Source organism: Pseudonocardia yunnanensis, assembly GCF_039534065.1.
Classification (GTDB): Bacteria; Actinomycetota; Actinomycetes; order Mycobacteriales; family Pseudonocardiaceae; genus Pseudonocardia; species Pseudonocardia yunnanensis.
The window spans coordinates 162,504-274,394 of record NZ_BAAAUS010000013.1; the positions used below are offsets into that span (position 1 = coordinate 162,504).

Consider the following 111,891-nt stretch of genomic DNA (forward strand, 5'->3'; position numbering starts at 1 on the left):
GCCCCGCCCGGCGGCGACGGCCGGGGGCCACCGGCGCAGCCGGCCACCGCAGCCGACATGGCCAGCGCGACGAGTGCGACGACCGGCCGCAGCACCACCCGCCGTGCTCATCGACCCGACGGGTCACACACCCTCCCGGACCTCATTCGTCCTCTGCAGTGGCGGCTCGATGACGCCGTGCCCCGGCTGCAGCCGCACGTCGATGACCATGTGGCCGTCGATCAGGTCGATCTCGGTGATCTCCTGGTAGGCCACTCGCCCACCGAGCTTGCGCTCGAGCTCGGCAACCAGCGCCGCCTCGTTCGTGTATACCCCTTCGAGCTTAACGTCCATGCGCCGGGAGCGATCGCGCAGCGGCTTGCAGTCGACGCCGAGCACGACCAGCAACAACACGACGTTCATCGCCACGGTCAACCCGCGGTCCTCCAAACCCAAACCGTTGAGCAGACCCAGAACCAGCGCGAGGAAGTAGTACCCCACCTCCTGCTGGCTCACGCGGCCCGCCTGCAGCCGAATGATCGAGAGGATCGCGAACAGGCCGAAGCCCACCGCGATCTCTATTCGCACCTTGGTGAGCACCGACATCGTCACGAAGACGCCGATGTTCAGTGCGGAGTAGGACAGGAGCAGGTCCGTGCGCCAATGGCGGCGGAAGTACAGGACGTAGGTCATCAGGAAGAGGGCCACCAGGTCGATAACGAGGGACGTCCCGATGCCGCCGTATCTGTTCAGTAGGTCCTGCATTGTCGACTCCCGAGGTAGGGTCCTTCACCCGCTGTAGAACCGGAGATCTGAGGGGCTGCTCCGCGCCTTCTTGGCGTGATGCCCTGCGCGTACGTATCCGGCAGCCCTTGCCCGCTGGATCGTTTCGATCCTCGACCGTCTTAATGTTCTGCTTCATGTGTCGGAGTACCGTGTCAAAGGTGCTCGTGTGAGATGTACACCGTCCCTCCCCGATTGAAAAGCGTGGGCCGTCGGTGAGTGGCGCTGGGACCGACGGTCGCGCATGGGGCACGTCGGTCGCGCCCGTCGACGACCCTGGCCGGTCCCTGGTGTCGCCCTGCCGAATCTGGCCGGTACCTTCCGCAATCACCCTGCGGCTCGCCAGACGCCGCGGCGCACTCCTCCTCGCAGCCTCACCCGCCGTATCCGCGCCTCTCAGCTCAGCGCTAGTGGGGCAGCTTCGCGCACACGGTGCTGGCGGACATGCGCGCGGCTGCGTCGTTCGACCCACCGGACCGGATCTTCGAGGTGGGTCTGCAGGCGGCGCACGCGGCCGGGCTGGTCGGGCGGCGCCGGGTGCTGGATTCGACCACTCTGTATGACGCGGTGGCCACGATGGCCACCGTGACGTTGATCCGCTCGGCGGTGCGTGGCCTGCCCGCCGCCGCCGACGCCGACCTGGCCGCGCCGCTGCGGGCGGCGCTGAGCAGCAGGGACGACTACGCCGGCAACGGCAAGCCGCAGATCGACTGGGACGAGGGGCCGCCCGTGAGGAATTGATCGACTCCCGGGCCCGGGACGGGTATGAGCTGCAGGACGTGCTGGATGGCCGCGAGCTCGCCGAGGCGGTGGAGCAGGCGGCGACGCTGCTGGCCACGGTGCTGGGCCAGGATCTGGAGCAGGGCCCGGACAAGGTGTTCCGGATTGCGCGGCGGGTCGCGCGCGACCGGGTGATCTCCACTGTGGACCCTGGTGCCTGGCACGGGCACAAGACCTCCGCGCGCGGGTTCGACGGCTACAAGGGCCACATCGCGGTGGACCTGGACTCGGAGATCATCACCCGCGACCACGGCCACCCCGGGCAACGCCAGCGACGGCGCCGTCGGGGCGAGCAGGGGCATCACCCCAGCGCGGCGAGCAGGGGCATCACCCCGGCGGGACGGGTGGAGGTCGCCCGCAGCCGCCGCGGCCGGCGGCGGGACGCCAGGCCTTGCCCGGCTGGCCCTGCGCGGACATCAGCACACGATCGCGCAGCTGCCGGACCGGGTTATCGGCTGGAGCGTGCAGGCCCCGGCCCGCCAGGCCGCCGAGCGCGACGAGGAAAAGATCGCCGGCTGAACGGACGAACGGTAGCCGGCGATCAAGGGATGGCGGCGGACCTGGGCGCCTGCCAGTGCTTCGAGGACGAGGCGGGCCACGGGCTGAGGCCGCCCAAGGGCCGCACCACGGGCCGGCACGGGTCGCCCCTCGGTGGTGCGGGTGACCGTCGCGGGCGCCAAGCGGGTCTCGCTGGCTGTGCTGGTGTGCATCAAGCCGGGACAGCGCCCGCGGCTGATCTACCGCACGCACGTGGACCGCGGCCGGCGCACCGACTACGTCATGCAGGTCGCGCCCGGGCTGTCCGCGACGCATTTCCGGCCAAGGCTTTCGTCTCGGGTTGGGCCGCGGGGATGACCGTGCCCCTCCGTGCGCTGATGGTGCTGTCAGACGCGCTTCGCCCGGCGCTTGCGCCAGCGGCTCGTCATCAACACGCTTTTCATGATCAGCTGTGTCGGGACAAGCATTCGGACCCCAAGGGTCGACAGGGGGTCAGTTTCGAAGGCGCCGTCGACGCCGCCGTCTGGAGCATTGACATCGCCACCTGCGTATGGACCGGCGAGTGGGCCGAACATCACTCGACTAGGCGATCGACCGTCCTTCCCGGCGCCACTCTTTTGTACCTCATATGGGGCGAGCTGGGGCCGTCCGAGGGACGCATTTGCCGTCACCGCTCGCCCACCTGGACAGCCCGGGGCAGACGGGTGACGACCGGTCGACAGTCGCGGGATCTTGGCCGGTTGGCGGGGGGATCCGCGGCGAGGAGACTGCCCCTGCTCGGCTGTGGTGGCCGGGGGAGCGACGTATTGCAGATGGCCATGAACTCGAGATCCCGGCGGTCGCGGGCAGCGCGACCTTGAGAGGCGTGCTCGGCTGGGGCGATGAGGTGGCGGTCCAGCCGGGTCACGTGGCGCAGGGCCGAATTTCCGCCAAGCCGGATGACCGCGTCAATGGTCGCTATGCGACGGAAGGCGTGGAGGGGAAGGGGTCTACCTATGCGGATCGTTGTGGACCTGAATCGATGTCAGGGATACGCGCAGTGCGTGTTTCTGGCCCCCGAGTTTTTCAGATTGAGCGGTGAGGAGGCGCTTACCTACGAGCCGAACCCCGATGACGCGCGGCGCTTGCACGTTGAGCGAGCCGTAGCGGCCTGCCCGGTGCAAGCGATCGTGATCGACCGCCTGGACGGTGCGGAGCGGAGTGTGACGTCATGACCATGCGGGCAACGCTCACGGAGTTGGTGCGCGACTTCAAGGCCAACGGCCGGATAGTCATCGTCGGCGCCTCCCTGGCGGGACTGCGGGCCGCGGAAGCCTTACGCGAGGAGGGCTTCAGCGGGCCTCTGACCATCATCGGGGACGAGCCATATGAGCCCTACGACCGTCCCCCGCTGTCCAAGCAGGTACTCAAAGGCTGGGTGCCGGCCGACCACACCCAGCTGCCCCGCTTGCGGGCACTGGATGCGGAGTGGCGGCTCGGGGTGGCCGCCACCGGGTTGGACCGGGCCACCAAGCAGGTGCGCTTGGCCAATGGCGATCAGGTCCCGTACGACCGGTTGCTGATCGCCACGGGGACCCGCGCCCGGCAGTGGCCCAACCCGACCGAGGCCGCCCTGGAAGGGGTGTACACGCTGCGCTCGCGTGATGACGCCGCCCGGCTACAACAGGCGCTGGCCGCGCGGCCGTCGCGGGTCCTGATCATCGGTGCCGGGTTCATCGGCTCGGAGATGGCCTCCGTCTGCCGGGAACTCGATATCCCGGTGACCGTCGCCGAGCGGGGCTCGGCGCCGCTGGTGGGCGCGCTCGGCGGGGTGATCGGCGAGATCGCCGCGGAGATGCACCGCGACCACGGCGTGGACCTGCGCTGCGGGGTGGGTGTGTCGTCGCTGGAGGGCGACGTGAGCGGGCACGTGCGGGGCGCTCGGCTCTCGGACGGGACCACCATCGAGGCCGACGTGGTGGTGGCCTCGCTGGGCTCGATCCGCAATGTGGAATGGCTGGAGGGCTCCGGGCTGGCGGCCGGCTTCTGGGGCGTCGGCTGCGACGCCGGCGGTCGCGCCTTCGACATCAACGCCGTGGTGACCGACAGCATCTATGTGGCCGGCGACGTGGCGCGCGCGCCCCACGTGCTCTACGAGTACCAGTTCCTCGCGATGGAGCACTGGGACAATGCCGTTTTCGGCGCCAAGGTCGCGGCCCACAACATGGTGAACCTTGAGCCCGACTACCACCCGCATCTGTTGCTGCCCGGCTTCTGGTCCGGCCAGTTCGGCGTCAACATCAAGTCAGTTGGCGTGCCGCCCTTCGGCGACGAGATCGTCTTCACGCAGGGGTCCGTCGAGAAGCGCCGCTTCGCCGCCGCCTACGGTCGCCGGGGTCGCATCGTCGCCGCCGTCACCTTCAATCACGGCAAGTGGCTGGAGTACTACGGGCGGCTGATCGAGCACTCGGCTCCGTTCCCGCCCCCGCCGCCGGGCTGGGATCGGCCCGACGACATGAAGCCGATCCCGGCCGAGTTCCCGGAGCCGGGTGTCCCGACCGCGATACCCGACGTTGTGTTGACCGGCCACGACCCGAGCGAGCGGAGCGCCGAGTTCCGGCCTCGACACTGACACGCCGCTCGGAATCACACCTGTAACCGGAGAACACAACAGGAAGCAGGGCAGCATCATGGCCGAGGAAACCCCCTGGCAGCAGGTCCTCCGTTACGCCAACCGTGCCAATCCGTATCCGCTCTACGCCGAGCTCCGCAAGACCCCGGTGGCGCGGCAGCCGGACGGCACCTACGTCGTCAGCACCTACGGCGAGATCGTCGAGTTGCTCCACGACCCCCGGGTCAGCTCGGATGTCACAAAGCGTCCGGTCGCGGTCCCGGCCGAGCAGGGGCACGAGACGATTACCGAGGTCGTTCTGGATCCGAACATCATCACCTCTGACCCACCCGAACATGATCGAGATCGCGGCATGATGATGCGGCACTTCTACGGCCCGCCGGATTCGCCTCACCTGATCTCTGACCTGGAGCCCGAGATCCGCCGTATCGTCGCCGGCCTCCTCGACAAGCTGCAGGGCAAAACCCGGATCGACGTCGTCGACGAGTTCGCCTACCCCCTGCCGGTGACCGTGATCTGCAAGATCCTGGGCGTGCCACTGGAAGACGAGCGGCGCTTCCACGCCTGGATCCAGACCGCCCTGGAAGGCTTCGACCTTGGCCCGGAGTTCGCCTCCGAGGAGATACAGCGCCAGGTGGAAGGGGGTCGCCAGAGCGTGCAGGAGTTCGGGCAATACATCACCGGGCTGCTCGACCACTACGCCGAACAACCCGGCGCGGGCATGCTCTCGGCGATGGTGCACGACGAAGGCCCGGAAGGGCGCATGTCCCAGGGCGCGCTCGTCAGCAATGCCGTGCTCCTGCTCTTCGCCGGGCATGAAACCACGGTCAACCTGATCGCCCACAGCGTGCTCACCCTGCTGCGGCACCCCGACGCGCTCGAGAAGCTGCACCGCCGGCCCGAGCTGATCGTGCCCGGGGTCGAGGAGCTGCTGCGCTTCGAGTCGTCGGTCCAGTTCTGGCACACCCGCTCTGCCCTCGAGGACATCGAGATCGCGGGCACCACCATCCCGAAGGGCGCGCCGATCTTCCTGGTGTACGGCTCGGCGAACCGCGACCCGGAACGGTTCACGAACCCCGACCAGCTCGACCTCGAACGCCCCGACAACCAGCACCTGGGCTACAGCCAGGGCATTCACTTCTGCTTCGGCGCTCCGCTCGCCCGGCTCGAAGTCCAGGCCGCGGTCGGCGAGTTCGTCCGTCGCGTGGAGAACCCCAGGCTCGTCGTCGACCCGCCGCCGTACCGCCACAACCAGATTTTCCGCGGCCCCCGCCATCTCCTGGTCGACATCGACGGGATCCGCGGCTGACACAGCTTGCGGAAAGGATTCGCTATGCGGGCTTTCCAACTCATCGAATGGCAAAAACCGCCCGAGCTGCGCGAGGTGCCGGTGCCCGAGCCCGCGCCCGGGCAGGTCCTGGTGAAGGTTGCGGGCGCCGGCGCCTGCCATTCCGACCTGCACATCATGCAGGCATCCCCGCCCGCGCCCGGAGACGGAGTCAGGCTGCCTTTCACGCTCGGCCATGAGAATGCGGGGTGGGTGGAGACGCTGGGACCGGGGGTCACCGGGTTGGCGCCGGGGGACCCCGTGATCGTCTACGGTCCCTGGGGCTGCGGGCTGTGCACCAACTGCCGGGAGGGCCGGGAGAACTACTGCCAGAAGACCGGCGGTCTGGGCGGGGGCCTGGGCAGTCACGACGGCGGAATGGCCGAGTACCTGCTGGTCCCGGCGTCGCGATTCCTGCTCCCGCTGGGCAGCCTCGATCCGCGCGTGGCCGCCCCGCTCAGCGACGCGGGACTGACCAGCTATCACGCCGTGAAGCGGTCACTGCACCTGCTGGGGCCGGGCTCGACCGCGGTGGTGATCGGGGCTGGCGGTCTGGGCCAGATGACCATCCAGATTCTGCGAGCGCTCAGCGCGGCGACCACCGTCGTCGCCGTGGACACCGCCGCCGACAAGCTGGAGATCGCCAAACGCATGGGCGCAGACGAGGCACTGCTGTCAGGTGACCAGGCGGTCACGCGCATTAGGGATATGACGCAGCGGCAGGGCGCTGAACTCGTGCTGGACATGGTCAGCATAGACCAGACCTTGCGAATGGCTGCTCAGATGGCCCGGGTGCTTGGCCACCTGACCATCGTCGGTCTCGGCGGCGGAGCCCTACCGGTCAACTTCTCGAACCCGCCGCACGAGTGTTCCGTCGCCTCGCCCTACTGGGGCTCCATCCCCGAGCTCATGGAAGTGATCACCCTTGCCCAGCAGCAAAAGATCAAAATCCTGGTCGAGCACTTCCCTCTGGAACGCGCCGGCGAGGCCTACCAGCTCCTGCACGACGGCAAGATCCAAGGACGCGCGGTCATCACCCCCATCCCGTGAGCACCGCCATCAGCCGATCGGGGCCTCCGAAGGCGCCATTCACCCGTCGCGAACCGGACCGCGCCCCGGGCGGCCGACCCCGACTGCCTCCTGGCGGGCTGAGGACACACGGCCGGGCGGCATCTCGGCACGCCGCAGCTGGTAGGCCGCAAGATCCCCGTCCGCCCTCGCCCGTCATCACGCGTGGGGCTGCATCTCCCGCCGCATCGCGTCGGCGAGTCCCCGGACAGCGCGGCGCACCCCCACCGGAACGGGCCTGCCGTTGCCCAGCTCGATCGCCACGGCCTGCAGAACAGCGGACACCTGGCCGGCCACGACCCGAGAGGTGATCCCGGGATAGCCATCGACGAGCTCGGCGATCAAGTGGAGTGCCCGGGACTCTGCGGCCTCACGATCGCCCGCCGGCCGGTCCCGGTCGTACCTGCTGTTGCTTCCCATGGCGGTGCCCTCGCTCGTCGAGACAGATGGGCCGCGGGGGAAGCACGGCGAGGCGGAAGTCTACGTGTCGACGCGCGCGAAGCCGCGGCGCTGGAGGAACTCCACCGAGTGGTTCGTCACCCGGCGACCAACACCAGCCGCGCCGGCGGAGGCGCAGGCCGGTATGGGTCCGTCACCAGCTCCCCGTTGACCTCCACCCGGCCAGCCCGCAGGTGCTCCTCCGCCGCTCCAGGCTCCACCCGGCGGCGAGGAGACGGTCCACGACGGTGATCGTGTCGGCGCTGGCACTGGACATGACGGCCATCCTGCTCCGCCGACTTCGACATCGGGGCAGCTTCGCAAACTCGCTGGAGTGACGCCGTTCCGACGGCGCGCGGCCCACGACCCACCTAACGCCTGCAAGATCGCCCTATGCGGAGAGTCCGCCGCAGGTCAGCGCGCTGTGACCTGCATATCGTCCCGAGGTGCTCCGCCCGCCCGTGCAGCCGATGGTCGCCCGACCAGCGTTGGACCTGCCCGCAGCAGGGCCGTGGGCGTTCGAGCCTAAGTTCGACGGGTTCCGCGCGATCGCCACCGCGGACCGGCGGCGCGTGCGGCTGCACTCCCGCCAGAACCGACCCCTCACCCGCTACTTCCCTGAGATCGTCGCCGCCATCGCCGACCAGTTCGCCGGCCACGTCGTGTTCGACGGCGAACTCGTCGTGTGCCGGACTGCTGGACTGGACTTCATGGCGCTGCAGCGCCGCCTCACCGCCACACGCCAGGCCGCCACCGAAGCGCCCGCCACCTTCGTCGTGTTCGACGTCCTCGCTGCAGGGGGCACCGACCTGCGCACCCACCCCTACCGGATCCGCCGCGCGCTACTCCTGCAGCTGCTCGATGGCACCGCGCCGCCGCTCGCGGTCGTGCCCATGACCACCGACGGCGAGGCCGCCCGCGCATGGCTCACTGGGCACCTCGACGCCGGGATCGAGGGCGTCGTCGCGAAGCGGCTTGATCACGGCTATCTACCGTCACGGCGCGCCTGGCGGAAGGTCAAGACCAGAACCAGTGCGGAGGCGATCGTGGGCGGCGTCCTGGGCCCGCTCACCACACCGGTCGCGCTGGTCCTCGGCCGCCGTGACAAGGCTGGGCGCCTGCGGGTGGCCGGGCGCACCGGCCCGCTCCCACGCGCCGCCCGATCAGCCCTCGGCGCCCTGCTGCGCACCCCCGACGAGCAGCACCCCTGGCCACCAGTACTACCCCCGGCGAGGTTTGGAGACGCCGCCCCCGTCGAGTACACGCGAGTAGAGCCGACCGTCGTCGTGGAGCTCGCCGTCGACGCAGCGGTCGACACCGTGCGCGGCCGGCCCGTCTGGCGGCACCCAGCCACCTTCCGCCGAGTCCGCCACGACCTACAAGTCGACGACCTGTAAGCACCTGGCCCTGATGCAGGCATGTGCAGTGCGTGGGGTTGTCGCAGCGCGCCTGCACGATCTGGAGCAGCCCGTCGCGGATCCGGGCGAGATCCGCCATGCAGGCCACAACCTCGGCGACCTTCGCTCGGGCCCGCTCCTGCAGATCCGGGGTCGGGTGTTGCCGCCGACCGGCGTCGAGCAGTTCGGCCACCTCGTCGAGGGTGAACCCGAGCCGCTGCGCGGACTTCACCACACGCAACAACGCAACCGCGTCCTCGTCGTACTCGCGGTACCCGCCCAGCGTCCGACGAGGCTCGGGCAGCAGGCCTCGGCGCTCGTAGTAGCGCAACGTCTGCAGGTTCACCCCGGCCGCCTTAGCCAGCTGTCCGGACCTCATCACCGGCTCCTTCACACCCGCGCTGCGTACGCGGCCTCCGCCTGCCCCGTGAGCCCATCCAGCACCACGACCCGACTCACCGGCACTCGCACATCCACCCCCAGCTCGCCATCGCCACTTTGGACATCGAAGTCACGACGCCTCCCGCGCGGTCAAGTCATGCGCCCTGGCCTCGACACCCTCGCCGTTATCGAGTCGCAGCCGTAGCCACCACCGGCTCCTCTCAGCGCAATCCCCGAAGCGACGCGAACAGATCGTCGAGCTCCGCCAGCCGGGTCGGTTGCTCAGCCGTCGACAGCGTGCACGCATCAACAGGCACCCACGCCAGCTCCGACCGAGCACCATCCACACGGCCGGTGGCCTGCTCGAACGAACCCCGCAACACCGCCTCCGGCTGGGCACCCACCACGGTCGCCACCTGCTGGCCGCCATCCACGACAAACAGCGTCGGCGTCGACGACACCCCAGACCGCTCCGCCAACTCGGCCCACTCGTCCGCGTTGACCTGCACGAACTTCACCGACGCCACGAACTCCGCAGCTAGGTGATCCAGGACCGGCGTCACACGCCGGCAATCGCCACACCAGGTCGCGAATAACTCCACGACCACCGGCACCGAAGATGCCCCCACCTCACGATCGAACGTCTCCCCGGTGACCATCACCGCCATCTCGCCACCTCCGCAGCGCCGTTGAGAACCCGACACCACGTCGCTAAGCCTGTACCCAGGTACAACCCGGCCGTCGCCACGGCGCAGCGAAGAGCTCCCCACAGGGCGTCGGCCGTTTATGCGTGGCCAGCTCTTCGGTCGGAGCGGCGGTGGAGGGTCCGCCGGACCATCCCGAGTTGGACGGCCAGCAGCAAGGGTCGCCGTGCACAAGGGCAGAGCAGGTCTGCGGCGCGGACCGCGTTCGCGCCTGCGTGTGCACTGAGCCGCTATCGAGTGCACCGAGCCAGGTCATGTTCGGCCAGCGGTGACGTGGGGCGTCGCCGACCCGGAACCACGACTGCCAATCGTGGCAGGGCCGCATCACCTTTCCTGCGTCAGGCATCAGGTAGCCCGGCCTTTGCACCAGCTCACTGCGCCGGCATCACCTCCGCTGCGCCAGGACAGCTCGCCAACTCCACTGAGAATTCGCCAACTGCAGTGAGAGCCGACACCCACCTCCCAGTTTCTGGCGCCATCCAGTCCACTGACACCAACAAAACACAGGTTTCGTTGGTGGATGCTTCAGTTCTAAGTACGTCGAACCGGTTTTCAAGTTGTCGAACGTCGAACTGATAGCCTCCGGATCATGATCGACGAGGCCGCACGCTGCGGCTACAGCAAGTGCCGGGCAGAGCTGCCGCCGCCCGGTCCTCAGGGCGGCCGGCGCCGCTCGTTCTGCCGGGAGACCCGGTGGCCCGGTGGCCGTACCTGCGCGCAGATGGCCCGCGCCGAGCGCGATGCGCTCGACGCACTGGGCCTCGACTCGGGGCGCTCCTCGTTCCGGCTCGACGCCGACCGGCTGCGTGAACACGTGGACGCCGTGCGCGCGCCCGTCACTGAACTGGCCGCCGCGCTGGATGCCGTCATGGCGCGGTTGGAGGAGGTGGAGGGCGCTGCCCTGACCGCTGTCGAGGCCGCCAACCGAGGTGCGGCCGAGGCCGAGGCCGCGCGGGTCGAGGCGCAGCAGGCGCGAGAGCGGGCCGAGCGTGAGACCCGTGAGGCGCGTGAGCGGAGCGCCCGGGCGGTCGAGGAGCGCACGGCCGCCGTGGAACGGGCGACGGCCGCCGCCCGACAGGCGCTCGAAGCCACCGAGGCGCTCGGCGCGGCGCGTCAGGCCGTCGAGGAGGCAGTTGCGAGCCGCCAGGCCGCGGAGGAACGGGCCGCCGCGGCTGCCCGCCAGACCGCCGAAGCCGAACGAGGAGCGCAGGAGGCAGCGGTGCGAGCCGGGCGGGCCGACGCCGAGAACGCCGCGGCGCAGGCACGGTCACAGGAGTGGCGGGCGGAGTCCGAGGAACGCCGCGCCGAACTCGTCGCCGTCCGCGCCGAACTGAGCGCCTGCGCGAGTGCCCGCGACGACGCCAGCCGCAGGGCCACGGCAGCCACCGCCGCCCTGGCCGGCGAGCAGGAGGCTCGGCAGCGGGCGGAGCGGGAGCTGACCGGCGCCCGTGCGCGGCTGGACGCCGAGGCGGCGCTGCGGGCGCGGGCGGATGTCGAGCTCGAACGGATGCGCGATGAGGTCGAGCAAGCCCGATCCGATGCCCGGCAGGCGCGGGAGGATTTGACCGCCCTCCGCGAACAAGGCGCCAACGAGCTGCGAGCACTTGTCGCGGCAGTCCAAGGCGCAACCGTGAAGGACTCCTGACACTCCGCGCTACGACCGGCACGTTCGTCCACTAGGTCAGTACGACCGCGCCACTCGTCCACGCCGGTCTGACGCGCCGCCCCGGGCTCCTTCGGATGAGCGGCACTTTCGAGCGCTAGGTTCGTGCGAAAGTGCTGCTCGTCCAGCCTTGCCCGGCCAGCCCACAGCCGGCTGGCCCGCGGCCCAGCCCGGCCCGCGGCCCAGCCCGGCCCGACCCGCGGCCCGGCTCGGTCCGGCGGGCGGATCCTGCTGATCGAGCCCCATCGCACGAACGGCACCTTCATCCGATAGGTCAACGCGACAGTGCCGCTCGTTCGCATCGGTCGAGCCCACGGTCCCGTACCCCTTGTTGCGAGCGGCACCTTCATCCGCCAGGTTCGCGCCAGAGTGCCGCTCGTCCAGCCCGGTCCAGCCCCGCCCCGCCGGGCTCGCCGGGGCTGCCACAGCCCCGAGCCCATCGCACGAACGGCGCCTTCGTCCGCTTGGTCAGTACGACCATGCCGCTCGTTCAGCTTGGGATCGGCGGGGGACGGGGAGGGGCTGGGATCGGCTTCGGTGGGGAGGCGCAGGATGGCGGTATGACCCAACTCCGCTGGTTCATCACGGGCGCCTCTACCGGGTTCGGCCGCACCCTTGCCGAGACCCTGCTCGAGCAGGGTGATCAGGTCGTGGCCACCGCGCGTAAGCCCGAGACGGTCGCCGATCTCGTGGAGCGCCACCCCGGAGCCGCACTGGCCCTGCCCCTCGACGTGACCGACCCCGCGCAGATCAATGCTGCGGTCTCGGCCGCGGTGGACAGCGGCGGCATCGACGTACTCGTCAACAACGCGGGCCACGGCCTCCTCGGAGCGCTGGAAGAGCTGACCGACCAGCAGATCCACGAGGTGCTGGGGGTGAACCTGTTCGGGGCGCTGGCCGTCACGCGTGCCGTGCTGCCCCACATGCGGGCTCGCCGAAGCGGCCACATCGTGCAGATGTCGTCGGTCGGCGGTGTCGTCGCCAACCCGGGCCACGCCGTCTACGCCACTTCGAAGTTCGCGCTGGAAGGGGCCTCCGAGGCACTCGCCGGTGAGGTCGCACCGTTCGGGATCCGGGTGACGCTCGTCGAGCCGGGCCCGTTCCGTACGGATTTCCTGGGCCGGTCGCTCGGGTGGGCCACTCCGATCGAGGACTACGCGGACGGTCCCGCGGGGACGCTGCGGAACCGGTTCTCGACGGGGCACGGGCAGCAGCCCGGCGACCCCGCACTGGCATGCCAGGCGATCATCGGGGTGGTGCGCGACGGGTCGGCGCCGCTGCGGTTGCCGCTGGGGCAGGCGGCTGTCGAGCGCATCCGCGACAAGCTGCAGCGCCAGCTGACCGATCTCGAGGCCTACGCAGACCTCGCCATCTCGACCGACCGCCCGGTGGACTGAATCACGCACATGTTCGTGAATTGACCGCATCAGTCGGTGTGCGGCTTCGTTGATGTCCTCCGAGTGCGCTGACGCCTGTAGTTATCGGGAAAGTCGCTGGTCACAGGCCATGTTGATGACAGCGGTGTGAATCTCAAAATAAGACCCTGAAAGGTGATCGGATGCGAATCGGTCTCGGCCTGCCCCATTACGGCGCGCTGGCCACCGTCGATTCTCTCGTCGAGGTCAGCAGAGCCGCCGAAGCCGTGGGGTACGACAGTCTGTGGACGGGGGACCGCCTCTTCATCCCGGTCGAGCCGAGCGATCCCTACCCGAGCCAGGGCGGCGATTCCTCCCGAGTTCGGCACGTACCTCGACCCACTCACCGCGCTGACGTTCGCGGCCGCCCACACCGAGCGGGTCCGACTGGGCACGAGCACGCTCAACGCCCTCTGGTACCCGCCGGTGATCCTCGCCCGGACATTGACCACCCTCGACATCCTGAGCAAGGGGCGGGTCGACGCCGGTTTCGGCATCGGCTGGATGCGCGATGAGTACACGGCCGTCAACGTCCCGTGGACGGGCAAGGCAGCACGGCTGGAAGAGACGCTGGACCTGCTGGAGCAGATCTGGACCTCCGCGGTGGTGCAGCACGACGGCCCGCTGTTCACGGTCGTCCCGACGCCGATCGAGCCGAAGCCCGTGCAGCGGCCCCACCCGCCGATCCTGCTCCCCGGCTTCTCGCCGCAGGCCATCCGCCGCGTCGGGCGCCGGGCGGACGGGTGGCTCGGCGTCGGCGCTCCGCTGCCGGCGCTGTCCTACCTCTGGGAAAGCGTCCGGCGGGAGGCCGACACGGCCGGGCGCGATCGTGGCGACATCCGGTTCATCGTGCGGATCAATCCCCACCTGAGCGACGAGAAGGCCGACGCCGAGCAGGTTCCCCATCAAGGCACGATGGCCCAGCTCGTCGACTACACCCGGTCACTGGTGGACCTGGACGTCGACGAGGTGTTCATCGACCTCGGGCAGACCACCACGACCAGCGCCGAGGTATTGGATCACGCCGGCGCCTTCATCGACGGCGTGCGCGCCGGCTAGGCCACCAGGCGGCAGCCGTTCACCTCAGCGGGTGACGGGGGCCGGTCGAGTGGCTACTCTCTGCTGACTTTCCGTCGCCGCAAAGCCAGGGGTAGCCGTGTCCGATCCGTCGACATCCACACCGCCTACCGCGGTCGCCTCCGAGCGGCACCGGTTGCCCGTCCGCACTCTGGTCGCAGCATCGATCGGCAACGCCATCGAGTGGTACGACTGGACGATCTACGTGACGTTCAGCATCTTCTTCGCCACGCAGATCTTCCCGAAGGAGAACGCTGCGCTCGCGCTGCTCAGCACGCTCGCCACCTATGCGGTGGCGTTCTTCTTCCGCCCGCTCGGGGGCTGGGTGCTCGGCCGGTTCGCCGACCTGCGGGGGCGGCGCACGGCGATGCTGGTGACGATCCTGCTGATGGCGCTGGGGTCACTCGCCATCGGGCTGCTGCCCACGTTCGCGATGGTGGGCTGGCTCGCGCCGGCGCTGCTGCTGATCGCCCGCATCGCGCAGGGCATGTCGCTGGGTGGAGAGGTCTCTAACGCCTCGGCATACCTGGCCGAGATCGCCCCGCCCGAGCGCCGCGGCCGGTACTCGTCCTTCTTCTACATCTCGACGGGTGCGGCGGTGCTCGTGGCGTCGCTGCTCGGTGCGCTGCTGACCCAGGTGATGGACACCGAACAGCTGGCGTCCTACGGCTGGCGGATCCCGTTCATCATCGGGGGCGTGCTGGGCCTCGTCGGGCTGTGGCTGCGCCGGGCGATGCCGGAGACCGATCAGTTCGAGGAGAACAAGACCGCGGCGCACGCCCTGCGCAACCCGCTCCTGACCACGTTGCGCGAGCACCCGAAGGCCGTCGGCCAGCTCGTGGGCTTCACGCTGCTCTCGACGCTCTGCTACTACACGTTCTTCTCGGCGCTCACGCCCTTCGCCGTGACCTCGCGGGGTGCCAGCGCGAACGAGGTCTTCGTCGCTCTCTCGATCGCGACGGCGTTGTTCGTGGTGCTGCAGTACCCCATGGGTGCGCTGTCGGACAAGTACGGGCGCAAGCCGCAGCTCCTGGTGTGGTCGGCTGCCACGGCGGTGCTGATCGTGCCGCTGTCGTACCTGATCGGGCCGGGGATGGGGAACCTGCTCGTCGTGTTCTGCGTCGGCCTCGGGCTCTACACGATGATGACCTCCATCGCGCCCGCGGTGATGAGCGAGCTGTTCCCCACGACGCTGCGCGGGCTGGGTATCGGTGCTTGGTACAACCTCACCGTCGCCCTGTTCGGAGGCACGGCCCCGTTGGTCATCCAGGCGCTGTCCGGTGCGGGTGTCGCCGAGGCGTTCTTCTGGTACGTGGCCGCCGGTGCCGCCATCGCGTTCCTGGTGATCCTGACCCTGCCCGAGACGAAGGGGCAGGTGTTGCGGTGACCTCGGCGCTGGACCTGCTCACCGACCTGATCCGGTTCCGGACGATCGGCGGCGGTGAGGGCGCAGCCGCCCGGCATTGCGCGGCGATCATCGAGAAGGCCGGGGTGGGCACGCAGCTGCTCGGTTGGGCCGACGGGCGCGAGCAGCTCGTGGCCCGCACCCCGGGCGACGGACCTCCGCTGACGTTCACCGGCCACCTCGACACCGTTCCGGTGGACGCCGAGGACTGGTCGGCCGACCCGTGGGGCGCCGAGCGTGACGGCGACAGGATCGTCGGGCGGGGCACCAGCGACATGAAGTCGGGCGTGGCCGCCGCCCTGATCGCCGTGGTGAACCACGCGAGCAGGCCGCATGCCTGCCGGGGCGTGCAGCTCGTGTTGACGGCGGGGGAGGAGACCGGCTGCACGGGTCTGCTCGGCCTGGACGACGGCGCCAGGTCGGCCATCGCAGGCGGTGGACCGCTGGTGGTGGCCGAGCCGACGGGCAACGAACTGGTGCTCGGCCACAAGGGCGCCCACTGGATGCGGCTGCGCGCCACCGGGCGTTCGGCACACGGCTCGGCTCCCGAGCTCGGCGACAACGCCGTGGTACGGCTCGCGCGGGCGGGTGTGGCGCTGCACGAGTTCGACGGCTGGCCCACCGACGAGCGGTTCGGGCGCGTCACCGCGAACGTCGGCATGTTCAGCGGCGGGGTGGCCACCAACGTGGTGCCGGCGGCCGCGGAGCTGATGCTCGACATCCGCACCGTGCCGGGCGTCGACCCCGACGAGCTGCGCACGCAAGTCGGAGCCCTGGCCGGCGACAAGGTCAGCGTTGCGGACCACGTGCTGCTTGCTCCGGTGGACACCGGCGCGGACGACCCGTTCGTCGGGCTCGTCCGGTCCGCGCTCGCCGACGCCGGGCTGGACGACACACCTCAGGCGCCGGCCCGCTACTTCACCGACGCATCGGTGCTGGCGGGGTTGCTGGGCGCAGGAGCGGCCGTGCCGACGGTGGTGCTGGGGCCGGGCGAGACCGCGCAGTGCCATGTGGTGGACGAGTGGTGCCTGGCCTCGCGTGTGGAGCAGGCAGTGGAGGTGTACGGGGCGCTGCTCGCCCGCTGGTGCGGCTGAGCAGCGCCGTCAGACGAGCGGGCTCGCCGCCAGAATGCGGACGGCCTCGGCCACGGCGGCCCGCCGGGCCACCCGCACCGCCGTCTCGATGGGACGCAGCGCCTCGCGACGGGCCGTGGCGGCGGAGGCGGACAGCGCCCCACCCGGTTCGTCGACCGACGCCGCGGCGAGGATCGCCTCCACCTCGTCGGCGTGCTGCAGCACGCGCAGCGGCTGCCCGGGCATCCCGGCAGGCCACAACGACGTGGGCCGCGCCCGCAAGGCGGCCGCGATCTCCTCGCGCACCCCGGGACGGTGGCGGGCCACGCCGAGCGAGGTGAGCACCGACGCCGACTGGCGGACCTGGTCGCGTAGCTCGCGCTCCGCCTGGTTGAGGGCGACGAACTCCGGCGGCGGGCCCGGATCGGCAACGGGGTAGACGGTCCAGCGCAGGACGCCGTCGGCCACCGACGTGGGCACGATGCCCAGCCCGGCCTCGGCGAACAGCACACCCTCGCCCGCCGACATCGCCTGCTGGCTGAAGGGGCCGGGGCCGGGGAGCCCACGTGCGTCACCGGCGACGGGGAGGACCAACCGGGCCGGGCCGCGCGGTGCCGACCGGCGCAGCGCGGCGAGCAGGAAGGTCACCGAGGACACCGGCTCGCCAGGCGAGGGGAGCGCGGTGACGCGGGCGGTGTCCGCGTCGGCTGCCTGGACGTCGTGCGCATCTGCCCACGGGGCGAGTGCGTCGAGCACGTCGTCGGGTGCCGCAGCACCCGCGAGCCAGGCCGAGGTCCACACGGTGAAGGTGGCGGAGGGGCAGGGCACGGGCGTCAGGCTAGCCACGTCCGGGGCCCGGAGCATCGCTGCCGTGCGGGTGAATGCGAACACGATGCGTTGCCGCAGGTCGGGCGGGTGGGTTCTGGGCATGCGCGTGTCGCGCCGTACCCGGAACGTGATCCAACGGTAGAACAGCGGGGTGACGCGGTCGCACGACTACCGAGGGGCGTTCGGAACGGACGGCACCCGCAATCGGGTCCGCCGGGAGATTCCGGAGGTGCCCGCCGAGGCCGGCCTCGTCGTCGAGGACCCGGCCAGTGGCTTCTGCGGCGCGGTCGTCGCCGTGACCGTGCGGGATGTGACCCTGGAGGACCGGCACGGCGGCCGACGGGTCTTCCCGCTGCGTCCGGCAGCGTTCCTGTTCGAAGGCGCTCCCGCCACCCTCGTGCCGCCGAAGCGGGCGCCCGCGGGCCCGATCCGCTCGGCTTCCGGCTCGATCAAGGTGCAGGGGCACACCGCCCGCACGGCCCGGGCCGCACGGATCTGGGTGGAGGGCCTGCACGACGCCGAGCTCGTCGAGCGCGTGTGGGGGCACGACCTGCGGGTCGAGGGCGTTGTTGTCGAGCCGATGCACGGCATGAACGACCTCGCCGCCGCCGTCGCGGGGTTCGGTCCCGGCCCGGGGCGCCGGCTCGGTGTGCTGGTGGACCACCTGGTGGAGGGGTCGAAGGAGACGCGCGCCGCCGCGGCGGTGGCCGGACCGGAGGTACTCGTCGCGGGGCATCCGTACGTCGATGTGTGGCAGGCGGTGAAGCCGTCCGTCGTCGGGATCCGCGCCTGGCCGGAGGTGCCCAGGGGGATTGACTGGAAGACCGGGGTCTGCGCTGCCCTGCGTTGGGGTGAGCCGGCGGACGGGGCACGCCGCGTGCTCGGCGCGGTGCACAGCTTCCGTGATCTCGAGGTGCCCCTCATCAATGCGGTTGAAAGGCTCATCGATTTCGTAACGAGCTGATCAGAGGCCCGCGGATCTGGCAGGATCGGTTCATGTCGGCCGCACTGATCTGGCTAATCGTGGGCCTTGTGCTGATCGCCGCAGAGGTGCTCTCCGGCGATTTCGTACTGCTGATGCTCGGCGGCGGTGCCCTCGCGGCGGCCGGCGTCTCGTTTCTTGTCGGCGGTCCGATCGCCGGCGCGGTCGCGTTCGTCGTTGTGTCGGTGCTGCTGGTGTTCGCCGCGCGTCCGGCGTTGCGCCGGCGGTTGAACCGCGGGATCGATCATTCCGTGATGCATCACAAGGCGCTCGTCGGCACCACCGCTGTCGTCGTCGCGCGGGTGGACGGCCATGACGGCCGGGTCAAGATCGGCGGCGAGCTGTGGTCCGCGCGGTCCAGCGACGGTCTCGAGGTGATCGAACCCGGCGCCAAGGTCACGGTCATGGACATCTCCGGGGCCACGGCGCTGGTCGTCGGACAGGACTAACTGCGGCAATCCGGGCGCCACAGGGGTACACCGGAATTACGTAGTGCGAGGCGGTGCGCAAGGATCCGGCCCGCTGACATCCAGTGCAGGGTTGAAGGGGGAGTGGTGACAGTGGCTGCCGATGGTGCGGTGCTACTGATCGTCGTGGTGCTCGTGGTCCTGCTTGTCGTGATATCGCTGGTCAAAGCTATCCAGATCATCCCGCAGGCCACGGCGGCGGTGATCGAGCGGCTGGGTCGGTTCAAGGGCACTGCCGACCCGGGTCTGGTATTCCTGGTGCCGTTCATCGACAAGGTCCGGGAGCGGATCGACCTGCGCGAGCAGGTGGTGTCGTTCCCGCCGCGGTCGGTCATCACCCAGGACAATCTGACCGTCGACATCGACACGGTCGTCTACTACCAGGTGGTCGACCCGAAGTCGGCAGTCTACGAGATCAACGACTACATCGTCGGCGTCGAGCAGATCACCACCACGACGCTGCGCAACATCGTGGGCGGGATGAGCCTGGAGGACGCTCTCACCTCGCGCGATGTGATCAACACGGCGCTGCGCGGCGAGCTGGACGAGGCCACGGGGCGGTGGGGGATCCGCGTTGCCCGCGTGGAGATCAAGGCCATCGACCCGCCCGCGTCGATCCAGGAGTCGATGGAGCGGCAGATGAAGGCCGAGCGGGAGAAGCGGGCCACGATTCTCACGGCAGAGGGCCAGCGGGAGTCCGCCATCCGCAGCGCCGAGGGGCAGAAGCAGGCGCAGATCCTCACCGCGGAGGGCGCCAAGCAGGCCGCCATCCTCAACGCCGAGGCCGAGCGGCAGTCCCGCATCCTGCGCGCTCAGGGCGACCGGGCTGCCCGCTACCTCGAGGCCCAGGGTGAGGCCAAGGCCATCGAGAAGGTGTTCGCCGCGATCAAGGCGGGCAAGCCGACGCCGGAGCTGCTTGCCTACCAGTACCTGCAGACGTTGCCGCAGATGGCCGAGGGAGACGCCAACAAGGTCTGGATCGTCCCGTCCGACTTCGGCAAGGCGCTGGAGGGCTTCACCCGGATGCTCGGTGCCCCCGGCGGCGACGGGGTCTTCCGGTTCGAGCCCTCGCCGGTGGATGACACGGTGTCCAAGCCCGAGGCGGACGACGAGTCGATCAAGGACTGGTTCGACACCGCCGGTGATCCTGCGATCGCCAAGGTGGTGGCCGACGCCGAGGCGCAGGCTCGCAAGGATGTGGTGCCCGCGCTCGGTGCGCAGCCCACGAACGCCAACGGCCCGGCGCGACCGGCCCTGCCGGAGAGCGCCATGCCCACGCCTCCACGCGGGTTCCCGCAGGTGCCGCCTGCTGATCCGGACGACCAGAAGTAATCGACCGGCGCTGCTGCGCCGTCCGGTTCGAGCTGTCAGGGCAGGGTGAAGCCGTAGGGCAGCTCGAGCCGGTGGCTGCGCAGCAGCGCAGGGTCGGCGAGCAGTTCGCGTAGCGGTGCATCGGCCACGATCACGCCGTCGTCGAGCACCACCCCGCGCGTACACAGCTGCAACGCGTACGGCAGGTCGTGGGTGACCATGAGCAGCGTGGCGTCCAGCCCGAGCAGCACTTCGGCGAGCTCACGGCGGGCCACCGGGTCGAGGTTGGACGACGGCTCGTCGAGCACGAGGATCTCCGGCTCGCACGCGAGCACGGTGGCGAGCGCAACACGCCTGCGCTGCCCGCCGGACAGGTGCAAGGGGGAGCGGTCGCGGTGCTCCTGCATGCCGACGGTGGCGAGTGCCGCGTCCACACGCGCGCGCAGTTCGGCGCCGGTGACACCGAAGTTCGCCGGGCCGAACGCCACGTCCTCGGCGACGCTGGGCATGAACAGCTGGTCGTCGGGATCCTGGAAGACGATGCCGACCCGCCGGCGCACCTCCCGCAGATTCTCCTTCGCCACCGGCAGACCGCCCACCGCCACCGAGCCGCGGCCCGCGGTGAGGATGCCGTTGAGGTGCAGCACGAGCGTGGTCTTGCCGGCCCCGTTCGGGCCGAGCAGCGCCACACGCTCGCCGCGATCGATCCGGAGATCGATCCCGAACAGAGCCTGACGGCCGTCCGGATAGGCGAACGCGAGGCCACTGACCTGCAGCGACGGCGGTGGCTCCGATGACCCCACCGTCGGCAGGGTGCCGGCTCCCGGTTCGCGTGCGCCTGTCATGTGATCGACCACCCGGTGACGGTCAGTGCTACGGCGACGGCCACGGGGGCGAGCCCCATCAGCCACTGGCTCCGCGTGGTGACCGCGTCGGTCAGCCGCGGCATGTCCCCGGTCCAGCCACGCGACAGCATCGCGAGATGCACCCGCTCACCGCGCTCGTAGGAGCGGACGAAGAGGGCGCCGACGCCGCGCGCGGTGGCTCCCGCCTGCCAGAGGAACCGCGGGTCGTGACCGCGGGATATCCGGGCGAGCCGCATCCGGCCGGCCTCGGCGGCGATCACGTCGACGTAGCGCAGCATGAGGGTGACGATCGTGACGACCGGTCCGGGCACGTGCAGTTGCTGCAGTCCGAGCAAGAGGTCGCGCAGCGAGGTGGTGGCGGCCAGGGTGAGCGAGGTCAGCACGCCGAGCGTGCCTTTGACGAGGATGTTCCACGCTCCGAGCAGCCCCGGTTCGGACAAGGAGAGCCCGAACCACTCGACGTACGGCGAGCCGCCGGTGATCGGGAGAAGCACCGCGAGCACCACGAACGGTGCCTCGATCACCGACCGCCGCGCGATCCACCCCGGCGGGATCCGTGCGACGGCCCAGATCGCGGCCAGCAGCACCAGGTATCCGCCGAACACCGGGAAGGCCTCCCTCGGTGTGGCGACCACGCACACCATCCCGAGGAACGCCGCGACGATCTTGACCTCGGCCGGGAGCCGATGCACCGGCGACGCCCCGGGAAGGTGGAGCGGATGGGCGTGTCCCGCACCCACGACTAGCGCTCGTCCCCCGGGCCGCCCCGCTTGCGAAGCACCTGGAACAGCGCACCCGCCACGACGACGGTGACCAGGACGCCGATCACGCCGGCCAGCCCGACCGTGCCGTCGCTGCCACCCACCGCGTAGTCGGCCAGCGGGCTCCCCGCGAACGTGTGGCCGCCGGCGTTCTGCGCGATGCACGTGCCGTCGAGCTGCTCGCCGGCGTCGGTCTCGACGACCTGGCAGCCGTCGAGAGTGACGGTGTCCAGCCCGTCGGGATGGGGGCTCGCGAGGTAGGACAGGACACCCGCGACGAGCAGGGCCACGGCGAGGAAACCGATGAAGAAGCGCGCGGAGCGACGGTTCGGTGCAGGCGCGGTCATGACGCGCTCCCCTCGGCCGCGGCACCGCTCTGACTCCGGCGGATGCTCAGTGGTGGTGCCGATCCGCGCAGGAGGTGCACGAGATCGGGCCGGACCGCGGCGACGGCTCCCACGGTGGCGGCGGTGATGATCCCCTCGCCGATCCCGATCAGCAGGTGCAGGCCGAGCATCAGCGTGAGGACGGTGCCCAGTGAAGCGCCGCCCGCGCCGCCGATCGCGTACTCCACGACGAAGGCGAGCGCTGCGGCAAGAGTGTTCACCAACGCGGCCACGAACGCCGTGGCGAGCAACCCGGCCCGACTGCGGCGGGCGAGCGGGCGCAGTGCGACCGCCACCGCGTAACCGACGAACACGCCGACCAGCGCCATGTTGACGATGTTCGTGCCGAGCGCGGTGAGCCCGCCGTCGGCGAAGAGCAGGGCCTGTACCGCGAGAACGATGGCGATGCAGAGCGAGCCGACCCAGGGGCCGACGAGGATCGCGACCAGCGCCCCGCCGAGCAGGTGGCCGCTCGCGCCGGGCAGGATCGGGAAGTTGATCATCTGGACGGCGAAGACGAAGGCGGTGACCAGCCCGGCCATCGGGGCCGTCCGCTCGTCGAGATCCGACCGGGCACGGGTGGCAGCCAGGGCCAGCCCGGCAACGGCCAGCACGCCGCACGCCGCGGCGGTGGGCGCGTTCACCAGCCCGTCGCTCATGTGCATGGCGAGGACCGTGTCGACGGCCATCCCGACCTCCCGAGGAGCGCGCTGTCGACCTTCCGGCCGATGACTCGCTCAGGCTAGTCGCGATCGTCCGGCAATCGCAAAATATGTGCGATTAGCCGCTTGATGTCGCCGCGGGCGGCATGCGCGGCTCAGGCCGCGTCGCCCCCTTCGTTGCGGCGCGCGGCGATCTTCGAGATCGCGTACAAGGCCCGCCTGCGCGAGCGTCCGGCCGGAGCGAGCAGCCGTCCGACCGCGAGATCGACACCGCGGACCTGGAAGAAGGGCGATTCGCCGATCTCCTCCAGGAGCATCCGCTGCTGCTCGTAGATCCCCTCGCCGTGGGCCGACGAGACGGTGCCGCGTCCGATCCGGAACGCCGCGAGCGTCTCCGGCAGCCCCAGGAACTCGCCGTACTGCAGGAGCCGGAGCCACAGATCGAGATCCATGATGTAGGTGCGGTCGGCGCGCCACCCGCCCACGGCGAAGAAGTCCTCGCGGCGGAACAACACGTTGTTCGACTCGCCGATCGGGTTGGAGCCGTTGCGGACGACTTTTCGCGCCACCTCCACCCCGGTGCGCACGCCCGTGAGCCCGGCCAGGCCCCGGTTGGGCACGATCACGCGGCTCTGCTCGTCGATCATGTGCCGCCGCGACGCCACGAGAGCGAGGCCGGGGTCGGCTTCCATGGGTGTGACCTGGAACTCGAGGCAGCGCGGGTGGAGCAGATCGTCCGCGCACACGACCTTGACCAACGGCGAACGGCTGAGCTGGACCACCCGGTTCCAGTTGTCGGGCTGCGACAGGGTGGTCGGGTTGCGCTCGATGCGGACCCGGGAATCCCGTTCCGCGAAGGACTGCGCGATCGCGCCGCTGCCGTCCGTGCTCGCGTTGTCGAGGACGATGAGTTCGAAGTCGCGGTACGTCTGATCAAGCACGCTACGGATCGTCTCGGCCAAGAAGCGCGCGCCGTTGTAGACCGGAATGCAGACGGACACGCTCGCCATCGGCAGCAACTCGGGCCTCTCTCCAGCCGACTTCAGGACGCCGCGACCGTACCGCTCAGCGGCCGCGCCGAAGCCCCTGGCCCCCGCTACTGCACGATCGGGTACCTCGATGACGGGCAAGGTCCACGATCCGTAGAGTGCCGATCGGCGGCCTCGCGCTGCTCCAGCAGTTGCACTAGCAAAGATGGCCCGATTGGGGTACAGCGTCGCTAGATTGTTACGTAACGCGATGGGGTGTTTTGGAGATAAACCCAGTGATGGAGATCGTCCTGGGGTACGGCAACGTGCAGCGACGCGGCCGAGGACGCGAAATCACCGCGTGGGCGGTGGGGGGGAGAACGGCGATGCAGCGGAACGGCAACCCGCGGGTGTCCGTGGTGGTGCCGACCCGGAACGAGGCGCGGAACCTGGAGGTCGTGCTCCCTGCGATCGCCGCGGTGCGCCCGGCGGTTCACGAGATCATCGTCGTCGACGGCAACTCCGTCGACGGCACGGTCGAGGCCGCCCAACGGGTCCTGCCCTGGGTCAAGGTCATCACCCAGACCCGCAAGGGCAAGGGTAACGCGATGGCGTGCGGGTTCGCCGCCGCCACCGGAGACCTCATCGTCATGTTCGACGCCGACGGGTCGGCCGACCCCGCGGAGATCCCGGCGTTCGTCCGCGCCCTGATCGACGGCGCCGACTTCGCCAAGGGTAGCCGCTTCGTCCGCGGTGGGGGCAGCGACGACATCACGCTCCTGCGCAAAACCGGCAACGCAGGCCTCAACGGCGTGGCGAACGCGCTCTTCGGCACCTCCTACACCGACCTCTGCTACGGCTACAACGCCTTCTGGATCGACATCCTCCCGGTTCTCGACCTTCCGCCCATCGACGCGCCCGCCCCGCCCGAAGGGATGCTCTGGGGCGACGGCTTCGAGATCGAGACCGTGCTCAACTGCCGCGTCGCCGCCGCGGGGCTGAAGATCACCGAGGTCCCGTCGATGGAGCGCGAGCGGATCTTCGGCCAGTCCAACCTGCGTACCTTCGCCGATGGCACCCGTGTGCTTCGCACGCTGGCCGCCGAGCGTCGCCGGGCGCTGCGTGGTCGTGCCGAGAAGGTTCAGGTCGAGGAGCAGGCCCGGGCTCTCACGCCCGCCGGCGGCATCCCCGTGGTTCCGCCGCTCGCCGAGCCCGCTTCCAACGGTGGGCCGATCTCCACTGGTCCGATCGGCGCCGGGCCGCTCTCCACCGGTTCGCTGAACGGCGCTGCTCCGGTTGCCGACCCCGTGAACGGCCGCCGCCCGATGCCGCCGCCCCGGCCGGCTCCAGTGGACCGTGAGGGACGCGATAGCGTCGCCCTTCGCTTTGCACTGGAGGAGGAAGCGTCCTGATCGGGACGCACCCCTACACTTCGACGCCAACCGGGTCCGCCGGGGTGTCCGGTGACCATCCGCCAGATGCTTGCGGCGAGACGATCGCGAGTCGGTGACGAACGGAGTGCCAGGTGAGCGTGCCCTCAAGCGCTGAGCTCACGCGGGCGCGGCTCGCGCGCCGCTTCGTGGCCATTCTCCTGGTGGTGGCCGGGATCACGGCGTGCGTGTTGAGCGTTCTGAAGATCACAGGTGGCGTGATCGGCGACGTCCGGTTCGTCGTCACCACCGTCTTCCTCGTTCTCGGGCCCGGCTGGGCCGCCGCAGGCTTCCTGCGTCGGGCCCCCGCCGCGCACGTCTGGTTGCTCACCGTGGGGGTCGGCGTAGCCACCACGCTTCTGGTCGCCCAGTTCATGGTGAGTACTGAGCATTGGCGACCAGCGGTGGCGCTGTATGTGATGACGGCTCTGAGCGTCCCCTTGCTGCTCCGCCATGCGGTGGTCGCTCAGTGATCGCTAATACATTGATCGTCGAGTCAGTGCTTGTCAATACAGTGATCGTCTCTTCCCGGTTCGCCTGCGCTTCCCTGGTCCCCACGTCGTGACGCAGAGGCAACCGTCCCCTGTCCCGCCCTCGGCGATCGTGCGACCGGATCATGACGGCCGGACGCACCCCGATCCCCGCGCCGATCCGCCGACCGAGGTGCTCGACCCGTCCGCAGCGCCCACCGTCCGGATCCCGTCCGTGGGCGCCGAAACCGTGCGGCTCCCCTCCGTGGTTGCCGACACCGTGCGGATCCCGAGCATCGCCCGGGGTGTCGCCCCGGAGGAGGACAGCGGCGACGGAGGGCTGAGCGACGGACTCGCGCTCTCGCTGAGCTCGGTGCTGGGGTCGCTGGCCGGCTTCATCGGATGGCTGATCGCGGCCCACATCCTGCCCACCGCCGCTGTCGGCGACGCGCAGCTCGTGGCGTCCGCGTTCATCCTCGTCGGCGGCGCCGCCCAGCTGAACCTCGGTGTCGCGATGATGCGGTGGATCCCACCCGCCGGGCGCAGCACCGCAAAGCTGATCTGGAGCAGCCTGCTGCTGATCATGCCGCTCTCCGGGCTGGTCGGGCTCCTGTATGCGCTGCTCGCGCCCCGGCTGGCCACGATCTCGGCGGGCCCGGCCCTGCCGGTCGCGGCCGGTTTCCTGCTGTTCGCGATCGCCTCCGCGGGGTGGGGCGTGTTCCCCGTCCACGACTTCCTCCTCGTGGCGCTCGGCAAGCCCTGGTGGGCGGTCTGGCGCAACGCGATCTTCGCGGTCGTCCGCATCGCCCTGCTGGTGTTCCTCGGCGGGGCCCTCGCGCTCGGCTCCTTCGGCATCGTGCTGTCGTGGATCGGTCCGGTCGTCGTCTGGATCATCGTCGGCTCGCTGGTGATCTTCGTGCTCGCGCGTCGCGCCAGCGAACGAGCCACGGGCGGCAAGCTCCCGAGCCGGGGCGCGATGATCGCGTTCCTCGCTCCCACGGCGGTGGGGCAGGCCGGCGGGGCGTTGCTCTACAACCAGGTGCCGATCCTGGTGAACCTGCGGTTCGGGCCGGAGACCGGCGCCGTGTTCTTCATCGCGTGGCAGGCCATCGCGGTGATCGACCTCGCCGGGATGTTCTTCATGAACTCACTGGCGGTCACGGTGGCCCGGGAGCCACACCGTGTGCGGGAGCTGGCCGCGACTGCGCGGCGCCGGTTGCTCGGGATCTTCCTGCCGATGTTGGCGGTCGGTGCCGCACTTGCCTACCCGCTGCTGCTGATCTTCGGTGAGGATTACGCGCAAGGTGCCGACGTTCTGCGGCTGCTCCTGCTGGGCCTGGCGTTCCGGCTGGTCGTAGCCCACGAGCTGGGTGTGCGGCAGGCGACCGGCGCGGCCATGAGCTACGCACGCCTACAGCTCAGCAGTTCGATCCTGGTGGTGGTGGCAGCCCTCGTCACCCCGGTCACCGGTGCCGGGGTGTCCTCGCTCATCCCCGTGGCGATCGGATACATCGCCGTCCAGGTCGTCTGCGCGGTGGTCGTGATGTTCACGCCGGCGAGTCGCCGGTTCGATGTGGAGGTGGCAAGGCCGTGACTTCGACGGACACCCGCTCCACGGGCGACGACAGGCGCCCGCGGAGCGACGTCGACCAGGCCACAACGGCAATGCGGCCCGCCGGCGTCGACGCTCCCACCACCATGCTGCAGGCCCAGCCACCTCGCCCGCGCAGCGGTCCGCCGCCGGCTCCGCCCGCTCCGCCCGAGCCGGGGATCTACCGCTGGCTCTCGCCGATTCTGGCGCTGGCCGCCGTGGCGTTGCTGCCGGTGGCCGCGGCCACCACCAACCTGGGCGCGATGGACGGCTGGGGCCTGGCCACGGTCCTCGGTCCGGCTGCCTGGGCGTCGGTGCTGTGTGCGGTGGCGGCCTGTGTGGCAGAGCTGTGGTCGCCGCGGCCGCGGATCCCGATGCTGTCCACCGCCACCGGTGTGCTCATCCTCTGTTCGGTCGGCATGCCGTCCGTGGTGGAGCCGGTGGCTCGGTTCACCACGGCATGGCTGCTGGCCGGCTTCACCGACGCACTCGCCCACGACGGCATCCCGCCCACCGGGATCGACGCCCGGTTCTACTGGCCCGCCTTCTTCGCCCAGTGGGCGTTCTTCCGGGACGCGGGCGGGGTCGAACAGCTCGACAGCGTGTTGCGCTGGTTCCCCCCGGTCGTCGTCACGGTGTGGGCGATCGGCATCTACGCGCTGGCCCGCTCGATGCTCGGCGGCTCCCGTGCCCCGTGGGCCGCCGCGTGGCTGTTCATCGGGCTGAACTGGATCGAGCAGGACTACTTCTCGCCGCAGGCCACCGGGATCGTGCTGATGCTCACGGTGCTGACGTTCGCGCTCGGCCCGCTGGCCACCCGCCGCACCGACTCGGCCGGTGTGCCCGGCTGGCCCTTCCCACATCCCGAGTCGAAGCGGCTGCCGCTGCTACGCCGCTGGCTGGTGTCGGCGATGACCCCGCCGAACAGGCCGTCGCTGCCGCCGCGTCAGCTGCTACTGATCTACTTCTGCGCCGCGTTATGCCTGGTAGCGGTGATCCCCGAGCACCAGCTCACCCCGTTCGCCATCATCGGTCAGCTCGTGGTGCTGGCCGTGGTCGGCCGGTTCCGGGGGCGCGGGCTGGTGCTCCTGGCCGTCGTCGCTTTCGCGGTGTACTTCGTGATCTCCGCGCGGGAGTTCTGGATCACCCAGCTCAGCCTGATCACGGGGTCGGACAACGCCGGCGACGCGCTGCAGGCGGGCGTCGCAGACCGGCTCACCGGCGATACGGGCCAGGTCGTGGTGAAGTACCTCCGCATCCTCATGCCGGGGCTCACCTGGATGCTCGCGATCGTCGGGGCGTGGGTCTACTGGCGTCGCAAGCGCGACCTGGTGCCCATCGCGCTTGCGGTGGTGCCGATGGCGTTCGCCGCACAGGGCTACGGCGGCGAGGTGTTCCTGCGGATCGTGCTCTACGGTCTCCCCGTTCTCGCGATCCTCGGGGCTGACGCCCTGCGAGCGTTCGTGCGGCGCAAGCGTTCCCGGGAGGTCGTGCTCGCGATCGGCATGGCGGCATTGTTCCCCCTGCTGATCCTGATCCGCGGCGGCAACGACGCCTACCAGGTCGTCTATCCGCAAGAAGTGGCGCTGGCCCGGCAGACCATCGAGACGACTCCACCGGGGCAGGAGATCCTGCCGCTCGGCAACGTCGGGCCGTACGGCGTGGAGGGCATCGACACCCACAGCATGGGTTCGGTGGTCGAGGGATGTTCCGAGCTGTCGGACGACCCGATCCGCTGCATCGAGGCCGAGTCCCCGGACGTGCTCATCACCTTCACCTCCGTGGAGAAGCAGGGCGTGGTGCTCAACGGCATGAAGCCCGGCTGGACTCTCGAGGTCATCCGCCAGTTGGTGGCCTCAGGGCAGTACGTGGTGACGTACCAGGACGGTTTCGACGCCGTGCTGAAGAAGACCGTGCCGGCTGCGCCCCCGGCCCCGACCCCAGGAGGCTGAGCATGATCCTGGCTCAGAACCTCGTCATCAATCCGGCTCAGGACATCTGGGTCTGGCTGACGTTCGCGCTGTTCCTCGTGGTGGTGGCGGCGCGGGCGTGGGTCGTGGAGACCGGCCAGGGCCGGCTGGGACGCACTCCTGTCAAGGTGAAGCTCCTGACGGCGACGTCGGTGCTCGTACTCGTCGGGCTGATGTCGCTCATCGCGGTGCAGGGTGGTGCGCTGCTGGTCGAGTCGGTCCTCACCGGCACCGACCCGGCCACGAAGGTGTACGGGCCCGACGCCGGGGATTCCGGCGATTCCGGGGACACCGGCACCGACCCGAACGCGCCTGCGGATCCGAACGCGCCTGCGGATCCCAACGCGCCGGCCGACGCGAACGCACCGGCCGACGCGAACGCACCGGCCGACGCGAACGCACCGGCAGCTCCGGCTGCCAACCCCGCAGCACCGCCGGGGGGCTGAGCTCTCGCAGCCCCGCCGGCGGCGCCAGGAGCGCTGAGCAACCGGGTCCCATCCGGCCCGAGTTGCTCAGCACCTTCTAGCCGCCGAAGCCGATCGCCACGTACTTCGTCTCGAGGAACTCCTCGATCCCGACGCTGCCGCCTTCGCGGCCGAGGCCGGACTGCTTGATCCCGCCGAACGGGGCCGCAGGGTTCGACACCAGGCCGGTGTTGAGGCCGATCATCCCCGCCTCCAGCCGCTCCGACACCCGCAGCGCGCGGGTCACGTTCTCCGTGTACAGGTAGCTCACCAGTCCGAACTCGGTGTCGTTCGCCGCGGCGACGGCCTCGTCCTCGTCGTCGAACACGCTGATCGCGGCCACCGGCCCGAAGATCTCCTCCGCGCTGAGCCGTGCCTGCAGCGGAACGTCGGTGAGCACCGTGGGCTGGTAGAAGTAGCCCGGTCCGTCCACCGGCACGGCGCCCACGCGCACGGTGGCGCCGCGATCCAGCGCGTCACGGACGAGCTCGGTGACCTTGTCGCGGCCCTTCGCGTCGACCAGCGGCCCGACGTCGACGCCGTCCTCGGTGCCGCGGCCGACGTTGAGAGCGCTCATCCGCTCTGCGAGCCGGTCGGCGAACGCCCCGGCGACGGAACGGTGCACGAGGAACCGGTTGGCGGCCGTGCAGGCCTCGCCCATGTTGCGCATCTTGGCGAGCATCGCGCCTTCGACGGCCTTGTCGAGGTCCGCGTCCTCGAACACGAGGAACGGCGCGTTGCCACCGAGCTCCATGGACGTGCGCAGCACCTTCTCAGCGGCCTGCTCCAGGAGCTTCCGCCCGACCTGGGTGGAGCCGGTGAAGGAGAGCTTGCGCGCCCGTCCGTCGCGGATCAGGGGCTCCATGACACCGCCCGCATCCGAGGTGGTGACGATGTTCAGCACGCCGTCGGGCAGGCCCGCCTCGGCGAGGATCGCGGCGAGCGCGTTCATCGACAGTGGCGTCTGGGCTGCGGGCTTGAGCACCATCGCGCACCCGGCCGCGATCGCCGGCCCGATCTTGCGGGTGCCCATCGCCATCGGGAAGTTCCACGGCGTGATGAGCAGGCACACACCGACCGGCTGCTTCTGCACGAGGAATCGGCTCGCACCGTTGGGCGCGACCGCGTACCCGCCGTCGATGCGCACGGCCTCCTCGGCGAACCATCGGAAGAACTCCGCCGCGTAGGAGATCTCCCCGCGTGACTCGGCGAGCGGCTTGCCCATCTCCAGGGTCATGAGGAGGGCGAGGTCGTCGATGCGCTGCATGATCAGCTCGTAGGCGCGGCGCAGGATCTCACCGCGGTCCCGGGGTGCCATCGCCGCGAAGGCGGCCTGGGCCGCGACCGCTGCGGCGAGGGCGTCCATCCCGTCCTGGGGCGAGGCGTCGGCCACCTCGCAGAGGACCTTCCCGGTGGCCGGGTCGTCGACGGTCAGGGTGCGGCCGGACGCGGCGGGTCGCCAGGAGCCGCCGATGAACAGGCCGGTGGGGACCGCATCGACGACCCGCGCCTCGTCTGCACTCGAGTTGCTGGTCAGGGCGGAGTTCGTCATGGCCCGATGCTCTCACCGCGAACGGGCGGGCGCACCCGACGTGATGTTCCTCCTTGCTCCGCGTCGGGCGGCCGGTTCAGCGGGCGGCGTCCTCGTCCGCGAGTGCGCTGTCGCGTGCGTCGGTCACCGCGATGGATCCGAGGAGGGCGAGGGCGCGGGCGGAGTCGGTGCCGGGCTCGGCGTGGTAGATGACGAGCTGTTGTCCGTCGGCGCCGACGACGGCGAGCTTCTCGCGGCGCAGATGCAGCTCACCGACCTGCGGATGCTGCATGTGGCTCGTGCCGTCCCGGCGATGGCCGACGTCGGCGCGGGCCCAGAGGCTGCGGAACCGATCGCTGCGCATCGACAACTCGCCGACCAGCGCCGCCAGGTTCGGGTCTTCGGGGTCGGCTCCCGCTGCGGCACGCAGACCGCCGACCACACTCGCCGTGGCGCGGTCCCAGTCCACGTGCAGCTCGCGGTCACCGGGATCGAGGAACACTTGTCGCAACAAGTTCTTGCCGGGTGCGAAGTTCGGGGACAGGGCACGGGCGAGCGCGTTGGCGGCCAGCACGTCGAGGTACCTGCCGGACACGTACGCGGGCATCGGGAGCTGGTCGATGAGCTGGGCGGTCCCGGTCGGTATCCGTTCGATTCGCGGGCGCGCCGGGCGGCGGCTGGGCGCGCGGGCCAGCTCGTGCAGGTGGGCGGTCGCGGCCGGGTCGAGCAGCAGCGCCCGAGCCAGTGCGTCGATCACCTGGGCGGATGGATTCTGGTCGCGTCCCTGCTCCAGGCGCAGGTAGTAGTCGGAGCTGATACCTGCCAGCATCGCGAGCTCCTCGCGGCGAAGCCCGGACACCCGCCTCCGCCGGCCGGCGACGAGCCCCACGTCCTCGGGCCGCACCAGACCGCGTCGGGCGCGCAGGTACTCGCCGAGGGCGTTGACCTTGTCCACGATTCGAGGCTAATCACGGTCGGCCGGACGTGACTGTCCCTGTGACTCCGAGGATGCACGGGCCCATGGGCACCTTCTCCGGCCGGGAGGGAACGCGGCCGCGGTGAGGCGAAGCGTGCAGGTCGCCGATCTGTGACCCGATCACCACTGCCGCCATCGGGGGAATGTCGCAGGATGGGGTGGTGACGGAGACGATGGCGCGGCTGCCGGCGCTGGTGCCGCCCCCGACCGACCTCCCGCCGCGCGCGGCAAAACTGCGTGCCGACGTGCGGGCGTTCCTCGAGCAGGAGCGGGCCGCAGGAGCGTGGACACCGCGCGCCGACGTGTGGCTCTCGGGCTGGGACGAGCGATTCACGAAGGAACTGGGCCGCCGCGGCTGGCTGGGGATGACCATCCCGGTCGAGTACGGCGGCCACGGCGCCTCCCCGCTGGACCGCTACGTGGTCACCGAGGAGCTCCTCGCGGCGGGTGCTCCGGTGGCCGCGCACTGGGTGGCCGACCGCCAGATCGGCCCCAGCCTCATGCGGTTCGGCACCGAGACGCAGCGACGCAAGTTCCTGCCCGGGATCGCGGCGGGCGAGGTGTACTTCGGGATCGGGATGAGCGAGCCCGATGCCGGCTCCGACCTGGCGGCCGTGCGCACGAAGGCCGTGCAGGTCAGCGGTGGGTGGGAGCTGACCGGCACGAAGGTATGGACGTCCGGCGCCCACCACGCTCATGCCTTCTTCGCGCTCGCCCGCTCCGCGCCCCGTGACGAGCAGAACCGGCACGCGGGGCTGTCCCAGTTCATCGTCGAGCTCGACTCGCCCGGTGTGCAGATCCGCCCCATCCCGCTGCTGACCGGCGCACACCATTTCAACGAGGTCGTGTTCGACAACGTGTTCGTGCCCGACGACATGGTGCTCGGTGAGATCGGCGCCGGTTGGCGGCAGGTCACCAGTGAGCTCGCGTTCGAGCGCAGCGGACCGGAGCGGTTCCTCTCGACGTTCCCGCTGCTCACTGCCCTCGTCGGGGAACTTCTGGCCAGTGGGTCCACGCCGCAGCGGGAGCTCGGCGGCCTCGTCAGCCGTCTGTGGACGCTGCGGCGGATGTCGCTGGCCGTGGCCGGCTCGCTCGAGTCGGGGCAGGCGCCGGAGCTGGCCGCAGCCGTGGTGAAGGACCTCGGCACGCGGTACGAGAACGAGGTGATCGACACGGCCCGGCTGCTCGTCTCGACCCCGCCGGACCCCGGTGCCGAGGGTGGCTACGCGCGGCTCCTGGCCGACGCGGTGCTGCACGCCCCCGGCTTCACGCTGCGCGGTGGGACCAACGAGGTGTTGCGCGGGATCGTGGCGCGGGGAATGGGGCTGCGATGACCGACAACTCGGAGCTGCGCGAGCTGGCCGAGTCGATCTTCGCCGCCGCGCGGGATGCGGGCACGGGGTTCGACGCCGAGCTGTGGAAGACCCTCGAGGGCACCGGACTCGCCCGGCTGACCCTGCCGGCCGACGCGGGCGGGAGTGAGGGCAGCTTCTCCGACGCGGCGGTGGTGCTGGCCGAGGCCGGTGCGTACGCCGCGCGGGTGCCCGTGGTGGAGACCGATCTGCTGGCGGGCTGGCTGCTGCACGCCGCAGGCATCGGCGTGCCGGCCGGGCCGCTGACGGCCGTGACCGGAACGCTGGATGTCGAGGGTTCGGCGGTCCGTGGCGCGCTCCAGCGCGTGCCGTGGGCTCGCGCGGCGGCCGGGATCGCCGTGCTGACCCCGCACCACGTCGTCCTGCTCGGCCCCGAACAGATCACCGTCACCGACGGCAGCAACCTTGCGGAGGAGCCGCGCGACGCGGTCGTCGTCGACGGCGAGGTGCCCTCGGATGCCGTCGCCGGCGTGCCGGAGGGGGCGGCGGAGGAGTTCCGGCTGCGTGCCGCGCTCGGGCGGGCCCAGTTGCTCGCCGGGGCAGCGCGAGGTGCACTCGCCGCCGCTGTGCGCTACGCGGGCGAGCGGGTGCAGTTCGGCCGCCCCATCGGCCGGTTCCAGGCGGTTCAGCAGCAGCTGGCCCTGGCGGCGGCCGAGGTGGCCGCGGCGTCGGCGGCGGCGTCCGCCGCTGCTGCAGCGGTCACCGCGGACGGGTTCACGGACCCGGCATCGCGGTTCGCCGTCGCCGCGGCCAAGGCGCGCACCGGCGAGGCTGCGGGTGTCGTCGCCCGGATCGCGCACCAGGTGCACGGGGCCATCGGTTTCACCCGCGAGCACGACCTGCGGCTCGTCACCACCCGCCTGTGGGCGTGGCGTGACGAGGACGGCTCGGACGCCGAGTGGAACACCGAGGTCGGAGCGGCCGCACTGGCCGCCGGACCCGAGGGACTCTGGCCGCTGGTGACCGGACGTCCATGATCAACGGGGCCCGGTAGCGTGCCCCGGCGATGGAACAGATCGCAGCGGACGACCCCCGCGTTCTGGGTCGCTACCGGGTAACGGGCCGACTCTGGACAGATGGGATGGGCCGTGTCCTGCTCGGCGTCGACGACGGTGACAGGCGCGCGGCGCTGAGAGTGGTGAATCCGCAGCTCGCGGCCCTGCCCGGGTTCCGCGAGCGGTTCCGGCGGGAGGTGCAGCTCGCGGCCACGGCGCCGCCGTGGTTCGCCGCTGCCGTGCTGGACGCCGACCCCGACGGCAACCCACCGTGGCTTGCCAGCGCCTACGTCGAAGGCCCGACGCTGCAGGCCTACGTGGAGGCGAACGGTCCGCTGAGCCGCCAGGGCACGGTGGCGCTGGCCGTCAGGATGGCCGACGGGCTCGTCGCCCTGCACGGCGCGGGCCTCGTGCACGGGGACCTCAGGCCGTCGAACGTGGTGCTGGCCGAGGACGGGCCGCGGCTGATGGACTTCGGTGTCGCCCGGGCCGCCGAACCCCCCGCGGGGGCGCCCCACACGGGCCACGTGATCGCCGGGCCCGACTTCCTGTCACCGGAGCAGATCGCCGGGCACCGGGATGTCGGACCGGCCGCCGACATCTTCTCGTTCGGGTCGCTGATCGGCTTCGCGGCCACGGGCCGCTCCCCGTTCGCCGCCGACTCCGTTCCCGGTGTGATGCACCGCATCTCGCACACCGCCCCCGATCTCGGACCGATCGACGGGCCCCTGCGCGACGCCGTGCTGGCATGCCTCACGAAGGACCCCACCGCGCGACCCACGGCCGCCCGCGTGCGTGATCTGCTGCGGCAGCTGGACCAGCCGGAACCGGCCGCCGCGCCCGCCGCCGTGGCGGCACCGGCCGGGCCGCCACGCGTCCCCGCTGCGCGGGCGCCCGTTCCCCACGTACCGGCGCCGGCCGGGCCGCCTCCGGCCGTATCCGTCCCGGCACCGGCCGCGCCGCCGTCGCCCGTACCGGTCCCGGCACCGGCCGGCCCGGCCGCGCCACCAGCGCGGCCGGCTCCGACATCCGGCGGACCGGCCCCGGCACGTGCTCAGACGGCGCCCATTTCGCCGTCACCGGTTCCCCGCGGCGCCATCCCCGTTCCTCGCACGCCTGATCGGTCCGGGCCGTCCACGTTCGTCGGAGCCCCCGTCCTGCTGCCGGAACGGCCGGCGCGCGGTCCTGGCGGCCTGACGCGCCGGCAGTGGGGCATCATCGCCGCGGTCGTCGTCGCAGCCCTGGCCGGAGCCGGCATCGCACTGGCCGCGGTGTTCACGGTCGGCGGTGGCGACGCCGCGGCCCCGGCGGCAGCGGGCCCGGACAGCACCGCATCGGCGGTGCCCTCGGCCGGATCGTCGGACCCGGACGTCACGGTGATCGACGGCGAGACGGACCACCGGTTCGGCACGGGATCCGCGCAGTTCGCCACCCCGAGCCGCAACATCGCGTGCCGCATGTCCACCGGCGACGTGCGCTGCGACGTCGTCCAGCGCACGTGGGAGGTGCCACCGCCGCCGGCCGACTGCACCCAGTCCTACGGCACCGGCGCGATCCTCGCCGGGTCGGGGAAGGGCCAGCTGTCCTGTGTCGGGGACACCGTGGCCGACTCCTCCCTCTCCGTCCTCGACTACGGGCAGGGCGTTCGGTTCGGCGACGTGGTCTGTGTGAGCAAGGAGAGCGGCATGCGCTGCGAGAATCCCCGGACCGGGCACGGGTTCAACGTCGCCAGAGCGTCGTACGAGCTGTTCTGACCCGGCGCGCGGGAAGGGAAACGCAGCCGTGAACCTTGCACGAGGCATGAACATCGACCTCAACGGGAGAACGGCACTGGTCACCGGCTCCACCCAGGGGATCGGCCACGCCATCGTCACCCGGCTCGCCGAGGCGGGCGCGCGGGTGGCGGTCAACGGGAGAGGCGAGGAACGCGTCAACGGCGCCGTCGAGCGCGTGCGTGCCGCCGTGCCCGGCGCCGACGTGCTCGGCATCGCGGCGGACGTGGCGTCCGAGGAAGGGGCCGCGACGCTCGTCGCGGAGCTGCCCCAGGTGGACGTGCTGGTGAACAACCTGGGGATCTTCGAAGCCCGGCCCGTGCTGGAGATCGACGACGCCGAGTGGCGGCGCTACTTCGAGGTGAACGTGCTGGCCGGGGTACGCCTGACCCGCGCCTACCTGCCCGGGATGATCGAGCGCAGGTGGGGCCGCGTGCTTTCCATCAGCAGTGACTCCTCGGTGGTGACACCTGTGGAGATGGTGCATTACGGCGTGACGAAGACGGCACAGCTGGCCGTGTCGCGCGGCTTTGCGAAGGCCGCAGCAGGCACCGGCGTCACCGTCAACTCCGTGCTGGCCGGCCCCACACACACCGCCGGCGTCGAGGACTTCGTGGCGACCATGGTGGGCGAGGATCTGCCGTGGGACGAGCTCCAGCGCCGGTTCATGCTGGAGAACCGGCCGCAGTCGCTGCTGCAGCGGCTGATCGAGCCGTCCGAGATCGCCAACATGGTGGCCTACCTCAGCTCCGACCTGGCCTCGGCCACAACCGGAGGGGCGCTGCGGGTGGACGGCGGCTACGTCGACTCGATCCTGCCGTAGCCCCGTTCCGGGGTGAGCGGCAGGCTGTGCGGCATGACCGACTCGACTCCTGCTCGCCCCGCCCAGAACGTTCCCGCCCGGTCCGTGTCGTCCGACGTCGTGGCCGCCGTGGCCGATCGGCTGGGGCGTGACCAGGTGTTCGGCCCAGCGGTCACGAGCGCGTCGGGCACCACGCTGGTGCCGGTCGCGCGGGTGCGGGCCGGCGGTGGCGTGGGTGCGATGCGACCGGGTGCGGCGAGCACCGGGGCGGCGGCGATAGCGCGGCCGATGGGTGCCTTCTCCGTCGCACCGGACGGGAAGGTGAGCTGGCACCCCGCCGTCGACGTCAACCGGATCGTCCTCGGCGGTCAGATCACGCTCGCCGCCGTGCTCGTGCTCGTGCTCGGGGTGCTCCGGCGTCCCCGACGATGATCGTTTCTCAGCTGCCGATCTTGCGGAAGTCCCAGCTGGTGATCTTCTCGGCAACCAGGCGCAGCCAGGCGTGGCGCCCGTCGCGGACGATGGTGCCGCCGCTGTACTTGTCGGCGAAGGCCTGCTCGGGCCCGTCCAGCTCGGGCAGCGGCTCTCCGGTGCGGGGCACCTCGCCCACCACCTCCACCCGCCCGCGCAGCTCCACCCCGCGCAGCTCGCCGTAGTCCTCCCCGGCGTCGACGACGACCGCGATCCGCGGGTCGTTCTGCAGATCGGTCCAGCGCTGGCTGCGCGACAGTGAGGTCAGCCACAGCGCCCCGTCCTGCCAGACGAACCACAGCGGGGTGGCGTGCGGGCCGGTGCTGCCGACGGTGGCCACCCGGCAGGTGCGCTGCTCCGCGAGGAACGCGTCGACCTCGTCCGGCGTCATCGCGATCGCGCGGGCGCGCCGTTGCTGCTTCATGGCGCGGACGCTAGCGCAGCGCCACGGGCGACTCGCGGACGGGAAATGGGCGACTCGCCGGCGTGAAACGGGGTACGTGGCCACGTTGGGTCTCGGCGGGCTCGGGTAGAACCTCAGGGTGGACGAGATGTACGACGTCGCCGTTGTCGGCGCCGGACCGGCCGGGTCGGCAAGCGCGCTACGGGTGCTGCAGCTGCGCCCCGACGCGCGTGTTCTGCTCCTGGACGCGGCGGCGTTCCCGCGCGACAAGACCTGCGGGGACGGCATCGCCGCCCAGGTGCTCGAGTTGCTCCAGGCCCTCGGTGTGCCGAACCTGGCCAGTCTGGGTCCCGCTGTGCCCCGGCTCCAGCTGCGCAGCCCGGGTGGGCGCCTGGTCTCGCGCATCTGTGCACGTCCCAACCGGGTGATTCCGCGGGCGGTGTTCGACGCAGAGCTGGTCGCCGCAGCGGTCGCGCGCGGCGCGGAGCTGCGCCGCCATCGGGTGCGCCGCATCGACGTCCGCGCCGACGAGGTGGTGCTCGACGGGAGCATCAGGGCGCGGGTCGTGATCGGCGCCGACGGCGCGAACTCGACGGTCCGTCGTCTGCTGGGCGCACCCGAAACCCCGTCAGCGGCCACGGCGGTCGCAATCCGCGGCTACGCCCCGACCACGCTGCGCCCCGACGCGCTGGTGATCGAGTTCGCGCGCGGCCGCTACCCGGCCTACGCCTGGTCGTTCCCGCTCCCCGGCGGCGGATCCAACGTGGGATACGGGGTGTTCGACCGCCGTGGAGCGGGATCCCGGCAGGAGCTCCTCGATGCCATGCGCAGGCTGCTGCCCGGACACGAGCCCGCCCCGGAGACCGTGCGCGGGCACCACCTTCCGCTCTCCACAGGGCCGCGCCACCATCCCGACGGCCGGGTACTGCTGGCCGGTGACGCCGCGGCGATGATCAACCCCCTGACGGGTGAGGGGATCTTCGACGCGGTTGCCTCCGGGGTACTCGCCGGCCGAGCCGCGCTCCTGGGAGCAGACGCGGGCGCGGCCCACCGGCGCGCCATGACGCGCTCCTTCGGCCTGCACCACCAGCACGGAGCCTTCCTCTCCCGTCTCGTGTCGAACGCCCGGTTCCTCGACGCGGCCGTCACCGCTGCCGCCCGCCACCAGTCCGTGTTCGACGCCGCTGTGGACCTCGGCCTCGGCCGCGGCACGGCGCCGCTGACCGCCCTGGCCCGGGTGGCTGCCGCGTACGTCACCCTGGGCCGCGGCTGACGGCAGCGGTGACCCCCGGCTGGGCGAGCAGCGCAGGGCCCGACGCCACCAGCAGCACCACTGCGACAGCGGCCACCACGAGCACCGCACGAAACGGTGCGCGCGAGCCCGGTCGGCGCCCGGCGCGGAACCCGGCCGTGAGGATCACCACTGCGAGCACGGGGACGCCCCAGCTGAACACGGCCGGCAGGGGCGCGTTGAGTGCGAGCAGCACCGTGGCGGCGAGCAGCAGCAACGCGGCGGCGACCTGGCTGCCCACCACCCCGATCCGGTGGGGCAGCCCGCGCACACCGGTGGCCGCGTCGTCGGCGAGGTCGGGGAGCACGTTCGCGAAATGCGCACCGGCGCCGAGCAGCGCGCCCGCCGCGGGGAGCCACCACGGCGGCACCGGCGTGCCCGGTAGCCCGAGCACGACGAAGACCGGGAGCAGCCCGAAGCAGACCAGGTAGGGCAGTACCGAGAGCGCGGTGGACTTCATCCCCAGGTCGTAGGCCCACCCGGCCGCGACGGCGACGATGTGCACGAGCCCGGCGGCGATTCCGGACGCGAGCGAGAGCGGCAGGCAGGCCACCGCCGCCAGCAGCGTGGCCACCGCCACGGTCCGCCTCGTGACGGCGCCTGCGGCCACCGGCTTGTCCTGGCGCCCGACGGCGACGTCGCGCTCGGCGTCCAGCAGGTCGTTGAGCCAGCCGATCGACAGTTGCCCGGTGAGCACCGCCGCAGCCACCAGCAGCACCCCGGGTAGGTCGCGCCCCGTGGTGACGGCGAGGGCCGTGACCATGACGGTGACCGCAACGGTGGGCTCAGGGTGAGAGGAGCGCAGCAGCGCGACCGTGGTCGCGGCGACAGGCCGCATGCGGCCCAGTCTGGCAGCCTGATGCTCGTGCCCGCGCTCCGGAACCACCGCACCAGCGAGCTAGCGCGCAACGATCCGGCGCAGTACGACGACCTCGCGCAGCATTGGTGGCAACCGCGGGGACCGTTCGCGATGCTCCACTGGCTCGCGGCCGCACGCGGCGCGCTGGTGCCACCGGCGACCCGGCCCGGCGCGGTCCTGGTCGATCTCGGCTGTGGGGCGGGTCTGCTCGCCCCGCACGTCGCCGGCGCGGGTTACCGGCATGTCGGGGTGGACATCGGCGCGTCCGCGCTGGTCCAGGCCGCGGCGCACGGGGTCACCGTCGTGCGTGGGGACGTCACGGCCGTGCCCCTGGCCGACGGTTGCGCGGACGTCGTCGCGGCGGGGGAGATCCTCGAGCACGTGCCCGACCTGCCGGCCGCCGTGCGTGAGGCCTGCCGGCTGCTGCGTCCGGGCGGTCTGCTCGTGATCGACACCCTGGCTGCCACAGCCTTGGGCCGGTTCATCGCCGTGACGCTGGCCGAACGCATACCCGGCGCGGCGCCACCCGGCATCCACGATCCGGCCCTGTTCGTCGACCGCGGCCTTCTCGTGCGGGAGTGCGCACGCCACGGTGTGACGTTGCAGCTGCGCGGAATCCGTCCGTCGCTGTCCGGGCTCGCCCGCTGGCTCACCGGCCGGGCCGACACGGTGGCCATGGTCGCGGTGCCGACCACCGCTGTGCTGTTCCAGGCCGTCGGGAGGCGGGCTTGACGCCCCGGGCTAGGCGGGGAGTCGACGCCGTGAGCGGATCGGGGTTCATCGCGGGCTTCGGCGCCGCCGTGCCCGGCGGCGCCCTCCGCCAGACCGAGATGTGGGACGGGTTCTTCGCGCGCCACTTCGCGGGTGACCGGATGGCGGAACGAATCTTCCGCAGCGCCGGGGTGCAGCGCCGGCACGCCGCGGTGAACCCGGCGGACGAGGACGTATCGCTGTGGTCGACGGGCGAGCGGATGCGGCGCTATGTCAGCGAGGCGGTCCCGCTGGGCAAGGAGGCCGTGGCCGCGGCGCTGGCCGACGCGGGCCTCGCGCCCGACGAGGTGGGCTTGTTCGTGGTGGCCTCGTGCACCGGATACGTCACGCCCGGGCTGGACATCCGCGTGGCCGCCGACCTCGGGATGGCGCCCGACGTGCAGCGGTTGTTCATCGGGCACATGGGCTGCTACGCGGCGATCCCCGCCCTCGGCGCGGCAGGCGACTACGTCGTCGCCCGCAACAAGCCCGCCGTCGTGCTGTGCCTGGAGCTCACGTCGCTGCACGTGCAGCCGCCCGCCGACGACCACGGCCGGATCGATCTCGGCCAGGTCGTCTCCCACGCGTTGTTCGGCGACGCCGCCGCCGCGATCGTCGTGCTGCCGGACGCACCGGGGGCACGGCGAGGGTTGGAGGTCCTCGAGATCGCCGCGCTCACCGACGCGGCGACCGCCGACCACATGACCTGGGAGGTCACCGACCTGGGTTTCCGCATGGGGCTCTCGCCCGAGGTGCCGCGGGTGCTCGCCCGGCACGTGCGCGCCATGGTGTCGGAGTTGCTCGGGCGGCACAGGCTGACCACGGAGGACGTGGACGGATGGGCCGTGCATCCGGGTGGGCCGCGGATCCTGAGCACGGTCGCCGAGCAGCTCGCCCTCCCCGCGGATGCGTTGGACGCCTCGAAGGCGGTGCTCGCCGAACGCGGCAACTGCTCGTCGGCCACCGTTCTCCTCGTGCTCGACGCGCTGCGCGCCGCCGGTCGTTCACGAGCGGGGCGGGCCGTCGTGGCCATGGCGTTCGGGCCTGGTCTGACGCTGTACGTCGCGCTGCTGCGGCAAGGCTGAGCACGTGGCGACGACTCGCGGGGGTCAGCGGGGGGTTGTCGCCAGCACGATGCGGTCGGGGCGCAGCAGGGCGGTTGACGCCCGGGCGCGCTCCAGCCAGGCGAGCAGCTCCTCGCCGTCCTCGATCGTCACCTCGCCGGCGTGCGGGCCGGGGCCGAGTCGCAGCGTCCGGGCACCGAGTCGGCGTGCCCTGGCCTGGGCCGAACGTGGCACGCAGCCGGTGGCGAGGAGTGCGTAGCCGTCGCCGAGGACCTCGTCGAGCCGTACCGGACGTCCGTCCACCCGGACGGTCGGTTGCGGGCAGGGGGTCCCGGACAGATCCCGGCGGTGCCGGCGGCGTTCGACGAGGGGCCCCGGGTCGTAGCGCGTCGCGATCCCGCGCTGCGCGGCCGTCCGCACGCCCGGTATCCGCAGGAGCAGGCCGGCCACCGGGCGGCGCAGCGCGGCCGCGAGGTCCTGGCCACCGGTCATGGCGCGACCGACCAGGACCGCACCATGGATCACCGCCTCGGCGTGTGGCCCGCGCTCGGCCTGGTAGCTGTCGAGCAGCGTGTCCTCGTCGCCGCCGTCCAGCACGGCGGCGAGCTTCCAGGCGAGGTTGTGGGCATCGCGCAGCCCGGCGCCGAGGCCCTGGCCGATGAACGGGGGCGTCAGGTGCGCGGCGTCACCGAGCAGCAGCACCCGCCCGCGCCGCCACCGGTCGGCGATCCGCGCACGGAACGTGTACTCGCCGGCCCGCAGTACATCGAGGCCGCCGGCCCGCCTCGTCCACCGTGTGGTGAGTGTGGCGATCCGCTCCGGGCGCATCAGTTGCTCCGCGGTCTCGCCGGGCCGCATCCGGAACTCCCACCGGTACCGGTCGCCGGGCAGCGGGAGGAACGTCGCCGCGCGGCGCGGGTCGCAGATCTGGTCGACCCCACCCCAGGTGGGCAGCGGCCGGTCCGAACGGGCGTCGAGGACGAACCACCGCTCGGTGAACCGCAGGTCACGAAGCCGGGCACCGATGGCGTCGCGGACGGTGCTGCCGGCGCCGTCGCAGCCGAGCACCGCCGCCGCGCTGAGCTGCTCGCGGGCTCCGGTGCGTGCGTCGGTGAGGTGCACGAGCACGCTGCCGGGACGTCCGGCAGGCAGGCTCACGCCCGTGACTTCGGCGCACTCGCGCAGCCGGGCCAGTGGTTGGCGGGCCAGCTCGTCACGCAGCAGGCGCTCGAGATCCGGCTGATGGAACAGGTTGGACTCGGGGTGACCGTGTACGCCGACGGGCCGGTCGTGGCGGAACTCCGCGAAAGGCCGCAGCCGGGCGTCGAGCAGCCGCAGGCCTGCCGCCGGGATGCTGATCCGGGCGAACGCGTCACCGATGCCGGCCCGCTGCAGGATCCGCGCCCCCTCGTCGTCGAGATGCACGGCGCGTGGCAGTGGATGGATCCCGGCCCGCCGTTCCAGGACGGTGCAGGACACTCCGAGCCGGGCCAGCAGGAGGGCGGCAGTGAGTCCGGTGGGGCCAGCGCCGACGATCAGCACCTGCCCGGCGCCCGGCTGTTCCCGCTCCACGGCTCTCACCTCGGTATGGACCCTGCCAGCGTCGGGCCGCCCGTGCATATCTGAGCGGGATGACGGTGTCGAGAACGGTCGCGCGGATCCGACGTCCAGGTAGGAGCACGGCGACGAGGAGCACCCAGATGAAGTACATGCTGCTGACCTACGGTGTCCCGGGCCCGCACGCCCGGGACCCGCTGCTGCAGGAGATCCCGGAGACGGGAGAGTGGGTCGCCGGGGCGCCACTGTCCGATCCCGGTCTGGCCCGCACACTCCGGGTGCGCGACGGGGCGGCGGAGACGACCGACGGTCCCTTCGCCGACGCACGGGAGCAGCTGATGGGCTACTGGCTGGTCGACTGCGAGACCCTGGACCGGGCTCTCGAACTCGCCGCGCTGCTCCGGGGAGCGGACACGGCCGCGGTCGAGGTCCGCCCGTTGATGGACCCCGCCGGGATGGAGATGTGAGCGACCCGCGCATGGAGATGGGTGAGCTGCTGCGCCCGCTGGCGTCGCAGGTCCTCGCCACGCTGGTGCGGCGGCACGGCCAGTTCGACGCGTGCGAGGACGCCGTGCAGGATGCCTTGCTCGCCGCCACCGTGCAGTGGCCCGCCGAGGGGGTGCCGGACAACCCGCGTGGCTGGTTGATCACCGTGGCAGCCCGGCGGCTGGCCGATCAGTGGCGCAGCGAGAGCGCACGCAGGCGCCGCGAGACCACCGCGGCAGCGTTGGCCGGGCCGGAGGAGACGGCGGCAGCCGCCGACGTCGACCAGACCGCCCACGACGACACGCTCACCCTGCTGTTCCTGTGCTGCCACCCGGTGCTGTCGCCCCCGTCGCAGGTCGCGCTCACGTTGCGGGCCGTCGGCGGACTGGCCACCGCCCAGATCGCCAGCGCGTTCCTGGTGCCCGAGGCGACGATGGCCCAGCGGATCAGCCGTGCCAAACGCGCGGTCACAGGCGTGGAGTTCGCCGCCCCGGCCGAAGCCGAGCGGCGACAGCGACTCGGTGCTGTGCTGCACGTGCTCTACCTGGTGTTCAACGAGGGGTACACGGCCACCTCCGGCCCTGACCTGCAACGCCCCGAGCTCACCCGCGAGGCGATCCGGTTGGCCCGCCGGTTGCTGCGGCTCCTGCCCGACGACGGCGAGGTCGCCGGGCTGCTCGCCCTGATGCTGATCACGGAGGCACGCCGCTTCGCCCGCACCCGGTCCGACGGCGCCCTCGTGCCGCTGGCCGAGCAGGACCGCGACTCCTGGGACGGCGCCCTCATCTCGGAGGGGGTGGAGCTGATCAGCGCCACACTCGCGCATGGGCCGGTCGGGCCCTACCAACTGCAGGCCGCGATCGCGGCGGTGCACGCCGAGGCGAAGCGCGCGGAGGACACCGACTGGCCGCAGGTCGCCGCGCTCTACCGGGTGCTCGACGTGGTGGCCCCGAGCCCGATCGTCACGCTCAACCGCGCCGTCGCCGTGGCGATGGTGGACGGGCCGCAGGCCGGTCTGGACCTGCTCGCCACGCTCGACTCCGACGACCGGGTCGCGCGGCACCACCGCGTGCCGGTGGTCCGTGCACACCTGCTGGAGATGGCCGGGGACCTCGTGGCGGCCCTGGCTGCCTACCGGGAGGCCGCCCGCCGGACCACGAGCGTGCCGGAGCAGCGCTACCTCGAGGACCGTGCGGCCCGCCTGAGCGAGTGACAGAGATGACCGTTGGTGCGACCCGCCGTAACGTGATCGCTTCGTCGTCGTTGGCGCAGCGTGCGCCATCACGCCCGCCGCTGGGCCCTGCCGCTGGTTCTGGCTGCTGTCATGGCAGCGGGGGCGGCCGCACCTGCGGTCGCGGATGCCGAGCCTGCCCCGTCGGAGAGTGAGGGGGCGCCCAGCTACGTCGCACTCGGCGACTCCTACGCGGCGGGTCCCGTGATCCCGGTGCAGACCGGGGAGCCCGCCGGGTGTCAGCGCTCCACCCGGAACTACCCGGCGATCGTCGCGGGCGTCCTCGCGCTACCCGACTTCCGGGACGTGACCTGCAGCGCGGCCAGCACAGAGCACCTCACGGCGCCCCAGACCGTGAAGCCGGGGGTGAACGATCCGCAGTTCGACGCCTTGTCGGAGGACACCGGACTCGTGACGGTCACGATCGGTGGCAACGACATCGGCTTCGGCTCGATCATCAGCGAGTGCGCCACGCGCTCCCCGCTGGCGCCTGCCGGAGCCGCGTGCCGCGACTTCTACACGGAAGACGGCAATGACGAGCTCGCGGAGCGGATCGACGCCACGGCGCCGAAGATCGCCGCGGCCCTGGACGAGATCGAGGAGCGCTCTCCCGACGCACGCGTGCTCGTCGTCGGCTACCCGGCGATCCTCCCCGACTCCGGCCCGGGCTGCTTTCCGGCCATCCCGTTCAGCCCGGGGGACGTGGCCTACCTGCGGGAGACCGAGAAGCGGCTCAACGAGATGCTCGCCGACGAAGCCGAGGACGCGGGTGTCGAGTACATCGACACCTACACCCCCTTCATCGGCCACGATGTGTGCACGCTGCCGGGGACCAAGTGGATCGAGGGCCTGATCCCCACGGCTCCGGCCGCGCCGGTGCACCCCAACGCGCTGGGCATGTCGGCGATGGCCACCGCGGTGATCGAGACGCTGGCCGGGCGCTCCGTGCCGGTCGTGGACATCTGATGCGCGTCGGACCAGGGTCATCCGGGCTCGGCGTCGAACCGGAACTGCGCTGCCAGCGCCCGCGTGGCGAAAGCCTGCGGGACGCATCGCAGCACCGTGTCCCGTAGGCGGGCTCGGGCGCCGGTGAGCCGGAGCACCCGGTTCACCCGGCGGGCGGCTCGCTGCAGCTCGCCCGTACGACGGTGCCGCCGGGCGGAGTAGGCGAGCAGGACGTCGGGCACGTCGGTGGGGTCTGCTCCGGCGAGCTCGTTCCCGATGGCCACAGCGTCCTCGAACGCCTGGCAGGCGCCCTGCCCGAGGTCGGGGGTCATCGCGTGGGCCGCGTCGCCGAGCAGAGCGACCCGCCCGATGGCGAACACAGGAAGCGGCCGTGCCAGCTGCGCCGTCTCCACCACGTGCACGCCCTCGGGCGGGGTCGCGTCGATGAGCGCTGTGACGCTCGGGTGCCAGTCGGCTCGGCGGCTGCGCAGCCATCGGTGCTGTTCGTCCGCCGTGGCGATCGGGGCTCCGTCCTCCGCGCTCGCCCGCCAGGCCGAGTACCAGTAGACCCCCTCGGCCATCGGGAGGCAGCCGAACCGGTCACCGGTGCGGTGGTCGAGCAACTCGCCGGCCACCATCGGCACGTTCGCCGGAGTCACGGCGGCGATGGCCCGCGCGGCCTTCTCGCCGGAACCGGCGAGGCCGGGATGTCCTGGGAACAGGGCCCTCCGGAGCCGACTCCCGGCCCCGTCCGCGACCACGACGGCGTCCGCCCGCAGATCCGCCGAGCCATCGAGCTCGACGTGCGCCCCCACCTCGCGCACCGCGGTGACCGCGCAGCCGGTGCGGATAGTGCCGGCGGGGAGCGCCTCGGCCAGTAGACCGTGCAACCACGGCCGGGGCACGGCCACGAACGGTGCGCCGACGTGCGCGGCCATGGCGACCTGGTCGGTCGTGAGCAGGGGGCGTCCGTGCCGGTCACGCAAGGCAGCGCCACCGTCGAGCGGAACGGCTCGGGCCCGTACGGGCTCCCCGAGCCCGAGCGCGTCCAACGCCAGTACTCCGTTGGGCGGGAGGCCGATTCCGGCGCCGGTCTCCCGTGGCTCGGGCGCCCGTTCGAGCACTGTGACCTCGTGTCCCGCCCGGTGGACGGCCAGTGCTGCCGCCAGCCCACCCAGGCCCGCTCCGACCACGACGATGTGCATCCGCAGCCCCTCTACGCTTGTAGAGACCGTATCGCATGATGTTCTACATGAGGTAGAGGAATTGAGTGATCGACGCACGGCGATCCTCGACGCGGCGCTGCACGTGCTGGCGGAGCAGGGCATGCGAGGCCTCACCCATCGCGCGGTCGACGCCGCCGCCGGAATCCCGCCCGGAAGCACCTCGTACTACTTCCGCAGCCGCTCCGCCCTCGTCGCCGGGTGCGTCGAGCGGCTGCTGGAGATCGACATGCGCGTCGACCTCCCACAGGTGCGGTCCGCGGCGACGGACGTCGCGGGCCTCGCAGCAGCGCTCGCGTCCGTCTGCGTCGCGATGGTGACGCGGGAGCGGTACCGCACCCTGGCTCGTTACGAGCTGACCCTCGCGGCCGTGCGTGATGACCACCTGCGTGCCGAGCTGCAGCGAGGCGGAGACACGATCCGTCGCCTGACCGCGGACCTGGTGCGACCCCTCGGGGCGACGGAGCCCGACCGGTCGGCCGATGAGCTCGCCGCCACGCTCGACGGACTGATCCTCACCGCACTGGTGCGGGGCCAGCAGGATGAGCCGGCGCTGACCGCCTGGTTGCGCACGGCGCTGGAGCGGGCGTTGCGGGCTCAGCCCGGGGTCGGGCTCAGAAGATCTTCTCCAGGCGGCTGATCCACTCCTCCCAGCCCTCTCGGAGCGTGTCGTAGTACGAGGGCTCGAACTCGGGACCGGTCCAGCTGTTGGTGATCGTGACCTCGGTGCGGCCCGGCGCGACCTCGTGGAACGTGACGGTCACCGTCTCGTCGCTGATCTGGTCCGCGGGCGTCTGCGAGTGGTGGGTGAAGGTGAACGCGATCCGGGAGTGGGGTTCGAGCGTCAGGTACTCACCGACGAAGCCGTTGACGCTGCCGTCGGCCTCGTGCAGCTCGATGCGGTAGCGACCGCCGACCCGCACGTCGGCGTCGACCACCGTGGCGTACCAACGGCGCATCTGGTCGGGCTCGGTCCACGCGGCGTAGAGCGTGGCAGCGCTCGCCGCGATGATGCGGGAGACGGAGACAGTGTGCGGGACGAGGGTCATCGGGCTTCCTCCGTGGGCGTGGTGACGAACGCTTCGAGGGCGTCCAGCCGGTCGGTCCAGAACTGCTCGTAGAACCGCAGGTGGTGGGTGGCTGCGGCGAGCGGTGCGGGATCCAGGCGGCACACGTGCCGCCTGCCGTGCACGGTGCGGCGCACCAGCCCGGCCCGCTCCAGCACCTTGACGTGCTTCGACGCGGCCGCGAGAGAGATCGGATAGGGCGAGGCCAGCTCGCTGACCGTCTGCTCGCCCTCCGCGAGCCGCCGCACCATCGCCCGGCGCGTCGGATCCGCGAGGGCGTGGAAGACCGCGTCGAGTCGTTCAACCACTCGGTTGAATATAGAGATCTCGGCGAAGAATCGTCAACCGTTCGGTTGAGCATTCCGTGGCTTGCCGGCCGCCCGACGGGCGTGGATCAGCGTTCGTCGTAGCTCTCGACGATCCGCGGGTGCATCGGGAACTGCACCGGCGCCGCGCCGAAGAGCCGGCGGCCGGCCGTGTTCGCCGCCGCGCGGACGGCTGCCGCGGTCTCCTCGGCGGCCTCGGCAGGGACGTGCAGCAGCACCTCGTCGTGCTGGAAGAACACCAGCTGCGCCGGGCTCCCGGCCGCACGGAGCGACAGCCGCAGCTCGGCCAGCAACACGAGCGCCCACTCGGCCGCGGTGGCCTGCACGACGAAGTTGCGGGTGAACCGGCCGCGGGCCCGTGCCGCGGCCGGTTGCTCGTGGCCCGGCCGCGCAGGCGGGCAGGTGCGCCCGAGATGCGAGCGCACGAGCCTGCCCTCCTCGCCCGCTTTCGCGGCGTCCTCGACGTAGGCCATCGCCGCCGGGAACCGCTTGCGCAGAGTGGCCAGCAACGCGCCGGCACCGCCGGAGGTCTGTCCGTACATCGCCGAGAGCAGCGCGAGCTTGGCCGTGGCGCGGTCGCCGCCGAACTCGCGGACCGAGAGTGCGGAGTACAGGTCGTCCTCGCCGGGGGCGAGCGCATGGTCCCCCGACAGCGCCGCCAGCACGCGGGGCTCGAGCTGGGCGGCGTCGGCCGCAACCAGGCGCCATCCCGGATCGGCGCGCACGGCCGGGCGAAGGGCACGCGGGATCTGCAGAGCACCCCCACCGCGGGTGGCCCAGCGGCCGGACACGACACCGCCGACCACGTACTCGGGCCGGAACCGGCCGCCGTCGACCCAGCTGCGCAGCCACGACCATCCGTGCGCGGAGTGCAGCCTGGCGAGTTCCTTGTACGCGAGTAGAGGCTCCACGGCCGGGTGCTCGATCTGCCGCAGCTCCCATGACCGGGTGGTCTGCAGCTCGTGGCCGACCCGGGCGAAGGCGCGCATCACCTCGGCAGGTGAGTCGGGGTTGAGCGGGCGGCCACCGAAGGCGGCGACCACCTCGTCGGCCAGCGCTTGCACCTTCGGCGGCCGGCCACCGAGAACGGGGCGGGGGCCGAGCAGATCGGTGAGCAGCCGGTCGTGCACGTCGGCCCGCCACGGGAGCCCGTGGCAGGTCATCTCCTCGGCCACGAGCATCCCGGCGGATTCCGCGGCGGCCAGCAGCCGCATTCCCGGCGTGGCCGCGGCGAGTGCCTGCTGCTGCGTTGCATGAACGGCCACCAGGTCGGCCAGCTCGTCGGTGGCCGCCGCGGTCTCGAACAAGGCCGGTGGCCCGTCGTCCGCGTCGGGCCGGTCGGGCTCGGGCGTGCGCCCATGGAGCCGGTCGACGGCCGCTGCGAGCCCGTGCGGGTCTCCGAAGCGGCCTGCCGCTCCTACGAGAAGCCCTTCCACCAGCTCGACGTCGTGGGCGCGCGCCACCTGCACCCCGGCGGCGAGCAGCCGCCGGTAGGTGCGGGCCCGCGCGACCACCCACCGCGGCGCGTTGTCACGCTCCAGGTCGGCGACGCGGGCCAGCGGCCCGAGCGTCTCCGGGGATCCGAGCGGCGCACCGTCGTGGTCGAGCCGCTGGATCCGGGCCGGGCCGTCGCGTGACCCGGGGTCGAGCGCGATCCTCATCGGCGCCATGCGGCGGAGCGGCGGGGCAGCAGCCCGGCGAGCAACCCGCGCTGCGGCACGCTCAGGATCTCCTCCGGACCGGCGCCGACCTCGGCGAGCACGTCGTTGGCCGCCAGCACGCCCGACGCCGATGCACGCTCCATGAGGCCGGTGAGGAAGGGCGTGTCCACGAAGTCGCCCGCCACCCGGATTCCTCTGCCGTCTCCGCTGACCGTGGGCCTTGTGCCGGCACCGCCCGGCGGGAAGGTGGGGGCTGTGGCCTCGAACCGCTGCTGGAGGTGTACCACAGTGGCGTCGCGCGTCTCCGGCCACAGCGCGGCGAGCTCGGCGCGCATGCGAGCGGTGGCCGTGTGGGCGTCGGGGGCGGAGCAGGCGTAGGAGTGCAGCTCCAGCACCGCCCCACCGGTGCGTGCCGCCCACTCGGCGCACGGCTGCTCCAGCCGGGAGTAGACGGTGATCGAGTCGAGCGTGGGTTCCCGGCTCACCGCGTTGAACACGGGACGTTCGGGTGCGACGTCGGAGCCGAGCCAGAGTCGGGTGACGGCGAACGGCGGGGCCAGGGGGAGCGCGGCCGCCTTCCTCGCGAGCCGCGGAGCGACCTCGGCGGCGCGCGGTGACGCCGCGAGCAGGCTCCGCAGGGCGCCCGGGTGCACGGCCAGCACCAGGTGGCGGGTGTCGAGCGTGGAACCGTCGGAGAGCTCGACGCGCCAGCGGTGGCCGTCGGCCGGAACGAGCGCGCTCGCCGCGGTGGACGTGCGGACCTGCGCGCCGCGCTTCTCCAGCAGAGCCTGCAGCGGCTCCCAGATGCAGGTGAGATGGTCGGTGGCGGGCGCGTCGAAGGCGATGCCCTCGGGGTTGCCGAGGAAGTAGTAGTGGAACATCGCGATCAGCTCGGCCGTGGACAGCGCCTCCGGCTCGGCGAAGAACGACCGCGCGAACGCCTCGAAGAGCATCGCCAGCGCGCGGTCGGACATCCGCAGCCCGGCCAGGAACTCCGCTGCCGGTACGGCATCGAACAGCGCCGTGGTGCGGTCGCGGTCGTAGGCGAGCAGCTCGGCGGCCAGCGCCTGCCGGGAGCCGAGGAGATCGCGCAGGCCCAGGCTGGGGGAGCGGGCGAACAGCGTGATCAGGTTGAGCGGGGGCGCCCCGGGAAGGCCCGTGAGCTGCTCGGGCGGGTGCTCCCGGGAGATCACCGGATAGCCGCTGACCGGGCGCAGGAAGCTCAGCTCCGGGTCGATCCGGCGCAGCACCGAGCGCCACGTGTAGTAGTGGCGGAAGAAGGCGTGGAAACCGTGCTCGACCACCTGCTCCGTGCCGTCGGGCAGGGTGTGGGGCCACGCGCCGAGGCGGCCGCCGAGCGTGGGTGCGGCCTCCAGCAGCGTGACCGACACGCCGCGTTCGGCGAGCACGACCGCGGCTGTGACTCCGGCCACCCCTCCGCCGACGATCACCGCCTCGGTGCCGGCCGGGGCGTCGCGTGGAAGACGCGTGTCGGCGGGCACAACCACCCGCGGACGCATCCGCAGCGGAGCGGCCCGAGTGGTCAGCTCTCGGTTCACGGCGTGACCTTATGTGCCGCCACCGACAGTGCCCGGAATGCGCCGGGACGTGGCGAGGTTGGCGCGGACATGACGGTAGAACTCGGGCGGTACGGAGTATGGCGGGGCGCGGCTGGGCTCAGCCCGGAGCTTGCGGCGGAGGTGGAGGCGCTGGGTTACGGCGCCATCTGGATCGGCGGCTCGCCTCCCGGGGACCTCGCCCTCGCGGAGTCGATGCTCGCCGCAACGCAGCACATCGCCGTGGCCACCGGCATCGTCAACATGTGGACGACCGCCGCCGAGGAGGCGGCGGCGTCCTACCACCGGATCGAGGCGGCGTACCCCGGCCGCTTCCTGCTCGGAGTGGGCATCGGGCACCCCGAGGCGATCAAGGAATATCGCAAGCCCTACGACATGATCGTCGACTACCTCGACCGCCTCGACGCCGCGAAGGTGCCGGTGGAGGGGCGCGCGCTCGCCGCACTGGGGCCGAAGGTGCTCGCACTGTCCGCCGAGCGGACGGCAGGTGCCCACCCGTACCTGACCACCCCGGAGCACACCCGCGAGGCGCGGAAGATCCTCGGAGAGGGCACGCTGCTCGCGCCCGAGCACAAGGTGGTGCTCGACACCGACCCGGAGCGCGCCCGGGCCATCGGGCGTCCTGTCGTCGAGAAGCCTTACCTCGGCCTGCGCAACTACGTGTCCAACCTCAAGCGACTGGGGTGGAGCGACGAGGACGTGGCCGACGGCGGGAGCGACCAGCTGATCGACGCTCTCGTCGCCCACGGTGACGCCGACGCCGTGGCTGCCCGCCTCACCGAGCACCTCGACGCCGGCGCCGACCACGTGTGCGCCCAGGTTCTGCCGAACGGAGACGACCCGCTGCCCGCCCTGCGTGAGCTCGCGGAGGCGCTGAAGCTCCGCTGAGCCGCATGAGCTGACACCTCACGAGGCCGCCGCGCCCCGGTGCGCGGCGGCCCTCGTGTATCCCGTGTGCGGGCGGGTTCGCGACCGCGCCTGACCGGCTCAGTCGCGCACCTGCTCTGCCTGGGGGTAGACCTGCGGGGCGACGAGACCACAGTGCGGGTAGTCCTCGATCGGCATCCGGTGCGGGGCATCTACCTGATCGGCCTCCGCCGCCCGCAGCGGGCGCCGGACCACCGCGAACGCCAGCAGCGATGCCCCCACCAGCAGGGCCGCCCCGATCACCATCGAGGTCCTGAACCCGGCCTCGAGGGAAGCAGGGTCGGCGTAGTCGTCACCCCTGATGCCGGCGACACCGGGGATCACGGCCACCGCCAGCAGCCCCGCCGCCCGGGCGACCGCGTTGTTCACGCCCGACGCCGAGCCTGCGTAGCGGTCCGGGGCACTGTCGAGCACGGTGGCGGTGAGCGGCGCGACGGTCAGCGCCAGACCCGCGCCGAAGACGACCACGGCGGGCAGGACGTCGGCCAGCCACGTCGCGTCGGCACCGATCCGCAGCATGAGCAGCAAGCCCGCCGCGCTGATCAGCGGACCGATCGTCAGCGGCAACCGCGGCCCGATCCGTCCGGCGAGGGCTCCGGCGCGCGCGGAGAACGCCAGCATGATCACCGTGACGGGAAGCAGGGACGTGCCGGCGGCGAGCGGGCTGAAGCCGGCGACGGTCTGCAGTTGCAGCACCAGCAGCAGGAACACCACGCCGTTGGCGGCGTAGATCAGCAGCGTCACTGCGTTGGTGGCGCTGAACGTCCGGTTGCGGAACAGCTCGGGTGGCACCAACGGGTGGTGCGAACGCCGCTCCACCAGCACGAACGCGACCAGCGCCGCGATCCCGACGACCAGGCCGACGATCAGGTCCGGTGTCGCCCCGCGTTCGCTGAGCCCGGTGAGCGAGTAGGTCAGCCCGGCGAGGCCCAGCACGGCGAGCGCCGTGCCGGAGATGTCCAGGCCGGGGACGGACTCGGTGTCGCGGCTCTCCGGTACGTGCTGCAGCGCCACCACGACGACGAGCACGGCCAGCGGGAGGTTGATGAGGAACACCGCCCGCCAGTTCCACTCCACGAGCCAGCCCCCGAGAAAGGGCCCGATGGCGCCGGCGATCCCGCTGAGGCCCGACCAGGCGCCGACGGCGGCGGCCCGGTCCGGTCCGTGGAACGACGCCGAGATCAGCGCCAGGCTGCCGGGCGTGAGGAGCGCACCGCCGATGCCCTGCAGTGCCCTGGCCGCGATGAGCGTCTCGACGTTCGGGGAGAGACCGCACAGCAGCGACGCCACCGCGAACCACACGACGCCGATGACGAAGATGCGGCGACGCCCGAAGTGGTCACCGAGCGAGCCGCCGAGCAGGATCAGGGAGGCGAGGGTGAGCGTGTACGCGTTGACGGTCCACTGCAGCGCGACGAACCCGGCGTCGAACTCGGCGCCGATGTGTGCCAGCGCCACGTTCACCACGGTGCTGTCGATCATCGCGAGGCTCGATCCGAGCACTGTCGTGAGGAGCACCCATCGCCCCCGCGCCGAGCCCATACGGATGCCGCCCGCGTCAGCCATGGCCCCAACTATGCCTCCGGCACCTGGAGGCGAGTGAGGTCGGCCACCGGCTGTCTCGTGATCGTCGACTTCTGTTGCCCCGGGGTAAAGAATCGTTGTGGAGATCCCCAGATGGAGGTCCCCGGAAGCCTTCTACCTGAAGTAGAATGGATGAGTGCCGACGCTGGGGGAACTGGAACGGGCCGTGATGGAGACCCTGTGGTCGGCCACCGGACCTGTCACCGCGCGCGATGTGCAGGAGGCGCTGGCCAGCCGCGATCTGGCCACCACCACGGTGCTCACGGTGCTCGGGCGGTTGGAGCGCAAGGGCCTCGTCACCCGGGAACGGGAGGGCCGGGCTCACCGCTACCGGTCGGTGGCGAGCCGTGAGGATCACGTGGCCGAGCTCATGCGTGACGCGCTGGATGCGGCGCCGGACCGGGGGGCTGTGCTGGCCCGTTTCCTCGGCACGATCGCCGCAGACGAGCGTGCCGCTTTGCGCAAGCTGCTCGACTGAACCAATCTGCTACCGATGACGCTTACCGCGCTCGGTCTGCTCGTGCTCGGCGTACTCCTCGCCGAGCCGGCCAGCAGGGCGCTCGCAGCCGCCCACTGGCCCGCTCGCGACCCCGTCGGCGCCCTGCTCGTCTGGCAGGCGGTCGGGCTCGCCGGCGGACTGGCGCTGCTCGGCTCCGGAGTGGTGTACGGCCTCTCGCCGCTCGGGCCGTCGCTGCCGGTCGCCGCGTCCGGGGCCCTCGACGCACTGGCGGTCGGCGAGGTTCCCCGGGCGCTCACGCTCGTCCATTTCATCGCATTGCTGGCGGCGCTGGCGCTGGCGCTGCGGCTGCTGTGGGTGCTGGCGGCGGTCGCGGTGCGGACCGTGCGGGCCCGCCGTCGCCACCGTGACCTGCTCGACCTGTTGGGCACGCCGTGGCCTGCCGTGCCCGGCGCCCACGTGCTCGACCATCCGATTCCGGTTGCGTACTGCCTGCCGGGCCTGCGGTCGCGGCTGGTGCTCTCCGCCGGTGTCCTCGATGTCCTGGACCCACCAGCCGTGCAGGCTGTGCTCGCTCATGAGCAGGCCCACCTGCGGGAGCGCCACGATCTGGTGGTGCTCCCCTTCGTCGCCTGGGGGGCCACGGCGCCGTTCATCCGCGGGATGGTCTGCGCGCAGCTGGCCGTGGCCACACTGATCGAGATGCGTGCCGACGACGTGGCAGCGAGCCAGGTCACCCCGCACGAGCTGACGGGGGCGCTGCGGACGATGGGCGGTGCCGCACCGGCGGCCGCTCTGAGCTCCTTCACCGACGGGCTCGACGATCGGCTGGGCCGGATCACGGCCCCGCCACAGCCCCTGCCGCCCGCGGTCCGGGTGCTCGTCCGGCTCGTTGCGGCTGCGCTGGTGGCGTTACCCACCGCCCTGCTGTTCTTCCCCTGACCAGCCCGCCCCGGAGCGGCTCAGGCCGGCCCGTTCGCCCACAGGACCGTCACCGCCCCCACCGTGGCGTGACCGCGCCAGTCGAGAGCGCCTGCGGGCGAGAACTGTGCGTACTCCACACGCCAGCCACCGTCGTCCTGCTGGGCAGCGGCGAGCCGATGCAGATCCGCGGTGACGACCTCGGGCGCGAAGAGGGCCCGCACCGGGCGTCCCGGCACCGGGGCGATGTCCAGCGGGCGGATCACCTCGTTCTCGGTGCCACCCTCGACAGGGATGACACCGCTCGCCGGCACATGGACGCCCAGCTTCGCGATGACAGCGGCTGCAGCGGGGTCCTTGTCGTGCAGGGCATCCAGGAACCGCAACGCGAAGGCCAGCACGAGTGCGTGCGGGGCGTCGGTCATCGTCCGGATGGCGCCGAGGCAGTACCGCGTCGCCCCCGCGAGCCACGGATGCGCGGCGACGGCCGGGTCGTGCCGGGCCACCTGCAGCGCGACGGCGGTGACGATCGCGGTGATCTGCAGCGACGACGTCCGCGGGTCGGCGTGGGCCCACCACGCCGCCGTCCCCGCCGGGTCGCGCACCGGAAGGGCGAACGGGAGACCACCGTCGGCGAGCGAGACCGACTCCAGCCAGTCGCACAGCGCGGAGGCGCGCGGCGAGGTCGTCGGCCCGATCTCCGCGAACACCTCGAAGGCGTGCAGTGCCGCCCCGGGCTGGCTGGTACACGACCGCAGGTCCGGTTCCAGTCCCCAGCCGTACCCGCCGTCGGCGTTGCTGTAGGCCTCCAGCGCGGCCAGGGCGGCCTGCGGGCCGCCCTCACCGAGCAGCAGCCGGAGTCTGTGGCGGTCGAGCGGGCGGGCGTGGGTTGCCATGAAGTCGCGCGCGGCGGCGAGGTCGATCGTCGGATGCACGGTCATGGGACGAGCCTCTCGTTCCGCGCGGCGCGTGTCGTGAACGTTCCGGTCACCCGCGCTCTGCACGCAACGGCGCGCTGGCGCGGCGCAGCTGTCCCAGCGCCTCCGCCCAGGACCGCACCAAGCTCGTCTCGTGGTAGGGCACCCCGATCTCGGCGCAGAAGCTCCGGACGATCGGGCGTGCACGGCGCACGTTCGGCGTCGGCATGCTCGGGAACAGATGGTGCTCGATCTGGTGGTTGAGCCCGCCCATCGCCACGTGCAGCAGGCCGTCGGTGCGGGAGCCACCCCGCACGTTCCGAGAGGTGATCACCTGCTTGCGCAGGAAGTCCAGGCGCTCCTCGGGCATCGCCATCCCCTTGTGGTTGGGCGCGAAGATCGAACCGAGATACACGCCGAACAGGGCCTGATGCACCACGAAGAAGCCGATCGCGAGAACCGGGGGCAGCACGAGGAACAGCGCCGTCAGGTACCCGACGGCGTGCGCCGCGAGCAGGCAGAGCTCCAGCCTGCGGCCGCGCACCATCGCGCCACGCTCGCCCAGCAGCCCCCGCACGCTGCTCCTGCGCAGGTCGATACCGGCCAGGGTGAGCAGCGGGAAGAACAGCAACGCCTGATGGCGGTTCACGAACCGGGTGAGGCCGCGGGCCGCCGAGGCCTGCTCACCGGTCCAGACCAGCGCTCCCGCCTCCACATCGGGGTCAAGTCCCTCGTGGTTGGGGTTCGCGTGGTGGCGTGTGTGCTTGTCCATCCACCAGCCGTAGGACATCCCGATGCCGAGATTGCCGAGCACCCTGCCGGTGATCACGGCGGGCCTTCTGGTCCGGAAGACCTGCCGGTGCGCCACGTCGTGGGCGAGCAGCGCGACCTGTCCGTACACGACGGCGGCGGCCGCGGCGACGAGCAACTGCCACGGCGAGTCCCCGAGCAGGACGAACGTGCTGATCGTCCCGGCGATCAGCGCACCCACGAGAAGGAAGCGGATGACGTAGTAGCCGGGCCGGCGATCCAGCAGACCGGCGGCGGCGATCCGGCGCGACAGCTGCGCGTAGTCGCTCCCGGATCGCGGCGGTCCGTCGAACAGGTCGGTGGCGTCGGGCAGCGCGGTGTCGTCGGGCAGGGCCGTGTCGATGGTCATGCGGCGAGCCTGCGCTGGCGCGGGCCTGCTGATGAGCCGGTGCGCCCCCGAGTGCCGGTGGGGTGTTCCCCCGTGCGGTCCTGGTGCGGACCGCAGACCGCTCCGCTACCCGGCGGTGCGGGGCGCGTCGAGCGCGCTGAGCTCGAGGTCGCCCTCGACGATCCGCCGGGCTACCTCGCTGATGCGCTGGTTGCGGTTGCGGGAGTGGCTGCGCAGGCGCTCGAACGCCGCGCTCATGGTCAGCCCGCCGTGCTGGGCGAGTACGCCCTTGGCCTGCTCGATGATCACGCGGCTGTTCAGGGCCGTCTGGAGCTGCTCGATCAGCACCTCCCCGCGTCGGACGGCACGTTCCTGGAGGATCGCCACCGTGGCCACGTCGGCGAGCGCCTGGGCCAGCGCCAGGTCGTCGTCGGGAAGCGAACCCGGCTCCCGGCGGAAGAGGTTCATGGCGCCGATCGCCGTGCCACGCAGCCGCAGCGGGACCGCGTACACCGCCCTGTAGAGCCGACGCGTCCGCATCGCCTCGGTGAGCGCGGGCCAGCGGTCGTCCACCTCGGCGAGGTCGGGGACGGCCACTGGGCTCGCCGTGCGTACGCACTCGACGCAGGGGCCGTCGTCGGCCTGGAGCTGCAGCAGCTCCATCTGGCTCACGTCCTCGTCCGACGAGGCCACGACCTGCAGAAAGCCCTGAGAGTCGGCCAGGAGGATGCCCACGGCGTCGGCGGCGAACAGCGTGCCGCAGTCGCCGACCAACTGGTTCAGGAGGTCGACGATGTCGTAGTCGTCGATGAGGGCGTCCGCGAGCCCGACGAAGGCCTTGCTCAAGAGACCCTCGCGGCCACTGATCGTTTCACTCATCGCCTGTTTCTCCTTGCCCAAGAACGCTCTCGGACCAACCACTGTCCGGCATGTCCGGATCATCATCAGAACGGCTGACACTACTTCCTCGCCGGACCTTTCGAAAACATTACAAGGTCCGTTGGTATACGGATCGAGGAAGGTACCCGAGATCGGCTCGAGCGCCGAATCTTGAGGCAAATACTATCGATTCCGAGATCGAGATACGCAGCCACCGCCCCGCTGCGCTCCGCTGCCTGGACCAGCCCGTATGCGGCGTTCGGGCCCACCCGGGTCATCTATCCGTGAGGCGAGTGACGTACCGTGCTGGTCCACAAGCGCGGTCGGTCCGAAAGGGAACACGGTGGCAAGCCCATCGAGTGGCGTCTCGTGCAGCGGATGAGCGGCCCGGCCGGCGGTCAGGTCGGCCCCGCGACCCGAGCGGTACTGGCGGGCGCCGGAACCGTCCGCGACGACCGCGACCTCGCCGAGCGGGTCTGCCGGGCGTGCCTGACCGGTCAGGACGTCGACGGGGCGGCGGTCATGCTGCGGCCGGCGAGCGTCGCGCGCGAGATGCTGTGGGCCAGCGACGGCACCGCCACCCTGCTCGACGACCTCGAGTTCAGCCTCGGAGAGGGGGCCTGCACGGAGGCCGCGGCGTCCGGTCGTCCGGTGCTCGTCCCGGACATCTGCGACACCGCCGAGGCATGCCGATGGCCGGTCTTCGCTGCGGCGGTCGTCGAACGCACCCCCGCCAGGGCCCTCTTCGCGCTGCCCCTCCAGTGGGGTCCGGTGAACCTCGGGGTGCTCCACCTCTACCGCCGGACGCCGGGGTCGCTGCCGCCCGACCAGCGCAGGGACGCGCTGCGCGCCGCGAGCGCGGCGACGTCGATGATGCTCGGATCCCACACCGGCCCGGGGGACGGCCCGTGGCTCGACCTCGCGATCGGGAACCGGGCCGAGGTCCACCAGGCCACCGGCATGGTCCTGGCACAGCTCGGGATCAGCGCCACGGAGGCGCTCGCGAGAATGCGCGCCTATGCGTTCAGCGAGCAACGGCTGCTCACCGATGTGGCCCACGACATCGTGTGCCGGAGGCTGCGGTTCACCCCCGATCCGTCCTCATTCGACTGAATCCGATCGGGCGGGTGAAGCGCGCGATCCGACACTCCTGCGGACGCGCTCGACAGCAACGAGAAGTGATGCCGCGGAATGCGCTCACCCGACGGTTCTGCAGTAGGTGGTTCAGTTCTCGAATCCGGCCACGGACCGTGTTGTCGGCGTGACCGTGGATACCGGTCGGACCGTGATCACATGATGATCACGGGGCGAGGACGACCTTGCCCGTGGTGCCCCGTTCCTCCAACGCGGTGTGAGCCTGTGCCGCGTCGGCGAGTGGGAACGCCGGATGCACCACCGGCACCAGCCGGCCCGCTGCGGCCTCGGCCAGGGCGCGGGTCTCGAGCGGCCGGAGTCCGCCGTAGCGGCGCAGCATGCGCGGCCCGGTGACCCACACGGTCGACAGGCTCCCCGCCACGACGTCGGCGCTGGTGAACTGCGTGGGCTCGCCGGCCGACCAGCCGAACATGACGATCCGGCCTCCGACGTCGAGCATCTCCAGTCCCGCCCGGCCCACCTCGCCGCCGACGCCGTCCAGCAGCAGCGTCGGCTTGCGCCCGCCGAGTGCGGCGAGGAGCTCATCGCGCCAGCCCACCGCCCTGTAGTCGACGGCGACGTCGGCCCCCAGCGCCCGGACCCGTGCCACCTTGTCCGGCCCTCCGGCCAGTCCCGCCACAGTGGCGCCCGCGACCCGCGCGGCCTGGATGAACAGGGTCCCCATCCCGCCCGCGGCCGCGGGAACCAGCACGACGTCCTCGGCGACGATCTCGGCGGCGTCGAGGATGCCCAGCGCCGTGCGTCCGGTGCCGATCATCGCGACCGCCGCCTGCGGGGCCAGTCCGTCGGGCAGCGGGTGCAGCGCCGCGGCCGGGGCCAGTGCCAGCTCGGCATAACCGCCACTGGCCATCCCCAGGTGGGCCACCACCTGGCGTCCCACCCAGCTGGGCTCCACGCCGGGCCCCACGTCGGTGACGACGCCCGACACCTCACGGCCCGGGGTCATCGGCAGCGGCGGCGGCGGGAAGGGGCCGCCCGTCATGCCTGCCCGGATGAACGTGTCGAGCAGGTGGACGCCGGCCGCGGCGACCCGGACGAGCACGTGACCCTCACCGGGTACGGGATCGGGGACCTCCTCGAACCGTAGGTTGATCGCCGGTCCGAACTCGTACTGCCGGATCGCCTTCATGATTCTCCCTCACACCCAGTGACCTGCGGCGATGACCGTAAGAAATGAACTCGACTTGAGGTCAAGATCGGGCTTGGGGACTCGTGCCCACGCGCGAAGGGTGTGGATCGCGGCGTAACGTTGATTACGTGTCCCATGATCTTCCCCGCACCCTCGGTGCTCTCCGGGCGTCCGGCCACGAGCTTCGTGGTGTCAAGGACGAGATCCGCCAGAACCTCCTCCTCGCGCTCCGGGACGGGCGCGACCCGTGGCCCGGCATCGTCGGCTTCGAGTCGACCGTTCTCCCGCAGCTCGAGCGCGCACTGATCGCCGGGCACGACGTCGTGCTGCTGGGCGAGCGCGGCCAGGGCAAGACTCGGCTGCTGCGTTCCATCGTCAACCTGCTCGACGAGTGGACCCCCGTCATCGAGGGCTCCGAGCTCGGCGAGCACCCCTACGACCCCATCACCCCCGCGTCCCGTCGCCGCGCCGCCGAGCTGGGCGACGACCTGCCCGTCGCGTGGCGACACCGCGACGAGCGCTACACCGAGAAGCTCGCCACCCCCGACACGGCCGTCGCCGACCTCATCGGCGACGTCGACCCCGTCAAGGTCGCCGAGGGCCGCTCGCTGGGCGACCCCGAGACCATCCACTACGGCCTCGTTCCCCGCGCTCACCGCGGGATCGTGGCGATCAACGAGCTGCCCGACCTCGCCGAGCGCATCCAGGTGTCGCTGCTCAACGTGATGGAGGAGCGCGACATCCAGGTGCGCGGCTACACGCTGCGGCTGCCACTGGACGTGCTGCTCGTCGCGTCGGCCAACCCCGAGGACTACACCAACCGCGGGCGGATCATCACACCGCTCAAGGACCGCTTCGGGGCCGAGGTCCGTACCCACTACCCGCTGGAGCTCGCCGACGAGATCGCGCTGGTCGGGCAGGAGGCCGAGCTCACGGCCGAGGTACCTCGGCACCTGATCGAGATCGTCGCCCGGTTCACGCGGTCGCTGCGCGAGTCGAGCGCGGTCGACCAGGGCTCGGGTGTGTCGGCGCGGTTCGCCGTCGCCGCCGCCGAGACGGTCGCCGCGGCCGCCCTGCGCCGGGCCGCGATCACCGGCGAGGAGCGCGCCGTGGCGCGTCCCGTCGACCTGGAGTCGGTGCCCGCCGTGCTGCGGGGCAAGCTCGAGTTCGCCTCCGGCGAGGAGGGGCGCGAGTCCGAGCACCTGGAGCACCTGTTGCGCCGGGCCACCGCCGACACCGCTCGGGCCCGCCTGCGCGGCATCGACCTCAACCCGCTCGCCGAGGCCGTCTCCGGCTCGCCCGTACGCACGGGGGAGCGCGTCGCTGCCCACGAGGTGGTGGCTGCTCTACCCGCGGTCGAGGTCCTCACCGAGGTGGCCAAGCGGCTCGACGCAGGCGGCACCGAGAACCCCGGCCCGATGGCGAGTGCCGCCGAACTGGCCCTCGAGCTGCTGTTCCTCACGCGGCGCCTGGCCAAGGACGAGTCCGACGACGGTGACACGGTGAGCTATGGCTAGACGCGACCGCCGCTACGCCTACGGGCCCTACACCGACGGGCCCGACCCGCTCGCCCCGCCGGTCGACCTCCGGGCCGCGATGGACGAGATCGGTCGCGACGTCATGGAGGGGGCCTCGCCGCGTTCAGCTCTCCAGGAGCTGCTGCGCCGCGGCATGCAGAACCGGCGTGGGCTCGACGAGCTCACCCGCGAGGTCTGGCAGCGGCGCAGCCGGCTGCAGCGGGAGAACCGGCTCGACGGCACGCTGCAGGAGGTCCGCGAGCTGCTCCAGCGAGCCCTCGACGCCGAGCGCGACACGCTCGGTCGCCAGGACACCGACGACGCCCGGTTCCGCGAGATGCAGCTCGACGCCCTGCCGTCCGACACCGGCGGTGCCGTGCGTGAGCTCGACTCCTACGACTGGCAGTCCAGCGACGCCCGTGAGGCCTACGAGGAGATCCGCGACCTGCTCGGCCGCGAGATGCTCGACCAGCGCTTTGCGGGCATGAAGCAGGCGATGGAGAACGCCACCCCGCAGGACGTCGAGCGCATCCGGGAGATGCTCGACGACCTCAACAACCTGCTCGCGAACCACGCGGCCGGTCAGGACACCGGCCAGCAGTTCCAGGAGTTCATGCAGAAGCACGGCGAGTTCTTCCCGGAGAACCCGCGCAACACCGAGGAGCTCGTCGACCTGCTCGCGCAGCGGGCGGCGGCGGCCCAGCGGATGCTGAACTCGATGACCCCCGAGCAGCGGGCCGAGCTGATGGAGCTGTCGCAGCAGGCCTTCGGCGACCCGCGGCTCGCGCAGGCGCTGGCCCAGCTCGACGCGCAGCTGCAGGGCATGCGACCGGGCGAGGACTGGGACGGGCAGGGCCGGTTCCGGGGCGACAACCCGCTCGGCATGGGCGAGGCGACCCGCGCGATGGAACAGCTCGGGCAGCTCGATGCGCTGGCCGAGCAGCTCTCGCAGAGCTACCCGGGCGCGCGGATGGAGGACATCGACCTCGACGCCCTCGGCGAGCACCTGGGCGACCAGGCACGGGTCGACGCCCGCGCGCTGGCCGACCTCCAGCGCGAGCTGGAGCGCCAGGGCCTGTTCGAGCGGGCACCGGACGGGTCGCTGCAGCTGTCGCCGAAGGCGCTCCGGCGTCTCGGTGAGGCGGCCCTGCGCGACGTGGTGGACAAGATCGGCGCTCGGCGTGGGGAGCGGGAGACGCGCCGGTCCGGTGCGTCGGCCGAGGCCACCGGGGCCACGCGGCCCTGGGCGTTCGGCGACACCGAGGCGTGGAACGTGCCGAGGACGCTCCTCAACGCGCAACTGCGTCAGGCGGCCGGGGACTCACGGGTGCTCGACGTCACCGACGTGGAGATCGTCGAGACCGAGCAGCGTTCCCGCGCGGCGGTGGCGCTGTGCGTCGACACGTCGTGGTCGATGGTGCAGGACGGGCGGTGGGTGCCGATGAAGCGCACGGCGCTCGCGCTGCACCAGCTGATCTCCACGCGCTTCCGTGGCGACGACCTCAAGCTGATCACCTTCGGCCGGCACGCCCGGTCGGTGGAGCTGGGGGAGCTCGTCGGGCTGGAGGGTGTGTGGGAGCAGGGCACCAACCTGCACCACGCGCTGCTGCTCGCCGGGCAGCACCTGCGCCGCAACCCCGACGCGCAGCCCGTCGTCCTCGTCGTGACCGACGGCGAGCCCACGGCGCACCTCGAACCCGACGGTGAAGCGGTGTTCCACTGGCCACCGAGCCGGGAGACGCTGCGGGCCACCGTGGCCGAGGTCGACCGGCTCACCGGGCTGCAGGCGTCGTTCACGTTCTTCATGCTCGGTGACGACCCGCGGCTGGCGGCGTTCATCGACGACGTGGCCCGCCGCTGCGGCGGGCGGGTGGTCGCACCGACGCTGGACGGTCTGGGTGCCGAGGTGGTGTCGGACTACCTGCGCACCCGTCGCTGACCGAACCCGGAGCTCACCGATCCACCGGTGAGCTCCGGGTTCGGTCACCCGGCGAGTGGCAGGGAGCTGAGCCGGATCCCGGCGCGGTAGACGTCCCGCACGCGCAGATCGGGGTCGAGCACGACGAGATCCGCCCGGCGGCCGGGCTCGATCGCTCCGACCTCGGTCAGCCCGAGCGCCCGCGCCGGCGTCTCCGCCGTCATCGTGACGGCCCGCGAGAGTGCCTCGTCGCGGGGCAACGCCGCGTGCCGCACGATGTTGGCGAACAGCGCCTCGGTGGTGGCCGTGCTACCGGCGATGGTGCCGGTTTCCGCCACCCGCGCCACCCGGTCGGTCACCGCCACCCGCAACGTCCCGAGGTGGTACTCGCCGTCGGGCATCCCCGCGGCCGCCATCGCGTCCGTCACCGCCGCCACCCGGTGTCCGTCCGTGCTCCGCAGGACGTGCTCCCACAGGGCCGGGTGGACGTGCAGTCCGTCCGTCACCAGCTCGACGGTCACCCTGGCGTCCTCGAGGAGGGCGACCGCAGGCCCCGGCTCGCGGTGGTGCACCGGCGCCATCGCGTTGAACAGGTGCGTTCCCACGCGCGCACCCGCGGCGACCGCTGAGCGCGTGAGCGCGTAGCTGGCGTCGGTGTGTCCCAGTGCGGCGATGACGCCGGCGTCGGCGATCCGCCGGACCGCGTTCAGCCCGCCCGCCCGTTCGGGTGCGAGCGTCACCATGCGCACAGCGCCGTCACCGGCGCGCAGGAGCCGGTCCAGCTCCTTCGGGTCGGGGTCGCGTAGCTGCCTCGGATCGTGGGCGCCGCAGCGGGCGGCGGCCAGCCACGGTCCTTCCAGGTGCACGCCGGCGAGCTCGCCGTCCGTGACGAGATCGGCGAGTGCCTCCACCGCGCGCAGCAGTTGCGGAGGTGAAGCCGCGACGAGGCTCGCCATCATCGTGGTGCTCCCGTGCGCCCGGTGGAACCGCACCGCCTGCAAGGCCTGCTCGGGGTCGCCGTCGGGGAAGGCCGCGCCTGCTCCGCCGTGGACGTGCATGTCGACGAAGCCCGGGACCAGCACGGCGTCGCCGAGGTCCACGTCGGCGCGACGGGGTGGGGCGCCCGTGCCAGTGGCGGCGATCCTGCTGCCGGCGAGCTCGACCCATCCCGGTCCGACAGCTGTGGGGGTGACGACCGTGTCGGCGGCCAGGAGCGTCGCCGCGGTACCCGTCCTCGTGGCACGTGCGCTCACAGCGTCTCCGTGATCTTGCTCAGACCGCGGGGAGCATCCGGGTCGCCGCCGCGGGCGACCGCCATGTGCAGGGCGAGCAGCTGGAACGGGATGATCTCCAGCAGCGGGGACAGTGCCTCGGGCACACCGGCCGGCAGCGCGAACCCGGCCGCGGCCTGCGCCACGGCCGCCGGGTGCCCCACACAGCACACGTCGGCTCGGCGCTCGGCCAGGCGGGGCAGCACCTGCTCCATCGCGGCGCCACCGACGCCCTCGGCCATCACGGCGAGCACCGGCACCTGGGGGTCGACGAGCGCGAGCGGCCCGTGCAACAGGTCGGCGCCCGAGAACGCCTGTGCGGAGACGTAGGCCGTCTCCATCAGTTTCAACGCGGCCTCCCTCGCGGTGGCGTAGGAGTAACCACGGGCGGTGGTGATCATCCGCTGGGCGAACCGGTAGCGCTGGGCGATCGCGGCGATCTCGCTGTCGCGGGCCAGCACACCGTCGGCCAGGTCGGGCAGCACAGCGGCGAGCTCACCTCCCTGCCCGGCCTCGCCGACCTGCCGCACCCGGTCCAGCAGCAGGTACAGCGCGAGCAGCTGGGCCGTGTAGGACTTCGTGGCGGCCACCGACCGTTCCGCGCCGGCCAGCACGTCGACGTGGACGTGGGCGATGCGGGCGAGGGCGGAGGTGGCGTCGTTGGTGACCGCGGCCGTCAGCGCGCCCTGCGCACGGGCGACCTCCAGCGACCGGACGAGGTCCGGCGAGCCACCGGACTGGCTGACCCCGATCATCAGCACGTCGCGCAGGTCGGGCCGGGCGCCGTACGCCGTCATCGTCGAGGGGGAGACGAGCCCGGCGGGGAGGCCGAGGCCGATCTCGACGAGGTACTTGGCGTAGAGCGCGGCGTGGTCGCTGGTGCCGCGAGCCACGAACAGCACGGTGCGCGGCGCGCGGCGGCGGATCTCCGCTGCCGCTGCGTCCAGCCCGGCGCCGGGCCCGTCGGCCAGCAACCTGCGCCAGACCGCGGGCTGTTCGGCGATCTCCGCCGCCATGAGGCGGCCGGGACGGTTCGCCGCCACGGCCGTCATGCCCGCGCCTCCCCGGCACCCGCGACGATCCGCGGCTGCTCGGAACCTGTCGCGCCGAGCGTGGCCGCGAGCCGCACGGCACCGGCCACCGGCGCCTCGGTGAGCACCCGGACCTCGGCGTGCGAGAGCCGGTTGCGGACCGCCTCCTGCAACAGCGGCTGGTGCACGAGGACGCCGCCACCGAGCACGACCGGCCCTGGGTTCCCGAGCCGGTCGAGCACCCGCCCGGCCAGCGCGGCGAGCGCGTCGGCGGCCTCGTCGAGGATCGCGACGGCGGCGGCGTCACCGGCACCGGACAGCTCGACGACGGTGCCGGCATGACCTGCCCAGTACCGCCGGTCCTGCGTGGCGTAGACGTGGTCGATGAGCTGTTCGCGCGCCGCGATACCGCAGCGCTCGAGCAGCGCGGTGGTGAGCGCGTCGACCGGCGCCCCGGCGTCCATCCGGTCGAGGGCGTGCCGTACGGCGTCGAGCGCGATGCGGTAGCCGCTGCCCTCGTCGCCGAGGAGGTGGCCCCAGCCCCCGGCGCGGGCCTCGGTGCCGTCGGCGCATGATCCCCAGGCCACCGATCCGGTTCCGGAGATCAGGGCGACCCCTGCGTCGAGCCCTGCGGCGGCGAGGACGAGCCGTGCGTCGTGTACGACCAGCACGCTCGCGCCCGGCACCCGTTCGGCCAGAAGGCGTTCCAGGGCTCCGATCGAGTCGGCCCCGTCGGCGCCGGCCGCTCCCGCGCACACGGCGTCGACGCCCGCCGGATCGAGGCGGGCGAGCAGCGCGTCGAGTTGGCGCCCCGCCTCGGCGACGCCGACAGCCGCGATGTTCGCGCTCCCGGCGACCGCCTCGCCCACCGGCACTCCGTCCACGGAGCGGACGCCGTGGGTCTTGGAGCCACCGATGTCGATGCCGATGACGGTACGCAACTGCACTCCTACCCGGCTAGATGTTTGGTCTAGACGACTTGACTCAGACTGGCAGACGCCGCCCGTGCTGGGCAAGCGTGCATGCTGTGTGCGTGCCCACCTGTCACCACTGCCACACCATCTGCGAGAACGGCACCGCAGCCACCCTGACCTGGGTGCACGAGCGGGAGCCGGACGGGCGGGTGCGCTGGCTCTGCCCGGATTGCGCGAGACGGCACCTGCGCGACATCGAGGCGAGGCTGCCTGCCGGTTGGCAGTGAAGCGGGCGACGACGGTGGCAGGTCGGCCGTCCTGAACGCGTAAGTTGTTCGTCATGCAAACCTGGGCAACCGTCGACGTCCCACGGCTCGCCGGCGGCGGTCCGCCGCTGCGCCTTCACGACACCGCCACCGGCCGCATCCGCCCGACCGCGCCCGGGCCCACCGCCACGATGTACGTCTGCGGGATCACCCCGTACGACGCCACACACCTCGGCCACGCCGCCACCTACCTGGCGTTCGATCTGGTCAACCGGCTGTGGCGGGACCTGGGCCACGACGTGCACTACGTCCAGAACGTCACCGACATCGACGACCCTCTACTCGAGCGCGCCGCCCGCGACCAGGACGACTGGGTCGTGCTCGGCATGCGCGAGACGGCGCTCTTTCGCGAGGACATGGAGGCGCTGCGGGTGCTGCCCCCGCGGCACTACATCGGCGCCGTGGAGGCGATGGGGGAGATCGCCGAGCTCGTCGGCAAGCTGCTGGCCTCGGGAGCGGCGTACCGGATCGACGACCCGGAGTACCCGGACGTCTACTTCGACAGCTCCGTCACCGGTCATTTCGGCTACGAGTCCCACCTCGACGAAGCCACGATGATCGAGCTGTCCCGCGAGCGCGGTGGCGACCCGGACCGCCCGGGCAAGCGGCACCCCGCCGACGCCCTCCTGTGGCGCATGGCGCGTCCGGACGAGCCGTCATGGCCGTCGGACCTCGGGCCGGGACGTCCCGGATGGCACGTCGAGTGCGCCGCGATCGCGCTCAACCGGCTCGGCACCCAGATCGACCTCAACGGCGGCGGGTCCGACCTGATCTTCCCGCACCACGAGTTCGGAGCCGCCCACGCCGAGGCGTTCACCGGTGAGCACCCGTTCGCCCGGCACTACACACACACCGGGATGATCGGCCTCGACGGCGAGAAGATGTCCAAGTCGCGCGGCAACCTGGTCTTCGTCTCGAAGCTCCGGGCGGAAGGCGTCGACCCGGCTGCCATCCGCCTCGCGCTGCTCTCGGGCCACTACCGCGAGGACCGGCCGTGGACCGCCGACCTCCTCGCGCAGGCGCAGGCCCGCCTCGCCCGCTGGCGCCAAGCCGCCGCCCTCGACGCCGGGCCCAGCGCCGAGGACCTCGTGCTCCGGCTGCGCACCCACCTGGCCGACGACCTGGACACCCCCGCGGCTCTGGCCGCCGTCGACGCGTGGGCAGCGGAGGCGCTCGAACGTCGCGGCGGCGACACGAACGCGCCCGCCCTCGTCCGCGACGCCGTCGACGCACTGCTCGGGGTGGCGCTGTAGGGAGCTCGGGCCGCCGGCGGGGCACGACCTCAGTCCGGCGGCTCGACCGTCCCCGCGTCGGGTTGCACGTCCGTGCCGTCCGGCACCTGCGTGTCGCCGGTGTCGATCGGGATCTCCAGGTCCCGCTCCGGTACGCCGGGCGGGCGGGGCGGTTCCGGGTCGGGATGCGGCGATTGCGTCATGTCGTCGGCCTACCCGTTCTGGTTGGGTGGAGCACATGGCGGGCAACGTGTTGGGCAGCGAGCTGCAGACATGCAGCACCGACCCCATGACCGGCTTCACCCGCAACGGCTGCTGCGTGGCCGACGCGGAAGACGATGGCGTGCACACCGTCTGCGCCATGGTCACCGAGGAGTTTCTCCGGTTCAGCGCCGAACGCGGAAACGATCTGTCCACCCCGCGCCCCGAGTACGGCTTCGCCGGACTGCGGCCGGGCGATCGCTGGTGCGTCTGCGCCTCCCGCTGGGCCGAGGCGCTCGCCGCGGGAGTCGCACCGCCCGTGGTGCTGGAGGCCACGCACGTCCGCACCCTCGACTGGGTCGACCTCGACGACCTGCGCCGCCACGCTGCGACCTCGGGCTGACCGAGAAGTGATCACCGTCGATCTGGCGCTGCGGTTGCGTGCCGCCGGGCTCCCGTGGAACCCCGCTTCGGGCGACCGGTTCGTGATCCCCGACCGGGGGATGGATGCCGACGTGTTCGTGGTCAGCGAGCTGACCGTCGACGTCCACGAGGCGCCCACCGGCCGGCTGCTGCGCTTCAACGGCACCACCGAATGGGCGTTGGACAGCGTGGAGCAGGAGGCGGTGGTGTGGCTGCCCTCGGAGGGGCAGCTGCGCCACGCCCTCGGCCCCCGGTTCCTGCGACTGGAGCCGGTTCGCGACGGGTTCGCCGTGGTGATCAGCGGGCGTGACGGGGAGGAACGCCACATCGATGTGGACGCCGAACGCGCCTACGCCCGAGCCCTGCTGACCACGCTCCAACCCTGACACCGCCCCCGGCCCCGCGACATGGACACACGTCGCTGTTCTGCGCGGGTACGTACAGCGTCACGTGTCCATGTCGCGGTCTGACGAGGAGGCGCGCGGCGCAAGGGGAATCTCCTTTATGGGGACAACTGGCTTCCTGGCTCGGGGCGTGTGGACAGGCGTTCGACGTAGCGCGGCGTCCCGCTGATCGTGTCCTCATGATCTTTCGGGGCTCGGAGGCCGTTGCGGCCGGTCATCTCACCCATGCCCAACTACGTGGCCCGCTGGTCACGAACCTGTTCCGGGACGTCTACGCGGATGGCCGTATCGCGGTGACGCACCCGGTCCGCTGCCAGGGCGCCACCCTCGTGCTGCCACCGGACGCCGTCATCACGGGCCGCTCTGCTGCCACGATTCGCGGCTGCGAGCTCGCACGGCCGCACGACCCGGTGGAGGTGGTCGCTCCGCTGCGACGCCGGATCACCTGGCGCGATGGGATTCGGCTGCGGCGCACCGAGCTCGCCCGCGAGGAGTCCGAGCCGTGGCACAGCGGCCGCATCGCCTCTCCGCTGCGGATGGCGCTCGACCTCACGCTTGCCCGGCCGCTCCCGGACGCCGTCGCCGACCTCGACGTCGTCCTCCGGGCCGGGCTGGTCGAGCACACCGACCTGACCGCGCTGGTCACCGGACGGTCGGACCGCGGCATCGTCACCGGCCGCCGGGTCGTCGAGCTGGCCGACGCCAGGGCGGAGTCGCGGCCGGAGTCGAAGGTGCGCGTGTGGCTCGAGCTGGCCGGCCTGCATCCGGTGCCGCAGTACTGGATAGAAGACCGTTCTGGTCGCCTCGCCCGTGTCGATCTCGCCTTTCCCGAGCGGAAGGTCGCGGTCGAGTACGACGGTGAGTGGCGCGACGGGCAGCTCTGGGCGCTCAACCACGATCGCGAACGGCTGAACCGGGTGCACGCCGCCGGATGGGACGTCGTGTTCGTGACGCAACCCCTGCTGGCGAACCCCAGGAAGATGATCTACACGGTAGAGGCGGCACTCCGAGCAGCGTGACCCATGCCGCGACATGGGCACATATCGCTGTTCGTCCGCATGCAGAACAGCGATATGTGTCCATGTCGCGGTCTCGGGGGCCTCGTCAGGGGCGTCGTTCGGGCGGGAGCAGCGCGGGCACTGCCACTGCCAGCAGGGCGGCGGGCAGCAGGAAGCCCGCCAGCGGCTCCGCGTGATAGACGGGTGTGATCACCACCGGGCTGAGGGCCGCTCCGCTGAAGCGCACCGCCTGCACCGTCGACATCGTGCCGCCCGTGTTCTCCGGGGCAAGGCGCAGCACCATGGCGTTGACACCCACGAGCACGAACTGGGTGGCGACCCCGCCCACCGCCCAGATGACGCCGATCAGCCACACCGTCGGTGCGAGACCCACCCCGATCACGACGATGACCCCGAGCGCAGCACCGAGCAGGACACTGCGCCGGGCGCCGATCCGGTCGATCCCGCCGCCGACCAGCCGCGCCGTGAGCAGGCCGGCGACCCCGAGGGAGGTGAGAAGCAGGCCTCTCGCTGCGGCGCCGACGCCGAACTCCTCCTCCAGCCGCAGCGCGACGAGGAAGTTCAGCCCGGACAGGCAGCCCCACCCGACCGCCGCCACCACGCCGGCGCGCAGCACCGAGGGCTGCCATGCCGTGCGGAGACTGGGCCGTTCCCCCAGCTGCGCACCGCCCGCCGGAATGCCGACGACGGCGAGCACGCCGGCCACCGCAGCCACCCCGGCGAATGCGATTCGCCAGTCGGCCTCGGCCGCGAGCCCGCCGACCAGGGGCGCGGAGGTCTGGCCCATCGCCTGCATCGAGCCGAACCAGCCGAGCGCCCGGCCCAGGCGCCCTGCGGGCACGCTGCTGGCCAGCGCGGCGAGCAGCAGGGGAGACGTGAACGCGTTCGCGGCTCCCTGCATCGCGCGAGCCGCGAGGAACAGCGGCAGCGTAGGCGCGAGCAGGCACGCCACCGACGTGATCACGTACGCGATGTAGGCGACGGTGACCGTTCGGCGGCGTCCCCAGCGTTCGCCGAGCGTGCCCGACACGAGCATCACGACAGCGAACGGCGCCGTGTAGGCCGTGATCGACAAGGACGCCGTGGCCGCCGACACGTCGAACGACGCGCCAAGCTCCGGCAGCATCGCGACGGTGATCCCGCCTCCGAAGGGGCCCAGGGCTGCTCCGGCGTAGAGACCAGCTCTGGCGAGGCGAGTGCGGGGGGAAGTGCGGGATAGCGGTGGGTCTATCAGTTGCCCGAGCCCCCGGTGCCGCGGCGGCGCAGGTAGCGCTCGAAGTCGGCGGCGATGGCGTCGCCGTCGGCCTCGGGGAGCACGTCGGCATCGGCCTCGGCCTGCTCCTCGAGCTGACGGACGTACTCACGCACCTCGTCGTCCGCCTCGGCCATTTCCGAGACGGTGCGCTCCCACTCCTCCGCCTGCTCGGGAAGACCCCCGAGGGGGACCTCCACGTCCAGCAGTTCCTCCACGCGGTGCAGCAGCGCGACGGCGGCCTTGGGCACCCGGGCCTGCGACACGTAGTGCGGCACCGCCGCCCAGAACGACACCGCGGGGATGCCCGCCTCGACACAGGCGTTCTGGAAGACACCCACGATCCCCGTGGGCCCCTGGTAGCTCGACGGCTCCACCTGCAGGTCGCCCGCGGAGGACACGTCGTAGGAGATCCCGCTGACCGGCGTGGGCCGGGTGTGCGGGGTGTCGGTCAGCAGGGCGCCGAGGGTGATGACCTTTGTCACACCGAGCTTCTCGACATAGCCCAGCAACTCGGCGCAGAACGTGCGCCAGCGCAGGTTGGGCTCGATTCCGTTGACGAGCACGACGTGCCGGTCGGTGCCGGGAAGTGTGGCCACCGAGAGCCGGGTGGTCTGCCACTCGATCTTGCGCGTGACACCTCCGGCGTGCCGCACATGCGGCCTGGTGACCTGGAAGTCGTAGTACTCCTCCGGATCGATCGAGACCAAAGGTTCGGCGTCCCAGCTCAGCTCCAGGTGCTCCAGCGCCGTGCTGGCCGCCTCCCCGGCGTCGTTCCACCCCTCGAACGCGGCGATCAGCACCGGGTCGACGAGGCGGGGCAGTTCGGTCTCCGCTCCGGTTTCCGGCTCGCGATCGGTCATCCGCCCAGCCTACGGCCGGAGGCCGCAGCGCGATGGACGCCTCCCCCGGCCGCTACCGTGTCCACTGTGCAGCCTGACATCCGCACCCAGTCACCGCCTGCTTTCGACACCACCATGATGGAGACCCTGTCGGAGCGGGTGGTGATCGCCGACGGCGCGATGGGCACCATGCTTCAGGCCGCCGACCTCGCCATCGACGACTTCGACGGCCTCGACGGCTGTAACGAGATTCTGAACGCCACCCGGCCCGACGTCGTGCGCAGCATCCACCGCGCCTATTTCGAGGCGGGCGCCGACGCCGTCGAAACCAACACTTTCGGGGCGAATCTCCCCAACCTGGCCGAGTACGGAATTGCGGAACGGATCCGGGAGCTCGCGCTGAAAGGTGCCGAGCTCGCCCGTGGTGTCGCCGACGAGATGAGCACGCCGGACCGTCCGCGCTACGTGCTGGGTTCGGTCGGACCGGGCACCAAACTGCCCACCCTCGGCCACGAGACCTTCGCACGGCTGCGCGACGCCTACGCCGAGTGCGGGCGCGGGCTGCTCGCCGGCGGTGCCGACGCGCTCGTCGTCGAGACGTGTCAGGACCTCCTGCAGGTCAAGGCCGCAGTCCTCGGCATGAAGCAGGCGATGACCGACGAGGGCCGCCGGGTCCCGCTGATCACGCAGGTCACCGTCGAGACCACCGGCACGATGCTGCTGGGCAGCGAGATCGGGGCGGCGCTCACCGCCCTGGAGCCGCTCGGCATCGACCTGATCGGGCTCAACTGCGCCACCGGCCCCGCCGAGATGAGCGAGCACCTGCGCACGCTGTCCAAGCACGCGCGCATCCCGCTGTCGGTGATGCCCAACGCCGGCCTGCCGCGGCTGGGCCCGAAGGGCGCCGAGTACCCGCTGTCCGCCGACGAGCTCGCCGAGGCGCTGTCCACGTTCGTGCGCGACTACGGCCTTCGCCTGGTGGGCGGCTGCTGCGGCACCACTCCCGAGCACGTGCGTGCCGTCTCGGAGGCGGTTCGTGACCTCGCCCCCGCGCCGCGGTCCCCTCGGCCGGAGCCCGGGCTGAGCTCGCTGTACGCCACCGTGCCCTTCCGCCAGGACACCTCGGTGCTGATGATCGGCGAGCGCACCAACGCCAACGGGTCGAAGAAGTTCCGCGACGCGATGCTCGCGGAGGACTGGGAGTCCTGCGTCGCGATCGCGCGGGAGCAGACCCGCGACGGCGCGCACCTCATCGACCTGTGCGTCGACTACGTCGGGCGCGACGGTGTGGCCGACATGGCCGAGCTCGCCGGGCGCCTCGCCACCGCGTCCACACTGCCGGTGATGCTCGACTCCACCGAGCCCGAGGTGCTGCGGGCCGGGCTGGAGCGGCTCGGCGGGCGCTCGATCATCAACTCCGTCAACTACGAGGACGGCGACGGTCCCGGGTCGCGGTTCCAGCGCGCGATGGAGCTGGTCCGCGCGCACGGGGCCGCGGTGGTGGCGCTGTGCATCGACGAGGAGGGCCAGGCCCGCACCGCCGAGTGGAAGGTGCGGGTGGCCGACCGGCTCATCCGCGACCTCACGACCAACCACGGCATGCACGTCGAGGACATCGTCGTCGACACCCTGACGTTCCCGATCACCACCGGTCAGGAGGAGGTCCGCCGCGACGCGCTGGAGACCATCGAGGCGATCCGCGAGCTGAAGCGCCGCTACCCGGACGTGCAGACCACGCTGGGTGTCTCGAACGTGTCGTTCGGCCTCAACGCCGCCGCGCGGCAGGTGCTGAACTCGGTGTTCCTGCACGAGTGCGTGAACGCCGGGCTGGACACCGCCATCGTGTCGGCCGCGAAGATCCTGCCGATGGCCAAGATCGACGACGAGCAGCGGTCGGTGGCACTCGACCTCGTCTACGACCGGCGGCGGGAGGGCTACGACCCGCTCAACCGCTTCATGGAGCTGTTCGAGGGCGTCACGGCCTCGTCGGCGAAGGCGGGCCGGGCCGAGGAATTGGCGGGGTTGCCGCTGTTCGAGCGACTGGAGCGGCGGATCGTCGACGGCGAGCGGCTGGGACTGGAGGCCGATCTCGACGAGGCGCTGGAGTCCCGCCCAGCCCTGGAGATCATCAACGACACGCTGCTGGCGGGCATGAAGACCGTCGGCGAGCTCTTCGGTTCCGGTCAGATGCAGCTGCCGTTCGTGCTGGCCAGCGCCGAGGTGATGAAGACGGCGGTGGCACACCTCGAGCCGCACATGGAGAAGACCGACAGCGACGGCAAGGGCACGATCGTGCTCGCCACCGTGAAGGGCGACGTCCACGACATCGGCAAGAACCTCGTGGACATCATCCTCACCAACAACGGCTACAACGTGGTCAACCTGGGGATCAAGCAGCCGATCTCCACGATCCTGTCGGCCGCCGCGGAGCACCGGGCCGACGCGGTCGGGATGTCCGGGCTGCTCGTGAAGTCCACCGTGATCATGAAGGAGAACCTCCAGGAGATGAACTCCCGGGGGGTCGCCACGAAGCTCCCGGTGCTGCTCGGCGGGGCCGCGCTCACCCGCTCCTACGTCGAGAACGACCTCTCGGAGGTCTACGACGGCCGGGTCGCCTACGCGCGCGACGCGTTCGAGGGCCTGCGGCTCATGGACGCCACGATGGCCCGCGCCCGCGGTGACGCACCCGAGGTCGACGCCGAGGAGGAGGCCCGCAAGGCCGAGCGCCGCGCCCGCCACGAGCGGTCGCAGCGGGTCGCGGCCAAGCGGAAGGCGGCCGAGGCCGAGGTGGCAGGCCCGCTGCCGGAGCGCTCTGACGTCACCGTGGACAACCCGCTGCCCACCCCGCCGTTCTGGGGCACCCGCGTGGTCAAGGGCGTGTCCCTGGCCGACTACTCCGGGATGGTCGACGAGCGAGCCCTGTTCCTGGGCCAGTGGGGTCTGCGCGGGGCGAAGGGTGGTTCCGGCCCGAGCTACGAGGAACTGGTGGAGACCGAGGGCCGCCCGCGGCTGCGGTACTGGCTGGAGCGGTTGTCCACCGAGGGTGTGCTCGCGCACGCCGCCGTCGTCTACGGGTACTTCCCGGCGGTGTCGGAGAAGGACGCGCTGCTCGTGCTGGAGGAGCCGCGTGCCGACGCGGCGGAGCGGTTCCGGCTGGAGTTCCCCCGCCAGCGCCGCGACCGGCACCTGTGCCTGGCCGACTTCTGGCGGCCGCGCACGCTCGCCGTCGAACGCGGCGAGGTGGACGTGCTGCCGCTGCACCTGGTCACGATGGGCTCGCCGATCGCCGACTACGCCAACGAGCTGTTCGCGAAGGACGCCTACCGCGACTACCTGGAGGTCCACGGCCTGGGCGTCCAGCTCACCGAGGCGCTCGCCGAGTACTGGCACCGGCGCATCCGCGAGGAGCTGCGATTCCCGACCGGTGACGCCGTGGCGAAGGAGGACCCCGCCGACGTCGAGGAGTTCTTCAAGCTCGGCTACCGCGGGGCGCGTTACTCGCTCGGCTACGGCGCCTGCCCCAACCTCGAGGACCGCACCAAGATCGTCGAGCTGCTACAGCCCGGGCGGATCGGCGTGGAACTCTCGGAGGAGCTGCAGCTGCATCCGGAACAGTCCACCGACGCCATGGTCGCGCATCACCCGGAGGCGAAGTACTTCAATGCGGGCTGAGGATCGCTCGTCGGATCCGAACACCGATGCCGAGCTTCCCGCGGCCGTTCTGTGGGACATGGACGGCACCCTGGTCGACTCGGAGAAGGTCTGGAGCATCTCTCTCGCGGAGACGGCTCGCTGGCTCGGCGGAGAGCTGAGTCCGCAAGCCCGGGAGGCCATGATCGGGTCGAACATGGCCCGCACGCTGGTGCTCATGTTCGACGACCTGGGGCTCGACCACGATCCGGTCCGGATGGCGGACGCCGAGAAGTGGATGACGGCGCGAACGGGCGAGCTGTTCGCGGCCGGCCTGGAGTGGCGGCCGGGCGCGCTCGACGCGTTGCGCATGGTCCGCGCAGCAGGCTGGCCCACGGCGCTGGTCACCAACACCGAACGGGCGCTCACGGAGATGGCGCTGGAGACCATCGGGCGCGAGCACTTTCTCGTCACGGTGTGTGGCGACGAGGTGCCGCGCGGCAAGCCCGACCCGGATCCGTACCTGCGGGCGGCGGAGCTGCTCGGGGTCGCCCCCGACGAGTGCCTCGCGGTGGAGGACTCTCCGACCGGGACGCTCGCGGCCGAGCGGGCGGGCGCGGCCGTGCTCGTTGTGCCCTGTGAGGTGGCCGTTCCGCCAGGTCCGGCACGTGTTCAGCGTCGCTCCCTCGCCGGGCTCACAGCGGACGACGTGCGCGACGCCTACGCTCGGGTGCGCACCGACCGCGTGGCCTAGCGCTGGAAGTGAGCCGTGGGGTGCAGTCGGCAATGGCGCCGTTGGACAGTGGCACTGCCGCCGTTCGCCGAATAAATCGCGCCCCCCATAATGCGCACAGCGACCGTTCGGCGAACCACCCGGCGCACCACATGCACCGGGCGCAGCACGCTCGGTGCGGTTGTTTCGCGTCGACCCTGTCGACGTATGACGATGATGTTGTGAGGAGAGAGCGAACGTGAAGACCTTCGACGAGCTGTTCGTCGAGCTGACCGAGAAGGCCGCCACCCGCGCGGAGGGCTCGGGCACGGTCGCGGCTCTCGACGCGGGGGTACACGCGCAAGGAAAGAAGCTGCTCGAGGAGGCCGGCGAGGTGTGGCTGGCCGCCGAGCACGAGGCCGACGACGCGCTGGCCGAGGAGATCTCCCAGCTGCTCTACCGCATCCAGGTCCTCATGCTCGGGCGCAAGATCTCGCTCGAAGACGTTTACAAGTTCCTGTAAGACACAGCAAGGCACTAGGAGAACTCTGATGCTCCGCGTCGCACTCCCCAACAAGGGAACGCTGGCCGAGCCTGCCGCCACGATGATGCGTGAGGCGGGGTACCGGCAGCGGTCGGACTCGCGCGACCTCAGCATGCTCGACGAGGAGAACGGGATCGAGTTCTTCTACCTGCGGCCCAAGGACATCGCCACCTACGTCGGTTCCGGCGACCTGCACCTGGGCATCACGGGTGCCGACCTCATGGACGAGTCGGGCAGCCAGGTGAAGCGGGTCATCGAGCTCGGCTTCGGTGCGTCGAAGTTCCGCTTCGCGGCCCCCGAACGCACGGATGACGGCCGGGAATGGAAGCTCGAGGACCTCGAGGGCAAGAAGATCGCCACGTCCTACCCCCGGCTGGTCCGCGCCCACCTCGCTCGCAACCGCGTCCGCGCCGACATCATCAAGCTCGACGGTGCCGTGGAGATCTCCGTCCAGCTCGGGTTGGCCGATGCGATCGCTGATGTCGTCTCCTCCGGGCGCACGCTGCGCCAGCACGGCCTCAAGCCGTTCGGTGCGGCGATAGCAGCGTCGCAGGCCACGCTGATCGAGCGCGAGCCGCGACCCGACCGCGAGGAGACCGTCGAGGTCAAGTCGGCCAAGCAGGTGTTCACGGCACGTGTCCAAGGAGTCGTCTACGCGCGGCAGTACCTGATGCTCGACTACGACTGCCCGGAGGACGTGCTCGAGGAAGCCAAGCGCATTACGCCCGGCATGCAGGCGCCCACCGTGTCGCCGCTGATGCAGAAGGGCTGGTTCGCGGTGCGCTCCATGGTGAGCCGGACGTGTGCCAACAAGGTGATGGACGACCTTGCCGCGCTCGGCGTGCGCGCCATCCTGACCTCGGAGATCCGCTCCTGCCGGGCGGTGGACGGCACCGGCATCGGGATCTGAGCGCTTCTAGCGAGGCCTCAGCACCACACTTTGCGCGGAGCGCCCGGTGTGCCCGCGCTCGTCGAAGAGCACGCCGGACACGGTGCCCATGCCGGTCGGGCCGAGCACGGTCTCGGCGGCCACGGCCATCCATTCCCCGACCGGCGGCCGGTGCAGGTGCATCGTGAGTTCGGTGTTGACGAAGAGCCAGCTCGTCAGGTCCAGCGGGGAGGCCGCGCCGTTGGCGGTGTCGGCGAGTACTGCCAGCCGCTGCAGCGGGCTGGGTGCCTCGCCCTCGACGAGGGGCACGCGCAGCCGTCCCCAGGTGGTGCCCGGGCCGGGTTCGCCGAACCAGCCGCGCAGCCAGCGCCACTCCACACAGTTCATGAAGCCCGGCAGCCAGCCCGGCGGTAGCTCCTGGCGGGGTGTCCCCTGTTCCGGCGGCGGTAGCGGGTGGGCCTCTCCGACGGCCACGGCGCTCGTGTCGCCGAGGGCCAGGCGCCACGCACGGGCCCTGAGCACCGTGCGGCCGCCCGCGTGCATCTCGGCGGCGAGCAGCTCGACCGTGCGTCCCGGCCGTTCGATGTCAGCGCAGACCCGGACCTCTCCGGCGGGTACGGGACCGAGGACCTCCACGGTGATCCGGGACAACTGCATGTCAGCCGTGCTCGGGCAGCGTTCCAGAGCCCGCACCAGCAACGCCGAGGGCGGCCCGACGTGTTGTGCGTCGGCGAACCACGGCCCGGTGGTGGACGGGGTGGCGTGGAAGCGCTCGCCGTCGGCGCCGTCCAGCGGCAGGTAGAACGGCTCGAGCTCGGGCACGTCGGCTGGCACCCCCCGATGATGCCCCGGGCCAGACGCAGGCCAGGCCGGCGGGTTCAGCCGGCCCGCTCCAGGGCGCTCTCCTCGGCGTTGACGTCGGCAGGATCGGCCGGCCAGCCCGGGTACTGCGGCGGGGTGCCGTCCCAGGCCGGGCAGAGCGCCTTGTGGCTGCACCACTCGCAGAGCCTGCTGGGGTTGGGACGGAAATCCCCGGACTCCCCGGCCGTGCGGATGGCCTGCCAGATGGCGTCGAGCGTGCGCTCGAAGCGGCGCAGCTCCGCCTCCTCTGGCTCGTAGGTGAGCGACTCGGTGTCGGCGAGGTACATCAGCCGCAGCTGGGTGGGCACCACTCCGCGCAGGTGGAGCAGCGCGAGGGCGTAGAACTTCATCTGGAACAGCGCCCGCGCCTCGGCCACCGGCCGCGGCGCCGCGCCGGTCTTGTAGTCGACGACCCGAATCTGCCCGGTGTGCGCGACGTCCAGCCGGTCGATGTAGCCGCGCAGCAGCAGGCCGGACTCCAGTTCGGTCTCGACCAGCAGCTCCCGCGCCTCGGGCTCCAACCGGCGAGGGTCCTCGAGCTGGAAGTACGCCTCCAGGAGCGGCCCGGCGGACTCCAGCCACGGCGTCAGCTCCGGATCCTCGGGGCCGTCGAACAGTTGCCCCACCAACTCCGGCTCCTGTGCACACAGCTGCTCCCACGCCGTCGCCACGAGCTCGCGGGCGGCGTCGAGGGACCGTTGCGCAGCGGGCAGGTCGTAGAGCCGCTCCAGCACGGCGTGGACGACCGTGCCGCGGACCTGGGCCCTGGTGGGCCGCTCGGGCAGCCGGTCGATCGCGCGGAACCGGTAGAGCAGCGGGCACTGCTTGAAATCGCCCGCCCGCGACGGCGACAGCGCCGGCCGGCGCCGCGGACGGCCCGTGGTGGAGTCGGTGGTGGCCTGGGTCTCGGACCGCGCGGTGCCGGCGTCGGTGGATGCTCCGGCGACTTCGCCGTCGAGGATCGGCCCGTGCGTGATCGCCGTGGGGCCCGGGGTGGCGGGTTCGGCGGTGGCCGTGCCGAGCCCGTGGCCTGCGCCGTGTGTGTCCGTCACGCTCCGCAGGGTAGGCGACACCACCGACACTTCCGGGCGGCGCCGGGACGCCCGGGGACCGGGCCGTCGTGTACAGCGGGTTGCCACGACGTCGGGCATCCGATGCCCGGATCACGAACGGGGATCGGTCCGGCCGGTCGCTGCGACCCACGCCGTACCCACCCTTTAGCGTTGTGCCTCGTGTCCAGACCGCTGCCACCGCTCTCCGATGAGGCGCCCGCTCTCGCTGCGCGGGGTGGCCCGTTCCGTCCCGGCGACCGCGTGCAGCTGACCGATCCGAAAGGGCGCCACTACACGCTCACCCTGGAGACGGGCGGGCAGTACCACACCCACCGCGGCGGCCTCGCGCACGACGACCTGATCGGCAAGCCGGAAGGGAGCGTGGTCATCTCGCGGGTGGGCACCCCCTACCTCGCGCTGCGGCCGCGACTGGCCGACTACGTGCTCTCGATGCCGCGCGGGGCGCAGGTGATCTACCCGAAGGACGCCGCCCAGATCCTCATGTGGGGCGACATCTTCCCGGGCGCCCGCGTGCTGGAGGCGGGAGCGGGTTCCGGCGCGCTCACATGCTCGCTCCTACAGGCTGTCGGACCCGAGGGCGCGGTCATTTCCTACGAGATCCGGGCCGACCACGCCGAACACGCCGAACGGAACGTTCGCCAGTTCTTCGGAGATTCGCCACCCAACTGGTCCTTGAAGGTCGCTGATCTTCATACTCATGATGGTGACGCCGAACCGGTCGATCGTGTCGTTCTGGACATGCTGGCCCCCTGGGAACACCTGGATACAGTGGCGAAAGCACTGATTCCGGGTGGGGTCCTGGTGGGCTACGTGGCCACCACGACGCAGCTCTCGCGGCTCGTGGAGGACTTGCGTGAGCAGCAGTGCTGGACCGAGCCCCAGGCATGGGAATGCCTGGTCAGGCCATGGCATGTGGTGGGTCTGGCAGTGCGGCCCGACCACCGTATGCAGGGTCACACCGCGTTCCTGGTGTCGGCCCGCCGGCTCGCCGAGGGGGTGGTCCCGCCTCGCCCTCAGCGCAGGCCGACCAGTCGGTGACGCCAGCCGGACGAACTTCCGCTCGTGCCCCGGACGGACCACGAGGGGTCGACGCGTCAAGGTGCCGTCCGGTTGAGTGGTGGATCACCGGTTCGTCGCAGGCCTTCAACGTTCGTTCGCAGGTACCGTATGGAAACGGAACACGGAGGGAGGATGCCGTGAACCCCTACGACGGTCCCGGCAGGCGTGACCCGGGTGACGGCGGGGAACTCAGCCCCGCGGAGGCTCGGGCGCAGATCCGCTTTCTCGAGGAGGAAGTGGCTCTGCTGCGCCGCAAGCTCGCGGAGTCGCCGAGGCACGTTCGCGTGCTCGAGCAGCGGCTCGCCGAGTCTGCCAGCCGGCTTGCTCAGCTGTCCGCGCGCAACGAGAAGCTCACCGAGACCTTGAAGGAAGCTCGGGGTCAGCTCGTCGCGCTGCGCGAGGAGGTCGATCGCCTCGCGCAGCCACCGAGCGGCTATGGCGTGTTCCTGGTGCGGTTCCCGGATGAGACGGTGGACGTCTTCACCTCCGGGCGCCGGATGCGTGTCGCAGTGTCGCCCGCGGTCACCACCGCGGAGCTACGCAGTGGGCAGACAGTCCGCCTCAACGAGGCGCTCACCGTCGTCGAGGCAGGCGACTACGAGCGCATCGGTGAGGTGTGTGCACTGCGTGAGGTGCTCTCCGAGCCCACGGAGGACGGTCTGGCAGGGCGCGCGCTCGTCGTCGGGCATGCCGACGAGGAGCGGGTGGTCTGGCTGGCCGCGCCGTTGATCGCCGGTGCGGAGTACCCCGACGCCGTTCCACTGAAGCCCGGCGACTCCCTGCTCGTGGACACGAAGGCGGGCTACGCCTACGAGCGGGTGCCCAAGGCCGAGGTGGAGGACCTCGTGCTGGAGGAGGTGCCCGACGTCGACTACTCCGACATCGGTGGCCTGTTCCGGCAGATCGAGCAGATCCGCGACGCCGTGGAGCTGCCGTTCCTGCACGCCGAGCTGTTCAAGGAGTACGAGCTGCGTCCGCCCAAGGGCGTGCTGCTCTACGGCCCTCCCGGCTGCGGCAAGACGCTCATCGCCAAGGCCGTGGCCAACTCGCTGGCCAAGAAGGTGGCCGCCGTCCGCGGCGACAACCCCGAGGACGGCCGTGCGTTCTTCCTCAACATCAAGGGCCCGGAGCTGCTCAACAAGTTCGTCGGCGAGACCGAGCGGCACATCCGGCTGATCTTCCAGCGCGCCCGGGAGAAGGCCTCGGCCGGCACCCCGGTCATCGTGTTCTTCGACGAGATGGACTCGATCTTCCGCACCCGTGGCTCGGGCGTGTCCTCCGACGTGGAGACCACGATCGTGCCGCAGCTCCTCGCGGAGATCGACGGCGTCGAGGGCCTGGAGAACGTCATCGTCATCGGCGCCTCCAACCGCGAGGACATGATCGACCCCGCGATCCTGCGGCCCGGCCGCCTGGACGTGAAGATCAAGATCGAGCGGCCGGACGCCGAGGCGGCGCAGGACATCTTCTCCAAGTACCTCACGGAGACGCTGCCGATCCACACCGACGACATCGCGGAGTTCGCGGGCAACCGCAAGGCCTGCGTCGACGCGATGATCCAGCGTGTGGTCGAGCGGATGTACGACGAGACCGAGGAGAACCGGTTCCTGGAGGTCACCTACGCCAACGGTGACAAGGAGACCTTGTACTTCAAGGACTTCAACTCCGGCGCCATGATCCAGAACATCGTCGACCGGTCGAAGAAGTCGGCGATCAAGTCGGTGCTCGAGACCGGCCAGCCGGGTCTGCGCGTGCAGCACCTGCTGGACGCGATCGTCGACGAGTTCGCCGAGAACGAGGACCTGCCCAACACCACCAACCCCGACGACTGGGCGCGCATCTCCGGCAAGAAGGGGGAGCGGATCGTCTACATCCGCACCCTCGTCACCGGCAAGAACGCCGAGACGGGCCGCGCGATCGACACGGCGTCGAACACGGGCCAGTACCTGTAAAAGCCACACACACCTGCGGCCCGGCCCCAAGGGAACCGGGCCGCAGGTGTGTGTCGGAGCCGCAGTGCTGCCGGGGCATGGCCCCTGACAGCAGTACGGCTCCCAGACGCGAGAAGATCTGGGTGTGGTCGCGAGCTGCCCATGCGGGCTTCCCCAGGGGTACCCCGTCTGCTGTGGGCGGTTTCATCGTGGGGAGGCGGCTCCTACCGCCGAGCTGCTCATGCGCTCCCGGTATACCGCTTTCGCCACTGGAGACACGGCGTACCTGCTGCAGACCTGGCATCCCGACACCCGCCCCCCTCGCCTCCTGCTCGACCCGGACGACGAGTGGACGCGGTTGGAGATACTCGGCGGCACCGGGGGCGGATTGCTGGGGGCGACGGGAACGGTCGAGTTCCGTGCCCACCGCACCAACCGCGGGCGCGCCGACGTGCTGCACGAGAACAGCGAGTTCGTTCGCGAGGACGGCCGCTGGAGCTACGTCGGCCCCCTCTGACCGGCGTCTGTGAGGGCACTGCCGAGCGTGCGTCCGATTCGTTCACGACGCCCGCTGTGCCGGGCCCTACGGTGCCTGCCATGACGATCGAAGCACGGTTGGACGCGGTCGGGGTCGTGGTGGCCGACATGGCGAAGGCGCTCGGGTTCTATCGGGCCCTCGGGCTGCCGGTGCCCGCCGAGGCCGACAACCAGCCGCACGTGGAGGTGGCGTTGCCCGGCGGGCTGCGCCTGTTGTTCGACACCGAGGAGACGGTGCGCTCGTTCCATCCGGAGTGGCACGCGGTGCCCGGTGCCGGACGGCTGGGCCTCGCCTTCGCCCTGCCCGACGCCGGCGCTGTGGACGCCCTGTACGCGGAGCTCGCCGATGCGGGTTACCGCAGCGAGATGGCGCCGTTCGACGCGTTCTGGGGCCAGCGCTACGCCGTGATGCTCGACCCGGACGGCAACGGGGTGGACCTGTTCGCCCCGCTCGCGAGCTGACGGGGGGCCACACCCGCCAGCGCCCGCACCTCCCGGGAGAGGTGCGGCTGGTCGGCGTACCCGGCGCGGGCCGCGGCCTCGGCGATGGGGACGCCGGCGTAGAGCAGAGCGGCGGCGCGGCGGAAGCGCAGCACGCGCCGCAGCACGGCGGGCCCGTATCCGAACGCGGCCAGGCAGCGGCGATGCAGGGAACGGTCGGTCCAGCCGAGACCGTCGGCGGTGGCGGCCACCGCGGCACCGGCTCCGAGCCGGGCGGCCACGGCACGCAGGGCGGGCTCTGCAGGCCCACCCGGCAGCGCCTCGGCCACCTCGGCGAGCACAGAGGTGGGAGCGGCGCCCGCCTCCAGCCGGGCGGTGGCCCGCCGCGCCAGGCCAGGGTGCAGCTCATGGAGGGGGACGCGCTGGTCGCGCACCACGGCGGCCGGGACGTCGAGCAGCGCGGGCAGCCTGCCGGGCGCGAAGCGCAGGCCCGCGCTCAGCACCCCGGGCTCGCGGCGCGCGCGGTGGGGGTGGGTGTCCGGGCCTGCGACGACGAGCTCACCGCCCGTCCAGACGAGGTCCATGCAACCGTCGGGCAGGACGTCCAGTGTCTCCGTCGGGGCGCCTGCATCGACGACGGCCGTCCACACGCACTCGACCTCGGTGCGCAGCGCCTGCGGCGACGGGCTCTCCCGGTAGGACACACCAGCACGGTAGCCCCGCACCCCGACATCAGTCGGGCAGCTCCAACGCGAGCAGGCGGGAGCTGAGCGACTTCCCGTGGGTGTCGAGCGCGAGCGACGTGGTGACACCGCCGTCGAGGATCCCGGTGCAGACGAACTGCAGGGCGGGCAACAGCGGCAGCTCGAACCGCAGGACCTCACCACCGACGTACCGGGCCAGCCGCCAGCGCACCCGCTGTGGCGTGAGCTCGCGGACGAGCAGGGCGTAGTCCGTGTCGACGTAGGGGATCACGGACAGCGTGGCGACGTCGCCCTTGTCGCCTGCGCGGCAATGCGCGATCTCATGCAGCCGGACGGACACCGGGAGCCTCCAGGATCGTGACGCCGGGACGCACCGTCGTGCGCGGTACGAGGGTGGACACCACGCCGATCACCTCGCCCGTGCTGACGCGCACGCCGCCGCCCCCCGCGGGACCGTTCGTGTACAGCGCCTCCACTTCGTGCCCGATCGCGTCGAGGGTCGCGGGGTCGGCTCCGAGCGCCGCCACCCGGAGCCGGCACTCGACCCGGTCGTCGGCGTCGGGCGGCACGACGCCGATGACCTCGATCCGCGGCTGCAGCGGCAGCCCGGCCACCCGGGCGGCGACGATGTCGGCGGCCAGGGCGGCCCGGCGGTCGGCACCGGGCCCCGAGTAGGAGATCTCGGCCTCGACCTTGTGGCCTGCGCGGTAGCCCACGGTGACCTTGAGCCGGTCCGGTCGTGGCCGCCCGACGGCCCCCGTGACGCGCACGCTGCTCGGCCCGAACGGCGTGACCGTCACCCGGCGTAGGTCGAGCACCACGTCGGGCGTGTGATAGCCGGTGGGGTCGGTGACCTCGTAGAGCAGCTGCTCGCGCACCGTCGCCCGGTCGAGGCGCCCACCGGTACCGGGGAGCTTGCCGTAGACGGCCGAGCCGTCGGACTCGACGTCGGCGAAGGGGAAGCCCAGTTCGGCGAGCCTCGGGACGTCCTTGACGCCGGGGTCGGCGAAGTAACCGCCGGTGAGCTGGCCCGCACATTCCAGGAGATGCCCGACGAGGGTGCCCCCGGCGGCGAACGCCAGGTCGTCCAGGTCGGCGCGGAAACGGTGGGCGAGCGGGGCGAGGAACAGCGACGGGTCGGCGACCCGCCCGGTGATCACCACCTGGGCGCCGGCGTAGAGGGCGGGCAGCAGTGCGTCGGCGCCGAGATAGGCGTTGGCGGAGACGAGCTCGCCGTGCTCGTGCAGTGGCTTGCCGTCCTCCAGGGCCGGGGCGTCGAGGTCGAGGCCCTCCAGCACGTCGTCGCCGGTCACGACGGCGACCCGCGCCGCGGACCCCGCCATGTCGAGGAGGTCGCGGGTGACGTCGCCGGCCGCGAGCGGGTTGGCCGCGCCCATGTTGGTCAGGACACGCACCCCGCGTTCGACGGCCAGCGGCAGGAGCCGGGAGAACCGGGCGACCAGGCGCGGGTCGTATCCGGCCGCCGGGTCCGCGAGCCGCCGCTGGTGTCCCAGTGCGACCGTCCGCTCGGCGAGGCATTCGAGCACGATGTCGTCCAGCCTGCCGCGGTCGACGAGGTCGAGGGCCGGTTCGAGGCGGTCGCCCGCGAACCCCGCCCCGCAGCCGATCCGCACTGTGCTCGTTCGCGCGCTCATCGGTCTCCTTCCGCGTCAGGGAAGCGGGACGGCGCCGGTGAGGAGGGTGACTGCCGTTGTCACCGGCGTCGTACCGAACTCCATCGGAACACGAACCGCTGATGCGCGCCGAGCCCGACGCCCGCCATACCCGGCAGGATGAATGTCGAGGCGGTGAGCGGGGCGGAGTGGGAACCCGGTAATCGAATGGCGGTGGCGGCGGGCGAGGGAACGTCCCTCTCGCCCGCCGCCACCGCCATCATGGAGCCGGTTGTCCAGCCGGTCAGGCCTGGCGGCGCACGGCCTCGATCTCGAGGGTGATCTGCACCTTGTCGCTGACGACGACGCCGCCGCCGTCCATCGGCATCTTGATGTCGACGCCGAAGTCGTTGCGGTCGATCGTGGTGCTGGCCGAGAACCCGGCACGGTAGCCGCCGAAGGCGTCCGGACCGAAGCCGTTGGCCTCCAGCGCGAGCGTGACCGGCCTGGTCACGCCCTTGATCGTCAGGTCTCCGTGCAGCACGATCTCGTCGCCGTCGGCACGGGCGCTGGTGGAGTGGAACGTCCACTGGGGGTGGTTGTCGGCGTCGAAGAAGTCGGTGGAGCGGATGTGGTTGTCGCGCTGCTCGTTGCCGGTGTCGATGGAGTCCGCGGCGATGGTGGCGTTCACCGAGGAGTCGGAAATGTCCTCACCTGTCACGATCTCGCCCGAGAAGTTTGTGAAGCGACCGCGTACCTTGCTGACCATCATGTGGCGGACTGAGAAGGAGACGTCGGAGTGCACCGGGTCGATGTCCCATGTGGCCGCGACGTAACCGGGGATCTGGACCGAGGATGTGGTCATGTTGACCTCCGTGAGGCTCTTGAACTCTCACTTGTTGAGAGCGACATTACCCTGAACAACATCACGGCTGACCTATTCCGGAGGTGTGGTGCCTGACACCCGGTGGCTCAACGAAGAGGAGCAGCGCACCTGGCGCAGCTACCTCACCTCCTGTCGACTGCTCTTCGACCGGATCGAGCGACAGCTCCAGCAGGACGCCGGACTGCCGCACGCCTACTACGAGATCCTGGTGCGGCTTTCCGAGGCCCCGGGCCGTTCGATGCGGATGAGCCAGCTCGCGACGTCGGCGATGTCGTCGCGCAGCAGGCTCTCACATGCCGTCGCCCGGCTCGAGGAGTCGGGCTGGGTGCGTCGTCGCCCGTGCGCGGACGACCGCCGAGGAGCGCTGGCGGAGCTCACGGACGAGGGGCTCGCCCGTCTGAAGGCCGTGGCTCCCGGCCATGTGGAGGCGGTACGCGAAGCGATGTTCGACGCGCTCAGCCCGGAGCAGATGCGGGCGTTGCGCGACATCAGCGACACACTCGTGGCGAACCTGGCCGACGCGCCGGTCTGGCCGGCTTCGGAGGACAAGTACGACGACCAGGCGTAGCGCCTAGGCCGCGACTGGGCGCCCGCTGTGGGTCTTAGAGTCGTTGCATGGCTTCACATGTCGATGTCGTGGTTCTCGGAGCGGGTCCCGGTGGGTACGTCGCAGCGATCCGGGCGGCCCAGCTGGGCCGCAGCGTCGCGGTGGTGGAGGAGAAGTACTGGGGCGGGGTGTGCCTGAACGTCGGCTGCATCCCGTCGAAAGCGCTGCTGCGCAACGCGGAGCTCGCCCACCTGGTGACCCAGGAGGCCAAGACCTTCGGCATCTCCGGGGACGTGTCCGTCGACTACGGTCCCGCGTTCGACCGCAGCCGCAAGGTGGCCGACGGCCGGGTCAAGGGCGTCCACTACCTGATGAAGAAGAACAAGATCAAAGAGATCGACGGGTGGGGCAAGTTCGTCGACGCCTCCACCATCGAGGTCGCCCTGTCCGACGGCGGCACGGAGACGATCACCTTCGACGACGTGATCATCGCCACCGGCGCGACCACCCGGCTGCTCCCCGGCACGTCGCTGTCGGAGCGTGTGGTGACCTACGAGGAGCAGATCCTCAGCCGTGAGCTGCCGCGCAGCATCATCATCGCCGGGTGTGGCGCGATCGGCGTCGAGTTCGCCTACGTGATGAGCAACTACGGCGTGCAGGTCACGCTCGTCGAGTTCCTGGACCGGATGCTCCCGCTGGAAGACGCCGACGTGTCCAAGGAGCTGGCCAAGCGCTTCCGCAAGTACGGCGTCGACGTCCTGACCTCCACCCGGGTGGAGTCCATCGACGACTCGGGCGACCAGGTCACGGTCACCGTCTCCCAGAACGGGGAGACCAAGCAGCTCAGGGCCGACAAGGTCATGCAGGCCATCGGCTTCACCCCGCGCACCGAGGGCTACGGCCTGGAGAACACCGGCGTGGAGCTCACCGAGCGCGGTGCCATCGCGATCGACGAGCACATGCGCACCAACGTGCCGCACATCTACGCGATCGGTGACGTCACGGCGAAGCTCATGCTCGCGCACGTGGGCGAGGCACAGGGGGTGGTGGCGGCGGAGACGATCGCCGGCGCGGAGACCCAGGAGCTCGAGTACGTGATGATGCCCCGGGCGACGTTCTGCAACCCGCAGGTGGCGAGCTTCGGCTACACGGAGGAGCAGGCGCTGGCGTTGGCGGACGAGAAGGGCTGGAAGGTCAAGGTCGTCCAGTTCCCGTTCACGGCCAACGGCAAGGCGCAGGGGCTCGGGGAGCCCGGCGGGTTCGTCAAGCTCATCGCGGACGAGACCTACGGCGAACTGCTCGGCGGGCACCTCATCGGCCCCGAGGTGACGGAGCTGCTGCCTGAGCTGACGCTCGCGCAGAAGTGGGACCTCACCGCCCACGAGCTCGCCCGCAACGTGCACGCGCACCCCACACTGAGCGAGGCGCTGCAGGAGGCGTTCCACGGCCTGACCGGGCACATGATCAACCTGTGATCCCGGCGTCCCGGGCGGCCAGCCAGCGTTCGATGCCCACGCGGCCGTCCGGGACGAAGGGCCAGCGCCGGCCGTCGGCGAGCCGTGCACGCAGCTCGGTGAGCGTCACCCAGTCCCCCCACACGACCTCCTCGGGCTGGTGGTGCAGCGGGCCGTCCCAGCGCACCTCGTAGGTGAACACGTGGCAGCGCAGCGTGCCGTCGTCGTAGGCGAAGGGCTCGTAGCTACGTTTCAGCGACACGCCGGTGACACCGAGTTCCTCGGCCAGCTCACGGGCGGCGGCGTCGTCGGGTGCCTCGTCCGGCCCGATCACCCCACCCGCCCAGCAGTCGTACATGCTCGGGAAGATGAGCTTGTCCGGTGACCGTCGGTGCAGGTACACGCGCTCGCCGTCGACGCTGCGCACGAGCACGCCGGTGGTGCCGTGCCACAGTCCGTCCCGGTAGACCACGCCGCGCGGGGCCACTCCGACCACTGCTCCACCCGGGTCATAGACGGCAACGGGCTCATCCTCTGCGGGGGTCCCTGCCTGCATGCGCTCATCATCCTCCGGCCGCGGTTAGGCTCGACCCATGACAGCGCACGTCGAGGGCCGCCCATGACCGCCCGCCGGATCATGGGCACCGAGATCGAGTACGGCATCTCGGTGCCGGGCGACCCCACCGCCAACCCGGTGATCACGTCCACGCAGGTGGTGCTGGCCTACGCAGCGGCAGCGGACATCCCACGTTCGCGCCGGGCCCGGTGGGACTACGAGGTGGAGTCCCCGTTGCGCGATGCGCGCGGGTTCGACCTGTCGGCCCCCACCGTGCACAACCCGGCGGAGTCCGAGCTCGACGACCTCGGCGCCGCCAACGTCATCCTCACCAACGGCGCCCGGCTCTACGTCGACCACGCCCACCCGGAGTTCTCCACCCCCGAGGTGACCACGCCTCGCGACGTCGTCATCTGGGACAAGGCGGGGGAGCGGGTGATGGAGGAGGCCGCGATGCGGGCGGCCACCGTGCCGGGCGCCCCGCGGATCCAGCTCTACAAGAACAACGTCGACAACAAGGGGGCCAGCTACGGCTCCCACGAGAACTACCTGATGGCCCGCAGCACCACGTTCCCCGCGATCGTGGCCGGGTTGACGCCGTTCTTCGTGACGCGTCAGGTCATCTGCGGGGCGGGACGGGTCGGCATCGGTGCCTCGGGCGACGAGGCGGGCTACCAGCTCGCGCAGCGCAGCGACTACATCGAGGTCGAGGTCGGGCTGGAGACCACGCTCAAGCGCGGCATCATCAACACCCGCGACGAGCCGCACGCCGACGCCGACAAGTACCGCCGCCTGCACGTCATCATCGGCGACGCGAACATGAGCGAGTACTCCACGCTGCTCAAGGTCGGCACCGCGGCCCTCGTGCTCGACATGATCGAGAACGGCGTGCGGTTCGACGAGCTGCGTCTCGCCGAACCCGTGCGCTCCGTGCACCGCATCAGCCACGACCCCTCGCTCAAGACGCTCGTCGACCTGGCCGACGGCCGCAAGATGACCGGCGTCGACGTGCAGCGTGCCTACTTCGAGAAGGCGCAGAAGCACGTCGAGAACACGATGGGCGCCGACGTCGACGACGCCACGGCCGAGGTCCTGCAGCTGTGGGGTGAGGTGCTCGACGCGCTGTCCCGCGACCCCATGGAGTGCGCCGACCGCCTCGACTGGCCCGCCAAGCTGCGGCTGCTCGAGGGCTACCGCGAGCGCGACGGGCTGGCCTGGAACTCCGGGCGGCTGCAGCTGGTCGACCTGCAGTACACCGACGTGCGGATGGCCAAGGGCCTCTACAACCGGCTGGTGGCGCGCGGGTCGATGAAGCGGCTGGTCACCGAGGAGCAGGTGGTCGCCGCCATGCGCCGGCCCCCGGAGGACACCCGCGCCTACTTCCGTGGCCGCTGTCTCGAGCGTTACCCGTCCGAGGTGGCCGCGGCGTCCTGGGATTCGGTCATCTTCGACCTGGGGCGCGAATCCCTGGTGCGGATCCCCACCCTCGAGCCGCTGCGCGGCACGCGCCGCCACGTGGGTGAACTGATCGACAACTCCCGTACCGCCGAGGAGTTGGTCGAGGCGCTGACCCGCGGCTGAACCGCGACTCGCCCATCGGCATGGCTTCGATCGCGGGCGTGTCGCCGATCGGCTGGGTAAAGTTCAAATACCGGACCCCGGTACGCCGTGCAGTCGACGGCACCGGGCAGGCGAAGAGGAGACGGCCATGTCCCAGGAGCAGACCAAGCGTCAGGGTGGTGGTGGCGGCGACGACGAGGACGGCGCCGACGCCGCGGCAGCCGGCCAGGAGCGCCGTGAGAAGCTCGGCGAGGACGTCGACACGATCCTCGACGAGATCGACGACGTCCTGGAGGAGAACGCCGAGGACTTCGTCCGGGCGTACGTCCAGAAGGGCGGCGAGTAGCCGCCCCCTGCGTCACCGCACCAGCCACGCACTGCACGACGAGAGGCACTCACCTGACCATGGAGCCCCGGCTGCCGGTCGCCCCACCGGGCCCGGGCGCGTATCTCGCGCCCGGCCCGTCGTCATTCACCGACTTCGTCACGGCCAACGCGCCGCATCTGCTTCCGGGCCGGCTTGCCGAGGGGGTCACGCCGGGCGCCGCGGGCGTGGGCGGCCTCCAGGTTCCGCACGGCACCACCATCGTCGCGCTCACGTTCGCCGACGGGGTGATCATCGCCGGTGACCGCCGGGCCACGGCAGGCAACGTCATCGCCCAGCGTGACATCGAGAAGGTGTTCATCACCGACTCGCACTCGGCGATCGGGATCGCGGGCTCGGCGGGCATCGCGCTGCAGATGGTGCGGCTGTTCACGGTCGAGCTCGAGCACTACGACAAGATCGAGGGCGTGCCGCTCTCGCTGGACGGCAAGGCCAACAAGCTGGCCAGCATGATCCAGCAGAACCTCGGCGCGGCGCTGCAGGGCTTCGTCGTCGTGCCGCTGTTCGTCGGCTACGACATGGACGCCGCCGACCCGTCGAAGGCGGGCCGCATCATCACCTACGACGCCACAGGTGGCCGCTACGACGAGCTGCTCGGCTACCACTCCGTGGGCTCCGGTTCGGTGTTCGCGAAGTCGTCGCTGAAGAAGCTCTACGATCCCCAGGCCGATCTGGCCGCGGCCGTGCGCACGTCCGTCGAGGCGCTCTACGACGCGGCCGACGACGACACCGCCACCGGCGGCCCGGACCTGGTCCGCAAGATCTACCCGGTGGTCGTCAGCATCACCGCGGAGGAGGGAGCGGTACGCCGCTCCGACGAGGAGATGGAGGCGGTCGTCCGCGCTGTCATCGCCGGTCGTACCGATAAACCCGGCGGATAGCTCGCCGGACAACCCTGCCGTGCTCCCCATCCCTGCGACGCCTCTGGAGTCCGCCCCGTGACGATGCCGTTCTACTCCTCCGTCGACCAGCTGCTGCGCGACCGCTCGGAGCTGGCGCGCAAGGGCATCGCCCGCGGCCGCAGCGTCGTCGTGCTCACCTACACCGGCGGCGTGCTGTTCGTCGCCGAGAACCGCTCCAGCGAGAACCGGCCCAGCGCCCTGCGCAAGGTCTCCGAGATCTACGACCGCATCGGGTTCGCCGCCGTCGGGCGCTACAACGAGTTCGAGACACTGCGCAACGCCGGCATCCGCATGGCCGACGTGCGCGGCTACTCCTACGACCGCCGTGACGTCACGGGCCGGATGCTCGCCAACTTCTACGCCCAGGTGCTCGGCACCTCCTTCGTCGAGCAGCAGAAGCCCTACGAGGTGGAGCTCTGCCTCGCCGCGGTCGGCGAGACGCCGGACGGCGACCAGCTCTACCGCATCACCTACGACGGCTCGATCACCGACGAGCCGCAGTTCGTGGTCATGGGCGGCACCACCGACCCGATCAGCGCCAAGCTCAAGGACACCTACCGGGCCGGCATGGAGCTGGGACAGGCGATCGGCGTCGCCGTGGAGGCCCTGCAGGTCGCCGGGGCGGCGGGCTCCGGTCCGTCGGGCGGCAACGGCGGGGCGCAGGCCGCCCGCGTGCTCGGTGCGAGCGCGCTCGAGGTGGCGGTGCTCGACCGCACGCGCCCACGGCGCACGTTCCGGCGGATCACCGGGCAGGTCCTGCGGGATCTGCTGCCCGAGGCGAACCGCGCGGTCGACGCCCCTGCCGCCCCCACCGTGGCCGGCGGCGACGACCTGCCGGCGGGGAGTGGGGCCGTCGACGGCGAGCAGAGCGGGGACAACGGCTCGAACGGCAGCACCAACGGCTCGTAGCCGTCCCGCGGGCCGACCGGCTCGTAGCGCTTGACCTGCACCTGGGTTCAGGTCGCACCCTTGGGTCATGAGCATCGAGCTGAACCACACCATCGTCGCGGCCCGGGACAAGCACGCGGAGTCCCGGTTCGTGGCCGAGGTCCTCGGCCTGCCCGAACCCGGAACGTTCGGGCCGTTCGCCGTCGTGGAACTGAGCAACGGCGTGAGTCTCGACTTCATGGACACCGACGATGTCCCCTCGCAGCACTACGCGTTCCTCATCAGCGAGGAGGAGTTCGACGCGGTCGCGGGCAGGCTGCGCGAGCGCAAGGTGGCGACCTACGGCGACCCGGGGCACAACCAGCCGGGCCACAACACCCATGACGGCGGACGCGGCCTGTACTTCTCCTCGCCCGAGGGCCACAACCTCGAGGTCATCACGCGGCCCTACGGTAGCGGGGGCAGTTAGCGGCGCCCGTCCGGTGCCCTGATTCGCGACGTGCGTGCCGTTCACGCCGTCCGGGCACCCCTGAGGTGGCTCCGCCCGTCCGGAGCCACTCAGGGCCGCTCAGCCGATGAAGGGGCGTTCGCGCCCGGTCCACCTCTCCTCGTGGCGCCGGTAGACCGGGATGGCGTCCTTCGCGACGCGGAACGTGAAGCGGCCTGCCTCCTCGACGACCTCGCCGTCGGTGGCGAGCATGCCCGGCACGGCGAGCTCGACCTCGAGCTCCGGCACCTCGCGCTGGTGGTAGACGCGGCTGTGCCCCAGTGCGCCGAGCAGCAGCGCGGCGACGGCGCGCAACCGGGAGAACCGGACGTCGGCGCGCAGCCAGCGCACGTCGAGCAGGCCGGTGTCGAGCGAGGGCCGCCATGCCGGCACCGCGCCGCGCGGGTAGTAGGGCCCGTTGCCGACGAAGAGGAACCAGACCGACGTCCAGCGGCCGTCGATCTTGATCTCTACGGGTTCGGCGCGGTGCAACACCGTGACGAGCGCCGCGGCGAAGGCCGGCCACTTGCCCCACCGCGACTGCCACTGCTCGCGCAGCCGCACGATGTCGGGGTAGGAGCCGAGGCTCGCCGTGTTGAGGAAGCAGCGGACGCGCACGACCTGTTCCGTCTCGGGGTCGCTCCCGTGGCCCGGGTGCACATCGATCAGGCCGAGGTCGACGGCAACGGCCTCGCCTGCGCCGGTGGCGTCCACGGCCTCCTGCATGTCGTAGATGCCCACGTCACGGGCGAAGTGGTTGAGCGTGCCCGTGGGCACCACCACCAGCGGCAGGCTGCGCCGCCCGGCCACTGCGGCGGCGGCCGCGGCCGAACCGTCCCCGCCGGCCACGCCGATCGCGCGTACCCAGTCACCCCGCTCGGCCACCGCGGTGTCGAGCTGCTCGTCGAGGTCGCGGTCCGGCTCGGCGCGCAGCACGACTGCCGCCGGCAGCGCGGTCTCCAGTTCGGTCGCCGGGTCGTAGTCCGGCACGCCCGAGCGCTGGTTGGACACGATCACGAGGCCCTCTCCCCGTACGAGCTCGGGCACCGCGTCGAGCGGGCGGGCCCTGGCCTCGTCGGTGCGCCGGACCGGCCACCAGCGGCGGGTGGCGAGCGCGATCCCGCTTCCGAGGGCCGCTCCGGCGAGCACATCCGACGCCCAGTGCACGCCGACGTGCACCCGCGAGTAGGCCACCGTGGCCGCGAGCGGGGCCACGGCGAGACCGAGGCGGGGGCTCTCCAACGCCACCGCCGTGGCGAACGCCGCGGCCGACGCCGCGTGCCCGGACGGGAACGAGGACGAGGTCGGCGGATTGTCGATGATCTGGTAGGCGGGCAGCTCGGCGGCAGCGGGGCGCCGGCGCGGCAGCGCAGGCTTGAGCAGTGCGTTGGCGGTGGCGCTGGCGCCCGCGATCGCGAGAACCCCCCGGAAGGCGCCCTTGCGGCTCGCTCCGCGCCGCGCCGCCAGCAGCGCGGCGATCCCGAACCAGAGCAGGCTGTGGTTGGCGGCCGTCGACACCGCCTTCATGGTGCTGTCGAGCGGTGATGGAGGCATGGAGGAGATCACCCGTGAGACGGCTCGGTCGGCGTCGTTGACCTCGTCGGCAGCCCGCTGCAACCAAGAAATCACGGGCTGACAGTACGCACGTATTTCTGCACCCGGAGGAGCACCTGGTGAGGCCCCGATGCGGACCCACCGTAATCAGATGGTCCGCCGGACACCCCCCAGCGTCCGGCGGACCGACCGCGGGCAACGCTAACGGCGTAATCGGCGACCGGCTTCAGTAGAACTACTCGGACGACGCGCCCGAACCGGTCGGTCACAGCCATGACATCAAGGGGCGTACTGCGCCTACGCTGACGGGATGCAGCGGCGGATCTACGGTGTGGAGACCGAATTCGGGGTCACATGCACCTTCCACGGACAGCGGCGACTCTCACCTGATGAGGTTGCGCGTTACCTGTTCCGCCGGGTCGTGTCGTGGGGGCGCTCGTCGAACGTCTTCCTGCGCAATGGTGCCCGGCTCTACCTCGACGTCGGAAGTCACCCCGAGTACGCCACGGCGGAGTGCGACTCCCTCACCCAACTCGTCGCCCACGACAAGGCGGGTGAGCGCATCCTCGAAGACCTGCTGGTCGACGCCGAGCGCAGGCTCGTCGACGAAGGCATCGGCGGCGACATCTACCTGTTCAAGAACAACACCGACTCTGCGGGCAACTCCTATGGCTGCCACGAGAACTACCTCGTCGCACGCGCCGGGGAATTCTCGCGGATCGCGGACGTGCTGCTGCCCTTTCTGGTCACCCGCCAGCTGATCTGCGGCGCGGGCAAGGTGCTCCAGACGCCCCGGGGTGCCGTGTACTGCTTGTCGCAGCGCGCCGAGCACATCTGGGAAGGGGTCTCCTCGGCCACCACCCGCTCGCGCCCGATCATCAATACCCGCGACGAGCCGCACGCCGACGCGGAGCGTTACCGCAGGCTGCACGTGATCGTCGGCGACTCGAACATGTCCGAGGTCACCACGCTGCTCAAGGTCGGCTCGGCCACCCTCGTGCTGGAGATGATCGAGGCAGGCGTCCAGTTCCGGGACTTCACCCTCGACAACCCGATCCGCGCGATCCGCGAGATCAGCCACGACCTGACCGGCAAGCGCACGGTCCGGCTCGCCGGCGGGCGTGAGGCGAGCGCGCTGGACATCCAACGCGAGTACTACAGCCGCGCGGTCGAGCACGTGGCCACCCGTGGCACCGAGGACCCGACGATGGAGCGGGTGCTCGAGCTGTGGGGCCGCACGCTCGACGCCGTCGAGTCGCAGGACCTGTCGCTGATCGACCGCGAGATCGACTGGGCGATCAAGCACCGGCTGGTCGAGCGGTACCGCCGCCGCAACGACCTGGACCTGGCAAGCCCGCGTATCGCGCAGCTCGACCTGGCCTACCACGACATCCGGCGCGGCCGCGGGCTGTTCGACCTGCTGCAGCGCAAGGGCATGGTCGACCGGGTCACCGACGACGGGGAGATCGAGGCGGCCAAGGACACCCCGCCGCAGACCACGCGGGCCAAGCTGCGCGGCGACTTCATCGCCGCCGCCCAGGCCGCGGGGCGGGACTTCACGGTCGACTGGGTGCACCTCAAGCTCAACGACCAGGCGCAGCGCACCGTGCTGTGCAAGGACCCGTTCCGCGCGGTCGACGAGCGCGTCGACCGGCTGATCGCCTCTCTGTAGGCCTCGCGCGGATACGGGCGCCGCAGCACTCGTATCCGCGCCTGTGTCAGCGCGTCAGCGCTCGCCCAGCATCCGGGCACGCAGCTCGGCCAGCTCGTCCTGCACCAGCGGCGAGGTCACGCTCTCGTCGTTGCGTCCCGGCTCGATCCCGAACGCGCGCAGCAGCGCCGTGGCCGGCACCGCGGGGTCCCCCGCCTCGCCCAGCACCGGGTGCAGGCCCTGGTCGGCGAGGTGGTGGAACACGAGGTTGACCACCGTCCACGGGTTGAACGTCTCGACACGGTCCGTGTCGCCGGTCCGGCCTGCATTGGTGTCTGTGTGGTCCACGGTGCCTCTCCCCGGTCCGGCGGATACCTCGCAGAGCCTCGGCTCGGGGGGTAATCGGGTCAAGGGTTCGGGTGTCGCAAGCTGAGACACTCGACCAGGTTGCGCCGGTCGCCCACGATGCGGGCGGTGCCGGTCGTACGATGCCGGTCGTGTCCTCTGCACGGGCCGAGCGTCTGGTGAACCTGGTGCTCTGCCTGCTGTCCACCCGGCAGTTCCTACCTGCCGAGCGGATCCGCCAGATCGTGCCGGGCTATGCCGACGCCCGGGGCGACGAGGCGTTCTTCCGGATGTTCGAGAGGGACAAGAACGAGCTGCGGGAGCTCGGTGTGCCGCTGGAGACCGGGCGCATGTCGAGCTTCGACACGGTCGACGGCTACCGGATCGCCCGCCAGGACTACGAGCTCGGCGAGATCGACCTGGAGCCCGACGAGGCCGCCGCCGTCGCGCTCGCGGCCCGGTTGTGGGATTCCCCCGACCTGGCCGCTCCCGCCCACAGTGCGCTGGTCAAGCTGCGCGCCGCCGGCGTCGAGGTCGACGAGGAACAGGGCCGCGTGCAGCCACGCGTGCGCACCACCGAGCCGGCGTTCGCGCCCTTGCTCGCCGCAGTGCGCTCCGGGCGCGTCGTCATGTTCGAGCACCGCCGTGGTGGTCCCGGTGGAGCGCTGCAACGGCGCATCGTCGAACCGTGGGGCGTCGTGTCGTGGCGGGGGCGCTGGTACCTCGTCGGGCACGACCGCGACCGCAACGCGCCCCGCTCGTTCCGGGTGTCGCGCATCAACGACTCCGTCACCCCGGTCGGTCCCGCGGGTGCCGTCACGGTGCCCGCCGACATCGACCTCATGGCGATGGTGCGCCACAACGTCGACCCGCCCCCGGTCAGCGGCACCGCCAGGGTGTGGGTCGCCGACGGCAGGGCGCAGGGCCTGCGCAGGCTCGCGCGGATGATCGGCCGCCGTACGCACGGCGGACGGCCCGGCGACGAGATGGAGCTCGACCTGCGCAGCGTCGAGACCGTGGCCCGTTGGCTCGCCGGTCACGGTCCGGACGTCGCGGTGCTCGGCCCGGAGAGCCTCGCCGAGGCGGTCCGGAGCAACTGGGCGGCGTCCGCGGCAGCACATGCGTCCGACGCCACCGGCGACGACGCCACCGGCGACCCCACCCTGGTCACCGACGTCGGCGGGCCCGTCGGGCGGCTGCGCCGTCCCGACCGTGCCGGGACGTGGCGATGAGCACCGGCGGGGTCACCGAGCGGCTGCCGCGGCTGCTGTCGCTGGTGCCCTACCTGCTCGCGCGGCCGGGCATCCCGGTCGCCGAGGCCGCGGCCGACTTCGGCGTCACCGAGCGGCAGCTGCGACGCGACCTCGAGCTGCTCTGGATGTGCGGCCTGCCCGGGTACGGACCGGGCGACCTGGTGGACCTGTCGTTCTCCGGCGACACCGTCACCGTCACCCACGACGCCGGAATGCGCCGCCCGCTGCGGCTCACCACGGCCGAGGCCACCGCGCTCCTGGTGGCCCTGCGCACGCTGGCCGAGGTGCCCGGCATGGTCGACACGGCGGCTGTCCAGCGGGCCACCGCGAAGATCGAGCGGGCGGTCGGCGACGCGGGCAGCGTGGGTGTGGCGGTCGACCTGCCACACGAGGAGGCGGCGGCCACCGCAACCGTCCGGGACGCGCTGGACTCGGGCCGGGCGCTGCGCATCGTCTATTACACGGCGGGGCGCGACGCCGTCTCGCAGCGCACGATCGACCCGATGCGGCTGCTGATCGTGGAGGGGCGCGCCTACCTGGAGGCCTGGTGCCGCCGGGCCGAGGCGGTGCGGATGTTCCGGCTGGACCGCGTGGAGGAGGTCGAGGTGCTCGACGAGCCGGCCGCCCCGCCGCCGGACGCCGAACCCTCCGACGTGTCCCACGGCCTGTTCCGTCCCAGCGAGGATCACCGCTCCGCCGTGCTGCTGCTGGAGCCCGAGGCCCGGTGGGTGGCGGAGTACTACCCCGTCGACGAGGTCGTGGAGCTCGACGGGAACCGGGCGAGGGTGCTGCTGCGCTACGCCGACCCGGCCTGGCTTGTCCGGCTGGTGCTGGGGCTCGGCGGCGGGGCGCGGCTGCTGGAGCCACCGGAGCTGGTGCAGACCGTCGGCCGCCGGGCACGCGAGGCGTTGATCGCCGCGGAGGCGGGCGGCGTCGACCAGGCGGGCGAGCAGGACGGCGACGAGGGTGGGGAGCGAAACGATGGGTGAGTTCCTGCCCGCGGTGGTCACCGCGGGCGCCGGGCTCGTGCTGCTGGCGCTCGTGCTGCTGCTGGCCGTGCCGCCGGTGCGCCGGTTCCGTCGGGCGAGCGCGGAGCTGCAGGTCGATACGCGAGGGCGCATGGCGTTGTTGCAGCAGCTGGTGAACGCCCGGCGACGTCCTTACGAATGAGCAACGACCATTACATCGGGGCAGGCCCGCGCCCGTATCGGGCTTTCCGGGCGGCGTAGACTCCCCGGCACGTGCCCACGGCGGAAGGACGAGAATCATGCCGAGCCTCGGCGGCTGGGAATTCGTGATCCTCATCGGGATCTTGGTGCTCCTGTTCGGTGCCAAGCGGCTCCCGGACATGGCGCGTTCCATCGGACAGTCCGCCCGTGTCTTCAAGGGCGAGATGAAGGGCATGAAGAGCGACGAGACGCCGCGGGAGGACGCTGCCGCCACCACCGACAAGCCGGCCGCGCAGCCTGCGCCGCCCGCAGCTCTTCCCGCATCGCAGCCCGCTCAGGTCCAGGAGCCCCGGCCGGAGAGCACCCGCACCACACAGCCGGGTGCCAGCAACACCGGGCAGTAGCCCAGCCCGGTGGCCAAGTTCTCCGTGAAGTTCGGCAGCCGTCGGCCGAAGAACCCCGACGGCACGATGACCCTCATCGAGCATCTCTACGAGCTGCGCAATCGGCTCGCCATCGCGTTGATCGCGATCGCGCTCACCACGATCATCGGTTACATCTGGTACGGCACGAACTTCTTCGGCCTGCCCAGCCTGGGTGACCTGCTCAAGGAGCCCTACTGCGCCATCCCCGCATCGTCGCGGGGTCAGTTCAGTGCCGATCCCAACGCCTGCACGCTCCTGGCCACGGGCCCGTTCGACCAGTTCAACCTGCGGTTGAAGGTCGCCATGACGGCAGGCATCGTGCTGGCCTGCCCGGTGTGGCTGTACCAGATCTGGGGGTTCATCACCCCCGGTCTCTACGCGAAGGAGCGGCGCTACGCGCTCACCTTCGTCTCCGTCGCCGCGGTGCTGTTCGTCTTCGGGGCGGTGCTTGCCTTCCTGGTGGTCACCCAGGGCCTGAGCTTCCTGCTCAGCATCGGCGACGAGGTGCAGACCACGGCGCTGACCGGTGAGTACTACTTCTCGTTCATCATCGCGCTGCTGCTGATCTTCGGGGTCAGCTTCGAGATCCCACTGCTCGTGGTGATGCTGAACCTCGCGGGCGTCATCTCCTACGAGAAGCTCAAGGCATGGCGGCGGGGGCTGATCTTCGCCCTGTTCGTCTTCGCCGCGATCGCCACCCCCGGTCAGGATCCGATCTCGATGCTGGCGCTGGCGCTGGCCCTCGTGGCGCTGTTCGAGATCGCCATCCAGATCACGCGGATCAACGACCGTCGTCGAGCCTCACGGCGCGCCGCCGAGGGCTGGGACGAGTGGGACCCCGACGCCCCGAGCCCCATCGACACCACGCCGAGCAAGATCGACGTCACCCCGAGTTCGATCGACGAGCCGAGCACCCTTGACGCCCCCGGCCCGATCGAGGTGCCGCGCAACAACTCCGACTCTCCCCATCGGGTCGACGACGCCACCTGAGCCCGAGCCGCTCCGCCGCTGCTGCGCAGTGGCGGAGCGCTCGTCGGGGCCCGGTGTTCCCGCGTCGGGCTCAGGCGGCCTCGCGCCACACCATGATCTTGTCGTTCTCACCCGCCAACAGCACCGCTGACGGCTGCACCTGCAGGCGCCACGGCTCCAGCCGCAGCGCGGCGAATCCGGGGGAGAGCGGCCCGTCCCAGCCGGAGATGATCGCCGGGTCGTAGCCGACCGGTTCCGGGGCCGAGCGGAAGCGCTCCCACAGCTCGGTCCGCGTCTCCTCGTCGGTGTGCAGGCTCGCCCGGCACTGGGCGGTGGCGGTGTCGTGGGAGGGGTCCCAGTAGGTCAGCGAGACGTAGGGATGAGCGTTCAGGTGTGCCTGCTTGGTCGGCGACGGGCCGGTGCCGACCCAGCCGATCAGACGCTCGCCGTCCCACTCCCAGATGGGGTGCAGGATCCGGGTCCACGGCCTGCCGTGGGTGTCGACGGTGGCGGTGGTGGCCCAGACGATGCGGTGTGCGAGTGCGACGAATGCGGGAGCGATATCGGAGAGCGAGGACACGGGACGACCTTCTCATGACGCACGATTGCCCCGTTGTGACCGGGCAGTCCCGATCGGCGGTGCTCCGATGTGGAAACCTGGGCCGGTGGCCAGCAGCAATCCCGCTCCCGCGGAGGCATACGCCGCCGCCAGGAGCCGCGCCGCACGTCCCCGTCTCGCGGAGTTCGCGGGGAGTCTCCCCTTCGAGCTCGACGGGTTCCAACACACGGCGTGTTCCGCTCTCGAGGACGGGCACGGGGTTCTCGTGTGCGCGCCGACCGGTGCCGGGAAGACCGTGGTCGGTGAGTTCGCGGTGCATCTCGCGCTCGCCCAGGGTCTCAAGTGCTTCTACACGACCCCGATCAAGGCGCTGTCGAACCAGAAGTACGCCGACCTCGTGCAGCGCCACGGTGCTGACGCGGTCGGGCTGCTGACCGGCGACACCGTCATCAACGGCGACGCGCAGGTGGTGGTGATGACCACCGAGGTGCTGCGCAACATGATCTACGCCGGGTCCCGTCAGCTCGAGCACCTGGGCTTCGTGGTGATGGACGAGGTGCACTACCTCGCCGACCGCTTCCGCGGTGCCGTCTGGGAGGAGGTCATCCTCCAGCTCCCGGAGCACGTCGCGCTGGTGAGCCTGTCGGCCACCGTGAGCAACGCGGAGGAGTTCGGCGACTGGCTGGTGACCGTGCGCGGCGACACCACCGTGGTGGTCGACGAGCACCGGCCGGTGCCGCTGTGGCAGCACATGATGGTCGGCAACCGGCTCCTCGACCTGTTCGCGGGCGAGGACGCCGCCGGCGAGCTGCAGGTGGACCCCGACCTCGTGCGCTACACCCGTGATCTCGACCGGCAGAGCGCCGTGTGGGACCGGGGACGGGGCCGCGGCCCGCGCGGTGGCGGGAACGGCCGGTCCTCCACCCGGTTCCGGCCTCCGTCGCGCACCACCGTGATCGACCGGCTGGATCGCAACGCGCTGCTCCCCGCGATCACGTTCGTCTTCAGCAGGGCGGGCTGCGACGCCGCGGTCGGCCAGTGTGTGCGCTCCGGACTGCGGCTCACCACCGAGGTCGAGGCCGAGGAGATCCGGCGCACGGTGGAGCGCCGCACCGCCGACCTCCCGCAGGCCGACCTCGCGGTCCTCGGGTACTGGGAGTGGCTCGAGGCGCTGGAGCGCGGGATCGCGGCCCACCACGCCGGGATGCTGCCCGCGTTCAAGGAGACCGTGGAGGAGCTGTTCGTCCGTGGCCTGGTCCGCGCGGTGTTCGCGACCGAGACCCTGGCCCTCGGTATCAACATGCCCGCTCGCACCGTCGTGCTGGAGCGCCTGGTCAAGTTCAACGGCGAGTCGCACGCCGACCTGACTCCCGGCGAGTACACGCAGCTCACGGGCCGCGCCGGCCGCCGCGGGATCGACGTGGAGGGGCACGCGGTCGTGATCTGGCAGCCCGGGGTCGACCCCGTCCAGGTCGCCGGGCTCGCGTCGACCCGGACCTACCCGCTGCGCAGTTCGTTCCGGCCCGGCTACAACATGGCCGTCAACCTGGTCAAACGGCTCGGCACGGAGGCGGCCCGCGAACTGCTCGAGAAGTCGTTCGGGCAGTTCCAGGCGGACCGGTCGGTGGTGGGGCTGGCTCGGCGCATCGAACGGAACAACGAGGCGCTGGCGGGCTACGCCGAGTCGATGCACTGCCACCTCGGGGACTTCGCCGAGTACGCCGCGCTGCGCCGCCGCGTCGGGGAGCGGGAGAAGGCGTTGTCGCGTCAGGGCGTGGCCGACAGCCGGGAGGCCGCGGCCGAGTCACTGCGGGCCCTGCGGCCCGGGGATGTCATCGCGGTACCCGGTGGCAGGCGCGCCGGTCTCGCCGTGGTGCTCGATCCCGGTCTCGCCCCCGGCTCCGACCCGCGCCCGCTGGTGCTCAGCGAGGACCGGTGGGCGGGCAGGCTCTCGTCTGCCGACTTCCCCACGCCCGTCGAGCCGCTCGGGCGGATGCGGCTGCCCAAGCGTGTCGACCACCGGACACCGAGCGTGCGTCGCGATCTCGCGTCGTCGCTGCGCAACACGGGGATCGTCGCTCCCGCCGTGCCCCGGCGGCGCTCGCGCGGCGGAGGCGCCGACGATCCGGAGCTCGCGACGTTGCGCCGGACCCTGCGTGCCCACCCGTGCCACGGTTGCGACGACCGGGAGGCCCACGCGCGGTGGGCGGACCGGTACGCCCGTCTGGAGCGCGAGACCGAACAGCTGCGGCAGAAGGTCCGGGCGACCACCCACTCCCTGGCGCGGGCGCTCGACCGGATCCGCGCGATCCTCGCGGAACGGGGCTATCTCGACGGCGACGAGGTCACCGAACACGGCGAGCGGCTCGCCCGGCTCTGGGGTGAGTCGGATCTGCTGACCGCGGAGTGCCTGCGCCACGGCGTGTGGGACGGGTTGGGGCCCGCGGAGCTGGCCGCGGTGGTGTCGTCGCTGGTCTACGAGTCGCGGCGGGACAACGGCCCGATGCCGCAGGTGCCCTCGGGTCCCGTGTCGGATGCGCTGGGCCGGACGGTGCGGACCTGGGCCGAGTTGGAGGGCGACGAGCGCCGCCACCGCGTGGACCGCACCCGTGAGCCCGACCTCGGATTCGCCTGGCCCATGTACCGCTGGGCACGGGGTGAGTCGCTGTCGGTCGTGCTGACAGCCGCGGAGCAGAACGGCGCTGAGCTCTCGGCAGGCGACTTCGTGCGCTGGTGCCGTCAGGTGCTCGATCTGCTCGATCAGATCGCCGGCGTCATGGGCCGTAGCGACGGTGTGGGCCGTTCGGCGGCGCAGGCCGTGGCGGCTGTGCGGCGCGGAGTGGTCGCCGTGGGCGCCGTTTGAGCAGGGTGTTCCCGGGTCCGTGATCGGGTTGTGCTTGGATCGCCCGACCGCACCTGGCAGAAAGGTCCCCGATGAGCGCGCCCCAGGGTCCCAACCCGCCGCATGGCAGTCCTCCGGGGAACCCGGCGGATCAACCGCCATGGGGTCAGCAGCCGCCCGGCGGCTGGGGCCAGCAGCCACAGGACGGGGATCCGGAGGACACCCGAGCGGTTCCGACCGGCCCCGAGACCCGCGCCGTCCCGACGCAGGGCCCGGGCAACGAGCCACCGCCCCAGCCGGGGCAGTTCGCCACTCCGCACAAGCAGTACACCGAGACCGTCCCGGGCATGCCGGCACAGCACTCGGAGACCATGCCGGGTATGGCGCCGTACGGCCAGCCGCCCCAGCCGCAACCGGGTCTGCCGCCCTACGGCCAGCCCCACCCGGGTCAGCCGCCCTACGGGCAGCCTCAGCAGTTCGGGCAGCCGCCCTACGGCCGCCCTCAGGGCCCGCAGCAGCCCTACGGCGCGCCGCAGCCCGGTGGGCCCCAGCAGTTCGGGTCGCCGGGCTGGGGGCAGCAACAGCCCACCCAGCAGTGGGCGGGCCAGCAGCAGCCTGCGGGTCAGCAGCAGTGGGGGCAGGGCCGCCCGCCTGCGCCGGCTCCTGCAGGGAAGAGCGGCGTGAAGCGCCTGCTCCTCCCGATCATCGGCGGTGTCGTGGTCATCGCGGTGATCGCGGTGCTCGGGTTCGTCTGGCCGGGGTTCTTCGTCAGCAAGGTGTTCGACCAGGCCGCCCTGCAGGACGGGGTGCAGCGGGTCCTCGCGCAGAACTACAACCTCGACGTGTCCGCCGTGCAGTGTGACGAGGGGATCCGCGTCGCCGAGGGCACGAGCTTCGAGTGCCAGGCCACCGTAGACGGCGCCCCCGTGAAGGTCCCGATCACGATCACGAGCTCGGACGGCGCGTACGAGGTGGGCCGTCCCGCCTGACCCAGGGAGGGCCGGGAACTGGGTTTGCCGGGGAGAGGGCTTCGGGCAGCATCACGCTCCGTGAACCCCGACGTCCGCGTCCTCGAGGCCGACCAGATCCGATCGGCCCACACGCTCTTCGCCGCCACGATCCACCGCGGCCCGGTCGATGACCAGCGGTGGACCCACAGCGCCGCGACCTACAGCCCCGGTCGCACGCTCGGTATCCACCACGGCAGCGCGCTGGTGGCCACGGCGACGTCCATCCCGAGCGAGCTCGTGGTGCCCGGTGGCGCCGTGCTCCCGATGGCCGCCGTCACGCGCGTCGGCGTGCGGGCCGACCACACCCGCCGCGGCTTGCTGACGGCCATGATGCGGGCCCAGCTCGACGATGTCGCGGCGCGAGGTGAGCCGGTGGCGACGCTGCGGGCCAGCGAGGCGCGGATCTACGGGCGGTTCGGCTACGGGGTGGCCACGCGCGGGCAGGACCTACAAGTGAATGCCGAGCGTGCGGGGTGGCGGTCCGGCGCGCCGCTGGGTGGGTCGGTGCGGCTGCTCGACCGGGACGAGATCCTCCCGACGATGCGGGACGTGCACGCGGCCCTCGCGCTGAACCGCGTCGGGAGCATCACGAGGCCCGACCGGTGGTGGCAGAGCATGTTCGGCCACAGGATCGACGATCGCGAGCCGGTCCTCGGCGTCGTGCACACGGGAGCAGGCGGCGACGACGGGTTCGCGATCGCGTTCCGGACCTCGGCCGCCGGCTTCACGGAACAGACGCTGGAGATCGCCGACCTGCAGGCCGCGGACGTGCAGGCGACCGCGGGGCTCTGGCGGTTCCTGCTCGGCGTCGACCTGATCACCTCGGTTCACACCGAGCTGCGGCCGTTGGACGAGCCCCTGGAGCTCCTGCTGGGCGACCCGCGGGCCTGCGTGGTCACCGGGCAGCGCGACGAGACGTGGCTGCGGCTCGTGGACGTGCCCGCGGCACTGGCCGCCCGCTCCTACGGGCCCGCCGACCCGGTGCTGCTCGCGGTGCACGACCCGTTGCTGGAGAAGAACGCCGGGGTCTACCGGATCGCCGACGGCAGCGCGGAGCTCATCGGGCCTCTCGGCGGACCGGTGGCGCCGGAGCTGGAGTGCAACGCGGCGGCGCTGGCGATGGCCTACCTCGGGGACCGCACGCCGTCCCAGCTCGTGGCCACGGGCTGGTGGAGCGCACCCGACCCGGGCGCCGTCCGGCGGGCCGACGCCGCGTTCGCCGCAGCCGAGGTGCCGTGGTGCGGCACGTTCTTCTGAGCTGCGGCCTACCCGGCCACGGCGTTCTTCGCCAGAGCGGCGAGCAGGCGGTCGACCGAGCCGCCGAGTCCCCAGCGCTCGGTCAGCGCGGCCAGGTGGTCCGGGTCGGCAGGTGATCCAGGCAGGGCGTCGGCCCGGTCGTGGCGGACCGGGGCGTCCTGCGCCACCCGGACCACGGGCTCCACGACCGCGAGGTACGGCGCCGCCGCCGCCAACTTGGTGCGGACGGGCGGGGACAGCCGCGCGTCCGCCCGGTCGGTGACGGCGGCGACCAGCTCGGCCCACGAGTCGAAGCGACCGACGAGCGTGGCCGCGGTCTTCGCCCCGACGCCGGGCACACCGGGCAGCCCGTCGGACGGGTCGCCGCGCAGCATGGCCATCTCGGCGTAGGCCTCACCGGCCCGGGAGACGGGCACGCCGTACTTCGCGGCCACCTCTGCAGGGCCCAGGTGCTCGGCCTTCGCGAGGCCCCGGCCGACGTAGAGCAAGCGCACGGGGACGGGTTCCTCGCGCACGATCTGCATCAGGTCGCGGTCGCCGCTCACGGCCAGCACCGGGTCCGTCCGCTCACCCGCGGCGAGCGTGCCGATCACGTCGTCGGCCTCGTAGCCCTCGGCGCCGGCAGTGGCGATGCCGGCCGCGGCCAGCACCTCGAGCAGGATCGGGACCTGGGGCGCGAGGGTGTCGGGCACTATCTCCGGGAGTCCGGCGGGGGCCACGTCCGGCTCACCGGGCACCCGGTGTGCCTTGTAGGACGGCAACGCCTCGACGCGAAACGCCGGGCGCCAGTCCAGGTCGAGGCACGCGACGAGACGCGTGGGCCTCCGCTCGGTGATCAACCGCGCCACCATGTCGGTGAACCCGCGCACCGCGTTGACCGGGGTGCCGTCCGGCGCGGTGATCGTCTCGGGTACGCCGAAGTAGGCGCGGAAGTAGAGGCTCGCGGCATCCAGCAGCATCAAAGAGGGCGCAGGCGCGGTCACGCTGGGACAGCTTGCCGGAATACGCTGCCATCCATGACACCGGCCGTTCCGATCGCGCTGCTCGCCGACCGCATCCGCCGTGCCGGAGAGGTTGCTGCGGCGCACGACACCGACTTGCTGCTCGTCACCCCCGGCACCGATCTGCGTTACCTGATCGGTGCCGATGGCGAGTCCCACGAGCGACTCACCTGCCTCGTGCTACCCGCCGCCGGCCACAGGGCGCCCCCGGCCCTCGTGGTGCCGCGGCTGGAAGCACCGGGTTACGCCGGGCTCCCGCTGGACGATCTCGGCGTGGAGGTCGTCACCTGGATCGACGGCGAGGATCCCTACCTGCTGGTCAGCGACCTCGCGGGCGGCCCGACCAGGGTCGCCGTGGTGGACTCGATGCCGGCAGCTCACGTCTTCGGTCTCCGCGACGCGCTCCCGGAGGTTCTGCAGGAGCTGGCCGGCCCGGTGTTGCGGGATCTGCGGATGCGCAAGGACGCCGCGGAGGTGGCCGAGCTGCGCACGGCCGGAGCGGCGATCGATCGCGTGCACGCCCGGATGGCCGAGTTCCTGAAGCCCGGCCGCACCGAACAGCAGGTGGGTGCCGACATCGCCGCGGCGATCGTGGAGGAGGGCCATACGTCGGCCGCCTTCGTGATCGTCGGCTCCGGGCCCAACGGCGCCAGCCCGCATCACGACGTGTCCGACCGGGTGATCGCGGACGGGGACGTCGTCGTGATCGACATCGGCGGCCCGCTGCCGAGCGGTTACTACTCGGACTGCACCCGCACCTACGCCGTGGGGAACACCCCGCCGGAGTCGGTGCGCGAGGCCTACGCCGTGCTGCAGGACGCGCAGGAACGCGCTGTGGCCGCCGTCCGGCCGGGCGTCACCGCCGAGCAGGTGGACGCCGCTGCGCGGCAGCCGATCAGCGCGGGAGGGCTCGGCGAGCGGTTCGTGCACCGCACGGGGCACGGCATCGGACTCGACGTGCACGAGGACCCGTACATCGTCGGCGGGAACGCGCTGGCGCTGGAGCCGGGTATGGCCTTCAGCGTGGAGCCCGGCGTCTACCTCGACGGCGAGTGGGGCGCCCGGATCGAGGACATCGTCGTGGTGACCGACGACGGCTGTGAGCGGCTCAACGGCCGACCGCGCGACCTCGTGGTGCTCTGACGCCGCGTCCAGGGCATTGACGGACTCCGGGCGAGGCGCCAGGGCCGTTGCGGGCCGGGCCGAGGGGTGCCCGCCCGACCTCAGGCCCGGCGCGCAGGCCTGAGCGGCTGCAGCGTCCTCAGGCAGCCGCCGGAGCCGGATGCGCGCCCTCCACACGGTTGCGGCCATCGGCCCCTGTGACGCAGGACGCCGCCGGCGCGGGCGAGCGCACGAAGTCGGCGAGGCACCGCGCCATCTCGGCGTGCGCTGCCGCATTGGGGTGGAACGACTCCTGGGCGAGGTGGAAGCCGACCGCGTCGAGACCGCCATGGACCAGTGCCTGCGGGTCGACGGTGATGCGGCGCTGCCACTCGTCCGCCGGCAGGGGGTGGCTGCAGGCCTCGCGGCCCTCCGTGGCCCGCACCATGTCGAGGAACCGCGCGCCGGTGCGCTCGGCGACGCCCGCGAGCGCGGCCGAGAGGGCGGGGAACAGAGCGGTGCGGCCCCACCCGGCGTCGGCCTTGTTGTAGGGACAGCCCTGGAGCGCCTGCGCGCGCACCGCGTGCTCCGTGACCGGCGAGGCATAGGACATCAGCACGAGCTGGTAGCCGTTGTCGGCGTAGCCCGCACGGCGCATCGCCTCCCGGACGTCGCGTACCGCTGCCTCGACCTTCGACGCGGTGGCGGCCATGCGGCCGCCGACCAGCGGCCCGATCGTGTCGCGGCACGGGGGTCGGCGCGTGTCGAGGAACGCCGCGATGCAGGCGATGCCGGTGGCGGTGAGTGCGGCGTCGTCGTTGGCGCCGACCTGCAGGACGACGGTGGTGACCTGGTAGCGGCCGGCGACGTCGATGAGGCGCTGCGCCTGCGACCCCTCGGTGTTGTGGCTGCCGCCGAAGGCCACGGCGGCGGCGTCGGCACCCGAGCAGGCGAGGTTGACCGACTGCTCGGCCAGCCCCGTGCGGTTGATGTACGCGTGCGGCGAGCGGTGGCACCAGTCGCCGTTCTCCCCGCGGGTGCCGGGCTCGTAGTCGCCTGCCCCGTCGCCGGATGCGGCGCTGTCGCCCAGTGCGACGATCGCCGTGGGCCGCGCCTCGGCGGCTGCTGCCGGCCCGCCCAGCAGCGCCGCGACGACGGCGAGCAGGCAGGCCATGGCGACCACGGCGAGCGGGGAGCGAGATCGATTCACGATGACGACGCTAGGCGCGGGTCCGAACCCCGGCCAGGGCGTCCGGCGACATCAGTGGACAGGTCAGCGCCACCGCCCGGGCGGAGCAGCGTAGGTCTCACGATGGGCGAGTGCCTTCCCTCGTTCGGGGGTATATCCGGGAAGAACTCAGGGCCGCATCGGGGCGGTCACCGAGTTCCCCCCTTCCGCCGCCGCGCAGACTGGATCTTGAGCGGCGACGGACGCCGCACCTGGAAGAAGGAGCTCCTCGTGACATCGACACTGGCCCGCCCGCAGCACGGGAAGGTCATCGCCGGGGTCTGCGCGGGACTCGC

111 protein-coding genes and 1 pseudogene (1 of these 112 cut by a window edge) are annotated in these 111,891 nt (G+C 71.6%); 68 read left to right on the forward strand and 44 right to left on the reverse strand.

The window, feature by feature from the left end:
* Positions 1-123 precede the first annotated feature (123 nt).
* Positions 124-744, reverse strand: a complete 621-nt coding sequence (locus ABD743_RS14545; protein ID WP_344722571.1) for a DUF4956 domain-containing protein — start codon at positions 742-744, stop codon at positions 124-126.
* Positions 745-1,206: 462 nt separating this feature from the next.
* Here ABD743_RS14545 and ABD743_RS14550 point away from each other — a divergent pair, with 462 nt between their 5' ends.
* The 5 genes from ABD743_RS14550 to ABD743_RS14570 all read left to right on the forward strand — a co-directional run bounded on the left by ABD743_RS14550 (position 1,207) and on the right by ABD743_RS14570 (position 7,028).
* Positions 1,207-1,503 (forward strand): hypothetical protein, encoded by a 297-nt coding sequence (locus ABD743_RS14550; protein ID WP_344722572.1) that lies wholly within the window; start codon positions 1,207-1,209, stop codon positions 1,501-1,503.
* A 1,532-nt stretch (positions 1,504-3,035) separates the two neighbouring features.
* Complete coding sequence (locus ABD743_RS14555) at positions 3,036-3,254, forward strand: ferredoxin (RefSeq protein ID WP_344722573.1); 219 nt, start codon at positions 3,036-3,038, stop codon at positions 3,252-3,254.
* The gene (locus ABD743_RS14560) at positions 3,251-4,651 is read left to right on the forward strand and encodes an NAD(P)/FAD-dependent oxidoreductase (RefSeq protein ID WP_344722574.1); all 1,401 of its coding nucleotides are present in this window, start codon (positions 3,251-3,253) and stop codon (positions 4,649-4,651) included. The genes ABD743_RS14555 and ABD743_RS14560 overlap by 4 nt, the downstream gene beginning before the upstream one ends.
* Positions 4,652-4,709: 58 nt before the next feature.
* Positions 4,710-5,960, forward strand: coding sequence for a cytochrome P450 (locus ABD743_RS14565; RefSeq protein WP_344722575.1), 1,251 nt, complete (start codon positions 4,710-4,712; stop codon positions 5,958-5,960).
* A gap of 24 nt (positions 5,961-5,984) precedes the next feature.
* Positions 5,985-7,028 carry an NAD(P)-dependent alcohol dehydrogenase gene (locus ABD743_RS14570; RefSeq protein ID WP_344722576.1) on the forward strand — a complete coding sequence of 348 codons (1,044 nt, stop codon included), beginning with the start codon at positions 5,985-5,987 and terminating at the stop codon, positions 7,026-7,028.
* Between the two features lie 177 nt (positions 7,029-7,205).
* Here the strand turns inward: ABD743_RS14570 and ABD743_RS14575 are convergent, their stop codons facing one another.
* A complete protein-coding gene (locus tag ABD743_RS14575; RefSeq protein ID WP_344722577.1) occupies positions 7,206-7,466 on the reverse strand; it encodes a hypothetical protein in 261 nt (86 codons plus the stop codon).
* A gap of 172 nt (positions 7,467-7,638) precedes the next feature.
* Positions 7,639-7,761 carry a hypothetical protein gene (locus tag ABD743_RS14580; protein WP_344722578.1) on the reverse strand — a complete coding sequence of 41 codons (123 nt, stop codon included), beginning with the start codon at positions 7,759-7,761 and terminating at the stop codon, positions 7,639-7,641.
* Between the two features lie 169 nt (positions 7,762-7,930).
* Here ABD743_RS14580 and ABD743_RS14585 point away from each other — a divergent pair, with 169 nt between their 5' ends.
* The gene (locus ABD743_RS14585) at positions 7,931-8,881 is read left to right on the forward strand and encodes an ATP-dependent DNA ligase (protein WP_344722579.1); all 951 of its coding nucleotides are present in this window, start codon (positions 7,931-7,933) and stop codon (positions 8,879-8,881) included.
* 73 nt (positions 8,882-8,954) lie between these two features.
* Here ABD743_RS14585 and ABD743_RS44495 read toward each other — a convergent pair.
* Together ABD743_RS44495 and ABD743_RS14590 are read right to left on the reverse strand one after the other, a co-directional pair.
* Positions 8,955-9,260, reverse strand: a pseudogene (locus ABD743_RS44495) (MerR family transcriptional regulator); the annotation flags it as partial.
* Positions 9,261-9,483: 223 nt separating this feature from the next.
* Positions 9,484-9,930, reverse strand: a complete 447-nt coding sequence (locus tag ABD743_RS14590) for a thioredoxin family protein (RefSeq protein ID WP_344722580.1) — start codon at positions 9,928-9,930, stop codon at positions 9,484-9,486.
* Positions 9,931-10,555: 625 nt separating this feature from the next.
* Between ABD743_RS14590 and ABD743_RS14595 the strand changes: the two genes are divergently transcribed.
* From ABD743_RS14595 to ABD743_RS14615, 5 genes are all read left to right on the forward strand, one after another.
* Complete coding sequence (locus ABD743_RS14595) at positions 10,556-11,611, forward strand: coiled-coil domain-containing protein (protein WP_344722581.1); 1,056 nt, start codon at positions 10,556-10,558, stop codon at positions 11,609-11,611.
* 578 nt (positions 11,612-12,189) lie between these two features.
* Entirely contained in the window at positions 12,190-13,026 is an 837-nt protein-coding gene (locus tag ABD743_RS14600; RefSeq protein WP_344722582.1) for an oxidoreductase, read from the forward strand.
* 153 nt (positions 13,027-13,179) lie between these two features.
* Positions 13,180-14,103 carry an LLM class flavin-dependent oxidoreductase gene (locus ABD743_RS14605; protein ID WP_344722583.1) on the forward strand — a complete coding sequence of 308 codons (924 nt, stop codon included), beginning with the start codon at positions 13,180-13,182 and terminating at the stop codon, positions 14,101-14,103.
* Positions 14,104-14,200: 97 nt separating this feature from the next.
* Positions 14,201-15,508: an MFS transporter gene (locus ABD743_RS14610; RefSeq protein WP_344722584.1), complete on the forward strand. Its 1,308-nt coding sequence runs from the start codon at positions 14,201-14,203 to the stop codon at positions 15,506-15,508.
* Positions 15,505-16,620, forward strand: coding sequence for a M20 family metallopeptidase (locus ABD743_RS14615; protein ID WP_344722585.1), 1,116 nt, complete (start codon positions 15,505-15,507; stop codon positions 16,618-16,620). The genes ABD743_RS14610 and ABD743_RS14615 overlap by 4 nt, the downstream gene beginning before the upstream one ends.
* 9 nt (positions 16,621-16,629) lie before the next feature.
* Here the strand turns inward: ABD743_RS14615 and ABD743_RS14620 are convergent, their stop codons facing one another.
* Complete coding sequence (locus ABD743_RS14620; protein ID WP_344722799.1) at positions 16,630-17,463, reverse strand: hypothetical protein; 834 nt, start codon at positions 17,461-17,463, stop codon at positions 16,630-16,632.
* Between the two features lie 115 nt (positions 17,464-17,578).
* Here ABD743_RS14620 and ABD743_RS14625 point away from each other — a divergent pair, with 115 nt between their 5' ends.
* The 3 genes from ABD743_RS14625 (at position 17,579) to ABD743_RS14635 (ending at position 20,208) form a co-directional block, all read left to right on the forward strand.
* Positions 17,579-18,391 carry a DUF3097 domain-containing protein gene (locus ABD743_RS14625; protein WP_344722587.1) on the forward strand — a complete coding sequence of 271 codons (813 nt, stop codon included), beginning with the start codon at positions 17,579-17,581 and terminating at the stop codon, positions 18,389-18,391.
* Positions 18,392-18,423: 32 nt separating this feature from the next.
* On the forward strand, positions 18,424-18,858 hold the full coding sequence (locus ABD743_RS14630) for an NfeD family protein (RefSeq protein ID WP_344722588.1): 435 nt from the start codon (positions 18,424-18,426) through the stop codon (positions 18,856-18,858).
* Positions 18,859-18,987: 129 nt separating this feature from the next.
* Positions 18,988-20,208 (forward strand): SPFH domain-containing protein, encoded by a 1,221-nt coding sequence (locus tag ABD743_RS14635; protein WP_344722800.1) that lies wholly within the window; start codon positions 18,988-18,990, stop codon positions 20,206-20,208.
* A gap of 35 nt (positions 20,209-20,243) precedes the next feature.
* On the opposite strand, the gene ABD743_RS14640 is transcribed toward ABD743_RS14635, so the two are convergent.
* From ABD743_RS14640 to ABD743_RS14660, 5 genes are all read right to left on the reverse strand, one after another.
* A complete protein-coding gene (locus tag ABD743_RS14640; RefSeq protein WP_344722589.1) occupies positions 20,244-21,032 on the reverse strand; it encodes an energy-coupling factor ABC transporter ATP-binding protein in 789 nt (262 codons plus the stop codon).
* Positions 21,029-21,793, reverse strand: coding sequence for a cobalt ECF transporter T component CbiQ (gene cbiQ, locus ABD743_RS14645; RefSeq protein WP_344722590.1), 765 nt, complete (start codon positions 21,791-21,793; stop codon positions 21,029-21,031). The genes ABD743_RS14640 and cbiQ overlap by 4 nt, the downstream gene beginning before the upstream one ends.
* 2 nt (positions 21,794-21,795) lie before the next feature.
* Positions 21,796-22,161 carry a PDGLE domain-containing protein gene (locus ABD743_RS14650; protein WP_344722591.1) on the reverse strand — a complete coding sequence of 122 codons (366 nt, stop codon included), beginning with the start codon at positions 22,159-22,161 and terminating at the stop codon, positions 21,796-21,798.
* The gene (locus ABD743_RS14655; RefSeq protein ID WP_344722592.1) at positions 22,158-22,889 is read right to left on the reverse strand and encodes an energy-coupling factor ABC transporter permease; all 732 of its coding nucleotides are present in this window, start codon (positions 22,887-22,889) and stop codon (positions 22,158-22,160) included. Before ABD743_RS14655 ends, ABD743_RS14650 begins: the two co-directional genes overlap by 4 nt.
* A gap of 128 nt (positions 22,890-23,017) precedes the next feature.
* A complete protein-coding gene (locus ABD743_RS14660) occupies positions 23,018-23,872 on the reverse strand; it encodes a glycosyltransferase family 2 protein (protein ID WP_344722593.1) in 855 nt (284 codons plus the stop codon).
* A 344-nt stretch (positions 23,873-24,216) separates the two neighbouring features.
* Here ABD743_RS14660 and ABD743_RS14665 point away from each other — a divergent pair, with 344 nt between their 5' ends.
* From ABD743_RS14665 to ABD743_RS14685, 5 genes are all read left to right on the forward strand, one after another.
* Positions 24,217-25,242, forward strand: a complete 1,026-nt coding sequence (locus tag ABD743_RS14665) for a glycosyltransferase family 2 protein (RefSeq protein WP_344722594.1) — start codon at positions 24,217-24,219, stop codon at positions 25,240-25,242.
* 113 nt (positions 25,243-25,355) lie between these two features.
* Positions 25,356-25,733, forward strand: coding sequence for a hypothetical protein (locus ABD743_RS14670; RefSeq protein WP_344722595.1), 378 nt, complete (start codon positions 25,356-25,358; stop codon positions 25,731-25,733).
* Between the two features lie 130 nt (positions 25,734-25,863).
* Complete coding sequence (locus ABD743_RS14675) at positions 25,864-27,324, forward strand: lipopolysaccharide biosynthesis protein (RefSeq protein WP_344722596.1); 1,461 nt, start codon at positions 25,864-25,866, stop codon at positions 27,322-27,324.
* The gene (locus ABD743_RS14680) at positions 27,321-29,273 is read left to right on the forward strand and encodes a hypothetical protein (RefSeq protein WP_344722597.1); all 1,953 of its coding nucleotides are present in this window, start codon (positions 27,321-27,323) and stop codon (positions 29,271-29,273) included. Before ABD743_RS14675 ends, ABD743_RS14680 begins: the two co-directional genes overlap by 4 nt.
* A 2-nt stretch (positions 29,274-29,275) precedes the next feature.
* Positions 29,276-29,737 carry a hypothetical protein gene (locus ABD743_RS14685; RefSeq protein WP_344722598.1) on the forward strand — a complete coding sequence of 154 codons (462 nt, stop codon included), beginning with the start codon at positions 29,276-29,278 and terminating at the stop codon, positions 29,735-29,737.
* A 76-nt stretch (positions 29,738-29,813) separates the two neighbouring features.
* Here ABD743_RS14685 and ABD743_RS14690 read toward each other — a convergent pair whose 3' ends face one another.
* Both ABD743_RS14690 and ABD743_RS14695 read right to left on the reverse strand, forming a co-directional pair.
* Positions 29,814-31,307 carry an NAD-dependent succinate-semialdehyde dehydrogenase gene (locus tag ABD743_RS14690; protein ID WP_344722599.1) on the reverse strand — a complete coding sequence of 498 codons (1,494 nt, stop codon included), beginning with the start codon at positions 31,305-31,307 and terminating at the stop codon, positions 29,814-29,816.
* Between the two features lie 76 nt (positions 31,308-31,383).
* On the reverse strand, positions 31,384-32,241 hold the full coding sequence (locus ABD743_RS14695) for a helix-turn-helix transcriptional regulator (protein WP_344722600.1): 858 nt from the start codon (positions 32,239-32,241) through the stop codon (positions 31,384-31,386).
* A gap of 182 nt (positions 32,242-32,423) precedes the next feature.
* Here ABD743_RS14695 and ABD743_RS14700 point away from each other — a divergent pair, with 182 nt between their 5' ends.
* The 5 genes from ABD743_RS14700 to ABD743_RS14720 all read left to right on the forward strand — a co-directional run bounded on the left by ABD743_RS14700 (position 32,424) and on the right by ABD743_RS14720 (position 37,636).
* Positions 32,424-33,596 carry an acyl-CoA dehydrogenase family protein gene (locus tag ABD743_RS14700; RefSeq protein WP_344722601.1) on the forward strand — a complete coding sequence of 391 codons (1,173 nt, stop codon included), beginning with the start codon at positions 32,424-32,426 and terminating at the stop codon, positions 33,594-33,596.
* Complete coding sequence (locus ABD743_RS14705) at positions 33,593-34,612, forward strand: acyl-CoA dehydrogenase family protein (RefSeq protein ID WP_344722602.1); 1,020 nt, start codon at positions 33,593-33,595, stop codon at positions 34,610-34,612. Before ABD743_RS14700 ends, ABD743_RS14705 begins: the two co-directional genes overlap by 4 nt.
* Positions 34,613-34,716: 104 nt before the next feature.
* Positions 34,717-36,384 carry a protein kinase domain-containing protein gene (locus tag ABD743_RS14710; RefSeq protein WP_344722603.1) on the forward strand — a complete coding sequence of 556 codons (1,668 nt, stop codon included), beginning with the start codon at positions 34,717-34,719 and terminating at the stop codon, positions 36,382-36,384.
* 46 nt (positions 36,385-36,430) lie between these two features.
* Entirely contained in the window at positions 36,431-37,225 is a 795-nt protein-coding gene (locus ABD743_RS14715; RefSeq protein WP_344722801.1) for an SDR family NAD(P)-dependent oxidoreductase, read from the forward strand.
* Between the two features lie 33 nt (positions 37,226-37,258).
* Entirely contained in the window at positions 37,259-37,636 is a 378-nt protein-coding gene (locus ABD743_RS14720) for a hypothetical protein (protein WP_344722604.1), read from the forward strand.
* A 7-nt stretch (positions 37,637-37,643) separates the two neighbouring features.
* On the opposite strand, the gene ABD743_RS14725 is transcribed toward ABD743_RS14720, so the two are convergent.
* On the reverse strand, positions 37,644-38,099 hold the full coding sequence (locus tag ABD743_RS14725; RefSeq protein ID WP_344722605.1) for a pyridoxamine 5'-phosphate oxidase family protein: 456 nt from the start codon (positions 38,097-38,099) through the stop codon (positions 37,644-37,646).
* A 127-nt stretch (positions 38,100-38,226) separates the two neighbouring features.
* Here ABD743_RS14725 and ABD743_RS14730 point away from each other — a divergent pair, with 127 nt between their 5' ends.
* A complete protein-coding gene (locus ABD743_RS14730) occupies positions 38,227-39,351 on the forward strand; it encodes a geranylgeranyl reductase family protein (RefSeq protein ID WP_344722802.1) in 1,125 nt (374 codons plus the stop codon).
* Here ABD743_RS14730 and ABD743_RS14735 read toward each other — a convergent pair.
* Positions 39,332-40,207: a UbiA family prenyltransferase gene (locus ABD743_RS14735; protein ID WP_344722606.1), complete on the reverse strand. Its 876-nt coding sequence runs from the start codon at positions 40,205-40,207 to the stop codon at positions 39,332-39,334. The genes ABD743_RS14730 and ABD743_RS14735 overlap by 20 nt on opposite strands.
* Positions 40,208-40,228: 21 nt before the next feature.
* Here ABD743_RS14735 and ABD743_RS14740 point away from each other — a divergent pair, with 21 nt between their 5' ends.
* Complete coding sequence (locus ABD743_RS14740) at positions 40,229-40,960, forward strand: methyltransferase domain-containing protein (protein WP_344722607.1); 732 nt, start codon at positions 40,229-40,231, stop codon at positions 40,958-40,960.
* 29 nt (positions 40,961-40,989) lie between these two features.
* A complete protein-coding gene (locus tag ABD743_RS14745) occupies positions 40,990-42,063 on the forward strand; it encodes a type III polyketide synthase (RefSeq protein WP_344722608.1) in 1,074 nt (357 codons plus the stop codon).
* Between the two features lie 24 nt (positions 42,064-42,087).
* Here the strand turns inward: ABD743_RS14745 and ABD743_RS14750 are convergent, their stop codons facing one another.
* A complete protein-coding gene (locus ABD743_RS14750; RefSeq protein WP_344722609.1) occupies positions 42,088-43,614 on the reverse strand; it encodes a bifunctional 3-(3-hydroxy-phenyl)propionate/3-hydroxycinnamic acid hydroxylase in 1,527 nt (508 codons plus the stop codon).
* A 128-nt stretch (positions 43,615-43,742) separates the two neighbouring features.
* On the opposite strand from ABD743_RS14750, the gene ABD743_RS14755 reads away from it, so the two are divergent.
* From ABD743_RS14755 to ABD743_RS14765, 3 genes are all read left to right on the forward strand, one after another.
* Positions 43,743-44,066 carry a YciI family protein gene (locus ABD743_RS14755; RefSeq protein ID WP_344722610.1) on the forward strand — a complete coding sequence of 108 codons (324 nt, stop codon included), beginning with the start codon at positions 43,743-43,745 and terminating at the stop codon, positions 44,064-44,066.
* 11 nt (positions 44,067-44,077) lie between these two features.
* Entirely contained in the window at positions 44,078-45,298 is a 1,221-nt protein-coding gene (locus ABD743_RS14760) for an RNA polymerase sigma factor (RefSeq protein ID WP_344722803.1), read from the forward strand.
* Positions 45,299-45,409: 111 nt separating this feature from the next.
* Entirely contained in the window at positions 45,410-46,282 is an 873-nt protein-coding gene (locus tag ABD743_RS14765; protein ID WP_344722611.1) for an SGNH/GDSL hydrolase family protein, read from the forward strand.
* 17 nt (positions 46,283-46,299) lie between these two features.
* Here the strand turns inward: ABD743_RS14765 and ABD743_RS14770 are convergent, their stop codons facing one another.
* Positions 46,300-47,589 carry an FAD-dependent oxidoreductase gene (locus ABD743_RS14770; protein ID WP_344722612.1) on the reverse strand — a complete coding sequence of 430 codons (1,290 nt, stop codon included), beginning with the start codon at positions 47,587-47,589 and terminating at the stop codon, positions 46,300-46,302.
* Here ABD743_RS14770 and ABD743_RS14775 point away from each other — a divergent pair.
* Positions 47,528-48,124, forward strand: coding sequence for a TetR/AcrR family transcriptional regulator (locus tag ABD743_RS14775; RefSeq protein WP_344722613.1), 597 nt, complete (start codon positions 47,528-47,530; stop codon positions 48,122-48,124). The genes ABD743_RS14770 and ABD743_RS14775 overlap by 62 nt on opposite strands.
* On the opposite strand, the gene ABD743_RS14780 is transcribed toward ABD743_RS14775, so the two are convergent.
* The 4 genes from ABD743_RS14780 to ABD743_RS14795 all read right to left on the reverse strand — a co-directional run bounded on the left by ABD743_RS14780 (position 48,099) and on the right by ABD743_RS14795 (position 52,097).
* Positions 48,099-48,533: an SRPBCC family protein gene (locus tag ABD743_RS14780; RefSeq protein WP_344722614.1), complete on the reverse strand. Its 435-nt coding sequence runs from the start codon at positions 48,531-48,533 to the stop codon at positions 48,099-48,101. The two genes, ABD743_RS14775 and ABD743_RS14780, sit on opposite strands and share 26 nt — an antisense overlap.
* Positions 48,530-48,859, reverse strand: coding sequence for an ArsR/SmtB family transcription factor (locus tag ABD743_RS14785; RefSeq protein ID WP_344722615.1), 330 nt, complete (start codon positions 48,857-48,859; stop codon positions 48,530-48,532). The genes ABD743_RS14780 and ABD743_RS14785 overlap by 4 nt, the downstream gene beginning before the upstream one ends.
* 86 nt (positions 48,860-48,945) lie before the next feature.
* Entirely contained in the window at positions 48,946-50,538 is a 1,593-nt protein-coding gene (locus ABD743_RS14790; RefSeq protein WP_344722616.1) for a bifunctional 3'-5' exonuclease/DNA polymerase, read from the reverse strand.
* Positions 50,535-52,097, reverse strand: a complete 1,563-nt coding sequence (locus tag ABD743_RS14795; RefSeq protein ID WP_344722617.1) for an FAD-dependent oxidoreductase — start codon at positions 52,095-52,097, stop codon at positions 50,535-50,537. Before ABD743_RS14795 ends, ABD743_RS14790 begins: the two co-directional genes overlap by 4 nt.
* A gap of 69 nt (positions 52,098-52,166) precedes the next feature.
* Between ABD743_RS14795 and ABD743_RS14800 the strand changes: the two genes are divergently transcribed.
* A complete protein-coding gene (locus ABD743_RS14800; protein ID WP_344722618.1) occupies positions 52,167-53,003 on the forward strand; it encodes an LLM class F420-dependent oxidoreductase in 837 nt (278 codons plus the stop codon).
* 99 nt (positions 53,004-53,102) lie between these two features.
* On the opposite strand, the gene ABD743_RS14805 is transcribed toward ABD743_RS14800, so the two are convergent.
* On the reverse strand, positions 53,103-54,608 hold the full coding sequence (locus ABD743_RS14805) for an MFS transporter (RefSeq protein ID WP_344722619.1): 1,506 nt from the start codon (positions 54,606-54,608) through the stop codon (positions 53,103-53,105).
* Between the two features lie 154 nt (positions 54,609-54,762).
* Here ABD743_RS14805 and ABD743_RS14810 point away from each other — a divergent pair, with 154 nt between their 5' ends.
* A complete protein-coding gene (locus ABD743_RS14810) occupies positions 54,763-55,104 on the forward strand; it encodes a BlaI/MecI/CopY family transcriptional regulator (protein WP_344722620.1) in 342 nt (113 codons plus the stop codon).
* Positions 55,105-55,119: 15 nt separating this feature from the next.
* Entirely contained in the window at positions 55,120-56,025 is a 906-nt protein-coding gene (locus ABD743_RS14815) for a M56 family metallopeptidase (protein WP_344722621.1), read from the forward strand.
* Between the two features lie 20 nt (positions 56,026-56,045).
* On the opposite strand, the gene ABD743_RS14820 is transcribed toward ABD743_RS14815, so the two are convergent.
* The 3 genes from ABD743_RS14820 to ABD743_RS14830 form a co-directional block, all read right to left on the reverse strand.
* Positions 56,046-56,945, reverse strand: a complete 900-nt coding sequence (locus ABD743_RS14820) for a hypothetical protein (protein ID WP_344722622.1) — start codon at positions 56,943-56,945, stop codon at positions 56,046-56,048.
* 46 nt (positions 56,946-56,991) lie between these two features.
* Positions 56,992-58,080, reverse strand: a complete 1,089-nt coding sequence (locus tag ABD743_RS14825) for a fatty acid desaturase family protein (protein WP_344722623.1) — start codon at positions 58,078-58,080, stop codon at positions 56,992-56,994.
* Between the two features lie 105 nt (positions 58,081-58,185).
* Entirely contained in the window at positions 58,186-58,938 is a 753-nt protein-coding gene (locus ABD743_RS14830) for an ANTAR domain-containing protein (RefSeq protein WP_344722624.1), read from the reverse strand.
* Between the two features lie 378 nt (positions 58,939-59,316).
* Between ABD743_RS14830 and ABD743_RS14835 the strand changes: the two genes are divergently transcribed.
* Entirely contained in the window at positions 59,317-60,051 is a 735-nt protein-coding gene (locus ABD743_RS14835; RefSeq protein ID WP_344722625.1) for a GAF and ANTAR domain-containing protein, read from the forward strand.
* Between the two features lie 187 nt (positions 60,052-60,238).
* Here ABD743_RS14835 and ABD743_RS14840 read toward each other — a convergent pair whose 3' ends face one another.
* Entirely contained in the window at positions 60,239-61,222 is a 984-nt protein-coding gene (locus tag ABD743_RS14840) for a zinc-binding dehydrogenase (RefSeq protein WP_344722626.1), read from the reverse strand.
* A 128-nt stretch (positions 61,223-61,350) separates the two neighbouring features.
* Between ABD743_RS14840 and ABD743_RS14845 the strand changes: the two genes are divergently transcribed.
* Together ABD743_RS14845 and ABD743_RS14850 are read left to right on the forward strand one after the other, a co-directional pair.
* A complete protein-coding gene (locus tag ABD743_RS14845) occupies positions 61,351-62,739 on the forward strand; it encodes an ATP-binding protein (RefSeq protein WP_344722627.1) in 1,389 nt (462 codons plus the stop codon).
* Positions 62,732-64,678 (forward strand): vWA domain-containing protein, encoded by a 1,947-nt coding sequence (locus ABD743_RS14850; RefSeq protein WP_344722628.1) that lies wholly within the window; start codon positions 62,732-62,734, stop codon positions 64,676-64,678. Before ABD743_RS14845 ends, ABD743_RS14850 begins: the two co-directional genes overlap by 8 nt.
* A gap of 44 nt (positions 64,679-64,722) precedes the next feature.
* Here ABD743_RS14850 and nagA read toward each other — a convergent pair whose 3' ends face one another.
* From nagA to ABD743_RS14865, 3 genes are read right to left on the reverse strand one after another with little or no spacing between them, the layout of a single operon-like run.
* Positions 64,723-65,910 (reverse strand): N-acetylglucosamine-6-phosphate deacetylase, encoded by a 1,188-nt coding sequence (nagA, locus tag ABD743_RS14855; RefSeq protein WP_344722629.1) that lies wholly within the window; start codon positions 65,908-65,910, stop codon positions 64,723-64,725.
* Entirely contained in the window at positions 65,907-66,980 is a 1,074-nt protein-coding gene (locus ABD743_RS14860) for an SIS domain-containing protein (RefSeq protein WP_344722630.1), read from the reverse strand. Before ABD743_RS14860 ends, nagA begins: the two co-directional genes overlap by 4 nt.
* Entirely contained in the window at positions 66,977-67,906 is a 930-nt protein-coding gene (locus ABD743_RS14865) for an N-acetylglucosamine kinase (RefSeq protein WP_344722631.1), read from the reverse strand. The genes ABD743_RS14860 and ABD743_RS14865 overlap by 4 nt, the downstream gene beginning before the upstream one ends.
* Before the next feature lie 86 nt (positions 67,907-67,992).
* Between ABD743_RS14865 and ABD743_RS14870 the strand changes: the two genes are divergently transcribed.
* Both ABD743_RS14870 and mshC read left to right on the forward strand, forming a co-directional pair.
* Entirely contained in the window at positions 67,993-68,160 is a 168-nt protein-coding gene (locus ABD743_RS14870; RefSeq protein ID WP_344722810.1) for a hypothetical protein, read from the forward strand.
* 53 nt (positions 68,161-68,213) lie between these two features.
* A complete protein-coding gene (mshC, locus tag ABD743_RS14875; RefSeq protein ID WP_344722632.1) occupies positions 68,214-69,452 on the forward strand; it encodes a cysteine--1-D-myo-inosityl 2-amino-2-deoxy-alpha-D-glucopyranoside ligase in 1,239 nt (412 codons plus the stop codon).
* Positions 69,453-69,481: 29 nt separating this feature from the next.
* On the opposite strand, the gene ABD743_RS14880 is transcribed toward mshC, so the two are convergent.
* Positions 69,482-69,634 carry a hypothetical protein gene (locus tag ABD743_RS14880; RefSeq protein WP_344722633.1) on the reverse strand — a complete coding sequence of 51 codons (153 nt, stop codon included), beginning with the start codon at positions 69,632-69,634 and terminating at the stop codon, positions 69,482-69,484.
* Between the two features lie 35 nt (positions 69,635-69,669).
* Here ABD743_RS14880 and ABD743_RS14885 point away from each other — a divergent pair, with 35 nt between their 5' ends.
* The 3 genes from ABD743_RS14885 (at position 69,670) to ABD743_RS14895 (ending at position 71,478) form a co-directional block, all read left to right on the forward strand.
* A complete protein-coding gene (locus ABD743_RS14885) occupies positions 69,670-70,035 on the forward strand; it encodes a DUF2237 family protein (RefSeq protein ID WP_344722634.1) in 366 nt (121 codons plus the stop codon).
* Between the two features lie 7 nt (positions 70,036-70,042).
* Positions 70,043-70,441 carry a hypothetical protein gene (locus ABD743_RS14890; RefSeq protein WP_344722635.1) on the forward strand — a complete coding sequence of 133 codons (399 nt, stop codon included), beginning with the start codon at positions 70,043-70,045 and terminating at the stop codon, positions 70,439-70,441.
* Between the two features lie 197 nt (positions 70,442-70,638).
* Entirely contained in the window at positions 70,639-71,478 is an 840-nt protein-coding gene (locus tag ABD743_RS14895; RefSeq protein WP_344722636.1) for a hypothetical protein, read from the forward strand.
* 85 nt (positions 71,479-71,563) lie between these two features.
* Here ABD743_RS14895 and ABD743_RS14900 read toward each other — a convergent pair whose 3' ends face one another.
* The gene (locus ABD743_RS14900; RefSeq protein WP_344722804.1) at positions 71,564-72,712 is read right to left on the reverse strand and encodes an MFS transporter; all 1,149 of its coding nucleotides are present in this window, start codon (positions 72,710-72,712) and stop codon (positions 71,564-71,566) included.
* Complete coding sequence (locus ABD743_RS14905) at positions 72,709-73,593, reverse strand: PAC2 family protein (RefSeq protein WP_344722637.1); 885 nt, start codon at positions 73,591-73,593, stop codon at positions 72,709-72,711. Before ABD743_RS14905 ends, ABD743_RS14900 begins: the two co-directional genes overlap by 4 nt.
* Positions 73,594-73,707: 114 nt before the next feature.
* Between ABD743_RS14905 and metH the strand changes: the two genes are divergently transcribed.
* The 4 genes from metH to hisG all read left to right on the forward strand — a co-directional run bounded on the left by metH (position 73,708) and on the right by hisG (position 79,368).
* Positions 73,708-77,244 (forward strand): methionine synthase, encoded by a 3,537-nt coding sequence (metH, locus tag ABD743_RS14910; protein ID WP_344722805.1) that lies wholly within the window; start codon positions 73,708-73,710, stop codon positions 77,242-77,244.
* Complete coding sequence (locus ABD743_RS14915; protein ID WP_344722638.1) at positions 77,234-77,956, forward strand: HAD family hydrolase; 723 nt, start codon at positions 77,234-77,236, stop codon at positions 77,954-77,956. Before metH ends, ABD743_RS14915 begins: the two co-directional genes overlap by 11 nt.
* A 217-nt stretch (positions 77,957-78,173) precedes the next feature.
* Positions 78,174-78,437 carry a phosphoribosyl-ATP diphosphatase gene (locus ABD743_RS14920; RefSeq protein WP_344722639.1) on the forward strand — a complete coding sequence of 88 codons (264 nt, stop codon included), beginning with the start codon at positions 78,174-78,176 and terminating at the stop codon, positions 78,435-78,437.
* Between the two features lie 28 nt (positions 78,438-78,465).
* Positions 78,466-79,368, forward strand: coding sequence for an ATP phosphoribosyltransferase (gene hisG / locus ABD743_RS14925; protein WP_344722640.1), 903 nt, complete (start codon positions 78,466-78,468; stop codon positions 79,366-79,368).
* Between the two features lie 6 nt (positions 79,369-79,374).
* Here hisG and ABD743_RS14930 read toward each other — a convergent pair whose 3' ends face one another.
* Positions 79,375-80,181, reverse strand: coding sequence for a thioesterase family protein (locus ABD743_RS14930; RefSeq protein WP_344722641.1), 807 nt, complete (start codon positions 80,179-80,181; stop codon positions 79,375-79,377).
* A 44-nt stretch (positions 80,182-80,225) separates the two neighbouring features.
* A complete protein-coding gene (locus tag ABD743_RS14935) occupies positions 80,226-81,185 on the reverse strand; it encodes a RecB family exonuclease (RefSeq protein WP_379659198.1) in 960 nt (319 codons plus the stop codon).
* A 255-nt stretch (positions 81,186-81,440) separates the two neighbouring features.
* On the opposite strand from ABD743_RS14935, the gene ABD743_RS14940 reads away from it, so the two are divergent.
* From ABD743_RS14940 to ABD743_RS14955, 4 genes are all read left to right on the forward strand, one after another.
* Positions 81,441-82,319, forward strand: a complete 879-nt coding sequence (locus ABD743_RS14940; protein ID WP_344722642.1) for a tRNA (adenine-N1)-methyltransferase — start codon at positions 81,441-81,443, stop codon at positions 82,317-82,319.
* Between the two features lie 158 nt (positions 82,320-82,477).
* On the forward strand, positions 82,478-84,292 hold the full coding sequence (arc, locus tag ABD743_RS14945) for a proteasome ATPase (protein WP_344722643.1): 1,815 nt from the start codon (positions 82,478-82,480) through the stop codon (positions 84,290-84,292).
* A 124-nt stretch (positions 84,293-84,416) separates the two neighbouring features.
* On the forward strand, positions 84,417-84,788 hold the full coding sequence (locus ABD743_RS14950) for a YchJ family protein (RefSeq protein WP_344722644.1): 372 nt from the start codon (positions 84,417-84,419) through the stop codon (positions 84,786-84,788).
* Between the two features lie 80 nt (positions 84,789-84,868).
* Entirely contained in the window at positions 84,869-85,270 is a 402-nt protein-coding gene (locus ABD743_RS14955; RefSeq protein WP_344722645.1) for a VOC family protein, read from the forward strand.
* On the opposite strand, the gene ABD743_RS14960 is transcribed toward ABD743_RS14955, so the two are convergent.
* The 4 genes from ABD743_RS14960 to ABD743_RS14975 form a co-directional block, all read right to left on the reverse strand.
* A complete protein-coding gene (locus ABD743_RS14960) occupies positions 85,207-85,953 on the reverse strand; it encodes a helix-turn-helix domain-containing protein (RefSeq protein WP_344722646.1) in 747 nt (248 codons plus the stop codon). The genes ABD743_RS14955 and ABD743_RS14960 overlap by 64 nt on opposite strands.
* A gap of 28 nt (positions 85,954-85,981) precedes the next feature.
* On the reverse strand, positions 85,982-86,293 hold the full coding sequence (locus ABD743_RS14965; protein WP_344722647.1) for an AtuA-related protein: 312 nt from the start codon (positions 86,291-86,293) through the stop codon (positions 85,982-85,984).
* Positions 86,274-87,608, reverse strand: a complete 1,335-nt coding sequence (locus ABD743_RS14970; RefSeq protein ID WP_344722648.1) for an acyclic terpene utilization AtuA family protein — start codon at positions 87,606-87,608, stop codon at positions 86,274-86,276. Before ABD743_RS14970 ends, ABD743_RS14965 begins: the two co-directional genes overlap by 20 nt.
* Before the next feature lie 262 nt (positions 87,609-87,870).
* Positions 87,871-88,431, reverse strand: a complete 561-nt coding sequence (locus tag ABD743_RS14975; RefSeq protein WP_344722649.1) for a YceI family protein — start codon at positions 88,429-88,431, stop codon at positions 87,871-87,873.
* Between the two features lie 88 nt (positions 88,432-88,519).
* Here ABD743_RS14975 and ABD743_RS14980 point away from each other — a divergent pair, with 88 nt between their 5' ends.
* On the forward strand, positions 88,520-89,020 hold the full coding sequence (locus ABD743_RS14980; protein WP_344722650.1) for a MarR family winged helix-turn-helix transcriptional regulator: 501 nt from the start codon (positions 88,520-88,522) through the stop codon (positions 89,018-89,020).
* A gap of 47 nt (positions 89,021-89,067) precedes the next feature.
* Positions 89,068-90,474: a dihydrolipoyl dehydrogenase gene (gene lpdA / locus ABD743_RS14985; protein WP_344722651.1), complete on the forward strand. Its 1,407-nt coding sequence runs from the start codon at positions 89,068-89,070 to the stop codon at positions 90,472-90,474.
* Here the strand turns inward: lpdA and ABD743_RS14990 are convergent.
* Positions 90,464-91,009 (reverse strand): NUDIX domain-containing protein, encoded by a 546-nt coding sequence (locus tag ABD743_RS14990; RefSeq protein ID WP_344722652.1) that lies wholly within the window; start codon positions 91,007-91,009, stop codon positions 90,464-90,466. The two genes, lpdA and ABD743_RS14990, sit on opposite strands and share 11 nt — an antisense overlap.
* A gap of 63 nt (positions 91,010-91,072) precedes the next feature.
* Between ABD743_RS14990 and dop the strand changes: the two genes are divergently transcribed.
* The 5 genes from dop to ABD743_RS15015 all read left to right on the forward strand — a co-directional run bounded on the left by dop (position 91,073) and on the right by ABD743_RS15015 (position 95,213).
* On the forward strand, positions 91,073-92,590 hold the full coding sequence (gene dop, locus ABD743_RS14995; protein ID WP_344722653.1) for a depupylase/deamidase Dop: 1,518 nt from the start codon (positions 91,073-91,075) through the stop codon (positions 92,588-92,590).
* A gap of 127 nt (positions 92,591-92,717) precedes the next feature.
* Positions 92,718-92,915, forward strand: a complete 198-nt coding sequence (locus ABD743_RS15000) for a ubiquitin-like protein Pup (protein WP_142101234.1) — start codon at positions 92,718-92,720, stop codon at positions 92,913-92,915.
* Positions 92,916-92,974: 59 nt separating this feature from the next.
* On the forward strand, positions 92,975-93,835 hold the full coding sequence (gene prcB, locus ABD743_RS15005; RefSeq protein ID WP_344722654.1) for a proteasome subunit beta: 861 nt from the start codon (positions 92,975-92,977) through the stop codon (positions 93,833-93,835).
* 57 nt (positions 93,836-93,892) lie between these two features.
* Positions 93,893-94,765, forward strand: coding sequence for a proteasome subunit alpha (prcA, locus tag ABD743_RS15010; RefSeq protein WP_344722655.1), 873 nt, complete (start codon positions 93,893-93,895; stop codon positions 94,763-94,765).
* Positions 94,766-94,832: 67 nt separating this feature from the next.
* Positions 94,833-95,213 (forward strand): VOC family protein, encoded by a 381-nt coding sequence (locus ABD743_RS15015; protein WP_344722656.1) that lies wholly within the window; start codon positions 94,833-94,835, stop codon positions 95,211-95,213.
* A 99-nt stretch (positions 95,214-95,312) separates the two neighbouring features.
* On the opposite strand, the gene ABD743_RS15020 is transcribed toward ABD743_RS15015, so the two are convergent.
* The gene (locus ABD743_RS15020) at positions 95,313-96,860 is read right to left on the reverse strand and encodes a bifunctional phosphatase PAP2/diacylglycerol kinase family protein (RefSeq protein WP_344722657.1); all 1,548 of its coding nucleotides are present in this window, start codon (positions 96,858-96,860) and stop codon (positions 95,313-95,315) included.
* Positions 96,861-97,095: 235 nt separating this feature from the next.
* On the opposite strand from ABD743_RS15020, the gene pafA reads away from it, so the two are divergent.
* Complete coding sequence (gene pafA, locus ABD743_RS15025) at positions 97,096-98,457, forward strand: Pup--protein ligase (RefSeq protein ID WP_241038017.1); 1,362 nt, start codon at positions 97,096-97,098, stop codon at positions 98,455-98,457.
* 54 nt (positions 98,458-98,511) lie between these two features.
* Here the strand turns inward: pafA and ABD743_RS15030 are convergent, their stop codons facing one another.
* Positions 98,512-98,784, reverse strand: a complete 273-nt coding sequence (locus ABD743_RS15030; RefSeq protein WP_344722658.1) for a hypothetical protein — start codon at positions 98,782-98,784, stop codon at positions 98,512-98,514.
* 149 nt (positions 98,785-98,933) lie between these two features.
* Between ABD743_RS15030 and ABD743_RS15035 the strand changes: the two genes are divergently transcribed.
* From ABD743_RS15035 to tatC, 5 genes are all read left to right on the forward strand, one after another.
* Entirely contained in the window at positions 98,934-100,013 is a 1,080-nt protein-coding gene (locus ABD743_RS15035) for a helix-turn-helix transcriptional regulator (protein ID WP_344722659.1), read from the forward strand.
* On the forward strand, positions 100,010-101,023 hold the full coding sequence (locus tag ABD743_RS15040; RefSeq protein ID WP_344722807.1) for a helix-turn-helix transcriptional regulator: 1,014 nt from the start codon (positions 100,010-100,012) through the stop codon (positions 101,021-101,023). Before ABD743_RS15035 ends, ABD743_RS15040 begins: the two co-directional genes overlap by 4 nt.
* On the forward strand, positions 101,016-101,204 hold the full coding sequence (locus tag ABD743_RS15045) for a hypothetical protein (protein WP_344722660.1): 189 nt from the start codon (positions 101,016-101,018) through the stop codon (positions 101,202-101,204). Before ABD743_RS15040 ends, ABD743_RS15045 begins: the two co-directional genes overlap by 8 nt.
* Before the next feature lie 97 nt (positions 101,205-101,301).
* Positions 101,302-101,607: a Sec-independent protein translocase subunit TatA gene (gene tatA, locus ABD743_RS15050; RefSeq protein WP_344722661.1), complete on the forward strand. Its 306-nt coding sequence runs from the start codon at positions 101,302-101,304 to the stop codon at positions 101,605-101,607.
* Positions 101,608-101,673: 66 nt separating this feature from the next.
* Positions 101,674-102,618 (forward strand): twin-arginine translocase subunit TatC, encoded by a 945-nt coding sequence (gene tatC / locus ABD743_RS15055; RefSeq protein ID WP_379659199.1) that lies wholly within the window; start codon positions 101,674-101,676, stop codon positions 102,616-102,618.
* A 70-nt stretch (positions 102,619-102,688) separates the two neighbouring features.
* Here the strand turns inward: tatC and ABD743_RS15060 are convergent, their stop codons facing one another.
* Positions 102,689-103,177 carry a pyridoxamine 5'-phosphate oxidase family protein gene (locus tag ABD743_RS15060; protein WP_344722663.1) on the reverse strand — a complete coding sequence of 163 codons (489 nt, stop codon included), beginning with the start codon at positions 103,175-103,177 and terminating at the stop codon, positions 102,689-102,691.
* Between the two features lie 85 nt (positions 103,178-103,262).
* Here ABD743_RS15060 and ABD743_RS15065 point away from each other — a divergent pair, with 85 nt between their 5' ends.
* The 3 genes from ABD743_RS15065 to ABD743_RS15075 all read left to right on the forward strand — a co-directional run bounded on the left by ABD743_RS15065 (position 103,263) and on the right by ABD743_RS15075 (position 108,265).
* On the forward strand, positions 103,263-106,019 hold the full coding sequence (locus ABD743_RS15065) for a DEAD/DEAH box helicase (RefSeq protein WP_379659197.1): 2,757 nt from the start codon (positions 103,263-103,265) through the stop codon (positions 106,017-106,019).
* Positions 106,020-106,090: 71 nt separating this feature from the next.
* Positions 106,091-106,987 (forward strand): DUF4333 domain-containing protein, encoded by an 897-nt coding sequence (locus ABD743_RS15070; RefSeq protein ID WP_344722665.1) that lies wholly within the window; start codon positions 106,091-106,093, stop codon positions 106,985-106,987.
* A 60-nt stretch (positions 106,988-107,047) separates the two neighbouring features.
* Complete coding sequence (locus ABD743_RS15075) at positions 107,048-108,265, forward strand: GNAT family N-acetyltransferase (protein ID WP_344722666.1); 1,218 nt, start codon at positions 107,048-107,050, stop codon at positions 108,263-108,265.
* 8 nt (positions 108,266-108,273) lie between these two features.
* Here the strand turns inward: ABD743_RS15075 and ABD743_RS15080 are convergent, their stop codons facing one another.
* The gene (locus tag ABD743_RS15080) at positions 108,274-109,224 is read right to left on the reverse strand and encodes a 5'-3' exonuclease (RefSeq protein WP_344722808.1); all 951 of its coding nucleotides are present in this window, start codon (positions 109,222-109,224) and stop codon (positions 108,274-108,276) included.
* A 57-nt stretch (positions 109,225-109,281) separates the two neighbouring features.
* Here ABD743_RS15080 and ABD743_RS15085 point away from each other — a divergent pair, with 57 nt between their 5' ends.
* The gene (locus tag ABD743_RS15085) at positions 109,282-110,409 is read left to right on the forward strand and encodes a M24 family metallopeptidase (protein WP_344722667.1); all 1,128 of its coding nucleotides are present in this window, start codon (positions 109,282-109,284) and stop codon (positions 110,407-110,409) included.
* 118 nt (positions 110,410-110,527) lie between these two features.
* Here the strand turns inward: ABD743_RS15085 and ABD743_RS15090 are convergent, their stop codons facing one another.
* Positions 110,528-111,577 (reverse strand): GDSL-type esterase/lipase family protein, encoded by a 1,050-nt coding sequence (locus ABD743_RS15090; RefSeq protein WP_344722668.1) that lies wholly within the window; start codon positions 111,575-111,577, stop codon positions 110,528-110,530.
* Positions 111,578-111,826: 249 nt separating this feature from the next.
* On the opposite strand from ABD743_RS15090, the gene ABD743_RS15095 reads away from it, so the two are divergent.
* Positions 111,827-111,891: the 5' end (the start) of a PspC domain-containing protein gene (locus ABD743_RS15095; protein ID WP_344722670.1), read on the forward strand. 124 nt of this gene lie beyond the right edge of the window; the window shows 65 of its 189 coding nt (coding positions 1-65); its start codon is at positions 111,827-111,829; its stop codon lies off the right edge, out of view.

Excerpts from the sequence above, each read along its gene's own strand:
- ABD743_RS15045 (WP_344722660.1), top strand. The coding sequence starts at position 101,016 with ATGGGTGAGTTCCTGCCCGCGGTGGTCACCGCGGGCGCCGGGCTCGTG.
- dop (WP_344722653.1), top strand. The coding sequence starts at position 91,073 with ATGACCGCCCGCCGGATCATGGGCACCGAGATCGAGTACGGCATCTCG.
- prcB (WP_344722654.1), top strand. The coding sequence starts at position 92,975 with ATGGAGCCCCGGCTGCCGGTCGCCCCACCGGGCCCGGGCGCGTATCTC.
- ABD743_RS14970 (WP_344722648.1), bottom strand. The coding sequence starts at position 87,608 with ATGAGCGCGCGAACGAGCACAGTGCGGATCGGCTGCGGGGCGGGGTTC.
- ABD743_RS14660 (WP_344722593.1), bottom strand. The coding sequence starts at position 23,872 with ATGGCGAGCGTGTCCGTCTGCATTCCGGTCTACAACGGCGCGCGCTTC.
- ABD743_RS14760 (WP_344722803.1), top strand. The coding sequence starts at position 44,078 with ATGGAGATGGGTGAGCTGCTGCGCCCGCTGGCGTCGCAGGTCCTCGCC.
- ABD743_RS14620 (WP_344722799.1), bottom strand. The coding sequence starts at position 17,463 with ATGCTCCGGGCCCCGGACGTGGCTAGCCTGACGCCCGTGCCCTGCCCC.
- ABD743_RS14555 (WP_344722573.1), top strand. The coding sequence starts at position 3,036 with ATGCGGATCGTTGTGGACCTGAATCGATGTCAGGGATACGCGCAGTGC.
- ABD743_RS14880 (WP_344722633.1), bottom strand. The coding sequence starts at position 69,634 with ATGACGCAATCGCCGCATCCCGACCCGGAACCGCCCCGCCCGCCCGGC.
- ABD743_RS14820 (WP_344722622.1), bottom strand. The coding sequence starts at position 56,945 with ATGACCGTGCATCCGACGATCGACCTCGCCGCCGCGCGCGACTTCATG.
- ABD743_RS15015 (WP_344722656.1), top strand. The coding sequence starts at position 94,833 with ATGAGCATCGAGCTGAACCACACCATCGTCGCGGCCCGGGACAAGCAC.
- ABD743_RS14650 (WP_344722591.1), bottom strand. The coding sequence starts at position 22,161 with ATGACCGCGCCTGCACCGAACCGTCGCTCCGCGCGCTTCTTCATCGGT.
- ABD743_RS14915 (WP_344722638.1), top strand. The coding sequence starts at position 77,234 with ATGCGGGCTGAGGATCGCTCGTCGGATCCGAACACCGATGCCGAGCTT.
- ABD743_RS15040 (WP_344722807.1), top strand. The coding sequence starts at position 100,010 with ATGAGCACCGGCGGGGTCACCGAGCGGCTGCCGCGGCTGCTGTCGCTG.
- ABD743_RS14830 (WP_344722624.1), bottom strand. The coding sequence starts at position 58,938 with ATGAGTGAAACGATCAGTGGCCGCGAGGGTCTCTTGAGCAAGGCCTTC.
- ABD743_RS14640 (WP_344722589.1), bottom strand. The coding sequence starts at position 21,032 with ATGACAGGCGCACGCGAACCGGGAGCCGGCACCCTGCCGACGGTGGGG.
- ABD743_RS14665 (WP_344722594.1), top strand. The coding sequence starts at position 24,217 with ATGCAGCGGAACGGCAACCCGCGGGTGTCCGTGGTGGTGCCGACCCGG.
- ABD743_RS14770 (WP_344722612.1), bottom strand. The coding sequence starts at position 47,589 with ATGCCCTGCTCCGCCAGCACGTGCAGCGCCGCGTCGAGGATCGCCGTG.
- ABD743_RS14835 (WP_344722625.1), top strand. The coding sequence starts at position 59,317 with ATGAGCGGCCCGGCCGGCGGTCAGGTCGGCCCCGCGACCCGAGCGGTA.
- ABD743_RS14685 (WP_344722598.1), top strand. The coding sequence starts at position 29,276 with ATGATCCTGGCTCAGAACCTCGTCATCAATCCGGCTCAGGACATCTGG.
- ABD743_RS14860 (WP_344722630.1), bottom strand. The coding sequence starts at position 66,980 with ATGACGGCCGTGGCGGCGAACCGTCCCGGCCGCCTCATGGCGGCGGAG.
- ABD743_RS14975 (WP_344722649.1), bottom strand. The coding sequence starts at position 88,431 with ATGACCACATCCTCGGTCCAGATCCCCGGTTACGTCGCGGCCACATGG.
- ABD743_RS14545 (WP_344722571.1), bottom strand. The coding sequence starts at position 744 with ATGCAGGACCTACTGAACAGATACGGCGGCATCGGGACGTCCCTCGTT.
- ABD743_RS14755 (WP_344722610.1), top strand. The coding sequence starts at position 43,743 with ATGAAGTACATGCTGCTGACCTACGGTGTCCCGGGCCCGCACGCCCGG.
- ABD743_RS14740 (WP_344722607.1), top strand. The coding sequence starts at position 40,229 with ATGCTCGTGCCCGCGCTCCGGAACCACCGCACCAGCGAGCTAGCGCGC.
- ABD743_RS14655 (WP_344722592.1), bottom strand. The coding sequence starts at position 22,889 with ATGGCCGTCGACACGGTCCTCGCCATGCACATGAGCGACGGGCTGGTG.
- ABD743_RS14710 (WP_344722603.1), top strand. The coding sequence starts at position 34,717 with ATGGGCCGTGTCCTGCTCGGCGTCGACGACGGTGACAGGCGCGCGGCG.
- ABD743_RS14550 (WP_344722572.1), top strand. The coding sequence starts at position 1,207 with ATGCGCGCGGCTGCGTCGTTCGACCCACCGGACCGGATCTTCGAGGTG.
- ABD743_RS15070 (WP_344722665.1), top strand. The coding sequence starts at position 106,091 with ATGAGCGCGCCCCAGGGTCCCAACCCGCCGCATGGCAGTCCTCCGGGG.
- ABD743_RS14840 (WP_344722626.1), bottom strand. The coding sequence starts at position 61,222 with ATGAAGGCGATCCGGCAGTACGAGTTCGGACCGGCGATCAACCTACGG.
- ABD743_RS14895 (WP_344722636.1), top strand. The coding sequence starts at position 70,639 with ATGATCTTTCGGGGCTCGGAGGCCGTTGCGGCCGGTCATCTCACCCAT.
- ABD743_RS14990 (WP_344722652.1), bottom strand. The coding sequence starts at position 91,009 with ATGCAGGCAGGGACCCCCGCAGAGGATGAGCCCGTTGCCGTCTATGAC.
- ABD743_RS14580 (WP_344722578.1), bottom strand. The coding sequence starts at position 7,761 with ATGTCCAGTGCCAGCGCCGACACGATCACCGTCGTGGACCGTCTCCTC.
- pafA (WP_241038017.1), top strand. The coding sequence starts at position 97,096 with ATGCAGCGGCGGATCTACGGTGTGGAGACCGAATTCGGGGTCACATGC.
- ABD743_RS14780 (WP_344722614.1), bottom strand. The coding sequence starts at position 48,533 with ATGACCCTCGTCCCGCACACTGTCTCCGTCTCCCGCATCATCGCGGCG.
- ABD743_RS15085 (WP_344722667.1), top strand. The coding sequence starts at position 109,282 with ATGACACCGGCCGTTCCGATCGCGCTGCTCGCCGACCGCATCCGCCGT.
- hisG (WP_344722640.1), top strand. The coding sequence starts at position 78,466 with ATGCTCCGCGTCGCACTCCCCAACAAGGGAACGCTGGCCGAGCCTGCC.
- ABD743_RS14955 (WP_344722645.1), top strand. The coding sequence starts at position 84,869 with ATGACGATCGAAGCACGGTTGGACGCGGTCGGGGTCGTGGTGGCCGAC.
- ABD743_RS14730 (WP_344722802.1), top strand. The coding sequence starts at position 38,227 with ATGTACGACGTCGCCGTTGTCGGCGCCGGACCGGCCGGGTCGGCAAGC.
- ABD743_RS14850 (WP_344722628.1), top strand. The coding sequence starts at position 62,732 with ATGGCTAGACGCGACCGCCGCTACGCCTACGGGCCCTACACCGACGGG.
- ABD743_RS14600 (WP_344722582.1), top strand. The coding sequence starts at position 12,190 with ATGACCCAACTCCGCTGGTTCATCACGGGCGCCTCTACCGGGTTCGGC.
- ABD743_RS14825 (WP_344722623.1), bottom strand. The coding sequence starts at position 58,080 with ATGACCATCGACACGGCCCTGCCCGACGACACCGCGCTGCCCGACGCC.
- ABD743_RS14630 (WP_344722588.1), top strand. The coding sequence starts at position 18,424 with ATGTCGGCCGCACTGATCTGGCTAATCGTGGGCCTTGTGCTGATCGCC.
- ABD743_RS14570 (WP_344722576.1), top strand. The coding sequence starts at position 5,985 with ATGCGGGCTTTCCAACTCATCGAATGGCAAAAACCGCCCGAGCTGCGC.
- ABD743_RS14720 (WP_344722604.1), top strand. The coding sequence starts at position 37,259 with ATGACCGACTCGACTCCTGCTCGCCCCGCCCAGAACGTTCCCGCCCGG.
- metH (WP_344722805.1), top strand. The coding sequence starts at position 73,708 with ATGATGGAGACCCTGTCGGAGCGGGTGGTGATCGCCGACGGCGCGATG.
- ABD743_RS14595 (WP_344722581.1), top strand. The coding sequence starts at position 10,556 with ATGATCGACGAGGCCGCACGCTGCGGCTACAGCAAGTGCCGGGCAGAG.
- ABD743_RS14560 (WP_344722574.1), top strand. The coding sequence starts at position 3,251 with ATGACCATGCGGGCAACGCTCACGGAGTTGGTGCGCGACTTCAAGGCC.
- lpdA (WP_344722651.1), top strand. The coding sequence starts at position 89,068 with ATGGCTTCACATGTCGATGTCGTGGTTCTCGGAGCGGGTCCCGGTGGG.
- ABD743_RS14725 (WP_344722605.1), bottom strand. The coding sequence starts at position 38,099 with ATGAAGCAGCAACGGCGCGCCCGCGCGATCGCGATGACGCCGGACGAG.
- ABD743_RS14690 (WP_344722599.1), bottom strand. The coding sequence starts at position 31,307 with ATGACGAACTCCGCCCTGACCAGCAACTCGAGTGCAGACGAGGCGCGG.
- ABD743_RS14715 (WP_344722801.1), top strand. The coding sequence starts at position 36,431 with ATGAACATCGACCTCAACGGGAGAACGGCACTGGTCACCGGCTCCACC.
- ABD743_RS14800 (WP_344722618.1), top strand. The coding sequence starts at position 52,167 with ATGACGGTAGAACTCGGGCGGTACGGAGTATGGCGGGGCGCGGCTGGG.
- ABD743_RS14885 (WP_344722634.1), top strand. The coding sequence starts at position 69,670 with ATGGCGGGCAACGTGTTGGGCAGCGAGCTGCAGACATGCAGCACCGAC.
- ABD743_RS14765 (WP_344722611.1), top strand. The coding sequence starts at position 45,410 with ATGGCAGCGGGGGCGGCCGCACCTGCGGTCGCGGATGCCGAGCCTGCC.
- ABD743_RS14575 (WP_344722577.1), bottom strand. The coding sequence starts at position 7,466 with ATGGGAAGCAACAGCAGGTACGACCGGGACCGGCCGGCGGGCGATCGT.
- ABD743_RS14905 (WP_344722637.1), bottom strand. The coding sequence starts at position 73,593 with ATGACCGATCGCGAGCCGGAAACCGGAGCGGAGACCGAACTGCCCCGC.
- ABD743_RS14790 (WP_344722616.1), bottom strand. The coding sequence starts at position 50,538 with ATGAGGATCGCGCTCGACCCCGGGTCACGCGACGGCCCGGCCCGGATC.
- ABD743_RS14705 (WP_344722602.1), top strand. The coding sequence starts at position 33,593 with ATGACCGACAACTCGGAGCTGCGCGAGCTGGCCGAGTCGATCTTCGCC.
- tatA (WP_344722661.1), top strand. The coding sequence starts at position 101,302 with ATGCCGAGCCTCGGCGGCTGGGAATTCGTGATCCTCATCGGGATCTTG.
- ABD743_RS14735 (WP_344722606.1), bottom strand. The coding sequence starts at position 40,207 with ATGCGGCCTGTCGCCGCGACCACGGTCGCGCTGCTGCGCTCCTCTCAC.
- ABD743_RS14565 (WP_344722575.1), top strand. The coding sequence starts at position 4,710 with ATGGCCGAGGAAACCCCCTGGCAGCAGGTCCTCCGTTACGCCAACCGT.
- ABD743_RS15000 (WP_142101234.1), top strand. The coding sequence starts at position 92,718 with ATGTCCCAGGAGCAGACCAAGCGTCAGGGTGGTGGTGGCGGCGACGAC.
- mshC (WP_344722632.1), top strand. The coding sequence starts at position 68,214 with ATGCAAACCTGGGCAACCGTCGACGTCCCACGGCTCGCCGGCGGCGGT.
- ABD743_RS15080 (WP_344722808.1), bottom strand. The coding sequence starts at position 109,224 with ATGCTGCTGGATGCCGCGAGCCTCTACTTCCGCGCCTACTTCGGCGTA.
- ABD743_RS14590 (WP_344722580.1), bottom strand. The coding sequence starts at position 9,930 with ATGGCGGTGATGGTCACCGGGGAGACGTTCGATCGTGAGGTGGGGGCA.
- tatC (WP_379659199.1), top strand. The coding sequence starts at position 101,674 with ATGACCCTCATCGAGCATCTCTACGAGCTGCGCAATCGGCTCGCCATC.
- ABD743_RS14805 (WP_344722619.1), bottom strand. The coding sequence starts at position 54,608 with ATGGCTGACGCGGGCGGCATCCGTATGGGCTCGGCGCGGGGGCGATGG.
- ABD743_RS14815 (WP_344722621.1), top strand. The coding sequence starts at position 55,120 with ATGACGCTTACCGCGCTCGGTCTGCTCGTGCTCGGCGTACTCCTCGCC.